The organism is Burkholderia sp. AcTa6-5, from assembly GCF_017815075.1.
Taxonomy (GTDB): Bacteria; Pseudomonadota; Gammaproteobacteria; order Burkholderiales; family Burkholderiaceae; genus Burkholderia; species Burkholderia sola.
On sequence record NZ_JAGIQE010000018.1, the window covers coordinates 1 to 114425 of the forward strand.

Sequence of the window (114425 nt, forward strand, 5' to 3'; positions counted from 1 at the left end):
CCGGTGGCGGCGGCCGTCGCGGTCGCGAACCTGAAGCTGCTGCGCGACGAGGGGATCGTCGAGCGCGTGAAGACCGATATCGGGCCGTATTTCCAGCGCCGGCTGCGCGACGCGCTGGGCGACCATCCGATCGTCGGCGAGATCGCGGGGAGCGGGTTGGTTGCTGGCGTTCAGCTTGCGCGCGATCGTGAGCGGCGCGAGCGGTTCGATGCGAGTGTCGATATCGGCACGATCTGCCGCGACTTCTGCTTCAACGGCAACCTGATCATGCGCGCGACCGGCGACCGGATGCTGCTGTCGCCGCCGCTCGTGATCCGCGAGGCGGAGGTAGACGAGATCGTCGACAAGGCGAAGCGCGCACTCGATGCGACGGCGGAGCGGGTGGGGGACATGCGGTAAGCACGGCACACCTGCGTGCGGAAGGCGCGGCGTCGAATGACGCGGCGCCCGTATCGGGGCGGACACGCGCGCCGCCAAAACGAAAAGGGCCTGCGTCGTGAGACGCAGGCCCTTGAATTCTTTGGTGGGCGCCGTCGCAGGTAAAAGGCGAATCGGGCTCGTTCTTTCGTAGCGCCAATGAACAAACTGCCGCTGGTCTAGTGAATTGCCTGTCAACGGTGACAGGTAGGCCGACGTGGCAGGTATGCGAAAATCATGCGCTTGATCCGGGGAGCTACCCATGCCGACATGCCCGAGCTTCTTTGAAGCCTTCCAGACGAACATGACCGCGCTGCATATGCCCGTTCCGACAACGCTTTTCGCGACGGTACAAACGTCGGTTGCGGCTGTCAGTACGATGATGGGGACGCTAAAGGCGCTTGGCCCCGACGCGACGGTGGGCGAAATGCTCGGTGCGACTACGCTAGTCGAAAAGGTCGGTGTTGTCGGCTCGATCCTTGGCAGCGCTTATCTGGGCGCGGTCATCGTAGCCTGATGGTCGCAACCGATTCGACATTGGCGTGCGGCGCAGGCAAGGGCAACGCGAACACGTCGCTTGCAGTCGCTCGATGGGGCACACGCTATGGGCTGGCGATTCATCCGCTCGTCATGGCGCAAATCCTGCAGCATCCGGAGGTTCTCGCGCCCGGCCCGCATAGCTATTTCGGGTTGAAGATGAACACGGCGATCCGAGGTGCGCGATGAAGTGGATTGCCGACCGCCTACTTCTCATCGGCACGGCGATAGTCTGTTTCGCCGTCGCTTGGGCCATCATCGCCGGAACCGGCGAATGGTTCCCCACCGTCATGATGCTGATCGCGTTCGCAACGCTATGGGGCGATAACGCCCGCCTGCGAAAGCTACTCGAACAAAACGGCATCGATCCGCGACGGCGCAAGCGTTAGTCCTGGGAACGTCGGCGGTGCGCCTTAGCGTGTCGGACAGATGCGGAGCCGGTCGAGATAAGACACCGATGCATCCCGGCTATAGCGGAGTGCGCCTGTGCCCGCGCGACCTTCAGATGTGAACGATACGGAAAGTTCTGTCCCGTCGAATTGCTTTCATAGCATTTCGATTGGTTCCGTATCGCCGGCGCCAGCCCCCGTCCAAACTAGGCGTCGGACACGGCCTTCAGCTGTACCCGTGCGGCAATGGGGCGTTCGACTGCCGGCAGAGATAGGCATTGTCCGAGTCGGGCGAGTGCAAGTAAGAAAAAAGGCCGGTCGCCTGGCAGAATACGAAAGTGGCATCGATGCGGTATTGCGAGCGAATACCGATTGCCCAAGCGGCGCGTTCACTGTTTGCCACATTTCCAACCCTTCGCGGCAGCCGGCAATCCGCTGCTGTTCACGATGCCGTGATGTGTGCCGGCTGTCGCAGGCGATAGCCGGCACCTGACCAAACGAGGTCAGCGAATTGGACCGAAATTTACGGTTGTGTCGTACATGCTGACCAAGCTTGCGATTCCGCCGCTGCCGCACACCTGTACGTGCACGAGGTAGCGCTTACCGACGCGGATGAGGCTGTTCGCGCGTTGTCGGTCGACGTTCGATAGGCGGCCGATGTTCGTTGGCACGGACCATTGGGTTCCGTTCTTGTCAGTGAATCGAAACGTTTCGAGAGTGCCGCCGCTCGGTGTGAACTGGATGCCCTCGACGGTGACGGGCCCGATGAATTGCGTGCAGTTGTCGCCGGGACGGTCGTAAACTTCGTCCATTTCTTCGAGTGCAGCGAGGCGCTCTACGGCCGCCGATTTACCCGTGAGATCCTTTGCTTGCCAGGTCGTGACGAGGCGTGCACGAGCGTTGACTGCTTGCGCGTCGGCGGGCGCCGAGAAGACTATCACCGCGCTCACGCACGCGGCGAATGCATAGCGTCGAGTTGGAATCACAGCGCCCCCGTTGCGTTGTCGTCGGTGAGCGCATTCTAGCCGTAACGTGTGCGGTGATCAGCACGTCATACATTTTACGATTCAAAGTTTCGTTTGCTGCATGGCGCGTGCAGATCACCTTGAAGTTTCAAGTGTGGCGGCTAACGGCCAACACTCCTTAGTCTGCCGACAGTTCGCCTAGGCAAAAGCCGTCGACTTCGCTGATGCGACCACGCCACCAGACGCCGCCATTACCAGGTATCGGATTGCCCGAATTAGAGAAGAACCGTGCCCCCTTTATGTGAATGTATTGTGGCGGAGGCAAGTCGTTCGGCTCGTCGTTTTCGTTTATGTAAATGCCGCCGTGGCTTGCGAATGACGCGCGTACGCCTTTGGTGTCGATCGTATCGGGAAGAGCGCTGGCGAACGCATCCGCGAAGCCCTCAAAATACTGCTTACCGCCTACGAGTTGCCCTGAAATCAACTGGCCACCGACGTTGAGTGTGATGCCGAAGGTGCCCTTAGTGCGATTCACAATGTTGACCAAGGACTGTAGAAACCAGTCGGTCGTAGCATGAGGCAACTGCTGCGGGCTGTTGATGTCGTTTTGTGTGTTTTCCGGAGATGTATCGGTCATGATGTGGTCTCTGTGGTTATGGAGTAGTGGCCATAAAGGCCAAAGTAATTGTAAAGCGCTGCTGTACAGGGCGTACAGCGTTGCTTAACCTTTGATTTTATTGCACTTTATTTCGAATTGGATCTATACTGAACCCGTCGACGCAAACAACGTCGGCCGGGTTTGACAGCCCGAATGCATGCGGCGGCAAACCGCTCGCAATGGCGGTTTTTCTTCGTCTGAGATTGTGCATCTTCTATGGGTGGCGCGAGTGGAGAGGCTTCGGCCTGCCGGGTTCCGTATGCCCCGGTCTGTCAACTCTGCTTGTCGCTGCCCACCCCGTTTGACAGCGGGGCGATGCGATCGCATACGGAGCCCATCATGACGTTCCACGTTTCCGAGAACGCTTTCCCTATCGGTAGTATTCCTGATCAAGTGTCGGTGTCGTCGCGCGACATCGCGGCCATCCACGCTCTGCAGGGAGAACTCCGTACGTGCATCTTTGCCCTTCGTGGTGCGCTCGAACAGAAGATCCGGCTTGATACCGTCCCGGGCGCTGAATGGTTTTGGCAGCGGGCCGAGGCAGCGACTGACGAGTTCGGCGTCGCGATCAACAAGGCTATGGGCTGGGACTGAACACGTGCGCGCCTCGCCGGAAAGGGCGGGGCACCGTGCCAGGTAATCGACATCGAAGGAGTGGACATGCCCTACGTATCGAAGACTTTCAAGGCAGGAACGGCCGTGGCGACCGGTCGCGACCTGGTGCTGTGCGAGGATTTGCTCGACCTGCTCGCGGATCGAATTGCGCGCCGCGTCGCCGCGCAGCTACGTGAGCGCGCCCCGACCCCGCCGGTGCGCACGCAAGGAGTGGCGACTGCCGGTGCGCCGCCGGCGGCTGCGCCTGCACTGCGACCCGACTCGTTGTATCGCGTGGCCTATGTGATGCAGCGGCTCGGCGTGTCGAAGGCGACTGTCTACAATCTGGCCCGCGCTGGCAAGCTCAAGCTCGTGAAGATTGGCGTGCGGTCCAGTGGGGTGACGGGGGAAAGCCTCATCGCGTTGATCACACGAAATGAGCGCGCCAAGGAGTAAAATTCGGGAAAGGCGTTTCCGTACATGTTCCGTACGAAAAGAAAAAGGGCCTAGGTCTGAAAACCTAGGCCCTTGATCTTTAAGGAATTCTTTGGTGGGCGGTACTGGGATCGAACCAGTGACCCCTGCCGTGTGAAGGCAGTGCTCTACCGCTGAGCTAACCGCCCAAAGAAGAATCAAATTATGTCAGAGCTTTTGGGGTTCGTAAAGCCCTTTCTGCAAATTTTTTCAAATAGCCGCAAGCACCGGTTCTCAGGCCGCATGCTCAGCCCGCGAGCGCGGGCAGCGCGTCGATCGATGCGCGCACGTAGCCGGCAAAGCGCAGCGCGACCGGTTCGGCGGTGCCGCTGCGTTTCAGCGCGAGCGTGCGCGATTCGAGCGACGCGTCCTTCAGCGGCACGAACGCGAGCCGGTCGCTTTTCGCCTGCTGCAGCACGCGCGGCACCAGCGCGATGCCCATCCCGAACTCGATCATCGACAGGATCGTCTGCCACAGCCGGGCCTCGTGGCGGATCACCGGGCTGAATCCCGCGTTCACGCACTGCGCGATGATCAGGTCGTGATAGTGCGGCGCGGCGTCGCGCGGAAACAGGATGAACGGTTCCGTCGCGAGCGCGGCGAGCGCGATCTGCCGGCGCCGCGCGAGCGGATGCGCGGCCGGCAGGCAGCACACGAACGGCTCCGCATAGACGGGCGCCGATTCGACGTCGGGCGGAAAGCGGCCCCAGTGCGCATAGCCGAGATCGATCTGGCCGCGCTGGATCGCCTGCACCTGCGTGTGCGTGTTCATCTCGCTCAGCACGACTTCGACGCCCGGATAGTCGGCCTCGAAGCGCCGCACCGCATCGGGCAGCCCGCGATACAGCATCGAGTGGACGAAGCCGATCCGCAGCCGGCCCGCGAGGCCCGATGCGGAGCGCACCGTCAGGCGCTCGGCTTCGGTCGCCTGCAGCAGCAGCCGGCGCGCTTCGCCGAGCAGCACCTCGCCCGCGTTGGTTAGCGCGACGGTCTTGTTGGTGCGCGAGAAGAGCTGCACGCCGAGCGCGTCCTCGAACTTGCGGATGTCGAAACTCAGCGCCGGCTGCGAGATGAACAGGCGCTTCGCCGCGCGCCCGAAATGCAGCTCCTCGGCGACCGCCACGAAGTAGCGCAACTGCCTCAGTTCCACGGTGTCTCCTCCCGGCGTCGGCATCGATAAGCGATATCTATCGTACCGGATAAATCCTGTATTGGACGCTTATCGACCGCACGCCTACGCTCTTCGGAAGGCTTGACGCAGGACCGGCCGGGCGTTGCGGCACGCGGCCCGGGCCCCTGCGCAGGCAATCCAGGAGACGCACGCATGAACGACACCGCTCGCACGCCGGACCCCGGCGCATCCAATATCCCCGACAGCCGGGGTCTCAATTTCTTCACCGTCGATCCTGATCTCGGCGCGTTGCTGAAGCTGCATCTCGGCGACGCGCACTATGCCGAACTCGAGCCGCGGCTGCGCGCGCTCGGCGCGCGCGTATCGGGCGAACTCGACGAATGGGCGTCGCGTGCGGACAAGCATCCGCCCGTGCTCGAGCATCGCAACCGGCGCGGCGAGGCCGTGCAGCGGATCGACAAGGATCCGGCGTACGTCGCGCTCGAACGTGTCGCGTATGCGGAACTCGGGCTCGCGTCGCTGAGCCATCAGCCCGACGCGGTGCCACCGCTCGTCAAGTACGCGCTGACGTTCCTGTTCGTGCAGGCGGAATTCGGATTGTGCTGCCCGGTCAGCATGACCGATTCGCTGACGCGCACGCTGCGCCGCTTCGGCGATCCCGAGCTCGTCGCGCGCTACCTGCCGAGGCTCGCGTCGCACGACTTCGACACGCTGTATCAGGGCGCGATGTTCATGACCGAGCAGGCGGCGGGCTCCGACGTCGGCCGGATCGCGACGCGCGCGACCCGCGAAACCGACGCGCACGGCGAGACCGTCTGGCGCCTGACCGGCGACAAGTGGTTCTGTTCGAACGCGGACGCCGATCTCGCGATGGTGCTCGCGCGGCCCGACGGCGCGCCGGACGGCATCAAGGGTCTCGCGCTGTTCCTGCTGCCGAAGACGCTGCCGGACGGCACGCGCAACCGCTACCGGATCGTGCGCCTGAAGGACAAGCTCGGCAGCCGTTCGATGGCGAGCGGCGAGATCGCGCTCGAAGGCGCGCAGGCCTACCTGATCGGCGAGATCGGCCGCGGCTTTCACCAGATGGCCGACATGATCAACATGTCGCGTCTGTCGAACGGCGTGCGCGCGGCCGGGCTGATGCGGCGCGCGCTGAACGAAGCGCTGCACGTCGCCGCGCATCGCGACGCGTTCGGCCGCAAGCTGATCGAGATGCCGCTGATGCAGCGCCAGCTGATGAAGATGCTGCTGCCGGCCGAGGCCGCGCGCGCGATGTTCATGCAGATCGCATTGCTGCTGCCGCACGCGGATGCGGGCGACGAGCAGGCGGCGCGCTGCGTGCGGATCCTGACACCGCTGATCAAGTTCCGCGCCTGCCGCGACGCGCGCCGCGTGACGGGCGACGCGATGGAAGTGCGCGGTGGCACCGGCTATATCGAGGAATGGAGCGACGCACGGCTCGTGCGCGACGCGCACCTCGGCTCGATCTGGGAAGGCACGAGCAACATCGTCGCGCTCGACGTCGCGCGCGCCGCGCAGCGCGAACATGCGCTCGACGCGCTGCGCACGTTCCTCGGCGATCGTCTGGGCGCGGCGCCGCTGCCCGACGCGAGCCGCACGGCGCTGCGGCGCATTCTGGCGCGGGCGTGCGACGCGCTCATGCGGGTCGTCGACAAAGGCGACGACGCGCGCGTGCGGCAGGCCGCGTCCGCGCTGTATTACGCGAGCGCGGCCGTGCTGATGGCCTGCGAGGGCGCGCGGCTCGCGCCGGATTTCAGGCGTCTCGCGCTCGCGCACCTGATCGTGCGGCACAAGCTGCTGCCGGTCGATCCGCTCGCGCCGGCATCGCTCGACGATGAATCGGCCGCGTCCGATGCGCTGCTGCGTGGCACGCCGGTGCCGCTCGACATGGCGCTCGACCTGCTGCCGGAGGTCGAACGATGAGCACGATGACGGCGACACAGGCGGCGACGCCGAACACCACGCGCGGCGCACTGGACGGCCTGAAGGTCGTCGACCTGAGCCGCGTGCTGGGCGGCCCGTACTGCACGCAGGCGCTCGCCGACCACGGCGCGACGGTGATCAAGATCGAGCCGCCCGACGGCGACGAGACGCGCGGCTGGGGGCCGCCGTTCCTCGGCGACACGGCCTGGTACTTCATGGGCGTGAACCGCAACAAGGAGGGGCTCGCGCTCGACCTGTCGCACGACGAAGGGCGCGCGATCCTGTGGCGCCTGCTCGAAGACGCCGACGTGCTCGTCGAGAACTTCAAGCCCGGGACGCTCGCGCGCTGGGGGATGGATTACGCACGCGACCTGCAGCCGCGCTTCCCGCGGCTGATCCATTGCGCGGTGACGGGCTTCGGCGACGACGGCCCGCTCGGCGGCCTGCCGGGCTACGACGCGGTGATCCAGGCGATGGCCGGGCTGATGAGCGTGAACGGCGAGCGCGACGGCGCCGCGACACGCATCGGCTTGCCGATCGTCGACATGGTCACGGGGCTGAACGCGCTCGCCGGCATCCTGCTGGCGCTCGCGGAGCGCGAAAAGAGCGGGCGTGGCCAGTCGATCGACGTGGCGCTGTACGACTGCGGCGTGTCGCTGCTGCATCCGCACTTGCCGAATTTCTTCGGGTCGGGCCGCGTGCCGGAACGCAGCGGCAACGCGCATCCGAACATCGCACCGTACGACAGCTACCGCACGGCGACCGTGCCGATTTTCCTCGCGGTGGGCAACGACCGGCAGTTCGCGCGGCTCGTCGCGCATCTCGGGGCGCCGGCGCTCGCCAGCGACCCGCGCTTCGTCGATAACCGCAGCCGCTGCGCGCACCGGCCGCAGTTGAAGGTCGAACTGGAAGCGCGGCTCGCCGCGCACGCGTGCGAGCCGCTCGCGCGCGACCTGATGGCGGCCGGCGTGCCATGCGGGCCGGTGCGCACGGTGGCCGACGTCGCGCGCGATCCCCATGCGCTGCACCGCGAGCTGTTCGTCGAGATCGGCGCGTATCGCGGCACTGCGTCGCCGGTGAAGCTGTCGCGCACGCCGGCCACCTACCGGTCGGCACCACCCGCGCTCGGCCGCGACACGCGCGCGGTGCTCGACCGTCTCGGCATCGATCGCGCGCTCCAGCAGCAACTGCTCCATGCCGGCGTGCTGAAGGTCGCGCCGGACGAGACGTGACGGGCGAGGGCCCCTGCAGATGAGAGTCGTCCCGAACCGACCGATCGCAACATCGACGGCAACCCCGGGGCAACGCAACGTAGCGCAATCCCGCCAGCCGGCGGCGCGACGCCGGCCGCCCGGCAACGCGCGCGACAGTCGCGCAGCCGAACAAACATGGAGACATCGATGAGCCGTCCGCAATCCCCGCCCGCCGCACAGCCGCGGCCCGGCCGCGCCGCCCTCGCGGCGTTCGTCGGCACCACGATCGAGTGGTACGACTTCTACATCTACGGCACGGCCGCCGCGCTCGTGTTCGGCAAGGTGTTCTTTTCGAGCACGATGGACCCCGGCGTCGCGACGCTGCTCGCGTTCGTCACGTTCTGGGCCGGCTTTGCCGCGCGGCCGCTCGGCGGGATCGTGTTCGGCCATCTCGGCGATCGCGTCGGCCGCAAGACCTCGCTCGTGATCACGCTGGTGATGATGGGGCTCGCGACGACCGGCATCGGCCTGCTGCCCGGCTATGCGTCGATCGGCGTATGGGCGCCCGCGGGCCTCGTCGTGCTGCGCGTGCTGCAGGGCATCGCGGTCGGCGGCGAGTGGGGCGGCGCGGTGCTGATCGCGAGCGAGAATGCGCCGAAGCATCGCAGCATCCTGTATGCGGCGTTCGCGCAGCAGGGCTCGCCCACCGGCAACCTGCTGGCCACGGCCGCGTTCTTCGCGCTGAGCGCGCTGCCGACGCCGTCGTTCCTGATGTGGGGCTGGCGCATTCCGTTCCTGCTGTCGGCGGTGCTCGTGATCATCGGGATGGTGATCCGGCTGCGGCTCGAGGAGTCGATCGACATGCAGCGCGTGCTCGCGCGCAAGCGCACGGTGAAGCTGCCGCTGCGCGACGTCGTGCGCGACCACTGGGTCGTCGTGCTGCTCGCGGCCGGCACGCTGCCGGTGATCAACGTCACGTATTTCCGCAGCACGTTCGCGCTGTCGTGGGCGACCAGGGAGCTCGGTTACGCGCAGGGCACGTTCCTCGGCATCCTGTCGATCTCGCTCGTCGTGCAATTCCTCATGCAGCCGGTCGGCGCGTGGTTCGTGTCGAAAGTCGACATGCGGCGCGCGATGTGCTGGATCCTGATTCCCGAGATCGTGCTGATGCCGGTGATGTTCCATGCGCTCGCGACGCGTTCGTACTGGGTCGCCGTCGCGGGCATGTGCATTTCGACGATTCCGTCGGCGATGTTCTACGGCGCGGTCGGCGGCGTGCTCGCGCGCGTGTTCCCGGCCAACATCCGCTATACGGGCCTGTCGCTTGCGTATCAGTTGAGCGCGCTGGTCGTCGGCGGCGGCACGCCGGTGCTCGCACAGGCGATCCTCAACGCGACCGGCAGCATCGTCGGCGTCGCGGTCGCGTCGGGGCTCTATGCGCTCGTGTCGCTCGCGTGCATGCTGGCGCTGCTCGATCGCACCGGGTATCGCGCCGACGAACTGTCGAGCGCCGAGCGCAGCGATGCGGCCGAGTGGGGCACCGAGAGTACGGGGGCGGGAAGCCTCGCAGGCGAAGCCGCGCAACCCGACGATCGCGGCACGTTGAAGCCGGCAGGTTGAGCGGGGCAGGCCGGTGCGATGCGGCGAGGTGGCGATTCGGCGATTCCGCGGCATCGGGCGCCCGGCGGGCCGCGCGTCGCGTTGCCTTCGCTGACGCCGGACCACGCATTCCCAAAAGCAAACGGCACCGTGCGATACACGGTGCCGTTTGCCTGGACATCGGCTTCACGTCGCGACGCCGCCGGTACGGCGCGGCCGTCGCGAGTCGCGTCGCTTTAGCCTTCCGTCGGCGGCACGTAGCCGGACGCCTGGTCCGCGCCGTCGCCGAAGAAGTACTTCTCCGTCTGCTTCATCAGGTACTGGCGTGCGCGCGGGTCGGCCATGTTCAGGCGGTTTTCGTTGATCAGCATCGTCTGCTGCTTGAGCCAGCCTTGCCACGCTTCCTTCGAGACGCTCTCGTAAATGCGCTTGCCGAGTTCGCCCGGCAGCGGCGGGAAATCGAGGCCTTCGGCTTCCTTGCCGAGCTTCGCGCATTGGATCATTCGAGCCATCGTGTACTTCTCCTGTAATCGGTCTGGGGGGAAGGGCAGTCGTGCCTGCGCTCAGAGCTGCTTCATCAGCACGAGCGACTTGCGCTGCCAGTTATAGAGTTTGCGGCGGTCTTCCGGCAGGTCGTCGACGCTGACCTTGACGAAACCGCGCTTGAGGAACCAGTGCTCGGTGCGCGTCGTGAGCACGAAGATGTGCGTGAGGCCGCGCGCGCGGGCACGCTGCTCGATGCGCTTGAGCAGACGTTCGCCGTCGCCCGAGCCTTGCGCTTCCGGCGCGACCGTCAGGCACGCCATCTCGCCGATCTTCTCCTGCTGGTACGGGTACAGCGCCGCGCAGCCGAACAGCACGCCATCGTGCTCGATCACCGAGAAGTGGTCGATGTCGCGTTCGATCTGGTGGCGGCCGCGCCGCACCAGCGTGCCGTCCGACTCGAGCGGCTCGATCAGCGACAGGATGCCGCCGACGTCGTCCGGCGTCGCCTCGCGCAGGCTCTCGAGGTTCTCGTACGAGATCATCGTGCCGACGCCGTCGTGCAGGAACAGTTCGAGCAGCATGCTGCCGTCGAGCGATTGCGGGATCAGGTGCGCGCGGGTCACGCCGCCGCGGCATGCACGGATCGAATGCTTGAGGAAGAATGCGTCGTCGCCCTGGATGTTGCCGGAATCGAGCAGCTCGGCCGCCGCGTCGAGCGACATTTCACGCACCAGCTCGCCTTCGTCGCCGACGATGCCGGGCCCTTCGGTCAGGAAGATGATCTTGTCGGCGCGCAGCGCGATCGCGGCCGCCGACGCGACGTCTTCCATCGACAGGTTGAACGCCTCGCCGGTCGGCGAGAAACCGAGCGGCGACAGCAGCACGAGCTTGCGGCTCGCGAGCGAATGACGGATCGATTCGGCGTCGATCTTGCGCACGATGCCCGTGTGCGCGAAATCGACCCCGTCGAGAATCCCCACCGGCCGCGCGGTCACGAAGTTGCCCGACACGACGCTGATGTGCGCGTGCGCCATCGGCGAGTTCGGCAGACCCTGGCTGATCGCGGCCTCGATGTCGAGGCGCACTTCGCCGGCCGCTTCCTTCGCCGATTCGAGCGCGCGCGCATCCGTGATGCGCAGCCCGTGCGAAAACTCGGATTCGACACCGTGCAGGCTCAACTGCTCCTCGACCTGCGGGCGGGAGCCGTGCACCAGCACGATCTGAATGCCCATCGCCTGCAGCAGCGCGATGTCGGACACGAGCGCATTCAGCAGCCCCTGCTGCACCACCTCGCCGCCGAACCCCACGACGAACGTGCTGTTGCGGAACTTGTGGATATAGGGCGCGACGGAGCGCATCCAGTCGACGAACTGCGCGTGGCTGGCGGCCGAATCGTCGGCGGCCGGCGGCGTCGCGGCGCCGGTCTGGGCGGGAGGGAGGTCGGTTTGGGAATTCATGGGCGGGATTATAATGCGCCCCCATGTCGAATGTTTCTAAAAGTCCCGCGCCGACGCGGGCCAATACGCCGTCGGCGAAGCACCCGGATGGTGCGGCCGATGCGCGCGAGCAGCAGGGCCAGCCGCCGCGCCAGCAGCAGGACAAGCCGGCGGGCAAGCCGGCACCCGCGCCGCGCGGGCCGCGCCATGACGAACGGCGCGGCGACGCGCGCCAGCCGGCCGCGAAGGGCGCGCCGCAGGCAACCGGCGAGCGCGCCCCGCGCCGCGAGCGTGCGCCGCGCGCGGCAGTCCCGCCGAATCCCGTCCCGCCGATCACCTACCCCGAAAGCCTGCCCGTGTCGGGCAAGCGCGACGAAATCGCGCGCGCGATCGCCGGTCATCAGGTCGTCATCGTCTGCGGCGAAACCGGCTCGGGCAAGACCACGCAGTTGCCGAAGATCTGTCTCGATCTCGGCCGCGGCCTCGGCGCCGGCGGCACCGGCCTGATCGGCCATACGCAGCCGCGGCGCCTGGCCGCGTCGTCGACCGGCCGCCGCATCGCCGAGGAACTCGGCACGCCGTTCGGCGAGGTGGTCGGCTACAAGGTGCGCTTCACCGACAATCTCGCGCCGGGCGCGTCCGTGAAGCTGATGACGGACGGCATCCTGCTCGCCGAGACGCAGACCGATCCGCTGCTGAAAGCGTACGACACGCTGATCATCGACGAGGCGCACGAGCGCAGCCTGAACATCGACTTCCTGCTCGGCTATCTGAAGGAGATCCTGCCCCGGCGGCCGGACCTGAAGCTGATCGTCACGTCCGCGACGATCGACGCCGATCGCTTCGCGCGCCATTTCGGCACCGACGAACGTCCGGCGCCCGTGATCGAGGTGAGCGGGCGGCTGTACCCGGTCGAGATGCGCTACCGGCCGGTGGCCGAGGATCGCCCGGCCGTGAAGAACGCCGAAGGCACGGGCGGCCGCGATCGCGTGAAGAGCGCGCGCGAAGCCGAACGCGACCTGATGGACGCGCTCGTCGACGCGGTCGACGAGCTGTGCCGCGAAGGCCCCGGCGACGTGCTGGTGTTCCTGCCCGGCGAGCGCGAGATTCGCGAGGCGGCCGAGGCGCTGCGCAAGCACCATCCGCCGCACACCGAGATCCTGCCGCTGTTCGCGCGGCTGTCGGCGGCCGACCAGGACAAGGTGTTCAAGGCGTCGAACGCGCGCCGGATCGTGCTCGCGACCAACGTGGCCGAAACCTCGCTGACGGTGCCGGGCATCCGCTACGTGGTCGATACCGGCCTTGCACGCGTGAAGCGCTATTCGTACCGGAACAAGGTCGAGCAGTTGCAGGTCGAGTCGATCTCGCAGGCCGCCGCGAACCAGCGCGCGGGCCGCTGCGGCCGCGTGGCCGACGGCGTGTGCATCCGCTTGTACGAGGAAAGCGACTATCAGGCGCGTGCGCGCTTCACCGATCCGGAAATCCTGCGCTCGTCGCTCGCGTCGGTGATCCTGCGGATGAAGTCGCTGCACCTGACCGCGATCGAATCGTTCCCGTTCCTCGAACCGCCGCCCGGCCGCGCGATCGCGGACGGTTATCAGTTGCTCAACGAGCTCGGCGCGGTCGACGACGACAACGCGCTGACGCCGCTCGGCCGCGAGCTCGCGCGGCTGCCGCTCGACCCGCGCGTCGGCCGAATGATTCTCGCCGCGCGCGACCAGCAGTCGTTGCGCGAGGTGCTGATCATCGCGAGCGCGCTGTCTGTGCAGGATCCGCGCGATCGCCCGATCGAAGCGCAGGAGCAGGCCGACCAGGCGCATCGCCGGTTCGCGGACGAGCGCTCCGAATTCCTGCAGTGGCTGAAGATCTGGGCGTGGTTCGAAGAGGCCGTCGCGCACAAGAAGTCGAATCGCCAGCTGATCGACGCGTGCCGGCAGAACTTCCTGTCGCACCTGCGGCTGCGCGAGTGGCGCGACGTCCATTCGCAGCTGCTGACGGTGGTGCGCGAGCACGGCTGGCGGCTCAACGAAGCCGAAGCCACGTACGAGCAGATTCATCTGGCCCTGTTGACGGGCCTGCTCGGCAACCTCGGGATGAAGGCCGACGACGATCCGCATTACCTCGGCGCGCGCGGCATCAAGTTCTACCTGTGGCCAGGCTCCGCGCTCGCGAAGAAGGCCGGCCGCTGGGTGATGGCGGCCGAGCTCGTCGAGACGAGCCGGCTGTACGCGCGCTGCCTCGCGAAGATCGAGCCGGAGTGGGTCGAGAAGATCGGCGCGCACCTGCTGAAGAAATCGCTGTCGGAGCCGCACTGGGAGAAGCGTCCGGCGCAGGTCAGCGCGTTCGAGCGCGCGACGCTGTACGGGCTGCCGATCTACCACCGGCGGCGCGTCGCGTTCGGCAAGCAGGACCCGGCGCGCGCACGCGAGCTGTTCATCCGCGGCGCGCTGGTCGAAGGCGAATTCGACACGAAGCTGCCGTTCTTCGCGCACAACCGCAAGCTGCTCGCCGACATCGAGCAGCTCGAGCACAAGTCGCGCCGCCAGGACGTGCTGGTCGACGACGAGCTGATCTACGCGTACTACGACCACGCGATCCCGGAAGGCATCCATACGGGCGCCGCGTTCGAGCGCTGGTATCGCGACGAGGTGAAGAAGGGCGGTCTGCCCGACGACAAGCAGCGGCTGCTGTACCTGTCGCGCGACGACCTGATGCGCCACGAGGCGGCCGGCGTGACGACCGACCTGTTCCCGAAGCGCGCGACGATGGCCGGCGTCGAGATGGCGCTTACGTACCACTTCGAGCCCGGCACGCCGCGCGACGGCGTGACGCTCGCGGTGCCGCTCTACGCGCTGAACCAGGTCGACGCGCGCCGCTGCGAGTGGCTCGTGCCCGGGATGCTGAAGGAGAAGGTGCAACTGCTGCTGAAGTCGCTGCCGCAGAAGCTGCGCCGGCACTGCGTGCCGCTGCCCGAGTACGCGGCCGGTTTCGTCGAGCGGATGGGGCGCGAGCGCTTCGGCGCGGGCGGCCTCGTCGAGGCGCTGATCGCCGACGTGCGCGGCGAGACGCAGGTCGCGATGAAAACGGCCGACTTCAAGCTCGAGACGCTGCCCGCGCACCTGTTCATGAATTTCAAGGTGATCGACGAGCACGGCCGCCAGCTCGCGATGGGGCGCAATCTCGCGCAGCTTCGCCAGGAGCTGGGCGCGCAGGCGCAACAGCAGTTCCAGAAGATCGCGGCGGCGTCGACGATCGCGACCGGCGGCGACGCGGGCGCGGGCGACGCAGGCGACACGGCCGCGCCTGCCGCCCCGCCGGGTTCGGCGGCGCGAGGCGGCAAGCCGGGCAAGGGCGCGGCGCCGCAGACGGCCGCCCCGGCCGAAACCGGCGCGACCGCGCTGTACGAGAACCTGACGACGTGGAATTTCGGCAAGCTGCCCGAGCTGCTGGAAATCCGCCGGCGCGGCCAGACGCTGTACGGCTATCCGGCGCTCGTCGACCGCGGCACGCATTGCGACGTCGAGGTGTTCGATTCGCCGGAGGAGGCCGCGCGCATCCACCGGGCCGGCTTGCGGCGGCTGTTTGCGCTGCAGCTGAAGGAGCCGATCAAGTTCCTGGAAAAGAACCTGCCGGGCCTGCGCGAGATGGCGATGCAGTACATGTCGCTCGGCACGCAGGACGAGCTGCGCGACCAGCTGATCGACACGGCGCTCGACCGCGCATGCCTGCAGGACCCGCTGCCCGACGACGACGCGAGCTTCCACGCGCGCCGCGACGAGGGCCGCAGCCGCCTGAACCTGCTCGCGCAGGAAATCGCGCGGCTCGTCGGACAGATCCTGGCCGAATACGCGGGGCTCGTGAAGAAGCTCGCGCAGGCGAAGCCGTTCGCGCAGGCCCATGCGGACCTGCAGCAGCAACTGGCCGCGCTGGTCGGCAAGCGCTTCGTGATCGACACGCCTTACGCGCAGCTTGCGCATTTCCCGCGCTACCTGAAGGGCATCGCGCTGCGGATCGACAAGCTGAAGGCCGATCCGGCGCGCGACGCGAAGCAGTCGGCCGACCTGCTGCCCCTGGCCCAGCAGTACCAGCGCGCGGTGTCTCAGCGTGGCGGCGTCGCCGATGCGCGGCTCGCGGAATTCCGCTGGCTGCTCGAGGAACTGCGGATTTCGCTGTTCGCGCAGGAACTGCGCACGCCGATGCCGGTCTCTGTCAAGCGTCTGCACAAGGTCTGGGAGTCGATGCAGCGCTAGCGCGACGTCGGTTGGCCGGGCCTGCACCGCGACGCCGGCCGCGGCGGCTCGTCCCGCCGCCGCGGCGTGCGGCGAGGTGACGCACAGGCGGCGCAAAAGCGGCGCAATACCGGCATGGGTCAACCGGAGGGGCCCGCCGAACGTTCTACAATGACCGCTGTTCCACGACGTGAGTCTTCATGCGCACTTTCCTTTCCTTCGGCCGCACGCTTGCGCTGGCCGTCGCCGTGCTGGCGCCCGCCGCACACGCGAATAACGTGATCGTCCTCAATTCGGCCGAAGCGACGCTTTCCCTGATCGACCAGCAGTCCCGCGAGGTCGTGTCCACGATGCCGACCGGGAAGGAGCCGCACCATCTGATGGCGACGCCCGACAATTCGTCGCTGATCGTCGCAAATTCGGTCTCGAACAGCCTGATGTTCGTCGATCCGAAGACGGGCAAGCTGCAGCGCACGGTCGAAGGCATCGAGGATCCTTACCAGCTTGGCTTTTCGCCCGACAAGAAGTGGTTCGTGTCGACCGGGCTGCGCCTCGACCGGCTCGACATCTACAGCTATGACGGCCGCGACCTGCATCTCGTGAAGCGCTTGCCGCTCGCGGTGATGCCGAGCCACCTCGCGTTCACGAAGGACAGCAAGACCGTGCTCGTGTCGCTGCAGGTGTCCGGCGAGATCGCGGCGGTCGACCTCGCGACGCAGACGGTCAAGTGGAAGATGCCGGTCGGCAAGGTGCCGGCGGGCCTGTGGATGACGCCGGACGACAAATACCTGCTGGTCGGCATGACGGGCGCCGATTACGTCGCGGTCGTCGACTGGCGCAATCAGAAGATCGTGAAGACGATCCAGACGGGCAAGGGCGCGCACAACTTCCGCTCGCTCGCCGACGGCACGCACGTCGCGATCACGAACCGCGTCGCGAACACGATCAGCATCATCGACGAGATCACGCTCACCAAGGTCGGCGACATCACCGGCCTGCTGCCGGGCCCCGACGACATGGAGCTGTCCGCCGACAAGAAGACGCTGTGGGTGACGTTCCGTTTCGCGAAGAAGGTCGGGATCATCGATCTGGCCTCGCGCAAGCTGGTGCAGACGATCGCCGTCGGCCGCTCGCCGCACGGCATCTACTTCTACGACCGCGCGCCGTGGAAGGCGGCGAACGGCGCGTGACGGGCGGAGGCGAACGATGCTGCACCTGATCGATGCGTTCGTGTCGGACATCCAGACCTGGCTGTACGTCGACGTCGTGCAGCCGCTCCTCTTCAAGTTCAACCTGATGGACTACGACGAGGACACCTACGATGCGCTGTACTGGGTGATCGTCGGCGCGCTGCAGATGGTGCTGATGTTCGCGCTGCTGCGCCCGCTCGAGGCGCTGTTGCCGGTCGAGCGCTGGAAGAACCGCCGTGCGGTGCGGGTCGACGTGATCTACACCGCGATCTCGAAGCTCGGCATCTACACGCTGTTCTTCTTCTTCGCGCTGCAGCCGGTGTTCGACAACCTCCAGGCGTGGCTGCGCCTGCACGGCGTCGCGAACGTGAACCTCGACTATCTGTGGCCGGGCGTGACCTCGCAGCCGATCGTCGCGTTCGCGATCTACCTCGTCGTGCTCGATTTCGCCGGCTACTGGTATCACCGCTGGCAGCACAAGTTCGGCATCTGGTGGGAGCTGCACGCGGTTCATCACAGCCAGCGGCAGATGTCGCTGTGGTGCGACGACCGCAATCACCTGCTCGACGACGTGCTCCAGTCGTGCTTCTTCGCGGCGATCGCGCTCGTGATCGGCGTGACGCCGTCGCAGTTCGTCGTGCTGACCGCGGTCACGAACTTCCTGCAGAGCATCCAGCATACGAATGCGCGGCTGTCGTACGGCCGCATCGGCGAGCGTCTGCTCGTCAGCCCGATCTTCCACCGCCGCCACCATGCGGTCGGCTACGGCCACGAAGGCACCAAGTACGGCTGCAACTTCGGCGTGCTGTTCCCGTGGTGGGACATGATGTTCGGCACCGCGTCGTGGAACCGCACGGTCGAGCCGACCGGCATCCGCGAGCAGGTGGAGGGCGTGTCCTACGGCGACGGCTTCTGGTCGCAGCACGGCCTCGCGTTCGTGCGGATCTTCCGGCGCCTGTTCCCCGCGAAGCGCGGCGCGGCGTCGGCCTGATTCCCATCCCGATCGGGCCTTTCTCCCGGTGAACGACTTTCCCACGCGGCCCGCCTGCGCTTTGGCGCACGCGGGCCGCGTGGTTTATGCTTTCCCCGTTTTTCTCCGTCAATCCAGATTTCATAGGCTCGCATGAACGACCTGCTGCGTTCCTTCGTCCGGGCGCTCGCCAGCGCGCTGCATCCGCGCATGCTGTGGCTCACCCTGATGCCGTTCGTCGTGTCGGCGCTGCTGTGGGGCGTCGTGCTGTGGTTCTCGTGGCAGACGCTGCTGGATCTCGCGCGCGGCGCGCTCGACGGTTTCGTGCTGACGGCCGCGCTGTATCGCGCGTTCGATGCGATCGGCATGTCGCAGCTGCATGCGGTCGTCGCGCCGTTCGTGGTCGTGTCGCTCGCGATCCCGCTGATCGTGCTGACCGTGCTGCTGCTGATCGCGACGATCTCGATGCCGGTCGTGATCAAGCACCTGTCGAACCGGCAGTTCGCGGCGCTCGAGCCGAAGCGGGGCGGCACCTTCCTCGGCAGCGTGGTCAATTCGCTCGGCGCGGCGATCGTCGGCGTCGTGCTGCTCGTCGTCACGATCCCGCTGTGGCTGATTCCGCCGTTCTTCGCGCTGCTGCCGCCGGTGATCTGGGGCTGGCTCACGTACCGCGTGATGACCTACGACGCGCTCGCGCTGCACGCGAGCCGCGACGAGCGCCGCGCGCTCGTGCGCCGGCATCGCTGGCCGCTGATCGGCATCGGCGTCGCGACCGGGCTGCTCGGCACCGTGCCGACCTTCGTGTGGGTCTCGTCGGTCTGGATGATGGTGCTGTTCCCGTTCGTCGCGGCCGCCATGATCTGGGTTTACGCTTTCATCCTCGTCTTCTCGGCGCTGTGGTTCGGGCACTACTGCCTGCGCGCGCTGGAAGACCTGCGCGCGAGTGCGCGCGCCACCGCAATCGACATGGGGCAGGCATGAGCATCGGCATCATCATCATCGGCGACGAAATCCTTTCGGGCCGCCGGCAGGACAAGCATCTGGCGAAGGTCATCGAACTGCTGGGCGCGCGCGGCCTCGCGCTCGACTGGGCCGAATACGTCGGCGACGATCCCGCGCGCATCACCGCGACGCTCGCGCGTGCGATCGCGTCGGGCGACATCGTGTTCTCGACGGGCGGGATCGGCGCGACGCCGGACGACCATACGCGCCAGTGCGCGGCCGCCGCGCTCGGCGTGCCGCTCGAATTGCACCCGGAAGCGAAGGCGTTGATTTCGGAACGGATCCGCGAAACGCACACCGATCCTGCCACGCCGGTCGACTTCGAGTCGCCGGAGAACCAGCATCGCTTCAACATGGGCGTGTTCCCGGCCGGCGCGACGATCATCCCGAACGGCTATAACCGGATTCCGGGCTTCTCGGTCGGCGATCTTCACTTCGTGCCGGGCTTCCCGGTGATGGCATGGCCGATGATCGAGTGGGTGCTCGATACGAAGTACGCGCATCTGCATCACGCGACGCCGCATGCCGAGCGCTCGCTGTACGTGTTCGAGCTGCCGGAATCGACGCTGACGCCGCTGATGGAGAAGATCGAGCGCGATTTCCCGGGCGTGCGCGTGTTCAGCCTGCCGAGCGTCGGCGACGCGGAGCGCGGCGGCATCTATGCGCGCCGTCACATCGATCTCGGCGTGAAGGGCGAGCCGGAAGCGGTCGCGGCCGCGTTCGTGAAGCTGCGCGAAGGCGTGCACCTGCTCGGCGGCGACGTCGTCGAGCCCGACACGCCGCGCGCCTGAGCGGCGGCCTGCAACAACCCGGCCGCACCAAAAGCAACGGGCCGCACAACGCGGCCCGTCATCGGCATGTCATCGCCCGGCTCGACGATGAGGCTGTCGCAACCGGCGGGCGCGGCGCGCCGTCAGGCGCCGATCCACGGCAGTTTGCGGAAGCACCAGCCGTCGACCGTCTTGCGGTGGCCTTCGGCGTCCTTCGCGCCTTCGAAGCCTTCGAGCAGGTCGAACGCCTTCGTGAAGCCGGCCTGCGCGGACGCGACCGCCGCGAGCTTCGAGCGCGCGGCGCTGCGGCACAGGAACAGGATCGGCGTATCGGCCGGGAGGGCCGCCTTCAGTTCGTTGACGAATTCGGCGTTCGGCACGCCGCCCGGGTAGCGCGTCCATTCGACGTGCAGGTACTGGCCGTCGCCGACGAGCGGGCGGCCGATCCAGTCGAGCTCGGCGCGCGTGCGCACGTCGACGAGGCGCGCGGATGGATCGAGCTGCAGCAGTTCGAATGCCTCGACCGGCAGCAGCGCGCCGGCATAGTTGAGCGCGCCTTGTGCGCGGCGTTCGTCGGCCTTCGCGTAAAGCTGGTCCAGCGTACTCATGGCAGGGGTCTCCGTATCGGTCAAACGGCCATTCTAGCGCGACGTCGCTGCACGAACGTCCGGATGCGGCACGGCGCGCGCCGGACACGCGCTCACCAAAACGGTGCAGAATGGACGGCGTGCACCAGAATGATCGCGTTGTGCGGATGTGTCCGATCGATTGCACCATATCGGTGCGACGTCGCCATCGCCGGTGCGGCGCCCGGCCCCGGAATCGCGCAGCGAAGCCCCGCTGCGGCGCGGGCCGGCGTGATTCGCGTCGGTTTTGCGATGGTTGGCACGGAAGCTGCTATATAGAATTCGGTCGAATCGGGGCGCGCTGCGCCAAAGCAAGACCCCGGTCAGCTCGATAAACGAGGCGGTTTCCCAGTCCGCCGGAATTGTTCAATCAGGAGAAGAGGTTATGAGTAAAACCGTCGCCGACGTCATGCAGCTCGTGAAGGACGAGGACGTCAAGTTTGTCGATTTCCGCTTCACGGATACGCGCGGCAAGGAACAGCACGTGTCGGTGCCGGTTTCGGCGTTTGACGAAGACAAGTTCGAAAGCGGCCATGCATTCGACGGTTCGTCGATCGCGGGCTGGAAGGGCATCGAGGCGTCGGACATGCTGCTCATGCCGGATCCGAGCGCTGCCTTCGTCGACCCGTTCTATGAAGAGTCGACCCTCGTGCTGACCTGCGACGTGGTCGAGCCGGCCGACGGCAAGGGCTACGAGCGCGATCCGCGTTCGCTCGCGAAGCGCGGCGAAGCGTACCTGAAGAGCACGGGTATCGGCGATACGGCGTACTTCGGTCCGGAACCGGAATTCTTCATTTTCGACTCGGTCCAGTGGAACACGGACATGTCGGGCTGCTTCGTGAAGATCAACTCGGAAGAAGCGCCGTGGTCGGCAGGCAAGGAATTCGAAGGCGGCAACACGGGCCACCGTCCGGGCACGAAGGGCGGCTACTTCCCGGTCGCGCCGGTCGACACGTTCCAGGACATGCGTTCGGAAATGTGCCTGCTGCTCGAACAGCTCGGCATCCCGGTCGAAGTGCACCACCACGAAGTGGCGGGCCAGGGCCAGAACGAAATCGGCACGAAGTTCTCGACGCTGGTTCAGCGCGCCGACTGGACGCAATGGTCGAAGTACATCATCCATAACGTCGCGCACTCGTACGGCAAGACGGCGACGTTCATGCCGAAGCCGGTCGTCGGCGACAACGGTTCGGGCATGCACGTTCACCAGTCGATCTGGAAGGACGGCCAGAACCTGTTCGCGGGCAACGGCTACGCCGGCCTGTCGGAACTGGCGCTGTTCTACATCGGCGGCATCATCAAGCACGCCCGTGCACTGAACGCGATCACGAACCCGACGACGAACTCGTACAAGCGTCTGGTCCCGCACTTCGAGGCACCGGTCAAGCTCGCTTACTCGGCACGCAACCGTTCGGCATCGATCCGCATTCCGCACGTGTCGAACCCGAAGGGCCGCCGTATCGAAACGCGCTTCCCGGATCCGATGGCGAACCCGTACCTGTGCTTCACGGCGCTGATGATGGCCGGCCTCGACGGGATCCAGAACAAGATCCATCCCGGCGAAGCCGCGGACAAGAACCTGTACGACCTGCCGCCGGAAGAGGATGCAAAGATCCCGACCGTCTGCGCGGGCCTCGACCAGGCACTCGAAGCGCTCGACAAGGATCGCGAGTTCCTGACCCGTGGGGGCGTGTTCACGGACGGCATGATCGACGCGTACCTCGCGCTGAAGGAGCAGGAGCTGGCGAAGTTCCGCATGACGACGCACCCGATCGAGTTCGAGATGTACTACTCGCTCTAATCGGCGATGGCGCTTCGATTCAGCGCCGTCATGCCGGTTCGTTCCCGTCGCGCGGCTCGCGGCGGGAACGGCGGAGTCTGAAAGGGGACGGCGTCCGGCCGTCCCTTTTTTGTTCCGCCGATTTTCATTTTCTGCCCGGTGAGGCGCGACAAGCACGCAGATGGTTCTGAAGAATCTGATCAAGGCGAAAACGGGGCAGCCCGAACGACTGACGGACGACGAGCGGCTCGCGCGCTCGGGTCTGCTGGCGGGGCTCGAAGCGCTGCCGACGGTCGTGATCGTGCTCGACCGCAAGACGCTGCGGGTCGCGTTCGCGAACCCGTCCGCGGAGGCAATGCTCGACATCTCGCGGCGGCAGCTCGCGCAGCGGCCGTGGGGCGAGATTTTCCCGAACGCGAACGAGCTCGCGTCGACGATCACCGCGATCGGCCAGGAACGCTTTCACGCGACGCACCTCGATACCGTGCTCGATCGGCCCGGCCGCGAACCGCTGCACGTGCATGCGATCGTCGGCTTCCTCGAGAACGCGCCCGATTTCGTGCTCGTCGAGCTGTTCGAGAACGAACGGCAGTCGCGCACCGATCGGGAAGAGCGCATCCACGACCTGACCGCGGTCAACAAGCAACTGATCCGCAATCTCGCGCACGAGATCAAGAACCCGCTCGGCGGCATTCGCGGCGCAGCCCAACTGCTCGAATTCGAACTGGGCGAGCGCGAGCGCGGCGAATTGCGCGAATACACGCAGGTGATCATCAAGGAGTCCGACCGCCTGCAGACGCTCGTCGACCGGTTGCTGGAGCCGCACCGGCATCCGCACATCGTCGGCGACGTGAACATCCATGAAGTATGCGAACGCGTACGCGCGGTGATGCTCGCGGAATTCCCGCGCGGGCTCACGATCGAGCGCGATTACGACGTGAGCGTGCCGGACCTGCGCGGCGACAAGGAGCAGTTGATCCAGGCGCTGCTGAACATCGTGCGCAACGCCGCGCAGGCGCTGCGCGAACGGATCGCGCAGGGCGACGCGAAGATCGAGCTGCGCACGCGCATCGCGCGCAAGATCACGATCGCGAAGCGCCTGTACAAGCTGGCACTGGACTTGCACGTGGTCGATAACGGGCCCGGCATTCCGGAGGAGATCCGCGACCGGATCTTCTACCCGCTCGTGTCCGGACGCGACGACGGCAGCGGCCTCGGCCTCACGCTCGCGCAGACGTTTGTCCAGCAGCACGACGGGATGATCGAGGTCGAAAGCCGGCCCGGACGTACCGAATTTCAGATTCTGCTGCCGCTCGACCATTGAGCGGCGGCATTGCGATTCACCCATACCTGACCGACCTATGAAGCCGATCTGGATAGTAGACGACGACCAATCGATCCGCTGGGTGCTCGAAAAGGCACTCGCCCGGGACAGCTTCGCGACGAAGAGCTTCGCGAACGTGCGCGACGCGCTGGCCGCGCTCGACCACGAGACGCCGCAGGTGCTCGTGTCCGACATCCGGATGCCGGGCGGCTCGGGCCTCGAATTGCTGCAGGCGATGCACGAGCGGCTGCCGGGCCTGCCCGTCATCATCATGACGGCGTTCTCCGATCTCGACAGCGCCGTCGCCGCGTTCCAGGGCGGCGCGTTCGAATATCTCGCGAAGCCGTTCGACGTCGACAAGGCGGTCGAGCTGATCCGTCGCGCGGTGGAAGAAAGCCTGCGCGGCGGCGCGCCGCAGGACGAGCGCGTGGCCGAGGCGCCCGAGATGCTCGGCCAGGCGCCCGCAATGCAGGACATGTTCCGCGCGATCGGCCGGCTGTCGCATTCGGCCGCGACCGTGCTGATCACCGGCGAGTCGGGCACCGGCAAGGAGCTCGTCGCGCGGGCGCTGCACCGTCACAGCCCGCGCGCGAACGGGCCGTTCATCGCGCTGAACACGGCGGCGATTCCGAAGGATCTGCTCGAATCCGAACTGTTCGGCCATGAGCGCGGCGCGTTCACCGGCGCGCAGACGACGCGGCAGGGCCGCTTCGAGCAGGCCGAGAACGGTACGCTGTTCCTCGACGAAATCGGCGACATGCCGTTCGACCTGCAGACGCGCCTGTTGCGCGTGTTGTCGGACGGGCAGTTCTATCGCGTAGGCGGTCACAACCCGCTGCGCGCGAACGTACGCGTGATCGCGGCGACGCACCAGAATCTCGAGTCGCGCGTGCGGCAGGGGCTGTTCCGCGAGGATCTTTACCACCGGCTCAACGTGATCCGGCTGCGTCTGCCGCCGCTGCGCGAACGCAGCGAGGACATCGCGCTGCTCACGCGCCACTTCCTGCAGAAGAGCGCGCGCGATCTCGGCGTCGAGCCGAAGCGCGTGTCCGACGACGCGCTCGCGTACCTGACGTCGCTGCCGTTTCCCGGCAACGTGCGGCAGCTCGAGAATCTCGCGAACTGGCTGACCGTGATGGCGCCCGCGCAGACGGTCGAGATCAAGGACCTGCCGCCCGACCTCGTGCCGGCCGGTGCGCCGGTCGTCGCGACGGGCGACGGCGCGGACGTGCACGGCAGCGGCAGCCACGCGACGGCGGCGCCTGCCGCGATCGGTGCAGCGCCGACGGCCGCGCCGGTCGCGAGCGCGGCGAACGGCAGCGCGCCGACCGGCTACCCGCTGTGGGAGCACGGGCTGCGCACTGAAGTCGCGCGGCTGTTGCGCGAGAACTCGGCCGACGTGATGGACGAACTCGCACGCCGCTTCGAGGCGGCCGTGATCCGCGAGGCGCTCGACTTCACGCGCGGCCGCAAGGTCGAAGCCGCGGAGCGGCTCGGCATCGGCCGCAACACGATCACGCGCAAGATCCAGGAACTCCATCTGGAGCCCTGACCGAGCACGATTCGCGGCATGCGCGGGCCCGCGCATGCCGCGATCGGACATAATCGCGGTTTGCACGCCGTTTGCCATCCCGCCGATCCTCCATGTCCGACTCCTTCCGCTGGCCCGCCGGGGCCGATCCGTTCCGTTTCCTCGAAGCACTCGACAGCAAGCGCGCCCGCACGTGGGTCGACGAGCAGAATGCGCGCACGCGCGCCGCGCTGCGCGACGACGATGAATATCGTGCGTTGACCGCGCGTCTCGCGAAAGCGTATCTGCCGCGCGAACGCCCGGTGATTCCGACCCGCTGGCGCGACTGGGCGTACGACCTGTGGCAGGACGATCTCCATCCAAAGGGACTGTGGCGCCGCACGCGCTGGGCCGACTGGCGGGCCGGCCAGCCGGCGTGGGAAACGCTGCTCGACGTCGACGCGCTCGGCGCCGAAGAGGGCGAATCGTGGGTGTTCGAGCAGGATGCGATCCTGTATCCGGACGGCGATCGCGTGCTGCTGTCGCTGTCGCCGGGCGGCGCCGACGCGGTCGTCGTGCGCGAATTCGATCTCGTCGAGCGGCGGTTCGTCGACGGCGGGTTCACGATCGACGCGCCGGGCCATCACACGGTCGGCTGGATCGACCGCGACACCGTGTACGTGAGCTGGGATCGCGGCGAAGCGCATGCGACCGCGGCCGGTTATCCGTATGAAGCGCGGCGCTGGGTACGCGGCACCGCGCTCGCCGATGCGCCCGTCGTGTTCAGCGGCGAGCCGGACGACATCAGCGCCGGCGCATGGTACGACCCGATCGACCGCCGCCACGTCGCGTGGCGCAGCGTCGACTTCTTCGACGCGCACGCGTACCGGCTGACCGACGCAGGCGAATGGGCGCGCTACGACGTGCCGACGCATGTCGAGGTCGGGTTCTGGGAAGGCTGGCTCGTGCTGGAGCCGCGCCTCGACTGGGACTGCAACGGCGTGCGCCACGCGGGCGGCTCGCTGCTCGCGATCCGCGAGCAGGCGTTCCTCGCCGGTGCGCGCGAATTCACGACGTTGTTCGCGCCGCGCCCGACGACGTCCGCCTGTACGTGGACGCACACGCGCACGATGCTGATCGCGAGCTGGCTCGACGACGTGCACAACCGCACGATGCTGTGGCAGCCGAAGCAAGCAGAAGACGGGTCATGGACGTGGGACGCGCGGCCGTTCGACTGGCCGGGCGACGCGCAGATCGACGTCGAGCCCGTCGAGTCGACGCTGAACGACGAGGTGTACGTCGACGTCGACACCTATCTCGATCCGCCCGAATGCTGGCTGGCCGATCTTGCCGATCGCGCGGACGATGCGCCGTCGCGCCGCGTGTTGCTCGACCGGCCGCCGGTGCAGTTCGATGCGGTCGGGCTCGTCGTCCGCCGCGCGAGCGCGCGTTCGCGCGACGGCACGGTGGTGCCGTACACGTTGATCGGTCCGCGCGATGCCCTCGATGCACCGGAAGGCAGGGCGCGTGTCGCGCGGCCGTGCCTGCTGTCGGGCTACGGCGGCTTCGCGATTCCGAACCTGCCGGGCTACAGCGATGCGTTCGGCATCGGCTGGCTCGAACGCGGCGGCGTGATGGCGTTTGCGCACATCCGCGGCGGCGGCGAATTCGGGCCGCGCTGGCACGTCGACGCGCAGCGCGAACACCGGCAGCGTTCGTTCGACGATTTCCTCGCGGTCGCCGAGGATCTCGTCGCGACCGGCGTGACGCACGCCGCGCAGCTCGGGATCGAGGGCGGCAGCAACGGCGGGCTGCTGGTCGCCGCGTGCATGATGCAACGTCCGGAGCTGTTCGGCGCAGTGCTGTGCCGCGTGCCGCTGCTCGACATGCAGCGCTATCCGAAGCTGCACGCGGGCGCCGCATGGCTCGACGAATACGGCGACCCGGACGATCCGCGCGAAGGCGCGGCGCTGGCCGCGTATTCGCCATATCACCGCGTGCGCGAAGGCGTCGCATATCCGCCGTTGTTGCTGACGACGTCGACGCGCGACGACCGCGTGCATCCCGCGCATGCGCGCAAGATGGCCGCACGCATGCAGGCGCTCGGTCACGAACGGGTGTGGTACTGGGAGAACACCGACGGCGGCCACGGCAGCGCCGACGATCTCGAACGCGCGGAAGCCGACGCAGCCGAATTCGGCTTTCTGTGGGCCCATCTCGGGCCGGCGCCCGCGCGGCGCTGATCGCGCGCGGGCGGCCTGGGGCCTGTTATCGGCGTGAACAGGCCCTGAACGATCAGCCGACGACCGCGACGACCGGCGTGTGGTCGGACGGCTGTTCCCACGTGCGCGGCACGCGATCGACCTCGCACGACGCGCAGGTCGCCGCGAGCGCCGGCGACAGCAGGATGTGATCGATGCGCAGCCCCGCGTTGCGGCGGAACGCCATCATCCGGTAGTCCCACCACGTGAAGGTTTTCTCGGGCTGTTCGAAGCGACGGAACGCATCGACGAAGCCGAGTTCGATCAACTGCGTGAAATGCGCGCGCTCCTGCGGCGACACGAGATTCTGGCCTTCCCATTTCGCGGGATCGTGCACGTCGCGGTCTTCCGGCGCGATGTTGTAGTCGCCGAGCAGCGCGAGCTTCGGGTAGCGCTGCAGCTCGGTGCGCAGCCACGCCTGCAGCGCGTCGAGCCACTGCATCTTGTAGACGAACTTGTCGGAGTCGAGCGCCTGGCCGTTCGGAAAATACGCGGACACGATGCGCACGCCGTCGACCGTCGCGGCGATCACGCGCTGCTGCGAATCCTCGAAGCCGGGGATGTTGCGCACGACGTCCGATTCGTCGACGGCGAGCGTGTCGCGCACGAGGATCGCGACGCCGTTGTAGGTCTTCTGGCCGGTGAACCAACTGCGGTAGCCGGCCGCCTCGAGATCGGCGCGCGGGAATTTCTCGTCCGGCAGCTTCAGTTCCTGCAGGCACAGTACGTCGGCGCCGCTTTGCGCGAGCCAGTCGAGCACGTGCTGTTTGCGGACGTTGAGCGAGTTGACGTTCCAGGTGGCGATTTTCATGAACGGGAGGGTGCGTGCGGCGTGAATGCGAAGGCCGCCATCTTACCGCGAGCATGGGGTGCGAACGCGTGCGTCATGCGGGCTCGCGCATGTGTCACGCATCGCCGCTTGGGCAACGGAAGCAGAAATTGTGACAAAAGTATTGACGTGAGTACTTCCTCACCTTATAATTTATTTCTCTGACGCGGGGTGGAGCAGTCTGGCAGCTCGTCGGGCTCATAACCCGAAGGTCACAGGTTCAAATCCTGTCCCCGCAACCAAGCACACCAGACGATGTGCTGCGCAATTGACCGATGCGCACTTCGTCTACGAAAAACCCGGCTCCGTGCCGGGTTTTTTGTTTTTTGCGTCCGTCTTCGTTATTTCGGTGCGCCCGGGCTCCCGGGCAAGAAGCCGTTCTCGAGCAGATAGGTGGTCGTGTTGACCAGCGTGGCCCGCGCGTTCGGCGTGCCCGACAGCGCCGCGCACTTGTCCTGGCCCGTATTCAGCCGGATCGACCGTTCGGTCGTCGGGTAGTCGACGTCCTTCAGATAGAAATGCGGCAGCGACGTCATGTAGCGCGCATACGGCACGCATGGCCGCTGCATCGGGTCCTTCGACGCGGCGTTGAACGGAAAGTACTCGTCGAACAGATAAGCCGAACTCGACAGGCCGCCCCAGTCGGCCGGCACGGCAATGCTGCCAGTCGGCGTCGTCGCGCCGGTGGCGACGTCAGTGATGAAGCCGTCGACGGTCGAGCGCCCGTCGCTGCGATTACCCTGCGTCACGGTGACCTGCAACCGGTAGGCGTGGCCCGTTTTCCACGGGTAGGCGATCGAGCACGAGGTGCCGGAGCCGCCGTCGGCGCCGCCGCGGCAATTCGCCGACAGCGGCGTCGTGCCGGTGCCGAACGCGCTGAAGATCACCACGTTGCTGCTTTGCGTGCGTGGCTGGATACCGGTGTAGATCGCGTGGCCGCCATGTTGCGACGACAACTGGTTGGCCCAGTAGTAGCTCGCGTTGACCTGGGTCGGCACGACCTCGGGCGTGATCTCCCACGTCATGCGATCGAAGCCGTCCCGGGGCGTCGAGGCCGCCGATGCGGTGATGTTGGGGTCGGCGTGCGCGGTGAGCGTGAACGATACGGCGAGCAACGCGCCGAATGCGGTGTTCAGTTTTTTCAATTTCCTGTTTCCTGTTGGTGGAAAAGAGACTGCGACGAGCAGGGTCGATTGAGCGCCGCTGCTCGCGTACCAATTTGCGGTCACTTTATTACCAATGAATAACCAGTCGTGTCGGCGCGCCCGCGCGAGCCGCGTTGGGTGATTCGCGGGCCGTGCGCGCCAGGCCCGTGTGGCGGGCGAGAGCACGGAGTCGCGCGCGCGGCGAGGCGCGCCTCGGGAGACTGAATCCTGCCGCGCGGAACAATGCGGCGATGCCATCCGGCGACGGTTGACGCCACGCGATGGCGGGCGTCCTTCAGTGCGCCGCCCACTCGACGGCCGCCTTCGCATGCAGCGCGGTCGTATCGAATACCGGCAGCGGCGAATCGTCCGCGCCGATCAGCAGCGTGATTTCCGTGCAGCCGAGGATCACGGCCTGCGCGCCGCGTTTTGCCAGTTCGTCGATGACCGACACGTACGTCACGCGCGATTCCGCCGAGATCACACCGTGGCACAGCTCGTCGTAGATGATCCGGTGCACGTCGTCGCGCCCGCGTTCGTCCGGCGTCAGCACGTCGAGCCCGAACTTCTCGCGCAACCGCTCCGCATAGAACGGCAGCTCCATCGTGTAGCGCGTGCCGAGCAGGGCGACGCGCTCGACGCCCGCGTCGCGCAGCGCGCTGCCGGTCGGGTCGGCGATGTGCAGGAACGGCAGCGTCACCGCGGCTTCGATCGCGTCGTGCACGCGATGCATCGTATTGGTCGTCAGCACGACGAGATCGGCGCCGGCCGCTTCGAGCTGCCGCGCGGCGTCGGCCATCCGTTCGCCGAGCGCCGCCCAGTCGTGCGTGCGCTGCAGCGTTTCGATCTCGGCGAAGTCGACCGTGACCAGCACGCTCTTCGCGTTGTGATGGCCGCCGTGCAATGCCTTCGAGTGCCGGTTGATCATCCGGTAGTACTCGGCCGACGATTCCCAGCTCATGCCGCCGATCAGTCCGATCGTCTTCATCTGACACCCCTGCGTTTCGTGTATCGCGGCAGACGAGTATAGGCGCCGCTGCGCGTGCCCGGCCGGTACGATCCGTGCAAACCGGGCCAGTACGGCGCAGCCGGGTGGGGGCCGGGCTCGGGCGGCGGGCTCCGGCCATACGCGGCAGTTGAAACCGGCACTGTGTTTTTGTACAGTATCGGCACCGTGAGCCCGACCACCATCCCGCCTGCCGATCCGCCCGCGCCGCCACCCGGCGACGCGCCACCGCGCATGCGCAAGATCATCCACTGCGACTGCGACTGCTTCTACGCGTCGGTCGAGATGCGCGACGACCCGTCGCTGCGCAACCGGCCGCTCGCGGTCGGCGGCCGGCCCGACCAGCGCGGCGTGATCGCGACCTGCAACTACGAGGCGCGGCGCTACGGCGTGCATTCGGCGATGTCGTCGGCGCTGGCGATGCGCAAGTGCCCGGACCTGCTGATCCTGCCGTCCGCGATGGACAAGTATCGCGCGGCGTCGCGGCAGATCATGGCGATCTATCGCGACTACACGCCGGACGTCGAGCCGCTGTCGCTCGACGAGGCGTACCTCGATGTCAGCGGGTCGGAGCGTTGCCAGGGCAGCGCGACGCTGATCGCGCGCGAGATCCGCGAGCGGGTGCGCGATACGGTCGGCGTGACCGTGTCGGCGGGCGTCGCACCGAACAAGTTCATCGCGAAGATCGCGTCCGACTGGAACAAGCCCGACGGGCTGTTCGTCGTGCGGCCGCACGAGATCGACGCGTTCGTCGCGGCGCTGCCGGTGCGCAAGCTGCACGGGGTCGGCAAGGTGACGGCCACGCGGCTCGACCGGCTCGGCATCCAGACCTGCGCGCAGCTGCGGGACTGGCCGCTGATCGACCTGCACCGCGAGTTCGGCGCGTTCGGGCGGCGGCTGTACGAACTGTCGCGCGGGATCGACGAGCGGCCCGTGCAGGCCGACCAGGAGCGCAAGTCGGTCAGTGTCGAGACGACCTACGTGACCGACCTGACGACGCTCGAGCAATGCGCGGACGAAATCCGACGCCTCGTCGTGCAACTCGACGCGCGGATCGAGCGCGCCGGCGCCGCGCGGTCGATCCGCAAGCTGTACGTGAAGATCCGCTTCGCCGATTTCCAGCGTACGACGGTCGAGTGCGTGGCCGACGCGACGAATGCCGAGACGGCCGTCACGCTGCTCGCGAAGGGGTTGTTGCGGCGCGCGCAGCCGGTGCGGCTGCTCGGCGTCGGCGTGCGTATCGACGAGGACACGGCCGAGCGCCACGGGCAATTCCTGCTGTTCGACGACGAAGCGGGCGACGACACGCCCGCGCCATGAAAAAAGGCACCGCCGAAGCGGTGCCTGTCGATGCAGCCGGAACAGCCGGAAGGGCCGGGCGGCGCGCTCAGTGCGCGGGCGCAGCCATCCCGTTGTGGCGCAGCAGCGCGTCGATCTGCGGCTCGCGGCCGCGGAACGCCTTGAACGACTCCATCGCCGGACGGCTGCCGCCGACCTCGAGGATTTCGCGGCGATAGCGCGTGCCGGTTGCCGCGTCGAGCACGCTGCCGCTGGTGGCCGCCGCTTCCTCGAACGCCGCGTACGCGTCGGCCGACAGCACCTCGGCCCACTTGTAGCTGTAGTAGCCGGCCGCGTAGCCGCCCGCGAAGATATGGCTGAACGTGTTCGGCCAGCGCGAGAACGCCGCCTGCGGGATCACGTGATAGCGCTCGTTGATCTCGCGCGCGAACGCGGTCACGCCGGTGGCGCCGGCCGGGTCGAAATCGACGTGCAGCAGCATGTCGAACATCGAGAACACGATCTGGCGCAGCGTACCGAGCCCGCTCTGGAAGTTCTTCGCGGCGATCATCTTGTCGAACAGCGCGCGCGGCAGCGCGGCGCCCGTATCGACATGCGACGACATCGACGACAGCACGTCCCATTCCCAGCAGAAGTTCTCCATGAACTGCGACGGCAGTTCGACCGCATCCCATTCGACGCCATTGATGCCCGACACGCCGAGCTCGTCGACGCGCGTGAGCATGTGGTGCAACCCGTGGCCGAATTCATGGAACAGCGTGATGACCTCGTCGTGCGTGAAGCACGCGGGCTTGCCGCCGACCGGCGCGGAGAAGTTGCAGGTCAGGTACGCGACGGGCGTCTGCACGTCGCTGCCGCGCTTCGCGCGCGAACGCGCGTCGTCCATCCACGCGCCGCCGCGCTTGCCTTCGCGCGCGTACAGGTCGAGATAGAACTGCGCGACGAGCGAGCCGTCGCGGTTCTCGACGCGGAAGAAGCGCACGTCCTTGTGCCATACCGGCGCGTCGTCCGGCTTGATCTGCACGCCGAACAGCGTTTCGGTGACGGTGAAGAGGCCCTTCAGCGCGGCCGGCTCCGGGAAGTACTGCTTGACCTCGTTTTCCGAGAACGCATAGCGCTGCTGGCGAAGCTTTTCGGCCGCGTACGCGACGTCCCACGGCGCGAGTTCGGTCAGGCCGAGCGCATTCGCGGCGAACGTGCGCAGTTCGTCCCAGTCCTTGTCCGCGTGCGGGCGGGCGCGCGTCGCGAGATCCTCGAGGAACGCGATCACCTGCTGCGGCGATTCGGCCATTTTCGGCGCGAGCGACACTTCGGCGAAGTTGCGGTAGCCGAGCATCTGCGCCTCTTCGCGGCGCAGCTTCAGCGCGTCGGCGACGATCGCCGTGTTGTCCCATTCGGCCTTGCCGTCGCCGTACTGCGGCCCGAGCTCCGACGCGCGCGTCGCATACGCGCGGTAGAGCGTCTCGCGCATCGCGCGGTTGTCCGCGTACTGCAGCACCGGGAAGTACGACGGGAAATGCAGCGTGAATTTCCAGCCTTCCTTGCCGTCCTTCTGCGCGGCTTCGCGGGCGGCCTCGATCGCGTCGCCGGGCAGGCCGGCCAGCTCGGCTTCGTCCTTCGCGAAGTACGCGTACGCATTGGTCGCGTCGAGCACGTGATCGGAGAACGCCTTCGACAGCGCGGCCTGCTGTTCCTGCAATTGCGCGAAGCGCGGCTTCTGGTCCTCGGGCAGCTCGGCGCCCGACAGGCGGAAGTCGCGCAGTGCATTGTCGAGGATCTTCTTGCGCTCGGCGGACAGCGTCGCGTATTCGGCGCTCGCGGCGATCGCCTTGTACTTTTCGTACAGCGCGAGATTCTGGCCGACGCTCGACCAGAACTCGGTCACGCGCGGCAGGTTTTCACCGTAGGCAGCCCGCAGTTCGGGCGTGTCGGCGACCGCATTCAGGTGGCCGACGATGCCCCATGCGCGGCCGAGCGGCTCCGTGGCTCGCTCGACCGTCTCGACGACGGCGGCCCAGGTCGACGGCGTGTCGCTCGCGCTCGCCGTTTCGACCGCGCGGCTGGCGGCATCGAGCAGCGTATCGAGCGCGGGCGTCACGTGTTCCGGGCGGATCTCGCCGAAACGGGGCAGGCCGGAGAAGTCGAGGAGCGGATTGATGTTGGCGCTGGCGGACATTAAGACTCCCTGTCTGTTGCCGGATGAACCGGGGTGAAAAGGGTGAGGCGCGACGAAGCGGCGCCCGATATCGACATTATTGGGGCGCATCGTGCGCTTTCCAATCGTTAGTTTCTAATGACGCGATTGACGCAGGGTCGAATGCGGGCGGCCGGCGAGGTGCGGCCGGCGAGGTGCGGCCGGCGCGATGCAGCCGCGCGATGGCGGCTGGCGAGGCGTCGGCGCGCTGAACCGCGCGCCGGCCGGGCAAAGGCAGTGTCAGGCTGCGGAGGCCGCTGCGCGTTCGGCGGATTCGATCGTGTTGATCAGCAGCATCGTGATCGTCATCGGGCCGACGCCGCCCGGCACCGGCGTGATGTAGCCGGCGACTTCCTTCACGCCCGCGAAATCGACGTCGCCGCACAGCTTGCCCGCGTCGTCGCGGTTCATGCCGACGTCGATCACCGTCGCGCCCGGCTTCACCATGTCGGCGGTCAGGATGTTGCGCTTGCCGACCGCGGCGACCACGATGTCGGCCTGGCGCGTATGTGCGGCGAGGTCGCGCGTCTTGCTGTGGCAGATCGTCACGGTCGCGCCGGCGTCGAGCAGCATCATCGCCATCGGCTTGCCGACGATGTTCGAGCGGCCGATCACGACCGCGTTCGCGCCTTGCAGCGCGATGCCGTGCGCTTCGAACATCTTCATCACGCCGTACGGCGTGCACGGGCGGAACAGCGGCTTGCCGGTCATCAGCGCGCCCGCGTTCGCGACGTGAAAGCCGTCGACGTCCTTTTCCGGCGCGATCGCCTCGATCACCTTGTGGCTGTCGATATGCGCGGGCAGCGGCAGCTGGACGAGGATGCCGTGGATCTTCGGGTCGCGGTTCAGCGCGTCGATGCGCGCGAGCAGGTCGGCTTCCGACAGCGTGGCCGGGTACGCATCCTTCAGCGAGAAGAAACCGTTGTCCTCGCACGCCTTGATCTTGTTGCGCACGTAGACTTCGCTCGCCGGGTTCGCGCCGACGAGGATCACCGCGAGACCGGGCTGGTGGCCGCGCGCGGTCAGCGCGGCGGCGCGTTCGGCGGCCTGGGCGCGCAAGGTCTTCGAAAGGGCGTTGCCGTCGATGAGGAGGGCTGTCATGGTGGTGGGTCCTGCCGGGAAGTTGGAATGCGGGCGTACGGCGCCCGAAGCGCCGTAGCAAAGCACGTAATTATACCGTTCGCCTGCTGCCGTCCGACAGCGAATCAACGGGAAGCGTCATGGCCGCGGCGCGCGTGCGCCGGGAGGAACGGCCGCCGCCGCGCGAGTGGGCCGCATCGCGCGGGGCGGCAAACGCCGGTTGCGGGCCGGGCAGCCGGGGCGGGCCGTGCCGCCGCGGCCGGAGCACCCGCTCAGGCCTGTTTCTTCGACAGCGCGAGGCGCAGCAGGTCGGCCACCGTGTTGACGTTGAGCTTTTCCATGATGTTCGCGCGGTGCGCCTCGACCGTCTTGATGCTGATGCCGAGATCGTCGGCGATCTGCTTGTTCAGGCGGCCCGCGATGATCCGTTCGAGCACCTGCTGCTCGCGCGCGGTCAGCTTCGACAGGCGTTCGCTCGCGGCGCGCTGCTCCTGGACGCTCTTGCTTTCGCTTCGGGCCTTGTCGAGCATCCGCTCGACGAGCTTGCGCAGCTCGGCTTCGTCGAACGGTTTCTCGATAAAGTCCATCGCACCCTTTTTCATCGTCGACACGGCCATCGGCACGTCGCCGTGGCCGGTGACGAAGATGATCGGCAGCGCGGCATTGTCGGCGATCAGGCGTTCCTGCAATTCGAGGCCGCTCATGCCCGACATCCGCACGTCGAGGATCAGGCACGCGATCTGGCCGGCCTGCTGCGCCGGCTGGTACGCATCGAGGAACTGCTCGGCGCTCGAGAAGCATTGCACGCGATAGCCGTTCGCCTCCAGCAGCCAGCGCAGCGAGTCCCGTACGGCCTCGTCGTCGTCGACGACAAAGACGGTTTCCTGAGTGGTGGTGACAGGGCTATTCATAGTTCTCCCGTAACGGTATGTGATGCCGATGCCTCGCGCCCCCCTTGGCCGAGATCAGCGGGTTCCCCAATGGGCAGGCTGCAGTGGAACGTCGCGCCGGAAATGCGGCCATCCGGCTCGACGTTGTTGACCACCCACAGACGCCCCCGATGCGATTCGATGATCGAACGGCAGATGTTCAGCCCCATGCCCATGCCATCGGACTTGGTGCTGTAAAACGGTTCGAACAGGCGCTCGGCGGTCGCTTCGTCGACGCCCGGGCCCTGGTCGATCACACGGATGTCGACGAAGCCCGCATCGATGTCGGCGACGACGCGGATCACGCCGTCCACCGACGCCGGTTTCACGTCGGCCATCGCCTCGGCTGCGTTCTTCATCAGGTTCACGAGCACCTGCTCGATCAACACGGGGTCGACATAAATAATAGGCATTCTTGCGAGGATTTCCGTGACGATCCGGATCCTGCGCTTCCTGGCCTCGATTTCGGCGAGCCCGACCGCGTCGGCGACGATGTCCGCGACCCGCGCCGGCTGGCGCTTCGGCTCGCTGCGCTTCACGAATTCGCGGATCCGCTTGACGATCATCCCCGCGCGCAGCGCCTGCTGCGCGGTCTTCTCCAGCGCGGGCTGCAGCGTCTCGGGCGTGCCGCGGCCGCTCTTGACGAGCGCGAGCGTGCCCGAACAGTAGTTGTTGATCGCGGCGAGCGGCTGATTCAATTCGTGAGCAATCGACGACGCCATTTCGCCCATCGTCATCAATCGGCTCGTGAACTGCAGCTTTTCTTCCTGCTGGTGCGCGAGCTCCTGCGCCTTCTTGCGGGTCGTGATGTCGGTCGCGATCTGCATCTGCGCGAGGTGGCCGTCCACCCACTGGATGTACTGGCGGCGCACCTCGAACCACTTCTGGATGCTCTCGACGTACACCTCCTGCGCGTCCGCCGTGCTGCTTGTCAGCGCGGCGGCCGGCAGGCCCGCGAACGCGTCGACCATGTCGATCGAGTCGGACGACGCCTGCGCGCGGTCGAAGCCGCCGCCCGACAGCTCCAGATGGCCGTCCGGGCGGATGCCGAACAGGTGGCGGTAGTAGCGGTTCGCGAACAGCAGCTCGGCTTCGTCGGCGGCGAGCACCGACACCGCGGCGTCGAGGCTTTCGAGCACCGTCGTGAAGCGTTCGTGCGCGGCCGCGAGCTCTTCGCGCGCGCGCTTCGGCTCCGTGATGTCGGTCATCGACGACATCCAGCCGGTCTGGCGGCCCGAACTGTCGATCAGCGGCGACACGTACAGGCGCGCATGGAACAGCGTGCCGTTCTTGCGCCGCACGCGCAGCTCGAAGCCCGAACTCGGCGCCTTGCCGCGCAGCGTCATGTCGAGCTGGCGCTGCATTTCCGGGTACGCGTCGCGCGGCCAATACGGGAACGGCGCGACCTTGCCGACGAGATCGGTCTCGTCCCAGCCCGTCATCCGGCAGAACGCGGGATTCACGTGCGTGATGCGGCCGTGCATGTCGAGCACGCGCATGCCGATCAGCACCGAGTTTTCCATCGCGCGGCGGAAGAACGCCTCAGCGTACAGCGCCTGCTGCGCCTCGAAGCGCTGGCGCGTGTGCTTCCACAGGCTCCAGAGGCTCCACAGCACGAAGCACGACAGCCCGGCGACGAGCCACACGAGCGTGTTGTTGGTCAGGTTCGTGAGCTGCGGGAACGCGTACACGCGCACCGTCAGCCCCTGGCCGGGCGGGTCGAGCGGGAGATCGTAGTGCGAGTCGCGCGGCAGTCGCGGGCGCGTCGACGTGGACGACAGCTCGCGGTTGTTCGAGTCGGTGATCGAGATCTTGTACTTCGACGACAGCTCCTGCGGAATGTCGTGCTTCAGGATCCCTTCGACCGAGAACACCGCGGCGAGCGAGCCGAGATATTCGCGGTCGCCGCGCATTACCGGCGTCTGCAACGTGATGAAGCCGTTGCCGAACTCGTCGTAGATCAGCGGCGAATACGCCTGGCGGCGCGTGCTGCGCGCCTCGTCGTACGCGCCGCGCACCGCGTCCTGCATCTGCGCGTCGCCGGGCTTCGCGAGCCGTTGGCCGAGCAGCGGCGGATGCACGGCCGGCCAGCGCTGCACGCCCGGCGCCGTGTACCAGTTCAGGTAGAGGATTTCCGGATGCGTCTGCATCACGTCCGCGACCGCCATCTGGAACGCGTTCTGGTCGAGGCGGCCGGACGCGAGGTCGCGCGACAGCGCCTGCAGTTGTTCCTGCGCGCCCGTCATCGACAGGCGGATCTGCTGCTGGGCCCACGCGACGTTGCGAAACAGGGTGTCTTCCTGCTGCTGCTGTTCGCGCCGGTTGAGGCTCCACAGGATGAGGCTCATCACGACGAGGAACACCAGGATCGACAGCAGCGGCGTCAGCAAATAGGAATTGGACCACCACGGTCCGTGGTGCCAACGGGACGGCTGCGACTCCGCCGGCGGGCCCGGCGGTCGCGCCGAGCGTGCGAAAAGCCGATCGGTCAACATGGCAGGATTGTAGCGCAGCGCAATACATGGAAAACCGATACCGGATAGGTTGAACGGAAACGGTTTTGTTCCGACGAGACGGGCTGCGGAGCCCCGAAATATGGGTGCAGCGCAGCAATATTTCGCATCATGAGAAAAGATCTCACGATTCGAAAATTTTGTTGCGCAGGCCCGTCCACGCTCATTACAATCCGTCGGAGCTTGCCCGCAGCCGGCCGCGCCGCGTCGTCTGCACGAGAGCGATCCTCACATTCCAGGACCCAGGAGACGAGAATGTCCGCTGTACCGAACGAAGTGATGAAGTATGTCGCCGCCGAACGTGACGACGACCCGCAAGAAACCGTCGAGTGGCTGGAGTCGCTCGATGGCGTGATCTCCTCCGTGGGCACCGGCCGCGCGCATTACCTGATCGAAAAGCAGATCGAATTCGCCCGCATGCACGGCGAACACCTGCCGTTCTCCGCCAATACCCCGTACATCAACACGATTCCGCTCGAAGCCCAGGCGAAGATTCCGGGCGACCAGGACATCGAGCACCGCATCCGTTCGTACACGCGCTGGAACGCGCTGGCGATGGTGCTGCGCGCGGGCAAGGACACGAACGTCGGCGGCCACATCGCATCGTTCGCGTCGGCCGCGACGCTCTACGACGTCGGCTACAACCATTTCTGGCACGCGGCGTCCGACCAGCATGGCGGCGATCTCGTGTTCGTGCAGGGCCACTCGTCGCCGGGCGTGTACTCGCGCGCGTTCCTGCTCGGCCGCCTGAAGGAAGAGCAGCTCGACAATTTCCGTCAGGAAGTGGACGGCAAGGGCATTTCGTCGTACCCGCACCCGTGGCTGATGCCGGACTTCTGGCAGTTCCCGACCGTGTCGATGGGTCTCGGCCCGATCATGGCGATCTACCAGGCACGCTTCATGAAGTACCTGGAATCGCGCGGCATCGCGAAGACGGAAGGCCGCAAGGTGTGGGCGTTCCTCGGCGACGGCGAGACGGACGAGCCGGAATCGCTCGGCGCGATCGGCATGGCGAGCCGCGAGAAGCTCGACAACCTCGTGTTCGTGATCAACTGCAACCTGCAGCGTCTCGACGGCCCGGTGCGCGGCAACGGCAAGATCATCCAGGAACTCGAATCGGAATTCCGCGGCGCCGGCTGGAACGTGATCAAGGTCATCTGGGGCAGCCGCTGGGATGCGCTGTTCGCGCGCGACAAGTCGGGCGCGCTGATGCGCCGGATGATGGAATGCGTCGACGGCGAATACCAGACGTACAAGTCGGAGTCGGGCGCGTACGTCCGCGAGCACTTCTTCAACACGCCTGAACTGAAGGCGCTCGTCGCCGACTGGTCGGACGACGACATCTGGGCGCTGAACCGCGGCGGTCACGATCCGCACAAGATCTACGCGGCGTTCCACGAAGCGACCAACACGAAGGGCGCGCCGACCGTCATCCTCGCGAAGACCATCAAGGGCTACGGGATGGGCGAGTCGGGCCAGGCGATGAACATCACGCACCAGCAGAAGAAGCTGCCGGTCGAGCAACTGAAGAAGTTCCGTGACCAGTTCCGCCTGCCGATCACCGACGAGCAGATCGCCGACGTGCCGTATCTGAAGTTCGAGGAAGGCTCGAAGGAACTCGAATACATGCGCCAGAAGCGCATGGACCTCGGCGGCTACCTGCCGCACCGCCGCGAGAAGGCGACGTCGCTGCCGGTGCCGGCGCTCGACGCGTTCGAGCCGCTCCTGAAGGGCACGGGCGAAGGCCGCGAGATCTCGACGACGATGGCGTTCGTGCGGATCCTGAACATCCTGCTGAAGGACAAGGCGCTCGGCAAGCGCGTCGTGCCGATCGTCCCGGACGAATCGCGTACGTTCGGCATGGAAGGCCTGTTCCGCCAGATCGGCATCTGGAACCAGGAAGGCCAGAAGTACGTGCCGGAAGATTCCGACCAGCTGATGTTCTACAAGGAATCGCAGACCGGCCAGATCCTGCAGGAAGGCATCAACGAAGCGGGCGGCATGTGCGACTGGATCGCGGCGGCGACGTCGTATTCGACGCACGGCGAGATCATGGTGCCGTTCTACATCTTCTATTCGATGTTCGGCTTCCAGCGCATCGGCGACCTCGCGTGGGCCGCGGGCGACATGCGTTCGCGCGGCTTCCTGCTGGGCGGCACCGCGGGCCGTACGACGCTGAACGGCGAAGGCTTGCAGCACGAAGACGGCCACTCGCTGCTGTGGGCGGCATCGGTGCCGAACTGCGTGAGCTACGACCCGACGTTCGGTTATGAACTCGCGGTGATCGTCCAGGACGGCCTGCGCCGCATGGTGCAGGACCAGGAAGACGTGTACTACTACATCACGGTGATGAACGAGAACTACGAGCACCCGGCGATTCCGCAGGGCGAGCACGTGGCGGCCGACATCATCAAGGGCATGTACGCGTTCAGGAAGGCCGACGCCGACAAGAAGGCGCCGCGCGTCCAGCTGCTCGGCGCGGGCACGATCTTCAACGAAGTGATCGCCGCCGCCGACCTGCTGAAGAACGACTGGGGCGTCGCCGCCGACCTGTGGAGCGTGCCGAGCTTCACCGAACTCGCGCGCGAAGGCCATCAGGTCGAGCGCTGGAACCTGCTCCATCCGACCGAGGAGCGTCGCCTGTCGCACGTGCAGAAGTGCCTGAAGGACACGCAGGGCCCGGTCATCGCTTCGACCGACTACGTCCGTGCGCTGGTCGACCAGATCCGCGGCCAGATCGATCGCCGCTTCGTCGTGCTGGGCACCGACGGCTTCGGTCGTTCGGACACCCGCGAGAAGCTGCGTCACTTCTTCGAAGTCGACCGTCACTGGGTCACCGTCGCCGCGCTCAACGCGCTGGCCGACGAAGGCACGATCGAGCGCAAGGTGGTCGCGGACGCGATCGCCAAGTACAACCTCGATCCGTCCAAGCCCAACCCGATGACCGTTTAACGCACACGCCGTGTGATGCCGCGCGCCGCTCCCGCGAGGAGCGCGCGCGGCCATGGAGACAGAAACAGATGAGTCAAGCGATCGAAGTGAAGGTGCCGGATATCGGCGATTACAAGGACGTGCCGGTCATCGAGATCGGCGTGAAGGTCGGCGACACGGTCGAGCCCGAGCAGTCGCTCGTCACGCTCGAGTCCGACAAGGCGACGATGGATGTGCCGAGCCCGGTCGGCGGCGTCGTGAAGGAAATCAAGGTCAAGGTCGGCGATTCCGTGTCGGAAGGCTCGTTGATCATCCTGCTCGAAGGCGGCGCAGGCGCGCAGGCGAATGGCGCGGCCGCGCCGGCCGCGGCTCCCGCTCCCGCAGCAGCGCCGGCACCGGCCGCCGCCGCGCCCGCTGCCGCACCGGCCGCGTCCGGCGGCACGCTCGAAGTGAAGGTGCCCGACATCGGCGACTACAAGGATGTCCCGGTGATCGAGATCGGCGTGAAGGTCGGCGACACGGTCGAGAAGGAACAGTCGCTCGTCACGCTCGAGTCGGACAAGGCGACGATGGACGTGCCGAGCCCGGCCGCCGGCGTCGTGAAGGGCATCTTGGTCAAGGTGGGCGATTCGGTGTCGGAAGGCACGCTGATCGTGCTGCTCGAAGCCGCCGGCGCTTCGGCTGCCGCCGCACCGCAGGCCAGCGCACCGACTCCGGCCGCGGCCGCGCCGGCGCCCGCCGCCGCACCGGCACCCGCGAAGGCTGCGCCGGCACCGGCCGCCGCCGCTCCGGCCCCGGCCGCCGCGCCGTCGGGCGAATATCGCGCGAGCCACGCATCGCCGTCGGTCCGCAAGTTCGCACGCGAACTCGGCGTCGAAGTCGCGCGCGTGCAGGGCTCGGGGCCGAAGGGCCGCATTACGAAGGAAGACGTGACGGGCTTCGTGAAGGGCGTGATGACGGGCCAGCGCGCGGCGCCGGCCGCGGCAGCCGCGCCGGCAGGCGGCGGCGAGCTGAACCTGCTGCCCTGGCCGAAGGTCGACTTCTCGAAGTTCGGCCCGTTCGAGGCGAAGCCGCTGTCGCGCATCAAGAAGATCTCGGGCGCGAACCTGCATCGCAACTGGGTGATGATCCCGCACGTCACGAACAACGACGAAGCGGACATCACCGAGCTCGAAGCGCTGCGCGTCCAGCTGAACAAGGAACACGAAAAGGCGGGCGTGAAGTTCACGATGCTCGCGTTCGTGATCAAGGCGGTCGTCGCCGCGCTGAAGAAATTCCCGACCTTCAACGCGAGCCTCGACGGCGACAACCTCGTGTTCAAGCAGTACTTCCACGTCGGTTTCGCGGCCGATACGCCGAACGGCCTCGTCGTGCCGGTGATCCGCGATGCGGACAAGAAGGGCCTCGTCGACATCGCGAAGGAAATGAGCGACCTGTCGAAGGCCGCGCGCGAAGGCAAGCTGAAGCCGGACCAGATGCAGGGCGGCTGCTTCTCGATCTCGTCGCTCGGCGGGATCGGCGGGACAAACTTCACGCCGATCATCAACGCGCCGGAAGTGGCGATCCTCGGGTTGTCGCGCGGGCAGATGAAGCCGGTGTGGGACGGCAAGCAGTTCGTGCCGCGGCTCATGCTGCCGTTGTCGCTGTCGTATGACCATCGTGTCATCGATGGCGCCGAAGCCGCGCGGTTCAATGCGTATCTCGGCGCGTTGCTCGGGGATTTCCGTCGCATCATTCTTTGATGAGATGAGGGGCTCGCGGGGGCGTGGTTTCGTGTCTGTTCTCCACGCTCTTGTCGTTGAACCTGTTTTGCCAACGGTCTGCTAGCGTCGCCCCTGCGCGGGGCGGCGGTCACTTTTCTTTGTCTTCCAAAGAAAAGTGACCAAAAGAAAGGCGCGTCCTTGGGCGGACGGCAAAGGTGGTCCTGCCCAACGTCGCGTGCTCTTGTCAGGCCGCATGTCGTCAGGTTCCGTCTTTCCGCCGGTCCCTCCCTCTCTCTCTGCAGCTATTCAAGAAGGGGACAGTCATGAGTCTCATCGAAGTCAAGGTTCCGGATATCGGCGATTTCAGCGGCGTCGATGTCATCGAAGTCAACGTCAAACCCGGCGACGTGATCGAAAAAGAGCAAACGCTCATCACGCTCGAATCCGATAAAGCCTCCATGGAAGTGCCCAGCGACGTCGCCGGCACCGTCAAGGAAGTCAAGGTCAAAGCCGGCGAGAAAGTCTCGCAAGGCACCGTCATCGCCATCGTCGAAGCGTCGGCAGGCGCAGCCGCTCCCGCGAAAGCGCCCGAAGCGCCGAAGCCCGCAGCCGCCGCACCGGCTCCGGCCGCAGCCGCGCCGGCACCCGCGCCCGCGCCGCAAGCCGGCAGCTACAGCGGCGCCGCCGACATCGAGTGCGACATGCTCGTGCTCGGCGCCGGCCCCGGCGGCTACTCGGCCGCATTCCGCGCCGCCGACCTCGGCATGAAGACCGTACTCGTCGAACGCTATTCGACGCTCGGCGGCGTCTGCCTGAACGTCGGCTGCATCCCGTCGAAGGCGCTGCTGCATACGTCGCTCGTCGTCGAGGAAGCCGCGGCGCTCGCGTCGCACGGCATCACGTTCGGCAAGCCGCAAGTCGATCTCGACAAGCTGCGCGACTTCAAGGGCGGCGTCGTCAAGAAACTGACGACCGGCCTCGCCGGCATGGCGAAGGCGCGCAAGGTCGAAGTGGTCACCGGCGTCGGCGCGTTCGTCGATCCGTTCCACATGGAAGTGCAGGGCGAAAACGGCAAGAAGGTCGTCAAGTTCAAGCAGGCGATCATCGCCGCGGGCTCGCAGGCCGTGAAGCTGCCGTTCATGCCGGAAGACCCGCGCGTCGTCGATTCGACGGGCGCGCTCGAACTGCGCCAGCTGCCCAAGCGCATGCTCGTGATCGGCGGCGGCATCATCGGCCTCGAAATGGCGACGGTCTACTCGACGCTCGGCGCCGAGATCGACGTCGTCGAAATGATGGACGGCCTGATGATGGGCGCCGACCGCGATCTCGTGAAGGTCTGGGAAAAGTACAACGCGAAGCGCTTCGGCAACGTGATGCTGAAGACCAAGACGGTCGGCGCGGAAGCGAAGGAAGACGGCATCTACGTGAAGTTCGAGGGCGAAAAGGCGCCGGCGGAAGCGCAGCGCTACGACCTCGTGCTCGTCGCGGTGGGCCGCAGCCCGAACGGCAAGAAGATCGGTGCCGACAAGGCCGGCGTCGCGGTCACGGATCGCGGCTTCATCGACGTCGACAAGCAGATGCGCACGAACGTCCCGCACATCTTCGCGATCGGCGATATCGTCGGCCAGCCGATGCTCGCGCACAAGGCCGTGCATGAAGGCCACGTCGCCGCGGAAGCCGCGCACGGCGAAAAGGCGTACTTCGACGCACTGCAGATCCCGTCGGTGGCCTACACCGATCCGGAAGTGGCGTGGGCCGGCAAGACCGAGGACCAGTGCAAGGCCGAAGGCATCAAGTACGGCAAGGCCGTGTTCCCGTGGGCCGCTTCGGGCCGCGCAATCGCGAACGGTCGCGACGAAGGCTTCACGAAGCTGATCTTCGACGAGGAAACCCATCGCGTGATCGGCGGTGCGATCGTCGGCCTGAACGCGGGCGACCTGATCAGCGAAGTGTGCCTCGCGGTCGAGATGGGCGCGGACGCGGAAGACATCGGCAAGACGATCCACCCGCACCCGACGCTCGGCGAATCGGTCGGCATGGCCGCCGAGCTGTACGAAGGCGTCTGTACGGACCTGCCGCCGCAACGCAAGAAGTAACAGTAACGCGACCGGCATGGCCGGCCACGCGCCGGCCACGAAAACGCCGCCGCCCGGGCAAACCGGACGGCGGCGTTTTGTTTTGCGTGGCGCGCGACAGGCTCGATGGTGGCGGGCAGTTGGCCGCCCGCCCGGCACATTCCGGCGCCAGAAACGAAAAAGCCGCGCTGGGCGCGGCTCTTTCAGGAGCAGGGGACGCTTACGCGGCCGGCTTGCTCGAACGACGTGCGGCAGCGGCGGTTGCAGCCTTCGTTGCGACGGCAGCAGCGGCGTTGAAGTTCGTTTCAGCGATTTCCACCGCTTGCTTCGTGGCCTTCTGAACCGTTTCGTACGTGGTGTTCGCAGCGTTCAGCGCCGACTTCAGTGCGGCGACAGCCGTTTCCGAACCGGCCGGGGCGTTCTTCGCGACGTTGTCGACGAGTGCCTGGACCTTCTTGTTCTGCTCGTCGAATTGCGCTTCGGCGACCTTCGCGAACTCGGCTTGCGTCGACGATGCGATTTCGTACAGGTGACGGCCGTACGACAGCACCTTTTCCGCGACCGGCTGCGACAGGCTCGCTTGCAGCGCGATCAGTTCCTGCGCGTCCTTCACCGACAGCAGACGCTGCGCGTTTTCCTGGCCTTCGGCCAGCGTCGACTTCACGACTTGCAGGTTGAGTTCGATCAGCTTTTCGACGCCTTCGAACGCCTTGGTCGTCAGACCGAACAGGCTTTCGAGGTTGGCTTTTTGGGCGGCGGCGATTTGCTCGGGGGTCAGCAAGGACATGTCAGGCTCCTGAAAAGCGATCGCGTCGATCGCAGGATAAAGGGCACTACGCTGGGGAACTTCGGCGCCGCGTGCTTTGTGCAACGCAGCAATGAGGCCTATTTTAGGGCAGAGAGCACGGATGTCAAGCACTTTTTGTGCGTTGCACAATCGCGACAAATTATCGATAAAACAACGAGTTATCGCACCCGTGCGGAATCGGTTTCATGCGTGTTCCCACATGGTGCGCACGGCGCCGGGGAAAACGCGCCGCACCATGATCACGCACAGGTAAACCTGACAGGCCCATGGAACGTTATCCTTCTGTTCCTGTCGAAAAACGCGCCGTTTCGACGCGCGTGCCGTGGCGACGTGCCGCCGTTACGGCCGAGACCGGCGCCCTGGGCACGCCGAGCATCGGATACGTACTTTCCCCGCTTTAAATTGCCGCCGAAGTGACGTTATCTCAATTAACCGCGTGGTAATCGGGAGACGGGCGCTGTCGGGCAGTGCGTCCCATCGATTTTTTCGATGGGAACGGAAGGGTCGATTGGCCGGAGGTTGGCCGACTCTTACATTCCGGTTTAAAGACGATCGGTAAGTGCCTAATATTGCTCTTTTTTTCAGCTTTAACTACACTTGCGGAAACCTCCCGCCCGCTTTGTCCAGACCCCAATGAAAGCCGAATCGTTTTCACCGCGCAGATTGTTGCAGAGCATGACGCTCGGCACCGCTGTGTCGGTCGCAGTCGCGTTGCTCGCGACCACCGCGTCCGTCACGCCTGCCGACGCCTTCGCCGCCACTGCGAAGACCCAAGCCGCCAAGAAAAAGGCCGTCGCTCCTGCTTCGTCAGCGAAGAAGAAGTCGGCCCGGGCGACCTCCGACAAATCCGCCAAGGTCGCCGACGCCGATGCGCCGCGCGCGAAAGCGTCGCGCAAGCGCGTGACGCTCGCGGCGAACAACCTGCATGGCGGCCATCGCGGCGCGGTGCGCAAGGTCGCGTTCCAGCCGCGCCGTCCGACGGTCGGCCAGGCGTTCGGCCTGCACGACACGCCCGACGCGCTCGCGCTGCGCTCGAGCGTCGCGTACGTCGTCGACCAGAATTCCGGCGAGCCGCTGTTCGACAAGAATTCGCACGCGGTCGTGCCGATCGCGTCGATCTCGAAGCTGATGACGGCCATGGTCGTGCTCGACTCGAAGTCGCCGATGACCGATCAGCTCGAAGTCACCGACGAAGACCGCGACTACGAGAAGGGCACGGGCTCGCGCCTGTCGGTCGGCTCGGTGCTGTCGCGCGAGGACATGCTGCACATCGCGCTGATGGCGTCGGAAAACCGCGCGGCCGCCGCGCTGTCGCGCTACTACCCGGGCGGCCGTCCGGCGTTCATCGCAGCGATGAACGCGAAGGCGAAGTCGCTCGGCATGACCGATACGCATTTCGAGAATTCGACCGGCCTGTCGAGCTCGAACGTGTCGAGCGCGCGCGATCTCGTGAAGATGGTCAATGCGGCGTACCAGTACCCGATGATCCGCCAGTTCTCGACCGATCGCACCTACGAGGTGTACACGGGCAAGCGCAACCTCGTCTACAACAGCACCAACGCGCTGATCCGCGGCAACGGCTCGTGGGACATCGGCCTGCAGAAGACGGGCTTCATCAACGAAGCGGGCGAATGCCTCGTGATGCAGGCCACGATTCACGGCCGGCCGATGGTCATGGTGCTGCTCGATTCGTTCGGCAAGTACTCGCGTTTCGCCGATGCCTCGCGCCTGCGCAACTGGCTCGATGCCGGCGGCGGCGAGCGCCTGACGGCGGCCAACACGCCGAGCGGCGGCACCTGATCGCGCGCGGCGGTTCGCCGCCGTACCGTACCGGTCGCCGCAACGCAAAAGCCCCGCAATCGCGGGGCTTTTTTTGTCTGGCGAAACCGGCGCCGGCGCCGGAAGGAACCTGGCCGCCGGCGCGGCTTACGCCTGCCGCTGCAGCCCGTCCACGTCCTTCGCGGGCGCCGGCCGGTAGCCGAGCGATTCCGAGATGGTGAGCGCCGTCCGGCTCAACTGGCCGAGCCACGCGTCCTGCAGCCGGTCGGCCGGCGCCGACAGCGACAGCCCCGCGACGAGCTTGCCCGAATCGTCGTAGATGCCGGCCGCGATGCAGCGCACGCCGAGTTCGAGTTCTTCATTGTCGCGCGCGCACGATTGCTGGCGGACGATCGTCAGCTCGCGCTCGAGCTTCGCGATATCGGTGATGCTGTTCTGCGTATGGCCGGACAGTCCCGTGCGCGTCGCATACGCACGCACGCGCGACGTTTCGTCGGCCGCGAGGAACAGCTTGCCGACCGACGTGAGGTGCAGCGGCGCGCGGCCGCCGATCGCGCGGACGACCTGCATTCCCGAGCGCTCCGAATACGCGCGCTCGATATAGACGATCTCGTCGCCCTGGCGCACCGACAGGTTCACGGTCTGCCCGGTGAGGCGGTGCAGCTCGCGCATCGGCATCAGCGCCGCGTCGCGCACCGACAGGCGCGCCTTCACGAGATTGCCGAGCTCGAGCAACCGCATGCCGAGGCGGTAGGTGCCGGGATCGGAGCGGTCGACGAGGCGGCAGGTCACCATGTCGTTGAGGATGCGGTGCGCGGTCGACGGGTGCAACTCCGTGCGCTGCGCAAGTTCCTTCAGGCTGACGGGGTCGCTGTGCGCGGCGAGCGCGTCCAGCAACCGCATCATGCGTTCGATCACCTGGATCGACGTTTTTGAATCCGGGGTGGGTTGGCTCATGTCGGGGGAGGAATCGGTTGACGCGTCAAGCGGTGTTGGATCGATTGTATCTCGTATCGTGAAAAAAGCGAACGCCGTTCGAGGAAGTCCTCGTTTCGCGCACCGCGGGCTTGCGCGCGGGCCGGCGTTGGTCTTGCCGGACAAACGTCGGATAATGAGAGCCGTTTTCTCGAAGGAGCACGTATGCGAGTCGGTTTGTTCGTCACCTGCCTGGTCGACCTGATACGCCCCGAAATCGGTTTTTCGGCGCTCAAGCTGATTCGCGACGCCGGCTACGAGGTGATCGTGCCGCCTACGCAGACCTGCTGCGGCCAGCCCGCCTACAACTCGGGCGACCGCGCGCTCGCACGCGACCTCGCGGAAAAGACGCTGCGCGAGTTCGAGTCATTCGATTACGTCGTCGCGCCGTCCGGTTCGTGTGGCGGGATGATCCGCGCGCACTACGGCGACCTGTTCCGCGACGATCCCGAGCTGATGGGGCGCTACACGCGGTTCCAGCAGAAAGTTTACGAACTGACCGATTTCCTCGCGAACGTCGCGAAGGTGTCGCTCGCGCCGGGCGAATTCGCCGGGCCGGTCACCTATCACGATTCGTGCTCGGGCCTGCGCGAGCTCGGCGTGAAGGCGCAGCCGCGCGCGCTGCTCGCACAGCGCGGCGTGGCCGTCGCCGAGATGAAGGACTGCGAGCACTGTTGCGGCTTCGGCGGCACCTTCTCGGTGAAATACGGCGACATCTCGGCGGCCATCGCGGACGAAAAATGCGCGAACGTGCGCGCGTCGGGCGCGGGCACGGTGGTGCTCGGCGATCTCGGCTGCATGCTGAACATCGAAGGGCGGTTGCGCCGCACCGGCGACCGCGACACGCGCGTGCTGCACGTCGCGCAAGTGCTGGCGGGCGACGTCTGACGCCCGGTTCCGCTCACTTTTTCCCCGATACCGCGATGCAAGTCCAATCGATGCATTTCAAGGCGCGCGCCGGCCAGAAGCTGGCCGACCAGCGCCTGCAGCAGAACCTGAAGAAGCTGTCGACGAAGTTCGTGTCCGCGCGCGCCGACGCGATGACCCTGATCGACTTTCCGGCCACGCGCGCCGCGCTGAAGGCGCGCCGCAACCGCGCGCTCGAGAATCTCGATGTGTGGCTCGAGGCGTTCGAGCGCGAGGCGACGCGGCGCGGCACGACGGTGCTCTTCGCCGAAACGACTGCGGACGCCGCGCGGCTCGTGGCCGACATCGCGCGCCGGCACGACGTGAAGAAGGTCATCAAGACCAAGTCGATGGTGTCCGAGGAAATGCGCCTGAACGCGGTGCTCGCCGAGATGGGCGTGCAGTCGATCGAGACCGATCTCGGCGAATACATCCTGCAGATCAACGACAACGAGCCGCCGAGCCACATCATTGCGCCCGTCGTGCACAAGGACAAGGACGAGATCGCCGACCTGTTCGCGCGCACGCATGGGCGCGAGCGGCTCACCGAGATCCCGGACATGACGCGCGAGGCGCGCGAGGTGCTGCGCCCGCATTTCATGTCGGCCGACATGGGCGTGACGGGCGGCAACTTCGTGATCGCGGAAACGGGTTCGGTCGCGATCGTGACGAACGAAGGGAACGAGGGCATGTGCACGGTGATGCCGCGCGTGCATGTCGCGGTGACCGGCATCGAGAAGGTGTTGCCGACCCTCGAGGATCTCGCGACCGCGATGCGGCTGCTGCCGCGTTCCGCGACCGGGCAGAAGACGTCGAACTATTTCTCGCTGCTGACCGGGCCGCGCGGGCCCGGCGACGAGGACGGCCCCGAGCACAACTACGTGGTGCTCGTGGACGGCGGCCGCACGGGCCTGATCGGCGGCGAATTCCAGGAGATGCTGCGCTGCATCCGCTGCGGCGCGTGCATGAACCATTGCCCGGTGTACCAGAAGGTCGGCGGTCATGCGTACGGTTGGGTCTATCCGGGGCCGATGGGATCGGTGCTGACGCCGAGCTACGTCGGGCTCGACCGCACGCTCGACCTGCCGCAGGCGGCGACGCTGTGCGGCGAATGCGACAGCGTGTGCCCGGCCGGGATTCCGTTGTCGCACCTGTTGCGCACGTTGCGCGAGAAGCAGGTCGAGCGCCACCTGCGACCGTGGCGCGAACGCGCGGCGCTCGCCGCGTGGGGGTTCTTCGCCCGACGCCCGATGCTGTATGCGCTGACGACCAAGCTCGCGGTGCGCGTCCTCGAGCGGCTGGGCGGCGACGGCGGCATGCTGCGGCGCCTGCCGATGATGGGCGGCTGGATGGATACGCGCGACCTTCCGACGCCGACCGGGCGCACGTTCCGCGAGCTGTACGCGGCGTCGCAAAGTCACCTCGGCTGACACTGTTCAGCGAGCGGCAACAGTGCGTTCGCTATTTGCATATTTATCTTGATAGATGCGATCTATAGAATCTCGTCTGTAGTCCCCGGAATCGGGTTTCGGGGTACGAGGTCAACGAGGTCCGCATCATGAAGAAGACAATATCGATGTACTGGCCGCTGGCAATCGTGGTTCCGCTGGCAGCGGTTGCCTATCTGCATGCGATGGCCGATGCGCCGTCGCGCGGCCCGCTCGCGGTTCACCAGGCGTCCGCCGAACTGGCGCGCGCGGTGTCGTTCGGGCTGGTCGGCGACGCGGCGCAGCCGCTGCCCGCGGCATCCGGCGACATGGCGCTCGCTGCGCCGAAGGCTCTGTAACGCATGACGCCGTCGCTTCGCGCGGCGGCGTGATGTCGGCCGCCTTTGTATAATGGCGTGTTCTTCTCCCACGCGGTGCGCCGCGGCTTTTCGATAGTGCGATGACCCGCGTTGCGATCTGTTTCGTCTGTCTCGGCAACATCTGCCGTTCGCCCACCGCGGAGGGCGTGATGCGCCACCAGGTCGATGCGGCCGCGCTGGCCGACCGGATCGCGATCGATTCGGCCGGCACTGGCGACTGGCACGTCGGCGAGCCGCCCGATACGCGTGCGCAGGCGGCAGCCCGCAGCCGCGGCTACGATCTGTCGGCGCTGCGCGCGCGGCAGGTGAGCGCGGCGGATTTCGAGCGGTTCGATTTGCTGCTCGCGATGGACGAAGCGAATCTCGCCGAGCTGCGCCGTCGCTGTCCGCCGCAGCATCGCGACAAGGTGCGCCTGCTGATGGAATTCGCGCCGGGCGCGACCGAAACCGAAGTGGCCGATCCGTATTTCGGCGGCGCGCAGGGCTTCGAGCAGGTGCTCGACCAGGTCGAGCGCGCGTGCGCGGGTCTGCTGGAGACGCTCCGCGCGCGCACGGCGCACTGACCGCGCAATATTCAGCGGTCTGCGAATACCCTTTCACAGACATGGATACTTGACTAAAAACGTCAAATATTTATACTTGACCAAAATCGTCAAGATTGCAGTCCCCTAGACACCATGAGACTCACCACCAAAGGCCGTTTCGCCGTCACGGCGATGATTGACTTGGCACTGCGCCAGGAGCAGGGCCCGGTGACGCTTGCAGGCATCAGCCAGCGCCAGCGGATTTCGCTCTCGTATCTCGAACAGCTGTTCGGCAAGCTGCGCAGGCATGAAATCGTCGAATCCGTGCGCGGCCCGGGCGGCGGCTACAACCTCGCGCGTCGCGCGCAGGACGTCACCGTCGCCGACATCATCATCGCGGTCGATGAACCGCTCGACGCCACGCAGTGCGGCGGCAAAGGCACGTGCGACGGCTCGAAGCAGCCCGACGGCCATTGCATGACGCACGAGCTGTGGTCGACGCTGAACCAGAAGATGGTCGAATACCTCGATTCGGTGTCGCTGCAGGATCTCGTCGATCAGCAGCGCGCACGCGAGGGCGCCCCTGCGGTGCTGCGCGACCGTCGCGCGCCGGAGCCCGTCGCCGCACCGGCCGAGCCCGTGCGCACGATGCCGCTCGGCCCCAATTCGGTGTTCAACATCGCGAGTTCGTGAGCGCGAAGGCGCCCGCCAACCCCCATAACGCACATAGTCCCTGCACAGAATACCCGGAGCGACAGATGACCCAAGAGACTCTCCACCTGCCCATCTATATGGATTACAGCGCGACGACGCCCGTCGATCCGCGCGTGGTCGACAAGATGGTGCCGTACCTGCGCGAGCAGTTCGGCAACCCGGCGTCGCGCAGCCACGCTTACGGCTGGGACGCGGAGCGTGCGGTCGAGGAAGCGCGCGAACAGGTGGCCGCACTCGTGAATGCCGATCCGCGCGAGATCATCTGGACGTCGGGCGCCACCGAGTCGGACAACCTCGCGATCAAGGGCGCCGCGAACTTCTACAAGGGCAAGGGCAAGCACATCATCACGGTGAAGACCGAGCACAAGGCCGTGCTCGACACGTGCCGCGAGCTCGAGCGCGACGGTTTCGAAGTCACCTACCTCGACGTGAAGGACGACGGCCTGATCGACCTCGACGTGTTCAAGGCCGCGCTGCGCCCGGACACGATCCTCGTGTCGGTGATGCACGTGAACAACGAGATCGGCGTGATCCAGGACATCGAGACGATCGGTGAAATCTGCCGCGAGAAGGGCATCGTGTTCCACGTCGATGCCGCGCAGTCGACCGGCAAGGTCGCGATCGACCTCGCGAAGCTGAAGGTCGACCTGATGTCGTTCTCGGCGCACAAGACCTACGGCCCGAAGGGCATCGGCGCGCTGTATGTGCGCCGCAAGCCGCGCGTGCGCATCGAAGCGCAGATGCACGGCGGCGGTCACGAGCGCGGGATGCGGTCGGGCACGTTGGCGACGCACCAGATCGTCGGCATGGGCGAGGCGTTCCGCATCGCGCGCGAGGAAATGGCGACCGAGAACGAGCGCATCCGCATGCTGCGGGACAAGCTGCTGCGCGGCCTGTCGCAGATCGAGGAAACCTACGTGAACGGCGACATGGATCGCCGTGTCCCGCACAACCTGAACATCAGCTTCAACTTCGTCGAAGGCGAGTCGCTGATCATGGCGATCAAGGACGTTGCGGTGTCGTCGGGCTCCGCATGCACGTCCGCGTCGCTGGAGCCGTCGTACGTGCTGCGTGCGCTCGGCCGCAACGACGAACTCGCGCACAGCTCGATCCGCTTCACGGTCGGCCGCTTCACGACGGAGCAGGAAGTCGACTTCGTGGTCGATCTGCTGAACAGCAAGATCGCGAAGCTGCGCGAACTGTCGCCGCTCTGGGAAATGCACCAGGAAGGCATCGATCTGTCGACGATCGAATGGGCCGCGCACTGATACCGCATTGAATGCAACCGCGGGCGGATTGACGCACGCAGACGTAACGAGTCAAGGAGTCTGAGTCATGTCTTACAGCAACAAGGTTCTGGATCACTACGAAAACCCGCGCAACGTCGGTTCGTTCGCGAAGGACGACGACACGGTCGGCACGGGCATGGTCGGCGCGCCGGCATGCGGCGACGTGATGAAGCTGCAGATCCGCGTCGGCGCGGACGGCGTGATCGAAGACGCGAAGTTCAAGACCTACGGTTGCGGTTCTGCGATCGCATCGAGCTCGCTCGTCACCGAATGGGTGAAGGGCAAGACGCTCGACGAGGCACTGTCGATCAAGAACACGCAGATCGCCGAGGAACTCGCGCTGCCGCCGGTGAAGATTCACTGCTCGATCCTCGCGGAAGACGCGATCAAGGCAGCCGTGGCCGACTACAAGAAGCGCCACGACACCAAGGAAAGCGATCAGGCAGCAGCCTGAACGGCATCGAGCGGCTAGGGAAGGGAACGCGGCGGGCCCCGGCGGCGCGCCGCGGCAAGGACATCATGGCAATTACACTGACCGAAAAAGCAGCACAGCACGTGCAGAAATACCTCGTCCGTCGCGGCAAGGGTGTGGGCCTGCGGCTTGGCGTTCGCACGACCGGGTGCTCGGGGCTCGCGTACAAGCTCGAGTATGTCGACGAGCTGGCTCCCGAGGATCAGGTGTTCGAGAGCCATGGCGTGAAGGTCGTCGTCGATCCGAAGAGCCTCGCCTATATCGACGGCACCGAGCTCGACTTCGCCCGTGAAGGCCTGAACGAAGGGTTCAAGTTCAACAACCCGAACGTGAAGGACGAGTGCGGGTGCGGGGAATCGTTCCGCGTGTGACGCGGCTCCCTCCGCGCGACGCGGGCAACAGGCGGCACGGGCCGCCTTTTTAATGTGCGGCGTTTGCCGCGCGACGAACCGGAATTGAACGCGACGATGGTTTCGCTCAAAGACAGCCATTTCGACCTGTTTCACCTGCCGGCGCAATTCGCGCTCGACGAGACGGCGCTCGACACCGCCTATCGGACGGTGCAGACGCAGGTGCATCCGGACCGCTTCGCAGCGGCCGGCGATGCGCAAAAGCGCATCGCGATGCAATGGGCCACGCGCGCGAACGAGGCGTACCGCACGCTGCGCGATCCGCTGAAGCGCGCGTCCTATCTGCTGTCGCTGCGCGGCGTCGACATCGGCGCGGAAAACAACACGGCGATGGAGCCCGCCTTCCTGATGCAGCAGATGGAATGGCGCGAGGGCATCGAGGACGCCGCGGCCGCCCGCAACGTCGACGCGCTCGATGCATTGCTCGCCGAGTTGCGCGACGAGAAGCGCGTGCGCGTCGAGCGCCTCGGCACGCTGCTCGACAGCGGCGCCGACCAGGCAGCCGCGGAAGCCGTGCGTCAGCTGATGTTCATCGAACGGGTCGCGTCGGAAGTGGGCACGCAGATCGAGCGCCTCGAAACTTAACCGCGTGCCTGGCGGCACGCGCAGCAAACGGGCCGAGCGCCCGAACGAACCAAGATGGCTTTACTGCAAATTTCCGAACCGGGCATGGCGCCGGCGCCGCACCAGCGGCGACTCGCCGTCGGGATCGATCTCGGCACGACGAACTCGCTCGTCGCCGCCGTGCGCAACAGCGTGCCCGAAGTCCTGCCGGACGAAGCGGGCCGCGTGCTGCTGCCGTCGGTGGTCCGTTACCTCGAGAAGGGCGGCCGCCGCATCGGCCACGAAGCGAAGGCGCAGGCCGCGACCGATCCGCGCAACACGATCGTGTCGGTCAAGCGCTTCATGGGCCGCGGCAAGGCCGAGGTCGAAGGCGCGGCGAACGCGCCGTACGAATTCGTCGACGCGCCGGGCATGGTGCAGATCCGCACGATCGACGGCGTGAAGAGCCCGGTCGAAGTGTCGGCCGAGATTCTCGCGACGCTGCGTTATCGCGCCGAGGATTCGCTCGGCGACGATCTGGTCGGCGCGGTGATCACGGTGCCCGCGTACTTCGACGACGCACAGCGCCAGGCGACCAAGGATGCCGCGCGCCTCGCGGGCCTCAACGTGCTGCGCCTGCTGAACGAACCGACCGCCGCGGCGATCGCCTATGGTCTCGACAACGCGGCCGAAGGCCTTTATGCGGTGTACGACCTCGGCGGCGGCACGTTCGACCTGTCGATCCTGAAGCTGACGAAGGGCGTGTTCGAGGTGCTGGCCGCGGGCGGCGATTCCGCGCTCGGCGGCGACGATTTCGACCACGCGCTGTTCGGTCACGCGCTCGCGCAGGCCGGTATCGACGCGAAGACGCTCGCGCCCGAGGACGTGCGCCTGCTGCTCGATCGCGTGCGCGTGCTGAAGGAAGCGCTGTCGTCGGCGCCCGAAGCGGCGCTCGACGTGACGCTGTCGAGCGGCGCGCACCTCGTGCAGACGATTTCGCACGACACGTTCGCGTCGCTCGTCGAGCCGCTCGTGCAGCGCACGCTCACGCCGACCCGCAAGGCGCTGCGCGATGCGCAGGTCACGCCGGCCGACATCAAGGGCGTCGTGCTCGTCGGCGGCGCGACGCGCATGCCGGTGATCCGCGACGCGGTCGCGAAGTATTTCGGCCAGCCGCCGCTCGTGAACCTCGATCCGGACCAGGTCGTCGCGCTCGGCGCGGCGATCCAGGCCGATCTGCTCGCGGGCAACCGCGGCACCGGCGACGACTGGCTGCTGCTCGACGTGATTCCGCTGTCGCTCGGTGTCGAGACGATGGGCGGTCTCGTCGAGAAGATCATTCCGCGCAACTCGACGATTCCGATCGCGCGTGCGCAGGAATTCACGACCTTCAAGGACGGCCAGACCGCGATGGCGATCCACGTCGTGCAGGGCGAGCGCGAGCTCGTCGCCGACTGCCGGTCGCTCGCGCGCTTCGAGCTGCGCGGCATTCCGCCGATGACGGCGGGCGCGGCCCGCATTCGCGTGACCTATCAGGTCGATGCGGACGGCCTCCTGTCGGTGTTCGCCCGCGAGCAGTTGTCGGGCGTCGAGGCGTCGGTCGTCGTGAAGCCGTCGTACGGCCTCGCCGACGACGACATCGCGAAGATGCTGGAAGACAGCTTCAAGACCGCCGAAATCGACATGCGCGCCCGTGCGCTGCGCGAAGCGCAGGTCGAGGCCGAGCGGATGCTCGAGGCGACGCAGGCCGCGCTGGCGGCCGACGGCGAATTGCTCGAGGCCGACGAGCGCGCGCAGGTCGACGCGCTGACCGCGGCGTTGCGCGCGGTCGCGCAGGGCGACGATACGAACGCGATCGAAGCGGCGACCAAGGCGCTGGCCGACGGTACCGACGAATTCGCGGCGCGCCGGATGGACAAGAGCATCAAGCGCGCGCTGTCGGGCCGCCGGCTCGACGAGATCTGAACCCACGAACCGCGCATCGGCCGGCAACGGCCCGCGCGACGATGAACGTGCGGCGCGCGGCGCCGCACCCTGACTGACGGAACGAACATGCCTCAACTGGTGGTGCTGCCTCACGTCGAACTGTGCCCGGACGGTGCGGTGATCGACGCGACGCCCGGCAAGAGTATCTGCGACAACCTGCTCGATCACGGGATCGAGATCGAGCATGCATGCGAGAAGTCGTGCGCATGCACGACGTGCCACGTGGTGATCCGCGAAGGCTTCAACGATCTGACGCCGTCCGAGGAGGACGAGGATGATCTGCTGGACAAGGCGTGGGGCCTCGAGCCGACGTCGCGCCTGTCGTGCCAGGCGATCGTGAAGGAAGATTCGGACCTGGTGGTCGAGATCCCGAAGTACTCGATCAACCACGCGAAGGAAAATCACTGACAGGAACCGGAGGCAGGCGATGAAATGGACCGATTCGCGTGAAATAGCCATTGCGCTGGCGGACAAGCACCCGGACATCGACCCGCAGCGGATCAACTTCGTCGACCTGCGCCAGTGGGTGCTCGAGCTCGACGGCTTCGACGACGATCCGACGCACTCGGGCGAGAAGATCCTTGAGGCGATCCAGGCACACTGGATCGACGAATCGGATTTCGACGACGAGGACTGACGGACCCGACCGGTCACGGCGTGCGCTGCAACGGTGCACGCCGCGCCAATGAAAAACGGCTCGTGAGCATTTGCTCGCGAGCCGTTTTCGTTTTGGGCGCGCTGCCCGCGCACGTTGCGCGGGCAGGGGACGCCTGCGATTACGCGATCAGCTTTAAGCGCCGACCAGCGTGCCGTTCTCGATCCGCACGCGCTGGCCCTGGCCGAACGGCGGCGGGTTGTGGTAAGTGAACGTGCGCGTCGCGCCGCTTTCCATCTGCACTTGCACCTGATAGTCGGTTTCCGCGCGAACCTGCTTCTCGACCTGGTTGCCGGCGAGCCCGCCGCCCAGCGCGCCGATGATCGTCATTGCGGTGCGGCCGTTGCCGTGGCCGAACTGGTTGCCGAGCAAGCCACCGGCCGCCGCGCCGCCCACGGCGCCGATCCCCGAGCTCTGACCCGGCGTGCGCGTCTGCGTGATCGCGACGACCGTGCCGCAACTCTGGCAGTAGGCTTGCGCGGGCGCCGACGGCTGCTGCGCGTATTGCGGCGGCTGCGGTGCGGTCGTGTGACGGCGGTGCGGCGCGGCCGGGCGCGGCGCGGGCTTCGGCTCGGCCTGCGCGACGGCGGCCTTCTGCTGCGCGGCGGCCTGTTCCGCGGCCTGCCGCTGCGCTTGCGCGGCCAGCGCGGCGCTGGCGGCCGCGGCCGTATCGACGGCCGGCTGCGACGCGATCAGCGCGGCCTGGGTCTGGCCGTTCTGTTCGTTGCTGCTGGTGGCTTTCGGGAAGACGCCCGTGATCGCTGCCGTCGCCGCGAGGCTGGCGACGATGACGGCTCCCGCTGCGGTGGCGATCAGCGGGTGAAGGCGTTGCTTTTGCGGCGTGGTCTGATTCTGGTTGTCCATTTTGTTCTCCAAGGTCGATCCGGATCGGCGCGCTGCGCCGGAGCAGGATCCCACGCTCGGGAGCGAGCAGACTCGGCGTTCCGGCGCCTCGTTCTGGTCCCGTGGTCATGCGTGGTGACGCAACAGGAGTGTCGTCCACGGCCCAGCGGCGCGCCGTATCAAGGTGTAACGAATTGCAGCGGGGCATTCACGGCCGTTTCCGGGAAAACCCGGAGAAGCGCGTCGCGACGAGGGAATAAAACGGGGGAGGATCGAAGGCCGGCGGACGCCGGCTGGCGGGATTTACGCGTCGTTACAAAGCCGACGCGTGCGCGCCACGGGACGCGGCGCACACGCGGTGGCAGGCGTCAGTCTTCGCGGCGCAGGTGCGGGAACAGCAGCACGTCGCGGATCGTCGGGCTGTCGGTCAGCAGCATCACCAGACGGTCGATACCGATCCCGCAACCGCCGGTCGGCGGCATCCCGTATTCGAGCGCGCGGATGTAGTCGGCGTCGAAGAACATCGCTTCCTCGTCGCCCGCATCCTTCTGCTCGACCTGCTTCTTGAAGCGCGCGGCCTGGTCTTCCGGATCGTTCAGCTCCGAGAAGCCGTTCGCGATTTCGCGGCCGGTCATGAACAGCTCGAAACGCTCGGTGATGCCCGGCACCGTATCCGATGCGCGTGCGAGCGGCGACACCTCGACCGGGTAGTCGATGATGTAGGTCGGCTCCCACAGCTGCGATTCCGCGGTTTCCTCGAACAGCGCGAGCTGCAGCGCGCCGATGCCTGCGTTCAGGAACGCCGGCTGCGACACGTCGACGCCGAGGCGCTTCAGTTCGGTGCGCAGGAACGCGTCGTCCGACAGCTGGCCGTCGGTGTAGTCCGGTGCGTACTTCTGGATCGCCTGCGTGATCGTCAGGCGATGGAACGGCTTCGCGAGGTCGAGCTCGCGGCCCTGGTACTGGATCGTCGCGGTGCCGAGCGCATCGATCGCCGCCTGGCGGATCAACTGCTCGGTGAAGTCCATCAGCCAGCGGTAGTCGGTGTACGCGGCGTAGAACTCCATCATCGTGAATTCCGGGTTGTGACGCGGCGACACGCCTTCGTTCCGGAAGTTACGGTTGATCTCGAACACGCGCTCGAAGCCGCCGACGATCAGGCGCTTCAGGTACAGCTCCGGCGCGATGCGCAGGAACATCTGCATGTCGAGCGCATTGTGATGCGTGACGAACGGCTTCGCGGCCGCGCCGCCCGGGATCGGGTGCAGCATCGGCGTCTCGACTTCCATGAACTCGGCGTTGTCCATGAACTTGCGGATCGACGCGATCGTCTTCGTGCGGGCGCGGAACGTGTCGCGCGTTTCCGGCGTGACGATCAGGTCGACGTAGCGCTGGCGGTAGCGCATTTCCTGGTCGGACAGGCCGTGGAACTTGTCCGGCAGCGGACGCAGCGCCTTCGACAGCAGGCGCAGCTCCTTGCACTGGACCGACAGCTCGCCCTTGTTGGTGCGGAACAGCACGCCGCGCGCGGCGACGATGTCGCCGAGGTCCCACTTCTTGAACGCGTCGTAGGTGTCGGCGCCGACGTCGTTCGGCGTCACGAAGAACTGGATCTGGCCCGATCCGTCCTGCACCGTCGCGAAGCTCGCCTTGCCCATCACGCGCTTGAGCATCATGCGGCCGGCCACCGACACCTCGACCGGGTTCGCTTCGAGCGCGGCCTTGTCCGAATCGGCGAATTTGGCCTGCAGGTCGGCTGCGTGGTGCTCGGGCCGGAAATCGTTCGGATAGGCGACGCCTTGCTCGCGCAACGCGCGCAGCTTCTCGCGGCGCTCGGCGATGATCTGGTTGTCGTCCGCCGTGACGGCGGGCTGCGTTTGGGTCGGTTCGGTCATGATGGTCGGAATTCGGAGTGGGGTGCGGCAACGCAAACGGGAAGGGCGGCGCGGGCCGGCCGCGCCGCGGCGCTTACACGCCCTGTTTGAGGCTCGCGCTGATGAAGTCGTCGAGGTCGCCGTCGAGCACCGCCCGCGTGTTGCTCATTTCGACGTTCGTGCGCAGGTCCTTCACGCGGCTCTGGTCGAGCACGTACGAGCGGATCTGGTGGCCCCAGCCCACATCGGTCTTGCTCGATTCGAGCTTGTCCTGCTCGGCCTGGCGCTTGCGCATTTCGACTTCGTACAGGCGCGACTTCAGCATCGCCATCGCTTCGGCGCGGTTGCGGTGCTGCGAGCGGTCGTTCTGGCACTGCACGACGATGCCGGTCGGCATGTGCGTGATCCGTACCGCGGAGTCGGTCTTGTTGATGTGCTGACCGCCCGCGCCCGACGCGCGGTACGTGTCGATGCGCAGGTCGGCCGGGTTGATCTCGACTTCGATCGAATCGTCGATTTCCGGATAGACGAACACCGACGAGAACGACGTATGGCGACCGCCCGACGAGTCGAACGGCGACTTGCGCACGAGACGGTGGATGCCCGTTTCGGTGCGCAGGAAGCCGTATGCGTATTCGCCCGTGACCTTGACCGTCGCGTTCTTGATGCCGGCGACGTCGCCGTCGGACTCTTCGAGCACCTCGGCCTTGAAGCCCTTGCGTTCGCAGTAGCGCAGGTACTGGCGCAGCAGCATCGACGCCCAGTCGCATGCCTCGGTGCCGCCGGCGCCGGCCTGGATGTCGATGAAGCAGTTGTTCGGATCGGCCGGGTTCGAGAACATCCGGCGGAACTCGATGTCGCCGACGCGCGCCTCGAGCTTCGCGGCGTCGTCTTCGGACGCGAGAAGGGTGTCCTCGTCGCCTTCCTCGCGCGCCAGCTCGAACAGGTCGAGCGCATCGCGCAGGTCGCTATCGAGCGCGGTGAGCGTCGTGACGACGCCTTCGAGCAGCTTTTTCTCGCGACCGAGCGCCTGGGCGTTCTTCGAGTCGTTCCAGACGTTCGGGTCTTCGAGTTCCTTGTTGACTTCGGTCAGACGCGCAGCTTTGGCGTCGTAGTCAAAGATACCCCCGAAGCTCGCCCGCGCGGTTGCGCAGGTCGAGCAGGGAGCTTTCGATCGCGTTGAGACGTTCCGCTTCCATGATCGTTCGCTATTCTTGCTTCGTAAAAAAGCGGAATTATAGCCGATCGGCGGGCTTGCCCGGTGACGCAAACGGTGCCAGCACGCGTGTTGACGGCCCATCCGGCGCGGCGCGCGCGCGGCGCCGCGTCGCGGGCCGGGTGCGATGCTCAGCCGGCCGCGTGTTCGACGATCAGCTGGACGCGCGTGACGCCGTTCCACGTATCGGCGACGAGCCGGTACGCGACCAGCGCACTCGCCGGCAGCGGCTCGGTGTGGTTGAACCAGATCGCGTTGAAGCGCTGGCGGCCGCGCGCCAGCTGCAGCTTCAGGTGCTTTTCCTTCACGAGCGACTGCGACACGACGTCGAATTCGCCCGAGAAAAGCGGGGCCGGAAACCCTTGCCCCCACACGGCCTCGTCGAGCAGGCCGACGAACTGCGGCGTGAAGTACGCGTCCTCGAGCTCGCCGTCGGTCTCGATCACGCGGGCGAGTGCGTCGTCGGACAGCCATTCGCGCGCGACGGCCTCGAACGCGGCCGCGAAGCGCGGCACGTTATCGGTGTCGAGCGTGAGGCCGGCCGCCATCGCGTGGCCGCCGAACGCGACGATCAGGTCCGGTTCGCGTTTCGACACGAGGTCGAGCGCGTCGCGCAGATGGAAGCCGGCGATCGACCGGCCCGATCCCTTGACCCGTTTGCCTTCGTCGTCGGCGTGCGCGAACGTGAACGACGGGCGGTGGAACTTTTCCTTGAGCCGGCCGGCGACGATGCCGATCACGCCCTGGTGCCACTCGGGATTGAACAGCGTGATCGTGCACGCGTCGGCCGGATCGACGTCGGCGAGATCGGCGAGCGCCTGCTGCTGCATGCCGGCTTCGATTTCGCGGCGTTCGCGGTTCATCACGTCGAGTTGCTGCGCGAGATCCCACGCGCGGCCGATGTCGTCGGTGATCAGGCATTCGATGCCGAGCGACATGTCGGATAGCCGCCCGGCCGCGTTCAGGCGCGGGCCGAGGCCGAAGCCGAGGTCGAAGCCCGACGCGGTGCGCGCTTCGCGCGCGGCGGCGCGGAACAGCGCGGCGATGCCCGGCTGCATGCGGCCGTTGCGGATGCGCTGCAGCCCCTGCGCGACGAGCACGCGGTTGTTGCCGTCGAGCCGTACGACGTCGGCGACGGTGCCGAGCGCGACGAGGTCGAGCAGGCCGTCGAGCCGCGGCTCGGCTTCCTTGCTCGCGAACGCGCCGCGGCGACGCAGCTCGGCGCGCAGCGCGAGCAACACGTAGAACATCACGCCGACGCCGGCGAGGTGCTTGCTCGGGAACGCGCAGCCGGGCTGGTTCGGGTTGACGATCGCGCGCGCGGCGGGAAGCGCGTCGCCGGGCAGGTGGTGGTCGGTCACGAGCACGTCGATGCCGCGCGCGTTCGCGGCTTCGACGCCGGCGACGCTCGCGATCCCGTTGTCGACGGTGATCAGCAGGTCGGGCTTGCGCGCAGCCGCGAGCTCGACGATCTCGGGCGTGAGGCCGTAGCCGTATTCGAAGCGGTTCGGCACCAGGTAGTCGATCTGCGCGCCGAACATCCGCAGGCCGCGCACCGCGACCGCGCAGGCGGTCGCGCCGTCGCAGTCGTAGTCGGCGACGACGAGCAGGCGTCGCTGGTCGGCGATCGCGTCGGCGAGCAGCACCGCCGCATCGGCGCAGCCTTTCAGCTCGGTGGGCGGAACGAGGCGCGCGAGCGCGGTCTCGATGTCGACGGGCGACTGCACGCCGCGCGACGCGTACAGGCGCGCGAGGACGGGGTGCAGTCCGTGGCGCGCGAGCGCTTCGGCGTCGGCGGGCGCGACGGGGCGGGTAACGATCCGGGTCATTCGGGTTGGCTTGTTATTCGAACAGGGAGGCAAGCGCGCGGCGGCGCCAGAACTTGCGCAGGTCGCCGCGCGTCGCGTGCAGCGTCACGGAGCCCGTGTCGCCGCACAGCGTGACGTCGACGCTCGCCAGCTCGCCGTTCCGCAGCGCGGCGAGCGCGGGCGCGAACCAGTCGCGCTCCAGCGCGGCGAGGCCGTCGTGCCAGCGCGCCCAGTCCTGCTCGATGAACGGCGTGGTCAGCGTCGGCAGCTCGACGAGCGTCGCGCCATCGGCGGCGGGCAGCGCGCCGAACGTCGCGGGCAGGTCGCCGGCTTCGGCGTGCGCGGCGCGTGCGAGGCCGAGCGCGGCCGGCGACGCGGACAGCACGCGCGCGAACGGCTTGCCGACCGGCTTCAGCGTGCCCTGCGCATGGAACCAGACCGAATTGACGGCGGGCAGCCCACGCGCCTCGCGGGCTTCGTTCACCGGGTGCTGGAACCACGCCATCTGCACTTCGTTCTGCAGTTTCATCCACATCCGCGAGCGCTCGCCCGTATGCGCCTCGTGCGGCAGCCAGATCTCGATGTTGCGGCCGCTGGCGCGCAGCGGCGCGGCGCCGGCAAGGCGCGCGAGCTGGTCGCTCGACAGGTACCAGCGCGCCGGGTTCGGCGCTTCGAGCCGCACGCCGAGCTCCTCGATCAGCGGCCGCGCGACCGCGAGCAGCGCGGCCGCGTCGCCGTCGTCGAGCGCCAGCGAAGCCGGATCGACGAGTACCAGGTGATCGTGCGCGATTTCGACGTGCACGGGCTCGACGCACGCCCATGCCTGGGTGCCGGGATCGCCGCCGTCGGCCAGCAGCATGTAGGGCGCGAGCGGCGCCTCGTCGGCGGCGTTGCCCTGCGTGGCGCCGAAGCGGCTTGCCAGCCAGCGCTCGTGCGGCAGCGTGCGCTGGAAGTCCTCGCCGGCCACACGCTCGACGAGAGTCGCGCGGGCGAGCAACTTTTGGAGCGCGGGGCTGTCCAGCGTGTGCAGGGACGAGGCCGCGTCGGCCGCCGACGGCAGCGCGAACGGAACGAGAAAATGGAGGCGTCGGTCGTGCATGATGGTGCGCATTGTATGGCAAACTGCGCGCGTGATCGGGCCGGTTGACGGCCCGTTCGCGTCCGGCGGCCGTTTTTTCGACCGTGCCCGGGCTGCCGGCCGCCACCCGGCGGCGGTCCGGCCGCGGCGTGCCTCCCGCCGTAACCAGCAGAAAGGATTCGCTTGAAACTTCCGTACGAATGGCAGATCGGCTGGCGCTACACGCGCGCCGGCAAACGCACGACCGGCAACGGCTTCATTTCCTTCATCGCGCTCGTGTCGATGCTCGGGATCGCGCTCGGCGTCGCGGCGCTGATCGTCGTGCTGTCGGTGATGAACGGCTTCCAGAAGGAAGTGCGCGACCGCATGCTGTCGGTGCTCGCGCACGTCGAGGTGTTCTCGCCGACGGGTTCGATGCCCGACTGGCAACTGACCGCGCAGGAAGCGCGCCGCAATCCGTCAGTGATCGGCGCCGCGCCGTACGTCGACGCGCAGGCGCTGCTCACGCGCCAGGACGCGGTGAGCGGCGTGATGCTGCGCGGCGTCGAGCCGTCGCTCGAGCCGCAGGTGTCCGACATCGGCAAGGACATGAAGGCCGGGCAGCTCGGCGCGCTGGTGCCGGGCCAGTTCGGCATCGTGCTCGGCGACGCGCTCGCCGGCAATCTCGGCGTGACGGTCGGCGACAAGGTCACGCTCGTCGCGCCCGAAGGCTCGATCACGCCGGCCGGCATGATGCCGCGCCTGAAGCAGTTCACCGTGGTCGGCGTGTTCGAATCGGGCCACTACGAATACGACAGCACGCTCGCGATGATCAACATCCGCGACGCCGAGGCGCTGTTCCGGATGAACGCGCCGACCGGCGTGCGGCTGCGGCTCACCGACATGCAGAAGGCGCCGCAGGTCGCGGTCGAGCTGTCGCATACGCTGTCGGGCAGCCTGTACATCCGCGACTGGACCCAGCAGAACAAGACGTGGTTCTCGGCCGTGCAGATCGAGAAGCGGATGATGTTCATCATCCTCACGCTGATCATCGCGGTGGCCGCGTTCAACCTCGTGTCGTCGCTCGTGATGACGGTGACCAACAAGCAGGCCGACATCGCGATCCTGCGCACGCTCGGCGCGCAGCCGGGGTCGATCATGAAGATCTTCGTCGTGCAGGGCGTGACGATCGGCTTCGTCGGCACCGCGTCCGGCGTCGCGCTCGGCTGCCTGATCGCGTGGAGCATCCCGTGGCTGATCCCGATGATCGAGCACCTGTTCGGCGTGCAGTTCCTGCCGCCGTCGGTGTACTTCATCAGCGAGCTGCCGTCCGAACTGGTCGCGAGCGACGTGATCCGGATCGGGCTGATCGCATTCGCGCTGTCGGCCGTCGCGACGCTCTATCCAAGCTGGCGCGGCGCGAAGGTGAAGCCGGCGGAGGCGCTCCGCTATGAATGACCGCGCGGCCGCATTCGCGGATTCACGACAACAACACAACAGACAGGATTCGGCAGGTATGCAGGAATACGTGCTTCAGGCGCGCGGGATCACGAAGGCGTTCGTGCAGGGCGGCTTCAACGTGCAGGTGCTCAACAACACCGAGCTGACGGTGCGGCGCGGCGAGAAGCTCGCGGTCGTCGGCGCGTCGGGCTCCGGCAAGAGCACGCTGCTGCACGTGCTGGGCGGGCTCGACGAACCGAGCGCCGGCGAAGTGTCGCTGCTCGGCAAGCCGTTTACGCAACTCGCCGAGCGCGAGCGCAACGAGCTGCGCAACCGCGCGCTCGGCTTCGTCTACCAGTTCCACCACCTGCTGCCCGAGTTTACGGCGCTCGACAACGTCGCGATGCCGCTGCGCATCCGCCGGATGACGACCGAGGACGCGCGCGCGCAGGCACAGGCGATGCTCGAACGCGTGGGTCTCGGCCCGCGTGCGAAGCACCGGCCGGGCGAATTGTCGGGCGGCGAACGGCAGCGCGTCGCGATCGCGCGCGCGCTGGTCACGAAGCCCGCGTGCGTGCTCGCCGACGAGCCGACCGGCAACCTCGACGGCACGACGGCCGACACGGTGTTCAACCTGATGCTCGAACTGTCCGAGACGCTCGAAACGAGTTTCGTGATTGTTACGCACGACCCCGATCTCGCCGCGCGCTGCGACCGCATCATGCGGTTGCGCGACGGGGTGCTGCACGAGGAGCCGGCGCTGCCGGTGTAAAAAAGCCACGCCGTTGGCCGGCCGCCGGTTCGTCGCGGCACGGCGCAACGGCGCAGGACCGCTGACATGTGGATCGACACGCACTGCCATCTCGATGCCGCCGAGTTCGACGCCGACCGCGACGCGGTCGCGCAGGTTGCGCGCGCGGCCGGCGTGTCGCGCATCGTGATCCCGAGCATCGGGCGCGACAACTTCACGACGGTGCGCGAACTCGCGCAGCGCACGCCGGGCGCGGCCTATGCGCTCGGCATCCATCCGATGTATACGCCGCAGGCGCGCGACGCCGATCTCGACCGGCTGCGCATGGAGATCGAGGCGAGCCTCGACGATCCGCGTTTCGTCGCGATCGGCGAGATCGGGCTCGACTATTTCGTGCCGGGGCTCGACGAAGACCGGCAGCAGTTCTTCTACCAGGGCCAGCTTCAGTTGGCGCGGGAATTCGACCTGCCGGTGCTGTGCCACGTGCGCAAGTCGCAGGACCGCGTGCTGGCCGGGCTGCGCCGTTTCGGCGTGCGGCGCGGCATCGCGCATGCGTTCAACGGCAGTTTTCAGCAGGCCGAAGCGTATCTGGCGCAGGGGCTGCATCTCGGCTTCGGCGGCAACGTGACCTTCACGCGCGCGCGACAGATCCGCCGGCTCGCCACCGAGTTGCCGCTCGACGCGCTCGTCGTCGAAACCGACGCGCCCGACATCGCGCCCGAATGGGCATACAAATCCCGCAACACGCCCGACCAGGTGCCGCGCATCGGCGGCGTGCTCGCCGAATTGCGCGGGCTGGATACTGGCGAACTGGCCGTATGCACTTCGGCTAACGCGCTCGCCGCGCTGCCGCGACTCGCCCTTTCGTCCGCATAATCGTTGCCGGAAGGCGCCGCATTGGCAGGGGGCGCCGGGTCGACGAGGAGGCGGAATGCGCGTGGGGTGGATCGCGTTCGCACTCGGCGTCGTCGTGCTGCAGCGGCAGGCGGCGTTGCCCGGGGCGATCGCATGGACGATCGGAGCAGCCGTGCTCGCGGGCTGCGCGGCGCTGGGCGCATGGTGCGCGCGTCGACGGCGCACGCGCGCGGTCCTGGTATGTGGATGGATGCTGTGCGCGGTCGCGACCTGCGTCGCGGGGTTCGGCTATGCGGCCGCGCGCGCCGAATGGCGGCTGCGCGACAGCCTGCCTGTCGAATGGGAAGGGCGCGACATCGTCGTCACGGGCGTGATCCGTGGGTTGCCCGTTGTTGACGAAACAGGCGCGCGGCTGCTGTTGGCGGTCGAGTCGAACGATGCGGGGCTCACCCGTTTCCCGCCATTGATCCGGCTGTCGTGGCGCGCGTATGGCGCATCCGCGACACGCGAAGCGCTGCCCGATTTGCGTGCGGCCCAGCGCTGGCGTTTCGTCGTGCGTCTCAAGCGTCCGCACGCCGAGGCCAATCCCGGCGTGCGCGACAGCGAGGCGGCGTGGCTGGCCGCCGGCATTCGTGCGATCGGCTATGTCAGTGCGCCGCGTCGGGCGGTATTGCTCGATGCGCGCGCATCGGGATGGCGCGCATCGATCGACCGGGTGCGCGACACGCTGCGCGCACGCATCGGCGCGGTGCTCGGTGCCGATGCGGCGCACCGCGGCATCGTCGCGGCGCTGGCGATCGGCGACCAGTCGGGCATTGGCGACGACGACTGGCGCGTCCTGCGCACCACGGGCACGAGCCACCTGGTCGCGATTTCCGGTCTCCATGTCGGGCTGGTCGGCGCGATCGCCGGCTGGCTCGTGTCGATGGTGTGGCGCCGCGTGCGCTGGCGCACGCGGGCCGCGACGCTCGTGTTGCCGGCGCCGTACGCGGCCGCGCTTGCCGCGCTGATTGCTGCCGCGGGCTACGCCGCGCTCGCCGGCTTCAACGTGCCGGCACAGCGCGCGTGGTGGATGATCGCGGGCGGCGGCGTCGCGTATCTGGCCGGCCGCAGCGTGCCGACGTCCGCGGTGCTGTGCGCGGCGCTCGGCGGCGTGCTGCTCGCCGATCCGTGGGCCGTACTGTCGGCCGGATTCTGGCTGTCGTTCGGCGCGGTCGCCGTGATCCTGCTGGCCGTCGCCGGCTGGCGCGCGGTGCGCGAGCTCGACGATGTGGATGAAGCGGGCGCGGAAAGCCGCACGGCCGGCTTGCGGAGGAGGTTGCGCGGGTGGGCGACGCGCTGCCGGCGCCGCATCGCCGAGGCGACGCGCGTGCAGTACGCGGTGACGATCGGTCTCGCGCCGCTCACCGCCGCCTGGTTCGCGCAGGTCTCCCTGTCGGGTCCGTTCGGCAATGCGTTCGCGATTCCGTGGGTCAGCTCGGTGGTGACGCCGGTCGTGCTGGCCGGCATCGCGTTGCCGTCGCCGCTCGATGCGGCGGCCTTTCGGCTTGCGCATGCGGCGCTCGCGCCGATGATGACGCTGCTCGGTCATCTGGCGGACTGGCCGGCCGGCGTGTTCTGGCTGCGCATGCCCGACTGGCCGGTGCTGGCACTCGCCTGCGTGGGTGTCGCGTGGGCGCTGATGCCGCGCGGCTGGCCGTTGCGCTGGGCGGCGCCGCTGACGTGGCTGCCGCTCGTCGCGCCGGCGCCCGATGCGCCGCCGCCGGGCGGCTTTCGGCTGACCGTGCTCGACGTCGGGCAAGGCGCGGCGGTGCTGGTCGAAACCGCGCGCCGGACGTTGCTGTTCGATGCGGGGCCGGGCGCGGAGTCGTCCCACGCCGGTACGCGGATCGTCGCGCCGGCGTTGCGCGCGCGCGGCATCGCGACGATCGACTCGCTCGTGCTCAGTCATGCGGATGCCGATCATGCGGGCGGCGCGCCGGCCGTCTATGCGGCCGCCGACGTGCGCCAGCTGCTGGCCGGTATTGCGCCGCGCCACCGGCTGTGGCGCGATGCGCAGGCGGCCGGCGTGGCTGATCGGCTGCCATGCGCGGCGGGGCAGCGGTGGACCTGGGACGGTGTCGTCTTCACGATGCTGTGGCCACCCGGCGGGGTGGGCACGGGTTCGTCGAACGGACAATCGTGCGTGCTGCGCATCGATGCGGGCGGCACGTCGGCACTGCTGACGGGCGACATCGAGGCCGCCGCCGAGCGCCGGCTGGTGGCCGATGCGCGCGACGCGCTGGCCGCGCAGATCCTGGTCGTTCCGCACCACGGCAGCCGTACGTCGTCGATCGAGCCTTTCCTCGATTCGGTCGGGCCGCGCGTCGCGGCTTTTCCTGTAGGCTATCGCAATCGCTTCGGGCATCCGCACCGGACGGTCCTCGCCCGCTACGAGGCGCGCGGGATTCCGCTGCCGCGCACCGATCGCGACGGTGCCGTGCGGTTCGACGTCGCGCCGGCCGGCGGGTTCGCATTTGCGCGCTATCGCGACGAACAGCGCCGGTACTGGATGGACCGGTGAGCGCGGCGAAGGCTGGTGTATCGGACGGAAAATCCGGGGCCGGCGTACCGTGCCGAAGCACGGTTCCGACATACATAAATATGAAGGATGGGGCTGGCGTAAGCGCTGAAGCGTTAACTCCCGCCGACCGCGAAGCATGGGACGAGAGTAAGCGCTAAAGCGCTAACTCTCGTCGACAAAGGAGACATCGTCGTTTGAAGGACATCCTCCACTTCTCGCATGCGAATGGCTTTCCGGCGTCGACGTACCGGACGATCTTCGCCGAACTGGCCGACGACTACGAGCTGCGCTACATCGAACGGATCGGCCACGATCGCCGCTACCCGGTGACGCGCGACTGGCCGCATCTCGTCGAACAACTGCTCGACGATATCGGCAGCCGCTACGAGCGCCCGGTCTGGCTCGTCGGCCATTCGCTCGGCGGCTACCTGTCGCTGATGGCCGCGTTGAAGAAGCCGCAGTGGGTGCGCGGCGTCGTGATGATCGATTCTCCGATCATCGCGGGCTGGCGCGCCGGCGCGCTGCGCGCGAGCCAGTGGGCGGGGCTCGACGAGCGGCTGTCGCCGGCCGCGGCGACGCGCAACCGGCGCACGCGCTGGATGAGCCGCGACGAAGTGTGGCGGCACTTCCGCGAGAAGCCCGCGTTCGCGCGCTGGGACGAGCGGATGCTCGCCGACTATATCGACCACGGCATCCCGCAGGCCGGCGCCGACGGCGAGCGCGCGCTGGCGTTCGACCGGCAGGTCGAATACCTGATCTACCGGACGCTGCCGCACACGCTCGGCCCGCGGCTCGCGCACGGCGCGCCGGTGCCGCTCGGCTTCCTCGCCGGCACGCGCTCGCGCGAGGTGCGGCAGGTCGGGCTCGATGCGACGCGCCGCGCGACGCGCGGGCGCATCGAATGGCTCGAGGGGAGCCACCTGTTCCCGATGGAACGGCCGATCGAGACTGCTCGCGCATTGCAGCGGATGCTGAATTCGCTGAAGACGGAGGAGGGCGGCGTTTCGCAGGCCGGCGCGCCGCTCGCGAAGCGTGCCTGACGTTTCGCCGGGCGGCCGGAATGCCCGCCGGCGCATGCGCGGCGCGCCGACCGGCCGGCCGGTTCGCGCCGGCGCGCGCGATCGGCGCGGGTCCGCGCGGGCCGGCACGAAAGGGCGCGATCATCACGCCAATTGCTGAGAGAAGGGCGGGCTTTACGGTATAATCCGTTTTTCCCGCGAGCATCCAGCGATGACCAAATATGTTTTCGTCACCGGCGGCGTAGTTTCTTCCCTCGGCAAGGGTATTGCCGCCGCCTCTCTCGCCGCGATCCTCGAATCGCGCGGTCTGAAAGTCACCCTCCTCAAACTCGATCCCTACATCAACGTCGACCCCGGCACGATGAGCCCGTTCCAGCACGGCGAAGTGTTCGTGACGGAAGACGGAGCGGAGACCGACCTCGACCTCGGCCACTATGAGCGCTTCATCAGCACGAAGATGCGCAAGGCCAACAACTTCACGACCGGCCAGATCTACGAATCGGTGATCCGCAAGGAACGCCGCGGCGACTATCTCGGCAAGACCGTGCAGGTCATTCCGCACATCACGAACGAAATCCAGGCGTTCATCGAGCGCGGGGCGGCATCGGCCACCTGCGGCGAGCCGGACGTCGCGATCGTCGAGATCGGCGGCACGGTCGGCGACATCGAGTCGCTGCCGTTCCTCGAGGCCGCACGCCAGATGAGCCTGCGCCTCGGTCGCAACAGCGCGTGCTTCGTGCACCTGACGCTCGTGCCGTACGTCGCGACGGCCGGCGAGCTGAAGACGAAGCCGACCCAGCACAGCGTGCAGAAGCTGCGCGAGATCGGCATCCTGCCGCACGTGCTGCTGTGCCGCGCGGATCGCCGCATTCCCGACGACGAATCGAAGAAGATCTCGATGTTCTCGAACGTGCCGGAAGACGCGGTGATCTCGGTGTGGGACGCCGACAGCATCTACAAGATTCCGCAGATGCTGCACGACCAGGGCCTCGACCGGATCATCTGCGAAGAGCTGAAGCTGTCGCCGAAGGATGCCGACCTGAGCATGTGGTCGGCGCTCGTCGAGAAGCTCGAGAACCCGCAGCACGAAGTGACGATCGGCATGGTCGGCAAGTACGTCGACCTGACCGAGTCGTACAAGTCGCTGATCGAGGCGCTGCGTCATGCGTCGATCCATACGTCGACCAAGGTCAACATCGAGTACATCGACTCGGAAGAGCTCGAGACGAATGGCGTCGACAGCCTGAAGCATCTCGACGCCGTGCTGGTGCCGGGCGGTTTCGGCCGTCGCGGCACGGAAGGCAAGATCGCCGCGGTTCGCTACGCGCGCGAGTCGAAGGTGCCGTATCTCGGCATCTGCCTCGGCATGCAGCTCGCGGTGATCGAATTCGCGCGCGACGTCGTCGGCCTGAAGCAGGCGAACAGCACGGAATTCGATCCGGACACGCCGGAGCGCGTGGTCGCGCTGATCACCGAATGGTACGACCGCGAAGGCAAGGTCGAGACGCGCACCGAGGAATCCGACCTCGGCGGCACGATGCGCCTGGGTTCGCAGCGCTGCCCGATCAAGCCGGGCACGATGGCGGAAGAAATCTACGGCAAGGACGTGAACGAGCGCCATCGCCACCGTTATGAAGTCAATAACCGCTTCGTGCCCCAGCTCGAAGCCGGCGGCCTTATCATCAGCGCCCGTACCCCGAGCGAGGATCTGCCGGAAATGATGGAACTGCCGCGTTCGATGCACCCGTGGTTCGTCGGCGTCCAGTTCCACCCGGAATTCACGTCCACGCCGCGTGACGGTCATCCGCTGTTCAAGTCGTTCGTCGAAGCCGCGCTTGCGAACAAGCAAGCGCGCGGAGTGCAAGCATGAAGCTGTGCGATTTCGAGGTCGGTCTCGACCAGCCTTTCTTCCTGATCGCGGGTACCTGCGTCGTCGAATCGGAGCAAATGACGATCGACACGGCCGGTCGCCTGAAGGAGATCTGCGAGAAGCTGAACGTCCCGTTCATCTACAAGTCGTCCTACGACAAGGCGAACCGCAGTTCGGGCAAGTCGTTTCGCGGCCTCGGAATGGACGAGGGGCTGCGGATCCTCGGCGAGGTGAAGCGCCAGCTCGGCCTGCCGGTGCTGACCGACGTGCATTCGATCGACGAGATCGAGCAGGTCGCGTCGGTCGTCGACGTGCTGCAGACGCCGGCGTTCCTGTGCCGTCAGACCGATTTCATCCATGCGTGCGCGCGCTCGGGCAAGCCCGTCAACATCAAGAAGGGCCAGTTCCTCGCGCCGCACGACATGACGAACGTGATCGACAAGGCGCGCGACGCGGCGCGTGAAGCCGGTCTGTCGGAAGACCGCTTCATGGCGTGCGAGCGCGGCGTCTCGTTCGGCTACAACAATCTCGTGTCGGACATGCGTTCGCTCGCGATCATGCGCGAGACGAACGCGCCGGTCGTGTTCGATGCGACCCACTCGGTGCAGTTGCCGGGTGGGCAGGGCACGAGCTCGGGCGGCCAGCGCGAATTCGTGCCGGTGCTCGCCCGTGCGGCGGTCGCGACGGGCGTCGCGGGCCTCTTCATGGAAACGCATCCGAATCCGGCCGAGGCGAAGTCGGACGGCCCGAACGCGGTGCCGCTGAACCGCATGGGCGCGTTGCTGGAGACCCTCGTCACGCTCGACCAGGCGGTGAAGCGCAATCCGTTCCTGGAAAACGATTTCAATTAAAGATCGAATGAACCTTGCGACGGCTTCGCGCGTCTGTAGCGAAAGCGGTTCCGGCGCGCACGCCGTTGCAGTTTGAAGAATCCATCGTCATTCTCAGAGGAAACCCATGAGTGCAATCGTAGATATCATCGGCCGCGAGATTCTGGATTCGCGCGGCAACCCCACCGTCGAATGCGACGTGCTGCTCGAATCGGGCACGATGGGCCGCGCGGCGGTGCCGTCGGGCGCGTCCACCGGCTCGCGTGAAGCGATCGAACTGCGCGACGGCGAAGCCGGCCGCTACAACGGCAAGGGCGTGCTGAAGGCGGTCGAGCACATCAACACCGAAATCTCCGAAGCCATCATGGGCCTCGACGCGTCGGAACAGGCGTTCCTCGACAAGACGCTGCTCGAGCTGGACGGCACCGACAACAAGTCGCGCCTCGGCGCGAACGCGATGCTGGCCGTGTCGATGGCCGTCGCGAAGGCGGCCGCCGAAGAGGCCGGCCTGCCGCTGTACCGCTATTTCGGCGGCTCGGGTGCGATGCAACTGCCGGTGCCGATGATGAACATCGTCAACGGCGGCGCGCACGCGAACAACAGCCTGGACATCCAGGAATTCATGATCGTCCCGGTCAGCCAGCCGACGTTCCGTGAAGCGCTGCGTTGCGGCGCGGAAGTGTTCCACGCGCTGAAGAAAATCCTGAGCGACCGCGGCATGAGCACGGCGGTCGGCGACGAAGGCGGCTTCGCACCGAACTTCGGCAGCAACGACGAGTGCCTGTCGACGATCCTGCAGGCGATCGAGAAGGCCGGCTACCGTGCGGGCGAAGACGTGCTGCTCGCGCTCGACTGCGCGGCATCCGAGTTCTACCACGACGGCAAGTACCAGCTCGCGGGCGAAGGCCTGCAACTGTCGTCGGCCGAATTCACCGACTACCTCGCGACGCTCGCCGACAAGTTCCCGATCGTGTCGATCGAGGACGGCATGCACGAAAGCGACTGGGACGGCTGGAAGCTGCTGACCGATCGCCTCGGCAAGAAGGTGCAACTGGTCGGCGACGACCTGTTCGTCACGAACACGCGCATCCTGAAGGAAGGCATCGAGAAGGGCATCGCGAACTCGATCCTCATCAAGATCAACCAGATTGGTACGCTGACCGAAACGTTCGCGGCGATCGAAATGGCGAAGCGCGCGGGTTACACGGCCGTGATCTCGCACCGCTCGGGCGAAACGGAAGATTCGACGATCGCGGACATCGCGGTCGGCCTGAACGCCGGTCAGATCAAGACGGGTTCGCTGTCGCGCAGCGATCGCATCTCGAAGTACAACCAGCTGCTGCGTATCGAGGAAGATCTCGGCGACATCGCGAGCTACCCGGGCAAATCGGCTTTCTATAACCTGCGCTAACGCGCTACTATCGGGTTCGTCATCTCGACGCCGCTCTGTGCCTGTGCGCGGAGCGGCGCTTCTTATATCTGCGTCTCTTACATGCGGCTTGTCACTGTCGTCCTGATTGCCTTGCTGGCGCTCATTCAGTACCCCCTATGGTGGGGACACGGCGGCTGGCTGCGGGTGCACGAATTGCGTCAGCAACTCGACGACCAACTGCAGAAGAACGCGGACGAGAAGCTGCGCAACGAGCGCACCGCCGGCGAAGTGCAGGATCTGCAGAGCGGCACCGCGGCGATCGAGGAGCGTGCGCGCTACGAGATGGGCATGGTGAAGGATGGCGAAGTATTCGTGCAGTTCGTGTCGCCGAATGCACCTGCAGGACCGGTGAACACCACGCCGTCGAATACGTCGACGCGCGGCGCCGTGTCCGCGGCGCCGGTGCGGGTCGTGCCGAATCCGCAGTCGATCGCGAAGCCGTCGCGGCATCACGGCGGCGACAAGGGCAAGCCGGCGCATCACTGAGCGCGGTACGTCGAATCCATTGAAAAAGCGCGGGAAATGCCGCGCTTTTTTATTTCCTGCCGGTCGTCAATCGATCGGGCGACGCCCGTTCACCACCACCAGCCGGGGTAGCCGTAACCGACGCCCGTGCCCCAGCGATTGCCCCATCCGCCGTAGTAGCCGCCGTAGACCGTCACCGGCGGCGGCGAGTAATAGGCCCACGCGCGCGCGGCCGCTTCGGCCGCCATCGCGCTGTTCTGCTCGCGCAACACCTGCCGGTCGATCTCGTCGTAGCGCTTGCGTTCGGCGCTCGACAGCACGGGCGGCTGGCCGCCTGACGCACCCGGTTCCGGCAGGCGGCTCAGGATCGTGGCAGTCGGCGGCGGCATCGCGCAGCCGGCAAGCGCGAGCGTGCCGGCGGCCATACTCGTCAGGACGACGGTGCGGACGGTGCAAAAGGGGCGGCGATTCATGTGTTTCTCCTGCGGCGCGCCGACCGTGGAAAGCGGCTGGCGCCGAAGGCCGTGCCTCCGGCGCTCGAACCGCGCGTGCGGCGCTCGTGCGTCATTATGCGCCCGCGCCGTGCCGCTGGTGGGCACGGGCATGCGGCTCACGCGCGACTCAGTGACGCTGGTCGGTCGCGGGTGCGATGCCGGTTTCGACACCGGGCGCCGCGAACAGTTGCGCGACGTCGACCGGATCGAATTCGTAGCGCTGGTTGCAGAACTCGCAGTGGATCTCGACATGGCCACGCTCGACGATCACGCTGTCGACTTCCTCGCGACCGAGCATGCGCAGCATCGCACCGACCTTCTCGCGCGAGCACGAGCACTGGAAGCGCGTGCCGGCCGGTTCGAAGTGCTGCACGTTTTCCTGCCAGAACAGCCGGCGGAACACCACTTCCGGTTCGACCTCGAGCAGCTCCTTCGCGGACAGCGTGGCGCCGAGCGTGCACACGCGCTCCCACGTGTCGATATCGGTTTCGGCGTTGCGCGGCACGATGCCGCCGTCGCCCGGCAGCTTCTGCAGCAGCATCCCGACCGCGCGGTCGCGATCGGCCGCGAGCCACAACCGGGTGTCGAGCTGCTCCGAATGATGCATGTAGTGCTCGAGCACCTGCGACACCGATTCGAGCGGGCCGTCGACGCCGTTCAGCGGCACGATGCCCTGGTACGGCTGCTGGCCCGGCAGCTTGTCGGCCGGGTCGAGCGTGATCACGCAGCGGCCGTGGCCGCTCGCGTTGACGAGCGACGCGAAGCGCGTGTCGTCGCCGATCGTCTGCGCGGCGTCGCCGGCGAACTTCGCGGTGGCCCGCATCGACAGGTCGGACCCGCACTGGACGACCAGCATCTGGACCGGCCCGTCGCCGAAGATCTGCATGATCAGGGTGCCGTGAAATTTCAGGTTCGCGGACAGCAGCGCGCACGCGGCCATCATCTCGCCGAGCACCGTGCGCACGGGGGCGGGGTAGTCGCGGCGGGCGAGTACTTCCTGCCACGTGTTGCGCAGCGAAACGATCTCGCCGCGCACGGGCGCCGCATTGAACATGAATTTCTGTAACTGGTCGCTCACTCTTCTTCCTTGAAATCCGTGCGGATCACCCGATCCGCACGAGTTGCTCCTTGAAATGCGCGCGTCGCTCGACATACGTCTTCGCGTTCGCGCGCAGCCGCGCGACGTCTTCGGCCGACAGCTCGCGCACGACTTTCGCCGGTGCGCCGAGAATCAGCGAGTTGTCCGGGAACGTCTTGCCTTCCGTCACGACCGCGCCGGCACCGACCAGACAGTTGCGGCCGATGATCGCTCCATTCAAGACCACCGCCTGAATTCCGATCAGCGAACCCTCGCCGATCGTGCAGCCGTGCAGCATCGCCTGGTGCCCGATCGTCACGTTGTCGGCGATCGTCAGCGGAAAGCCCGGGTCGGTATGCAGGACCGCGCCTTCCTGGACGTTGCTGCCGGCGCCGACCGTAATCGTCTCGTTGTCGCCGCGAATCGTCGCGCCGAACCACACGCTCGCGTTTTCCTCGAGGACGACCTTGCCGATGATGGCTGCCGTATCGGCGACGAATACGCTTTCGTGGATCGTCGGGGCCGTATCGCCCAGCTTGTAGATCGTCACGGGGTCTCCTTGTCTCTTCGATGATGGGCGCCGGTAGAATGGCGCGTCCGGTTTGCCCGGCGCGTGGCGCCGCGGAACAAACGCATATTGTAAACCGTCGCGTGCCTGTGCTCCCGCATGCGTACGCAAGGTGTCCCCGTTTATGAGCATCGTGTCTTCTTCTTTCGGCCCGGCGCCCGCCTGTGTGCGCAGCGTGGCGCTCGACGCGCTGCGTATTGCCGAGCCGGCGGCCAAGGCCGCGCAGGTGCGCGTGCTGCACGATGCGCTGCGGGCCGGGCAGGCCGCGATCGCGCCGGCGCTTGAACTGCGCGAACCGGCCGGTCTGCCCGGGCGCCCGGCACGGCCGCCGCTCGTCGAGCCGCGCGAACTGCAGCGGCGCAGCATGCGGTCGCCGGAAGGGCGTGCCGTGCTGTTGCACGCGCTTGCCCATATCGAATTCAATGCGATCAACCTGGCGCTTGACGCGGTCTGGCGCTTCGCGGGCCTGCCGGACGCGTTCTACGCGGACTGGCTGAAGGTCGCGGCCGAGGAGGCCTATCACTTCACGCTGCTGTCCGACCGGCTCGCCGACGGATTCGGGCATGCGTACGGCGACTTTCCCGCGCACAACGGGCTGTGGGAGATGTGCGAGCGGACCCGGGACGACGTGCTCGCGCGCATGGCGCTCGTGCCGCGGACGCTCGAGGCCCGCGGGCTCGACGCGTCGCCGCCGATCCGCGCGCGGCTCGTGCAGGCGGGCGACGATGCGTCGGCCGCGATCCTCGACGTGATCCTGCGCGACGAAATCGGCCATGTCGCGATCGGCAACCGCTGGTTCCGTCATCTGTGCGACGCGGCCGGGCGCGATCCGGTGCCGACCTATCGGCAGCTCGCCGAGCAGTACCACGCACCGCGACTGCGCGGCCCGTTCAATTTCGATGCGCGGCGCGATGCCGGCTTCGACCAGGCCGAACTCGACGAACTGGCCGCGCAGGACGCGGCGGACGGACGCCCCGCGCATTAGCCGGATCGCGTTCGGCCGCGTCCGGACGGCCGCCGGCCGGCTCGCGCACCGGATCGATGCCATCTGCCGGCCGGCGCCGGAACGACCTCGCCGCTAGAGCGGTACCTCGATCGCGGGCCGCCGGAGCCGGGGCGCCGCTATAATCGAACGACCATTCTTTTTTTGAGCGGCTGCAATGACTGCCTCGAGTTCTGTTTCCGATTTCGTCACGGTGCGCGGCGTCCAGCTGCATGTGCGACGCTGGGGCCGGCCCGATGCGCCGACGCTGTTCATGCTGCACGGCTGGATGGACGTCGCGGCGTCGTTCCAGTTCGTCGTCGATGCGCTCGCGGGCGACTGGCAGGTGATCGCGCCCGATGCGCGCGGCTTCGGGCTGTCCGACTGGCCGGTCGCGCGGCAGGGCGGCGGCCACTATTGGTTCCACGAATACCTGGCTGATCTCGATGCGCTCGTCGACCGCTATGCGCCGACCGGCGAGGTGAATCTGGTCGGACACAGCATGGGCGCGAACGTCGTGTGCCTGTATGCCGGCGCGCGGCCGGAGCGCGTGCGGCGGGTGGTCGATCTCGAAGGGTTCGGGCTCGCGCCGGCCCGCGCCGAACAGGCGCCGCGCCGGCTGCGCGGCTGGCTCGACGAGTTGCGCCAGCCGCCCGCGCTGCGGCCGTACGCATCCCTCGACGACGTGGCGGCGCGCCTGATCAAGACCAATCCGCGGCTCGACCCGCGCCGCGCCGCGTTTCTCGCCGCGCACTGGTCGAAACGCGGCGACGACGGCCTCTACCACCTGCTGGCCGACGCGGCGCACAAGATGCCCGGCCCGCTGCTGTACCGGCTCGACGAAGTGATGGCGACCTGGAAACAGGTGCGCGCGAAGGTGCTGCACGTCGAGGCCGTCAATTCGCCGACGCTCGCTTACATCGCCGGCGACATCCCGCTGCCCGAATTCAAGGCGCGTTTCAACGCATTCCCGGACTGGCGCGAGAAGCTCATCGAGGATGCCGGGCACATGGTGCACCACGACCAGCCCGAGCAGATCGCGGCGCTGATCGAGGCGTTCTGCGCATAGGCGCGTGGCGCGGGCGGCACGGCGGCCGGGCGGCGCAATTGCGGCGTTGCAGTAGAATGAGGCCTTACCTGCGATGCCGATAATGAACGCCGATCTCCACTGCCATTCCAATGTTTCCGACGGGTTGCTGTCGCCTGCCGACGTCGCGCGCCGCGCGCATGCGGGCGGCGTGACCCTGTGGGCGCTGACCGATCACGACGAGATCGGCGGCCAGGCGGCGGCGCGCAGCGAGGCGGAAGCGCTCGGCATGCGCTACCTGAGCGGCGTCGAGATTTCGGTCACGTGGGCATCGCGCACCGTGCACATCGTCGGTCTGCACATCGATCCCGCCCATCCGGCGCTGGTCGACGGCCTGTACCGCACGCGCCACGGCCGCGCGGCGCGCGCGCTGGCGATCGCCGAGCAACTCGCGACGCTCGGCATTCCCGGCGCGTACGAAGGCGCGCTGAAATACGTGTCGAACCCGGACCTGATCTCGCGCACGCACTTCGCGCGCTTTCTCGTCGAAAACGGCCACGCCGAATCGACGTCGGACGTGTTCGATCGCCTGCTCGGCGACGGCAAGCCCGGCTTCGTCCCGCATCGCTGGGCGTCGCTGTCCGACGCGGTCGGCTGGATCCGCGCGGCGGGCGGCGAAGCGGTGGTCGCGCATCCGGGCCGCTATCGCTATACGCCGGTCGAATTCGACGCGTTCTTCGGCGAGTTCATCGATCTCGGCGGCCGCGCGATCGAGGTCATCACGGGCAGCCACACGCCCGACCAGTACCGCGAATACGCGGACGTTGCACGCCGCTTCGGCTTCGAAGTGTCGCGCGGCTCGGATTTCCATGCGCCGGGCGAGGGCCGCATCGAGCTCGGCAGCCTGCCGCCGTTGCCGCCCGACCTGACACCGATCTGGGAGCGCTGGCTCTGACGCCGGGCGGCTTCGGGCCGCCCGCGTTGCCGCCGATACGTGCATCCGACTTCTCCCTCTTTACGTGTCCCCATGTCCCAGTTCTTCAGGATTCATCCGGATAATCCGCAGCCGCGCCTGATCAAGCAGGCGGTGGAGATCGTCAACAAGGGCGGCGTGATCGCGATGCCGACCGATTCGAGCTATGCGCTCGCGTGCCATCTCGACGACAAGGATGCGGTCGAGCGCGTGCGCCGGATTCGCGGCCTCGACGAGAAGCAGCACCTGTCGCTGCTCGTGCGCGACCTGTCGGAGCTCGCCAACTTCGCGATGGTCGACAACCGCCAGTACCGGCAGATCAAGTCGGTGACGCCGGGCCCGTACGTGTTCATCCTGCAGGCGACGAAGGAAGTGCCGCGCCGGCTGTCGCACCCGTCGCGCAAGACGATCGGGCTGCGCGTGCCCGATCATGCGATCACGCTCGCGCTGCTGGAGTCGCTCGGCCAGCCGCTGCTCGGCACGACGCTGATCCTGCCGCCGGACGACGAACCGCTGAACGATCCGGAGGAAATCCGCACGCGCCTCGAGAAACAGGTCGACCTCGTGATCGACGGCGGCGCGTGCCCGCGCGAACCGTCGACGGTGATCGACCTGACCGGCGACGCGCCCGAACTCATCCGCGCGGGGCGCGGCGCGCTCGAACCGTTCGGCCTCTCGGCCGCATGAGCGCGCCGTTCATTTTTGCGCGAGTGCGCTTGTTACAATAACGCGATATGGATGCTTCCCTGATACAGACCATCGCCGTCTACGCGTTGCCCGTGATCTTCGCGATCACGCTGCACGAGGCCGCGCATGGCTACGCTGCACGCCTGCTCGGCGACAACACCGCGTACGCGATGGGGCGCGTGTCGTTCAATCCGATGCGCCACATCGACCCGCTCGGCACGATTGCCATTCCGCTCGCGATGTACTTCCTGACCGGCGGCGCGTTCCTGTTCGGCTATGCGAAGCCGGTGCCGGTATCGTTCGGCAACCTGCGCAATCCGCGCTGGGGCAGCCTGTGGGTCGCGCTCGCGGGCCCGGCCTGCAACTTCGTGCAGGCGCTTGTCTGGGGCCTGCTGACGCTCGTGCTGCCGGCCGTCGGCGTCGACGAGCCGTTCTTCACGCGGATGGCGTTCGCCGGCGTCAGCGCGAACCTCGTGCTCGGCGTGCTGAACCTGTTTCCGCTGCCGCCGCTCGACGGCGGCCGCATCCTGGCGGCGCTGCTGCCGACCAGGCAATCGATCGCGCTGTCGCGCATCGAGCCGTACGGTTTCATCATCGTCCTCGTGCTCGTCACGACGGGCGTGCTGACGAACTTCTGGCTGCGTCCGCTCGTCAATGTCGGCTACGCCGTCCTGAGCGCCATCCTGTCCCCCTTCGCCTCGCTTTTCTAACGACAATCATGTTCCCAGAACGTATTTTCTCCGGCATGCGACCCACCGGGTCGCTGCACCTCGGTCATTACCACGGCGTGCTGAAAAACTGGGTGAAGCTGCAGTCCGAGTACCCGTGCTTCTTCTGCGTCGTCGACTGGCATGCGCTGACGACGCACTACGAGACGCCCGAGGTCATCGAGAAGAACGTGTGGGACGTGCTGATCGACTGGCTCGCGTCCGGCATCGATCCCGCGCAGGCGACACTGTTCATCCAGAGCAAGGTGCCCGAGCATGCGGAACTCGCGCTGCTGCTCGGCATGAGCACGCCGCTCGGCTGGCTCGAACGCGTGCCGACCTACAAGGAGCAGATGGAGAAGCTGAAGGACAAGGATCTGTCCACCTACGGCTTCCTCGGCTACCCGGTGCTGATGGCGGCCGACATCCTGTTGTATCGCGGCTCGCTCGTGCCGGTCGGCGAGGACCAGGTGCCGCACGTCGAGATGACGCGCGAGATCGCGCGCCGCTTCAACTACCTGTACGGCCGCGAGCCCGGTTTCGAGGAGAAGGCGCTCGACGCCGCGAAGAAGCTCGGCGGCAAGCGTGCGAAGCTCTATCACGAGCTGCGCAACGCGTATCAGCAGGAAGGCGACGACGAGGCGCTCGAACAGGCGCGCGCGATGCTGCAGGAATCGCAAAGCCTGTCGATGAGCGACCGCGAGCGCCTGTTCGGCTATCTCGAAGGCGCGCGCAAGATCATCCTGGTCGAGCCGCAGGCGCTGCTGACCGAAGCGTCGCGGATGCCGGGCCTCGACGGGCAGAAGATGTCCAAGTCGTACGGCAACACGATCGGCCTGCGTGAAGACGCCGACACGATCACGAAGAAGGTCCGCACGATGCCGACCGATCCCGCCCGCGTGCGCCGCACCGATCCGGGCGATCCCGACAAGTGCCCGGTGTGGCAGCTTCACCAGGTCTACACGGACGAAGCGACGCACGAGTGGGTGCAGAAGGGCTGCCGTTCGGCGGGTATCGGCTGCCTCGACTGCAAGCAGCCGGTCGTCGAAGGCATCCTGCGCGAACAGCAGCCGATGCTCGAGCGCGCGCAGAAGTACATGGACGATCCGTCGCTGCTGCGTGCGATCGTCGCGGACGGTTGCGACAAGGCGCGCAAGTACGCGACGGAAACGATGCGCGACGTGCGCGACGCGATGGGCCTGTCGTACAACTGATCCGGCGCATGAGCGAATCCGTCATCGCCGCTGCGGGCGGCCACGTCGGCCAGGCCGAGCCGTCGCGCTGGGTCGCGCAATGGGCGCGGCTCGTGCCGGCCGGCGGCGCGGTGCTCGACGTCGCCGCGGGCGGCGGCCGCCATGCGCGCGGGTTCGCGTCGCGCGGGCATCCGGTCGTCGCGCTCGATCGCGATCCGGCCGCGCTGGCCGCATTGCGCGCGATTCCCGGTGTTGATGCCCGAGAGGCCGATCTCGAGGGCGCGCCGTGGCCGCTGCCGGCCGGCGAGCAGTACGCGGCCGTGATCATCACGAACTACCTGCATCGTCCGCTCTGGCCCCATCTGCTCGATGCGGTGGCGCCGGGCGGCGTGCTGATCTACGAAACCTTCGCGCAAGGAAACGAAACGGTCGGAAAACCGTCCAACCCCGCGTTCCTGCTCGCCCCGGGCGAGTTGCTGGACGCCGTGCACGGCCGCCTGCGGGTGGTCGCGTACGAGGACGGTTTCATCGCCGCGCCGCGCGAGGCATTCGTCCAGCGTCTTAGCGCAGTGCGCGAGGGCGCGACCCCGAAGGCGGGGGCGGGAATTCCACGTTACGAACTGCCCGGCTAATCCGCTACAATCTCAATGTTTACCGGTACATACTCAATCGCGTTTCATGGCTAACGGCACCCAAGACGGCATTCAAATCCGCGGCAGCATCCCCGCGATCGTCACCCCGATGCTCGAAGACGGCAGTCTCGATCTGCCGGCGTTTCGCAAACTGGTCGACTGGCACATCGCGGAAGGCACCGATGCGCTGGTCGTCGTCGGTACGAGCGGCGAGTCGGCAACGCTCAGCGTCGAAGAGCACATCCTGATGATCCGCACGGCGGTCGAGCATGCGGCGAAACGCATCCCGATCATCGCGGGCGCCGGCGGCAATTCGACCGCCGAGGCGATCGAGCTGACGAAGCACGCGAAGGCCGTCGGTGCGGACGCGACGCTGCAGGTCGTGCCGTACTACAACAAGCCGACGCAGGAAGGCATGTACCGCCACTTCCGGACGATCGCCGAAGCGGTCGACCTGCCGGTGATCCTGTACAACGTGCCGGGCCGCACGGTCGCGGACATGGCGCACGAGACGACGCTGCGCCTCGCGCAGGTGCCGGGCATCATCGGCGTGAAGGAAGCGACCGGCAACATCGATCGCGCCGCGCACCTGATCAAGGCCGCGCCGAAGCATTTCGCGATCTACAGCGGCGACGATCCGACCGCGATCGCGCTGATGCTGCTCGGCGGCCACGGCAACATCTCGGTGACCGCGAACGTCGCGCCGCGCGCGATGAGCGAGCTGTGCCGCGCGGCGTTGGCCGGCGACGTCGCAACGGCGCGCGAACTGCACATGAAGCTGCTGTCGCTGCACAAGAATCTGTTCATCGAAGCGAACCCGATCCCGGTGAAGTGGGCGCTGCAGGCAATGGGCAAGATGCAGGGCGGCATCCGGCTGCCGCTCACGGCGCTCGACGAGCGCTGCCACGATGCCGTGCGTTCGGCCCTCGTCGAGGCCGGCGTGCTCGCCTGATGCCGACGCGGCCGCGTCCTGCGGCCGCCGGCTCGACCCCTGATCAACCCGCACCGGCCGGCTCCGTCCGGCGCCGCTCCTGACGAGCGTTCTAGCAAGACGAAGGATTTCATGAAACGTTTCGCCATTTCCTCTCGCGCCATCCAGTTGTCGGTGGTGGCGCTGGCGCTGGGCGCGCTCGCTGGCTGCGATACGCTGAACGACTACCTGGCCCCCGACCGGGTCAACTACAAGAACACCGGCTCGGCGCCGCCGCTCGCGGTGCCGAGCGACCTGAAGCCGGTGCAGACGACGCAGCAGTTCGTCGCGCCACCGACCAACGCAGGACTCGGCACGCTGCCGCCGCGGGCCACGACGCAAGCGGGCAACGCGACCGACGGCATCCCGAGCGCGCAGGATCCGCTCGGCATGCACATCGAGCGCGACGGCGATCGCCGCTGGCTCGTCGTCGACGGCCGCACGCCCGAGCAGCTGTGGCCGATCCTGAAGGAGTTCTGGCAGGAGAACGGCTTCTCGCTGAAGACCGATGCGCCGTCGACGGGCATCATGGCCACCGACTGGGCCGAGAACCGCGCGAACATTCCGGACGACTGGTTCCGCCGCACGATCGGCCGGGTCATCGATTTCGCGTACTCGTCGGGCACGCGCGACCGCTTCCGCACGCTTGTGAACCGGACGTCGGACGGCAACACCGACATCTCGATCACGCATAGCGCGATGGAAGAAATGATGGTCGGCCCGCAGGGCGGCACGTCGTCGCGCTGGGAGGAGCGTCCGCGCAACCCGGTGCTCGAAGCCGTGTTCCTGTCGAAGCTGATGCAGAAGTTCGGCCTGACCGACGCGCAGGCGAAGCAGTTGCTGACCGATGCGCGCCCGGCGACGGCGCCGGCGCAGGTCAGCGACACGAGCGGCGGCGCGGCGACGCTGCAACTGGCCGAGTCGTTCGATCGCGCGTGGCTGCGCGTGGGCCTGGCGCTCGACCGGACCAACTTCACGGTCGACAATCGCGACCGCGAGAAGGGCGTCTATACCGTACGCTATGCGAATTCGATGGAAGAGCTCAAGCGTGACGGCCTGTTCGGCAAGCTGTTCTACGGCGGCCCGTCGGCAGCCAAGCCCGGCAAGGAATACCTGATCAACGTGCGCGCGGCAGGCGCCAGCGGCACGCAGGTGGCGGTGATCGGCGCGAACGGCCAAGTCGACAACTCGTCGGACGCGCAGCGGATCATTTCGCTGCTGCACGCGCAACTGAACTGAGCGCGTGCGATTCGCCAGCCTCGGAAGCGGCAGCGAAGGCAACGCGCTGGTCGTCGAGGCCTCGAGCGGCACGACGACCACCCGCGTGCTGCTCGACTGCGGCTTTTCCGCCAAGGAGGTCGAGCGCCGGCTCGGCCGACTGAATCTCTGCATCGCCGATCTCGATGCGATCCTCATTACCCACGAACACAGCGACCACGTCGGCAGTGCGCTGACGCTCGCGCGCCGCGCGTCGCTGCCGCTCTACATGAGCTGGGGCACCGCGCGCGCGGTGGGCGCGGACGAGGCCGATGTCGATCTCCACGTGCTGTGGGGCGACGAGACGGCCGCGATACGCGATCTGGCCGTGATGCCCTATACGGTCCCGCACGATGCGCGGGAACCGCTCCAGTTCGTGTTCATGGACGGAAACCGCCGGCTCGGCGTGCTGACGGACGTCGGGATGGCTACGCCGCACATCACGGCCGTCCTGAGCGGCTGTGACGCGCTGGTGCTTGAATCCAACCACGATACCGCGATGCTGGCCGCGAGCCGCTATCCGCAGTCGCTGAAGGCGCGGATCGGCGGCAACCACGGCCACCTGAGCAACGACGCGGCGGCCGACATCCTCGCGTCGCTCGAACGCAGCCGTCTCCAGCATCTGGTCGCGGCCCATCTGAGCCAGCAGAACAACCTGCCGGAACTGGCCCGCCAGGCGTTTGGCGGCGTACTCGGGACGGACGGGGAGGACGTGGTCGTGGCCTCGCAGGACGCGGGCTTCGGCTGGCTGATGCTCGGATGAGCGGGGCAGGGCCGCTGCGGCGGCCCGAAGCGGCTGCCGGGCGCTCGATTCGAAAGCGGCAGACGTAAAAAAACCGGCCCTCGGGCCGGTTTTTTTCAGCTGATGCTGAAGGCTTACTGGCTTGCGCCCGAAGCCGGAGCAGCCGTCGCTGCCGAAGCAGCCGACGCCACTGCAGCAGCAGCGTCGCTCGCAGCAGCCGAAGCCGACGAAGCAGCAGCCGAAGCGTCGCTCGCAGCACCAGCAACTGCCGAAGCAGCCGACGAAGCAGCAGCCGATGCGTCGCTAGCAGCCGACGAAGCAGCTTGATCAGCGCTCTTGTTGCAAGCAGCCAGTGCAACAGCAGCCAACAGGGAAGCTACGAGGAGGGATTTCTTCATGATCACGTCCTTTTATGGTTAAAGGTAAGCAACAGCGCGAAACAATACCGGTAATGTGCTCCAACACCGACCTGGGCCGCTGGTGGAGATGCACTTCTTAGAGCGTGAATCTTCCCTACGGCTTGGGCGGAAATTATATGCACTTTCCTATCGACCGTCGACAAATGCGGGGTCAATACGTTGTCTTTCCCATACAGAATTTGATCTGCATGGGCATACGGGGCGACTCACACTAATTCCGGCTTCCGACCCGTATCCAGCCCGCACGATACCACTCGTGCAACAAGGCTGTCATCGAGGGACCCCGGGATAGTGTTACAAACCGTTTCGCCTCCATCTGGCGTTGATTGGCCAGTTCGGGCAGCCATTCCTCGGCTTGCTCGAGCGGACCTTCCTCGCCATTAATGAAGTACGAGCGCGCGTTATACATCAATGCGGCCCTTCTGTCGAGACGCACGCCACGGCGTGATGCCTGCGTAACGAACGCGGCCTCGGACAGCGGACGCTCGGGCGGGTCGAAAACGACGTTCGATTTGGGCTCGCTCAGGTAGCAGCCGAGGAATTCGGCGACGTCGCGCTTGCGCCAGCGGATCGCGTCGACGATCTCGGCGACACGGTCGACCATCGCCGGCGGCAACTGCGCGGGCGCGTCGACGGCCGGCTGCTTCGGATCGCGGTAGAGGTCGTCGCCGCCCGCGTCGCGCAGGCCGCCGCGCTCCGCGAGGTAATACAGGAACTGGGCGCCCAGCTCGCCGGCGGACGGGGCCCGAAAGCCGATCGAGCAGGTCATGCACTCGCCTTCGGCGACGCCGTCGTGCGCGATGTGCGGCGGCAGGTACAGCATATCGCCGGGTTCCAGCACCCATTCGTCGCTCGGCTCGAAGTTCTCGAGGATCTTCAGCGGCACGTCCGGCTGCAGCGACAGGTCCTTCTGCGCGCCGACCCGCCAGCGGCGCCGGCCTTCGACCTGCAGCAGGAAGACGTCGTACGAATCGAAGTGCGGGCCGACGCCGCCGCCGTCCGTCGCATACGAGATCATCAGGTCGTCCAGCCGCGCGTCGGGGATGAAGCGGAAGCGGTCGAGCAGCGCACGGGCCGCGTCGACGTGCAGGTCGAGCCCCTGCACGAGCAAGGTCCAGGATTTGCGCGTGACGGCAGGCAGCGAGTCGGGCTCGAACGGACCGTGCGACAGTTGCCACTTGTTACGAAAATGGGTGATCAATCGCGATTCGGCGTCATAGTCGGCGGCGAGTTCGAACAATGCATCGCGCGTGACCGGCGACGCGACGCCGGGGATCGCCTGGCGGATCAGCAGCGGCTTCTTTTGCCAGTAGCCGCGCATGAATTGCGCCGGCGTCAGGCCGCCGAGCAGCGGCGTGGGAAGATCGGAAGGCGGCGCGCCGAGCGGGGCGGCAGCGGCATCCCGCGGTTCGGCTTGAGACCGGTTGCGCATCGTATAATGAGTTTTGTATTTGGGAGAATTGGATGAAAATCGCAAAAAACACCGTCGTGTCGGTCACCTACAAGCTGTCGGACGCACAGGGCAATCTGATCGAGGAAAGCGACGAGCCGATGGTCTATCTGCACGGCGGCTATGATGGCACGTTCCCCAAGATCGAGGAACAGCTCGACGGCCACGAGGCGGGCTACCAGGCGCAGATCCAGCTCGAGCCGGAAGATGCGTTCGGCGACTACGATCCCGAACTCGTGAAGATCGAGCCGCGCGACCGTTTTCCCGAGCCGCTCGAAGTGGGCATGCAGTTCGAAGGCACGCCGGAAGACGGTGACGAGGAAGCCGACTCGCTGATCTATACGGTCACCGATATCGCCGAAGACAAGGTCGTGCTCGACGGCAATCACCCGCTGGCGGGCATGGCGCTGCGTTTCGCGCTGACCGTGAAGGACGTTCGCGAAGCCACCGAAGACGAAATCGAGCACGAGCACGCGCATGGCGCGGAAGGGCTCGAGATCGTCGACGAGGATGACGACGAAGACGGCGAAGCGCCGTCAGGGCGTACGCTGCACTGAGCTTGCCGGCAGGCCCGGCGCCGGCCCCGATGCGGGGGATGGTGCCGGCCACGACGCGCCGCCCGGTGCGGCGCCGTCGCCCTGCAGCGGCGGCGCGACCGACGACGCGTCGGGCAGCGCCGGCAGCGCGGGAATTTCCGGCATCTGCGGCAGCGGCACGTCGTCGCGCGGCGCGAGCGGCAGCGTGGGCGGCACCGGCAGGTTCTTCGGCACCTCCTGCAGGCTCACGTTGAAGATCGTCTGCCGCGCCGGCGAGACGCTGACCTTCACCCACTGATTCGCCGGATGGCGCGGTCCGATCGCGACGCGCGTCACGTTTCCTACCAGCTCACCGTCGTCGCCATGCAGCGGACGGTCGATCAGAAAGCCGTTCGCCAGCGGTTCGCCGCTCGCGTGCATCACCAGGATCGGGCCGCGGAACGTCGCCGCCGCCTTCACCAGCGTTCGTTTCAGCTCACGGAAGCCGTCGCGCACGCGCGGCCGGTTGAAACGCAGCCACGCGAAGCGCTCCGAGCGTTCATAGCGTTCGAACTGCGGATCGCCTTCGAAAATCACGACCATCGCGCGTGCTTCGCGCCGCTTCGCATATTCGGCCGCGTGGTCGATCCAGAAGCCGTTCGCGACGATGCGATCCTCGAATTCGCCGTTGCGCCCGCCCGCCGTCAAATAATGGTTGTTCGGCGCCGGCGCATTGAGTGCGACGTAGACGATGTCGTCGCGCATCCAGCGTGCGTTTTCGCGATACGGCCGGAACCGTGCGACTTCGCTCTCCCGCGTAATCTGCAGCGCGCCGGGATCGGGCAGCGCCGCGTCGGCGAGCAGCGTCTGCCGCAGGAAATCGAGCCGCTCGACCGGGTCGTAGCCGCCGCCGGCCGCGGTGCTGCACGCGATCCAGTCGTCGTGGCCGGGAATGAACACGAGCGGCACGCGCGCCGAATCCAGGATCGCGCCGCGCTGCGCATACAGCGTGTCGCGGCATGCTTCCTTCGAGCCTTTGAGATCGCCTGCGTAGACGACGAACGCGAGGTTGCGCTCGCGTGCGATCGCATCGAGCAGCCGCTGTGCGGCCGGTTCGTCCGCCGGGACGTTGATGACGCCCGACACGACCGCGAACGAGTAGGGCGCCGCGCTGCGCTTGGGCGGCGCGGCCAGCGCAGCGGCCTGCGCCAGCGCAAGGACCGCCGCGACCAGCGCGGCGGCGGCGCGGGCCGGCAGGCCGCGCGCAACGCGCTTACGCGTGCCCGTCGGCATCGTGCGACCGGACCAGCGTACGCAGTTCGTACAGCAGGTCGAGCGCCTCGCGCGGCTTGAGATCGTCGGGATCGATGTCGCGCAGTTTTTCGAGCGCCGGATGCGGCGTGTCGGGCAGCGCCGGCGCGTCCGCGCATTCGAGATCGTCTACGGCCGCCGGCGGCGCGCTGAAAAGATCGAGTTGCGGCGTGTGCTGGGATGCCGACTGCTGTTCGAGATACGCGAGGTGCTTGCGCGCGGCGCGGATCACCGACGCCGGAACGCCCGCGAGCTGCGCGACCTGTAGGCCGTAGCTCTGGTTCGCCGGGCCTTCGTTGACCGCGTGCAGGAACACGATCCCGTGGCCGTGCTCGACGGCCGACAGGTGGACGTTGGCCGCTTGCGGGAATTCGGCCGGCAGTTGCGTCAGTTCGAAGTAGTGCGTCGCGAACAGCGTGTAGCACGCGTTGTGCGCGAGCAGGTGGCGCGCGATGGCCCACGCGAGCGCGAGGCCGTCGAAGGTCGACGTGCCGCGGCCGATCTCGTCCATCAGCACGAGGCTTTGCGGCGTCGCGTCGTTGAGGATCGCCGCGGCTTCGGTCATCTCGACCATGAAGGTCGAGCGGCCGCCCGCGAGATCGTCGGCCGCGCCGATGCGCGTGAAGATCCGGTCGATCGGGCCGAAGCACGCCGACTTCGCCGGCACGTAGCTGCCGACGTACGCCATCAGCGCAATCAGCGCGGTCTGTCGCATGAACGTCGACTTACCGCCCATGTTCGGGCCGGTGATCAGCAGCAGCTTGCGCTCGGCGCCGAACCGGCAGTCGTTCGCGATGAACTGCTCGACCTGCGCTTCGACGACCGGATGGCGACCCTGCTCGATTTCGATGCCGATCTCGTCGGTGAAGGTCGGCGCGACCCAGTCGAGCGCGCGTGCGCGTTCGGCGAAGGCCGCCAGCAGGTCGAGCTCGGCGAGGGCCGACGCGACGCGCTGGCATTCGGGGATGAACGGCAGCAGCGCCTGCAGCACCGAGTCGTACAGCGCGCGCTCGCGGGCCAATGCGCGTTCCTGCGCGGACAGCGCCTTGTCCTCGAAGGTCTTCAGTTCCGGCGTGATGTAGCGCTCGGCGTTCTTCAGCGTCTGGCGGCGGCGGTAATCGTCGGGCACCTTGTCGGTCTGGCCGCGCGTGACCTCGATGTAGAACCCGTGCACCTTGTTGTATTCGACGCGCAGGTTCGCGATGCCGGTGCGCGCGCGCTCGCGCGCTTCGAGATCGATCAGGAACTGCCCGCAGTTCTCCGAAATGTCGCGCAACTCGTCGAGCTCGGCATCGTAGCCGCGCGCGATCACGCCGCCGTCGCGCACCATCGCGGCCGGCTCGGTGGCGATCGCGCTCGTCAGCAGGTCGAGGCATTCGGCGGGCGGCGCGAGCGCCGCGTCGACGCGCGCGAGCGCATCCGCGTTCGCGACGATCGCGCCGATGCGCTCGCGCAGCGCCGGCAGCGCGGCGAACGTGTCGCGCAGGCTCGACAGGTCGCGCGGGCGAGCGGACAGCAGCGCGAGCCGCCCGGTGATCCGTTCGACGTCGGCGATTTGGCGCAGCGCGCTGCGCAGCGCATCGAGGCTTGCGTTGGCCGGCGCATCGAGCAGCGCGCCGATCGCCTGCTGGCGCGACTGCGCGGCGACCGACGCGCGCGGCGGGTGATGCAGCCAGTGACGCAGCAGGCGGCTGCCCATCGTCGTGCAGCAGGTGTCGAGCAGCGAATACAGCGTGGGCGACTCGGTGCCGCGCAGCGTCTCGGTCAGTTCGAGATTGCGGCGCGTGGCCGGATCGAGCCCGATGTATTCGGTTTCGTTCTCGACCTTCAGGCTGCGCACGTGCCGCAGTTGCTGGCCTTGCGTGGCCGCTGCGTAGAGCAGCAGCGCGCCGGCCGCACCGCACGCGCTCGTCAGCGAATGCGCGCCGAAACCGTCGAGACTCGCGACGTCGAGCTGGTCGCACAGACGCTGCGTGCCCGACGCGATGTCGAAGTGCCAGGCCGGCATGCGCTTGCTTGCGCCTGCGCCGGCGGGAAGGGCGTCGGTCGCGCCGTCCGGCGTCAGGATTTCGGCCGGCCGGATGCGCTCGAGCGCGGCGGCGAGCTGTTCGGGCTCGATCTCGGCGAGCCGCAACGCACCGCTCGCGAGGTTCAGCCACGCGAGGCCGATATTGACCGCGACGCCGCGCTTGTTGTGGCCGGTGCACATCGCGAGCAGGTAGACGTCGTTCTTGTCGGACAGCAGCGCGGCATCGGTCAGCGTGCCGGGCGTGACGACGCGCACGACCTTGCGCTCGACCGGGCCCTTCGACGTGGCTGGATCGCCGATCTGCTCGCAGATCGCGACCGATTCGCCCATCTTCACGAGCTTCGCCAGATACTGCTCGACCGCGTGATGCGGGACGCCGGCCATCTTGATCGGCGTGCCGGCCGACGCACCGCGCTGCGTGAGGGTCAGGTCGAGCAGGCGTGCCGCTTTTTCCGCATCCTCGAAGAACAGCTCGTAGAAGTCGCCCATCCGGTAGAAGACGAGCGTGTCCGGATGATCGGCCTTGATGCGCAGGTACTGCTGCATCATCGGGGTGTGGCCTGCGAAGGCTTCGGGCGACAGCGTGGTCATAGGTCAGGCATGAAGTTGTTGCTTGGGTTGCCCGAGTTTACCAGTGGCTTCGACGCGAACGTGCGAAGTTGGCCGTTTGGTCGATTGCCGGCGGCGCCGTGCAGCGGCAACCGACCTCGAGCGCTGGCTCACGATCGTCGGCCATCAGGCGCCGACGAAAGGGCGCATGGCCGGCAGCCGCGCGCGCTTTCACCATTCCCGATCGAAAGCGTTGCCACGCGCGCGGCAGGGCGGCGGCGCCCGGCTTGCGAGCCTGCGCGCGCCCACCCCGTACCGTCGATCAGGACGCGTGCGCCGACGTCAGGCTGAGCGCCACCGCCTGCGCGACTTCGATGCCGTCGATCGCGGCCGAATAGATGCCGCCCGCATACCCGGCGCCTTCGCCGGCCGGATACAGGCCTTCGACGTTCATGCTCTGGTAGTCGTCCTTGCGTCGAATCCGGATCGGCGACGACGTGCGCGTCTCCACGCCGGTGAGCACGGCGTCGTGCATCGCGAAGCCGGCGATCTTCTTGTCGATCTCCGGCAGCGCTTCGCGGATCGCTTCGATCACGTAGTCCGGCAGGGCGGTGCCGAGATCGGTCGGATTCACGCCGGGCTTGTACGAAGGCTCCACGGCGCCCAGCGACGTCGATGGCCGGCCCGCGATGAAATCGCCGACCAACTGGCCCGGCGCGCGGTAATCGCCGCCGCCGAGTTCGAACGCGCGTTCTTCCCATTTGCGCTGGAACGCGATGCCCGCGAGCGGGCCGCCCGGATAGTCGTCCGGCGTGATGCCGACGACGATGCCCGCGTTCGCATTGCGCTCGGCGCGCGAATACTGGCTCATCCCGTTGGTGACCACGCGGCCCGGCTCCGAGGTCGCGGCGACCACCGTGCCGCCCGGGCACATGCAGAAGCTGTAGACCGCGCGCCCGTTGCTTGCGTGGTGGACCACCTTGTAGTCGGCCGCGCCGAGTTGCTTGTGGCCCGCGAACTTGCCGAAGCGGCTGCGATCGATCAACCCCTGCGGATGCTCGATGCGGAAACCCAGCGAGAACGGCTTGGCTTCGATGTAGACGCCGCGGTCGTGCAGCATCTGGAACGTGTCGCGCGCGCTGTGGCCCACGGCCAGCACCACGCGGTCGCACCGCAGCGTTTCCCCGTTGGACAGCTTGAGCGCGCGCACCTTGCCCTGGTCGATTTCGATGTCGTCGACGCGGGTTTCGAAACGCACTTCGCCGCCGAGCTCGTGGATCGAAGCGCGCATTTTTTCCACCATGCTGACGAGGCGGAACGTGCCGATGTGCGGGCGGCTCAGATACAGGATGTCCTCCGGTGCGCCGGCCTTGACGAATTCGTCCAGCACCTTGCGGCCATAGTGGTTCGGATCCTTGATCTGGCTGTACAGCTTGCCGTCGGAAAACGTCCCCGCGCCGCCTTCGCCGAACTGCACGTTGGATTCGGGATTGAGCACGCTCTTGCGCCACAGGCCGAAGGTGTCCTTGGTGCGCTCGCGCACGGCCTTGCCGCGTTCGAGGATGATCGGACGGAACCCCATCTGCGCGAGGATCAGCCCCGCGAACAGCCCGCACGGCCCCATGCCGATGACGACCGGGCGCAGGAAATCGGCGTGTTCGGGCGCCTTCGTGACGAAGTGGTACGCCATGTCGGGCGTCACGCCGCAATTCGGCTTGCCGGCGATGCGCTCGAGCGCGGCCGCTTCGTCATTGACTTCGATATCGACGATATACGTGAGCTTGATGTCGGCGCGCTTGCGCGCGTCGTGCGCGCGGCGGAACACGGTGTAACGGAGCAGCCCGTCTGGTGCCACGCCAAGCTCCGCGAGGCGCGCGCGAATCGCGGCCTCGAGCGCGCTCTCGGGGTGGTCGAGGGGGAGTTTAATTTCGCTTAGCCGTAACATGATGACTCGGATGCGATTGCCACGGCGCCGTGGCGATGTTGATACAGGCGGGGCCGGCACGCCTACGGCGTGCTTCGCCGCGCGGGCATGCCGGACGCAAACCCTACGCTGTCGTCGCGGGACAAGCGGTGCGAGCGGCAGTACGCCGGCTCGAACGCGCAACTCGAGCAACTTCAGGATAGGCGCACGAAGCGGCCCGCGTACACGGAAGATTGTCCCGCGTGTCGGGCGATCGGCGCGCCATCACGACGATGTCGCGCGAGCGGCTTGCGCGAGAGCCGCGCCACGCGGGCGCGGCCCGGGCTTACTCCGCTGCCGGATGCATGCGGCTGTAGCGGTTCAGGATCGGAATCATTTGCGCGTAGATCTTCGGGTTCGCGGCGACGATTTCATGGCGATGCAGGAAATCGGCGTCGCCCGTGTAGTTGCCGACGAGGCCGCCGGCCTCGGTGATCAGCAGGCTGCCCGCGGCCATGTCCCACACGTTGATGCCTTGCTCGAAGAACGCGTCGAGGCGGCCGGCCGCGACGTTCGCGAGGTCGAGCGCCGCCGCGCCCGGGCGGCGCAGGCCCGTGCAGGCCTGCGTCATTTCGGTGAAGAGGCGCGCGTACGCGTCGAGGCCGTCCTTCTCGCGGAACGGGAAGCCCGTGCCGACCAGCGCGTCCGACAGGCGGTCGCGGCGGCCCACGCGGATGCGGCGGTCGTTCAGGTACGCGCCGCGGCCGCGGGTGGCCGTGAACAGGTCGTTCTTGTTCGGATCGTAGACGACGGCCTGCGTGACGACGCCCTTGTGCTCGAGCGCGATCGATACGCAGTAGTACGGGAAGCCGTGGATGAAGTTGGTCGTGCCGTCGAGCGGATCGATGATCCACTTGAATTCGGATTCGTTCTCCGATTCGCCCGATTCCTCCGCGAGGATCGCGTGGTCGGGGTAGGCGGTCTTCAGCGTCTCGATGATCGCGTCTTCGGCGGCCTTGTCCACTTCGGTGACGAAGTCGTTCTGCTGCTTCTTGCGGATCTCGATCAGGTCGAGATCGAGGGACGCGCGATTGATGATCTGTCCGGCGCGGCGCGCAGCCTTGACAGCAATGTTGAGCATGGGATGCATGAGCCTGGATCCTGTAGCCGGCGGCACGGGCCGCCACGAAGTGGGACAACCGCCCGGAACGGCGCAAGCGTGCCGGGGCGAGGTGAGACGCGAATTGACAAAGAGCGGGGTACGACCCGCGCTGCGCCGAGCGCAACGCGTAAGGGCATGATTTTACCCGATTTTCGGCGGTTTCAGGCGACCGGCATGCGGGGAAACCCCACTGGCCGTCCGGACGAGTGGGTTTGCGCGGGCGATGGCGATACCATACGGCCATTCTGATGAACCGAGTCGTATCGTAGTGGAAACCCCGCAGAACACCGCCGCGCCGTCCGAATCGGGCGCGGCCTCGTCCGCGCCGCCGTCCGGCGGCTTCACGTCCACCCGCTTCGTGCTCGTCGAGCCGAGCCATCCCGGCAACGTCGGGGCGGCGGCCCGCGCGCTGAAGACGATGGGCTTCTCGCGTCTCGTGCTGGTCGCGCCGCGCGTGCCGCACGTGCAGAGCGACCCCGAGGCGATCGCGATGGCCAGCGGCGCGGACGACGTCCTCGCGTCCGCGCACGTCGTGCCGACGCTCGGCGAAGCGCTGTCCGGCGTGCACTGGTCGATCGCGCTGACCGCGCGCACGCGCGAATACGGACCGCCGCGCCTCGCGCCGCGCGCGGCCGCCGCGCAGGCGAGCGCGCAGGTCGGCGTGGGCGACATCGCGCTCGTGTTCGGCAACGAGCGCACCGGTCTCGCGAACGAGCATGTCGACCAGTGCAGCGCGCTCGCGCATATTCCGGCCAACCCGGCCTACAGTTCGCTGAATCTTGCGCAGGCCGTGCAGGTGCTCGCGTACGAGTTGCGCGTCGCGTTTCTCGAACAGGCGAGCGAGCCGTCGGCGCAGCCGCCGGCCGAAGCCGGCACGCTCGCGCAGAGCGACGAGATCGAGCGCATGTACGTGCACCTCGAGAACGCGTTGATCGCGCTCGACTTCCTCGATCCGCGCAATCCGAAGAAGCTGATGCCGCGGCTGCGGCGCCTGTTTGCGCGCACGGGCCTCGAGCGCGAGGAGGTCAACATCTTGCGCGGCGTCGCGAAGCACATCCTGCTGAAGTCGGGCAAGCCGGACGGCGACGCGTAGGCGGCCGGCGCTCCGATTGGCGGGCGGGGCGGGAGTCCGCTGGATGCGGCGTGCGGCCGGGCAGGCCGTGCGTCGGCCTGCCGGAGACGTCGAACCGGCTGTTTCTCCCGACCGATCGCCTCCGGAAACCCCGCCGCAACAAGCGTCCCGGCCGAATACCCGCGCCGACGGCGGGGTGAACGCGCGACCGCGTGCGGCCGGGCGCGACTGGCCCTACAATCGCCGGACGTCATAAGCAAATGACCCGGCGCGATAACGGCCGGCATTGCCGGCGATGCGCGCCGGCCTTTTCCCAGATCACATCATGTTCACGAGACTGCGCGAAGACGTTGCAACGATTCGCGAGCGGGATCCCGCCGCTCGCAGTGCGTGGGAAGTGCTGACCTGTTATCCGGGGCTGCATGCGCTCGTGCTGCACCGTTTCGCGCACGCCTGCTGGCGCGCGAAACGCTACTGGCTCGCGCGGTTCGCGTCGCAGGCCGGCCGGTTCCTGACGGGGATCGAGATCCATCCCGGCGCGACGATCGGCCGGCGCGTGTTCATCGATCACGGCATGGGCGTCGTGATCGGCGAGACGGCGATCATCGGCGACGACTGCACGATCTATCAGGGCGTGACGCTGGGCGGCACGTCGCTCACGCGCGGCGCGAAGCGTCACCCGACGCTGGAAGCCGGCGTGATCGTCGGCGCCGGCGCGAAGGTGCTCGGCGGTTTCACGGTCGGCGCGGGCGCGAAGATCGGCTCGAACGCGGTGGTCGTCAAGCCGGTGCCGGCGGGCGGCACCGCGGTCGGCAATCCGGCGCGCATCGTGATGCCGGCGCAGCCGAAGCCGCAGCCCGAGCGCGCGGCGTTCTGCGCGTACGGGATCACGCCGAACGCGGACGATCCGATGTCGCTCGCGATTCACGGGTTGATCGATCACGCGGCGAAGGAAAGCCGCCGCGTCGACGAAATCGTCGCGGCGCTCGAGCGGCTCGGCACGCATCTGGAAACGCTGCAGGGCGCCGACGCGGCGCGCCTCGACCTGCGCAGGCTGTCGGCGGTGCTGGAAGGCAAGACGGTCGAACGCCAGATGTAACGAACGTGACGCGCACTGATCGCTGCTGGTCGGTGCGACGGCAGCGGCGGCGTCAGTCGAGCGGCATCGCGTGGATGCCTTCCGAGTCGACGCGCAGATAGCCGCCGCGCGGCATGCCGTGATCGAGATCCCAGTCGGGCAGCACCCAGCGGATCCCGCCCGGTTCCGCGTGGCGCGCGGGGCGGTGCGTGTGGCCGTGAATGATCACGCTCGCGCGGCTTTTCCGGAACAGCGCGGCCACGCCTTCCCGCGTGACGTCGTAGGCGGCCGAAGCAGGGCGCATCCGGCCCGCTTTGCTGGTCGAGCGCATGCGCTGCGCGAGCGCACGGCGCCAGCGGAACGGCCACGCGAGAAACAGCCATTGCGCGACGCGGTTGCGCGCGAAGCGGCGGAACACCTGGTAGCCGCGGTCGGCCGTGCACTGCGCGTCGCCGTGCGCGAGCACGATGCGCTGGCCGAATGCCATGATCAGCGAAGGGTCGGGCAACAGCATTGCGCCGGCCGCCTTCATGAAGCGCCGGCCGAGCAGGAAATCGCGGTTGCCGTGCATCACGTAGAGCGCGATCCCGCGCTCCGAGAACGTGTGCATCAGCGCGGCCATGCGCGCGGCGAACGGATCGTCGTCGAGGATGTCGTCGCCGATCCAGTATTCGAACAGGTCGCCGAGGATGAACACCGAGTCGGCGCTGTCGGCGGTGTATTTCACGAAATGCTCGAACGCGGCGACCGTCTTCGGAATCGCCTCGCTCAGGTGCAGATCGGACAGAAACAGGAACGGGCGTGCGGCTTGCGCGTATTCGCGCTCGCCCGGCACGCCCGCGGAGACGCTTCGCGGCGGACTCTCCTGCAACATCGAAGTGCCTCCGTAACGGCTGGTGCGTCAGACCACCACGGCCTTTTCGATCACGACGTCGTCGGTCGGCACGTCCTGATGGAAGCCGGCGTTGCCCGTCTTGACGCCCTTGATCTTGTCGACCACGTCCTGGCCTTCGACGACCTTGCCGAACACAGCGTAGCCCCAGCCCTGCGGCGTCGGCGACGAGTGGTTCAGGAAGTCGTTGTCGTTCACGTTGATGAAGAACTGGGCGGTCGCCGAGTGCGGATCGTTCGTGCGCGCCATCGCGACCGTGTAGTTGTCGTTCTTCAGGCCATTGTTCGCTTCGTTGTCGATCGGCGCGTCGGTCGGCTTCTGCTTCAGGCCCGGCTCGAAGCCGCCGCCCTGGATCATGAAGCCGTTGATCACGCGATGGAACACGGTGCCGTCGTAATGGCCCTTCTTCACGTAGTTCAGGAAGTTCTCGACCGTCTTCGGTGCCTTCGCGGCGTCGAGTTCGAGCTTGATCACGCCGTGGTTCGTATGCAGTTCAACCATGATGAATTCCTTCGGTGAGGCGGTTTAAATGGCACGCGGCCGGTCGTGCGACGCGGCCGCGTGTGGCGCCGGACGTGCCGGCAGGTGCTTACTTGGAGACGATGCTCGCCGATTCGATCACGACCGGTTGCGCCGGCACGTCCTGCATCGGCCCGCGCGAGGTCGTCGCCACGCCTTCGATCTTCTTCACGACGTCGAGGCCCGACACGACCTTGCCGAACACCGCATAGCCGTTGCCGTCCGGGTTCGGGTAGTCGAGGCCGCCGTTGTCGACCGTGTTGATGAAGAACTGCGCGGTGGCCGAATTCGGATCGCTCGTGCGCGCCATCGCGATCGTGCCCGTCAGGTTCTTCAGACCATTGCGGCTTTCCAGCGGGATCGGCGCGCGGGTCGGCTTTTCCTCGAAGTTGGTCTTGTAGCCGCCGCCCTGGATCATGAAGCCCTTGATCACGCGATGGAAGATCGTGCCGTTGTACTGGCCGGCCTTCACGTAATCGAGGAAGTTGGCGACGGATTTCGGCGCCTTCTCCGGATAGAGCTCGACGCGGATGTCGCCCTGCGAGGTCTTCAGCTGCACGACGGGGTGCGCGGTGGCCGTTTGCGCGAACGCGGGCGCGGTCGCGAGAAGGGCGGCGGCGCCAAGCGCCAGCAACAGACGTTTCATTGCGATCCTCAGGTTGGGAGGGAAGGAAGGCCGCGCCGCTTATTTCGACGGCGCGACGTACGGTGCCGCCAGTGCGCCCGACGGACCGCTGAACTGGAACGTCGGCGACATCGGCAGCGTGGTGGTGCTCACGTTCGCGGCGGCGCGGTCGGTGTAGTCGCGCGTGGCCGGCGACGTCGCGCGGGCGTTTGGCGCGGCTTTCGACGGCGACACGATTTTCTGCAGATCGGCGAGGCGCTGCGCGGTCGCGCCGCTCGTGCGGCCGAGCGATTGCGCGCGCTTGTACGATTCGGCCGCGAGGCGCAGGTACAGATCGCCGAGGTTCTCGTACGCGAGCGAGTAGCTCGGGTTCGATTGCGTCGCGGTGACGAGCGCGGTGCGCGCTTCGTCATAGCGGCCGTGCTTCGCGTAGAGCGCCGCGAGATTGTTGTACGGCTCGGGCAGTTCGGGGTACGCCTGCGTGATCGCGACGAACTGCTGGATCGCGTCGTCGTCGCGGTTCAGGCGGGCCAGCACGGTGCCGCGCTTGAACTGCGCCTGCACGTCGCGCGGGTTCGACGCGATGCGCGCGTCGAGCTGCGCGAGCGCCTGCTTCCACTGCTTGCCGGCGATCGATGCGTTGACTTCCGGGGTGCCGTCGGCGACCGCCGGGGCCTTTTGCGCATGCGCCGCGGGCGCTGCGAAAAGCGTCAGCGCGACGCCCATGACGGTGGTCGCAACGAGGGTCGCAGCGCTCGGCGCGCGGCCGCGATGAGGTTTCATAGGCGTAAATCGGAATGTTATACTCCGACCCATTCTAACAAAACGTCTGCGCGTTCCGGCGAGCGGCAGACAGTCTTTCTTAGCCTCTCGTGGCCGTCACCGCTGTGCTTGCAGCCTGACCGCCCCATGTGATATCGAGGACGCGCGGCCTGGCGCCGCGGCAGATGGTCCGTCCGTTTCACATGCTGGGCGAGCTTCGCCAGGGCGGTTTCCTTCGGCTCACGGTTCATCTCTATGGAATCACTGCGCATCTACAACACGCTCGCGCGTGACAAGCAAGTTTTCGTGCCGCGCCAGCCCGGCGAAGTGCGGATGTACGTATGCGGGATCACCGTCTACGACTATTGTCACGTGGGCCATGCGCGCATGCTGGTCGTGTTCGACCTCGTCCAGCGCTGGCTGCGTGCGATCGGCTATCGGGTCACGTACGTGCGCAACATCACCGACATCGAGGACAAGATCATCCGCCGCGCGGTCGAGAACGGCGAGACGATCAAGTCGCTGACCGACCGCTTCATCGGCGCGATGCACGAGGATGAAGCCGCGCTCGGCATCCAGCGGCCCGACATCGAGCCGCGCGCGACGCAGTTTATCCCGCAGATGCTCGGCATGATCGAGACGCTCGAGGCGAACGGCTACGCGTACCAGGCGACCGACGGCGACGTCAATTACTCCGTGCGCAAGTTCGCGAACTACGGGAAGCTGTCGGGCAAGTCGCTGGACGATCTCCGCGCGGGCGAACGCGTCGCCGCGAACGACGCGAAGCAGGATCCGCTCGACTTCGTGCTGTGGAAGCGCGCGAAGGCGGACGAGCCGGACGGCGCGTCGTGGGCGTCGAAGTACGGGATGGGGCGTCCGGGCTGGCACATCGAGTGCTCGGCGATGGGCTGCTCGCTGCTCGGCAATCATTTCGACATCCACGGCGGCGGGCAGGATCTGCAATTCCCGCACCACGAGAACGAGATCGCGCAGAGCGAAGGCGCGACCGGCGAGACGTTCGTCAATTACTGGATGCACAACGGCTTCGTGCAGGTCGACAACGAGAAGATGTCGAAATCGCTCGGCAACTTCTTCACGATCCGCGAGGTGCTCGAGCGTTACGACGCGGAAGTCATGCGCTTCTTCATCGTGCGCACGCACTACCGTTCGCCGCTCAATTACAGCGACGTGCATCTCGACGATGCACGCGCGTCGCTCACGCGTCTGTACACCGCGCTGAAGGATGTCGAGCCCGACACGCTCCCGCTCGACTGGAACGAGCCGCATGCGCAGCGTTTCGCGGCCGCGATGAACGACGATTTCAACACGCCGGTCGCGGTGGCGACGCTGTTCGAGCTGGCGGGCGAAGTCAACCGCACGCGCGATGCGTCGCTCGCGCGGCAACTGAAACAGCTGGCGGGCCTGCTCGGCCTGCTGGGCCGCGAACCGCGCGCGTTCCTGCAGCAGGCGTCCGGCGCCGCGCAGGCGGGCGGGCTCGCGGCCGACGAGATCGAAGCGAAGATCGCCGCGCGCGTCGCGGCGAAGCAAGCGAAGGACTATGCCGAAGCGGACCGGATCCGGGCGGAACTGCTCGAAGCCGGCATCGCACTTGAAGACAAACCGGGCGGATCGACCGAATGGCGTCGCGTATGAGCGCGGCGCGTTCCACTGACCGATCCGTCAGGTAGGAGGCAAGATGGCAACGGCCAGAAAAGCGCCGGTCAGGCGCGCGACTCCGGTCGCCGCGCGTCCGGCAGCCAAGCGCGTCCCGGCGACGAAGGCGGACGCGACACGCGCCGTGCCGAACGGCGCGCTGAACGGTCATGCGCAGCCGGCCGCCGCGCTGCCGGCCGCCGACGCGGCCCGCAAGACCCGTGCGTCCGAGGCGGACGGCGAGGAGGTCGTCGTGCGCCCCGCCTATTGGGACAAGGCGTGCGCGGACCTCGTCAAGCGCGACCGGATCCTCAAGAAGCTGATTCCGAAGTTCGGTCCCGCGCATCTCGTGAAGCGCGGCGACCCGTTCGTCACGCTCGCGCGCTCGGTCGTCGGCCAGCAGATTTCGGTGCCGTCCGCCCAGTCGCTGTGGGCGTGCATCGAGGACGCCTGTCCGAAGCTCGCGCCGCAACCGGTGATCCGGCTCGGCGCGGACAAGCTGATCGCGTGCGGGTTGTCCAAGCGCAAGACGGAATACATCCTCGATCTCGCGCAGCATTTCGTGTCGGGGGCGCTGCACGTCGACAAATGGATGTCGATGGACGACGAGGACGTGATCGCGGAACTCACGCAGATCCGCGGCATCAGCCGCTGGACGGCCGAGATGTTCCTGATCTTCAACTTGTCGCGGCCGGACGTGCTGCCGCTCGACGACCCGGGCCTGATCCGCGCGATCAGCGTCAATTACTTCAGCGGAGAACCCGTCACGCGCAGCGAGGCGCGCGAGGTTGCGGCCAACTGGGAGCCGTGGCGCACCGTCGCGACCTGGTACATGTGGCGCAGTCTCGATGCGCCCGACGCCGACGCCTGAGCGTCGGCTATCGGGTTTTAAACATCAATAGTTGAGAGCCGGTTTTGAGCATCGCCCGCGCGGGTAGAATACGCGCTGCCGCAAGACCCAAGGATTCGAACACATGAAGACCACATTTCTGGATTTCGAACAGCCGATCGCCGAACTCGAGGCCAAGATCGAAGAGCTGCGGTTCGTGCAGGACGACTCGGCTGTCGATATTTCGGAAGAAATCGAGCGGCTGTCGAAGAAAAGCCAGCAACTGACGAAAGACCTCTACGCGAACCTGTCGCCGTGGCAGGTTTCGCAGATCGCGCGGCATCCGCAGCGGCCGTACACGCTCGATTACGTCGCGGAACTGTTTACCGATTTTCACGAGCTGCATGGCGATCGCGCGTTCGCGGACGACCTGTCGATCGTCGGCGGTCTCGCGCGCTTCGGCGGTCATCCGTGCATGGTGATCGGTCACCAGAAGGGTCGCGACACGAAGGAGCGCGCCGCGCGCAACTTCGGGATGCCGCGTCCGGAAGGCTATCGCAAGGCCGAACGCCTGATGCGTCTGGCCGAGAAGTTCGGACTGCCGATCTTCACGTTCGTCGACACGCCGGGCGCGTACCCGGGCATCGGCGCGGAAGAGCGCGGCCAGTCGGAGGCGATCGGCCGCAACCTGTACGTGATGGCCGAGTTGAAGACGCCGATCATCACGACGGTGATCGGCGAGGGCGGTTCGGGCGGCGCGCTCGCGATCGCCGTGGCCGATACCGTGATGATGCTGCAGTTCTCGACCTACTCGGTGATCTCGCCGGAAGGCTGCGCGTCGATCCTGTGGAAGAGCGCCGCGAAGGCGCCGGAAGCCGCGGAAGCGCTGGGCCTGACCGCGCACCGCCTGAAGGCGCTCGGCCTGATCGACAAGATCATCAACGAGCCGCTCGGCGGCGCGCATCGCGATCCGAAGGGCATGGCCGCGCTGCTGCGCCGTGCGCTCGCCGATTCGCTGCGCCAGTTCCAGGGCATGAGCATCGATGCGCTGCGCGAGCGCCGCTTCGAGCGCCTGATGGCCTACGGCAAGTTCAAGGAAACCACGCCGGGCGCATGACCGGCCGTGTATTCAATGCGCGCGCCGCTGCGCGCGCGTCCCGCTCGTGATCCCGCCCACCGAATTCTCCACCGACCGCGTCGTACTCGACGCGGTCGGCGTTGCGCTTTCCGGCCTGCCGCCGGATGCGCGCATCGCGATCGCGTACAGCGGCGGCCTCGATTCGACCGTGCTGCTCGATGCGGCCGTGCGCGTCGCGGGCGCATCGCGCTGCGTCGCGCTGCACGTGCATCACGGCCTGAGCGCGAACGCCGATGCGTGGGTCGCGCATGCCGAAGGGCAGGCGGCGCGGCTCGGTGTCGCGTTCGAATCGATGCGCGTCGACGTGCCGCGCGACAGCGGGCTCGGTATCGAGGCGACGGCGCGCGAGCGTCGCTACGCGGCGCTCGACGAGATGGGCGAGCGCCACGGCGTGGCGGCGCTGTGGCTCGCGCAACATGCGGACGACCAGGCCGAGACGGTGCTGCTGCAACTGCTGCGCGGGGCGGGAATCGCGGGGCTCGCCGCGATGGCCCCGCGTTATCGCCCCGACGGCGTGAGCATCGAGCGCGTGCGTCCATTGCTGAGACTGTTGCGCGCACAACTTGAGCGCTATGCGGAGCAGCACGCGCTCGCGTGGATCGACGACGAATCGAACGGTGATACGCGCTATGCGCGCAATGCGCTGCGCGTCGACGTGCTGCCGGCGCTGGCCGTGCATTTCCCGGGCTTTCGCGACGCGCTCGGTCGTGCGGCCCAGCATGCGGCGGCCGCTCAGCGGCTGCTCGACGATCTGGCCGAGCTGGATTTCGCTGTCGCCGCGCGCGATGACGGTCAGGCGCTGTCGCGCGACGCGCTGATCGGCTTCGACGACACGCGCGGCGCGAACCTGCTGCGCTTCTGGATGCGCCGGCTCGGTTTGCCGGGCGCGTCGGCGGCCCGGCTCGCCAACATGATGCGGCAACTGCGGGCGGCCCACGACGCGCATGCGCTGCGCGTCGATCACGCGGGGCAGTGCCTGCGGCTCTATCGCGACGTCGTCTACTGGGAAGCGGGCGACAGCAGCGAGCCCGCCGACGACGGCACGGGTACGTCGCAACCGGAGGTGGCACTCGCATGGGACGGACAGGACGTGTGGCACCTGCCGGGATGGCGCGGCACGTTCGTGTTCGCGCCGGCCGATGCGGGCAGCGCCGATGCGGTGCCGGAGGGGCTGCTGCGCGGTGCGCGGCTGGCGGCGCGTGCGCGGGCCGGCGGCGAACGGATGCGCACGTCGCCGGGCGGGCCTGGCCGGACGCTGAAGAATCTGTTCCAGGAGCGCGGCGTGCCGGCCTGGCAGCGCGACGTGCCGCTGCTGTTCGCGGGTGACCGGCTGATCTACGTGCCGCGGCTGGGCGTCAATCGCGACATCGGCGAGCTTGCCGACGCGACGTTGGGCGCCGCCGCATGGCGCCGGCTCGAATGGCGTCCCGACCTGCTGATCGCATAGCGGCGGCGGGCTGCCGGCTGCGCGATGGCGCGCCCATTTTCACCATTTGGTAAACAGCGCCGGAACGGCCGGCGACACGGCGCGCGGCTTGTCAAGTGGGCGTCTATCGGGTACGCTCGGTCGTTTGCTCGGCTCGATTTTTGAGCGTTTTGTGCAGGTTTTCCGCGTGACGTACCCGGTTTGCGCGGCCTGATCGGCCTTCCGGGCAAAATCCGTCACGCTTGCGTGTTGCGTCCCAGCCGTCCCCCTCGTCGTCCGTCCACAGCCACAAGCCGCGTGACCGAACGGCAACGCGGCCTGCCCAGCGCGCCCGTGCGGCTTCTCCTCCAGTTCAGAACGACAATGGCACTCATCGTACACAAATACGGCGGCACTTCGATGGGCTCGGTCGAGCGCATCAAGAACGTCGCGAAACGCGTCGCAAAATGGCATCAGGCCGGGCACCAGATGGTGGTCGTGCCTTCGGCGATGTCCGGCGAAACCAACCGTCTGCTCGGTCTTGCGAAAGAGATTTCGAGCCAGCCGAGCCCGCGTGAGCTCGACATGATCGCGTCGACCGGCGAGCAGGTCAGCGTCGGCCTGCTGTCGATCGCGCTGCAGGAAATCGGCGTCGAGGCCGTGAGCTATGCCGGCTGGCAAGTGCCGATCAAGACGGACAGCGCGTTTACGAAGGCACGCATTCACTCGATCGACGACGAGCGCGTGAAGGCCGACCTGAACGCCCGCAAGGTCGTGATCATCACGGGCTTCCAGGGCGTCGATCCGGACGGCCACATCACGACGCTGGGCCGCGGCGGTTCGGACACGTCGGCGGTGGCGGTGGCCGCTGCGCTGGGCGCCGAAGAGTGCCTGATCTATACCGACGTCGACGGCGTCTACACGACCGATCCGCGCGTCGTCGAAGAGGCGCGCCGCCTCGATCGCGTGACGTTCGAGGAGATGCTGGAAATGGCCAGCCTCGGCTCGAAGGTCCTGCAGATCCGCTCGGTCGAATTCGCCGGCAAATACCAGGTGAAGACGCGTGTGCTGTCGAGCCTGACCGATCCGCTGATTGCGCTCGACGAAGAAATGCGCTCGGGCACCCTGATTACTTTTGAAGAAGACGAGACCATGGAAAAGGCAGTCATTTCCGGCATCGCGTTCCAGCGCGACGAAGCACGCATTGCGGTGATGGGCGTGCCCGACAAGCCGGGCATCGCATATCAGATCCTCGGCCCGGTGGCCGATGCGAACGTCGACGTCGACATGATCATCCAGAACCAGAGCGTCGAAGGCAAAACCGACTTCACGTTCACGGTTGGTCGCGGCGACTACCAGAAGGCGATGGACATCCTCACCAACCAGGTGCAGGGCCATGTGAGCGCCGAGCGCGTGCAGGGCGACCCGAAGGTGTCGAAGGTGTCGGTCGTCGGCGTCGGCATGCGTTCGCACGTGGGCGTCGCGAGCAAGATGTTCCGCACGCTGTCGGAAGAGGGCATCAACATCCAGATGATCTCGACGTCCGAAATCAAGATTTCGGTGCTGATCGACGAAAAGTACATGGAGCTGGCCGTCCGAGCGTTGCACAAGGTGTTCGAACTCGACCAGGCGTCGTGAATTTTTCGTGATGCATTGAAGAAAATGCGTCACGGAAATTGACGCGCGGTTCGAAACCCTATATTATTTCGTTCTCGTCGCACTGCCTCCCTGGTGCGAGCGAAAGTTTGGGAGACGTGGCCGAGAGGTCGAAGGCACTCCCCTGCTAAGGGAGCATCTGGGCCAAAACCTGGATCGAGGGTTCGAATCCCTCCGTCTCCGCCAAAAGCGGTGACAAAGCCCCGCAAGTTCTCGGACTTGCGGGGCTTTTTCTTTTTCGGCTCCTCCGTAGACCCTTGCAACCCTGCTCCGCGCGGGTCCGTGCGCATTTCGACGGTCGGAGGCGGTGTGACGGGTTATTGCCGCTCCATGTAAAGGAACGGCTAGCGTTGGGTGCGAAATTAACCGGTCGATGCCGCAAATTGATGGAACTGCTCAACCGGAGTATCAAGGTTCTGCGTCTCGAGGGGCGTTGGTTGAGCCCTCTTGCCATGGTGTCGAGCTCGGCTTGGGAATAGGCAGAGACGTCAGTACTCTTCGTGAAGTACTGCCTCGGCAGCCCATTCATGTTTTCATTCGAGTCGCGTTGCCCCGGATTCCGCGGATCGCGGAAAGAGACCCGAACGTCGATTGCGACCGTAAAGCCTTTGTGATTCGCCATTTCCATACCCCGGTCCCAGGCCAGCGACTTATATCGTTTCGGCGATAATTCGCTGGCATGTCGTATCAATGTGTTGACCACGGCTTCGGCATCCTTGCCGGCTACTTTAACCGGCATCACAAACCGGTTTTGGCGTTCGACGACGATCGAAATCCGGCCACTTGCGTTGCCCAATAGCAAGTCGCCTTTCCGGTGTTTGGGTATTGCGCGATCCTCCGGCGTGGCGGGGCGTTCACTGATCCTTCTTCGACTGCTGACGAGCCATACTTCAGCGCGTTCCGAGGACCCCGGATCGATGGCTTCATTACAATTTGCAAACAGTATCAAATGCCGATGTGCGCCGGGCCCTCGCGTTGATTTTGCGCGACGGTCCTGCTACAGTCTCGCCGAAACAATGCGCCGGATAAGTTAAGCTGGTTGGCAGTGCGATCGTATTGTGCTCACTGATGTGATTGCTTGTCTTATCGGGCATATGTGGCTCGGGAGCCCATAAGTCGATGTCTCCTCCGTTGAGGCCGATATACACGACAGCGCGCTCGGCGAAAGCGGGGTGTGACAGCGCACTGGCGAGCAGCACAATAGAAAAATTACCCTCAGCGAAGTAATCTCAAAGAGAACAAAAAAATGGCCGATTTGCATTGGACCATGCCAATCGCCAGATGGACGTCGATTTCGACCGCGGGGGTGCCGGGCGTCGAAGCCCTCGATCCGATGGTGCGACGTCGCTTGAGCCGGCTGTCGCGTCTCGCGCTTCAGGTCGCCTACGACTGTGTCGGGACGCAAAATCCGGTGCGTGTGGTATTCGCATCGCGTCACGGCGAACTGGTGCGTACCAGCGGCATTCTCGCCGCCATTGGCGCCGCGGAACCTGTCTCGCCGACGGCCTTCAGTCTTTCGGTCCTCAATGCCGTTACAGGCATATTCGGAATCGCCCGGCGTGACCGGTCCGCCGCGACCGCGGTCGCGGCCGGGCATGAAACGCTCGGTTACGCGCTGCTCGAAGCTTATTCCCAATACGAAACGTCGCCGGCATCGCCGGTGTTGCTCGTCTATGCGCACGAGCCGGCCGATCCCGTCTACGGCGACGTCGATGACGACACGGAGAGCGTGGGGCTGGCGATTCTGCTCGATGCCGGCGAGCCGGCCGGTCATCTGGTCTGTGAAGTGGCGGAGGATGGCCCGAGTGAGGCGGGGGCGACCGGCGATGCGGCCGGTACGCAAAGCGCGGCGGTGCTGCGTTGTCTGTCGGCGCGCACGACGGCGTCGTGGCGCGGTCAGCACGCATCGTGGCGATGGAGCTGGCATGATCGCGCGGCTTGACTACGGCTGGCGCCTGTTCGCGACTGGCGCGAGCCTGGTTTTTTTTGCGCTGTGCGGATCGGTGTTCTCGTTGCTGGCAATCGTCGTCGGCGGGGTATGGCCGCACCGGCGCTCGCGTCAGCGCGGCGTGACACTTGTCATCCATTATTTCTTCCGCGCGCTGGTTGCATTACTGCAGCGTATCGGCGTGATGAGGCTCGAGCTGAGCGGCGTCGAGCGCCTTGCAAAAGGCGGCCCGGCAATCGTTGTCGCCAATCACCCGACCTGGCTCGACGTCATGGTGCTGCTGTCGTTGACGCCGAAGGCATGCTGCGTCGTCAAGCGCGGTCACTGGGGCAACCCGTGTTTCTGGGGCATCGTCCGTGCAGCCGAGTACGTAAGTAATGCAGATGCCACTGATCTCGTCGAGGCCGGAGCGAGGCAACTGGCGGCGGGCTACACGATGATCATCTTTCCGGAAGGGACGCGCAGCCCAGGGGGCGATCGCCTGCATGCGTTCTCGCGCGGCTTCGCGCATATGGCGCTGCAGTCGCGCACGCGGATCCAGCCGGTTCTGATCGATTGCGATCCGCCGGTATTTACCAAGACGCTTCGTTGGTATCACGTGCCGTCTCGTGCGTTTCGCATGCGCATCGACGTGCTGGAGCCGATGGATCCGAACCGGCTGGCGCCGAGCGTGGCGCCGCCGTCGATTGCCGCTCGCAGCATTGCCCGCGAGGTGGAAGTACACATTACTCAACGCCTGTTTCAGCATGGATACTTTAAAACTGCAAATTAAGCAGCTTCTGATCGAGATGCTCGATCTTAGCGACATGACGGTCGACGAAATCGACGACGACGCGCCGCTATTCTCGACCGACGGGATCGGGCTCGATTCCGTTGATGCACTGGAAGTCGGCATCATGCTGCGCAAGAAGTTTCAATTGACGATCGCGGCGAACGACGAGCGCACGAAAGCGCATTTCCGGTCGATCAACACGCTGGCGGCCTTCATTGCCGATCAGCAGTCTCATCACGCATCGCAAGAAGCCGTGCTGGAAAAAGGGGCCCACTCGTGACCGACGCTGAAATCCTGGAGCGCATCCGCGCGATCTTTCATGAGAATTTCGCGATCGAGCCCGAGCGCGTGACGCCCGATACGCACCTGTTCGAGGAACTCGACCTGGACAGCATCGACGCAGTCGATCTGGCCATCAAGCTTCAGGAAATGACGGGCAAGCGCATCAAGCCCGAAGAGTTCAAGTCGGTTCGGACCGTCGGTGACGTCGTTGCCGCCGTTCACGCGCTGCTCGCGCGCGCGTGACGATAGCGGTGACGGGCATGCGGGCGACTACAGGCACGATCCTGCCGCGCTGGTCAGCGGTCGCTGCCAGGGTGGTGCTGGTCGTGGCCTATCCGCTCGTCATCCTGTTTGCGTGGCAAAGCATGTCGCCGCGTTACGTCGGTTGCCTGCTGGTTGCGTTGCTGTGGCTGCAGCGCACGATCGGCAAGGGCCCGCTGGCGCAGGCGCTCAAACGGCTCACGACGCTCGACTGGTGCGTGGCCGGTGCATTGACCGCGTTGTCGGTCGCGATTGCCGTGACCGATAGCGAGCGACTTCTTCATCTTTATCCCGCATGCGTGAGTGCCGGTTTGCTGGTCGCGTTCGGCGCCACCCTGCGGCACGGTCCGACAATGATCGAAAAATTCGCACGACTGACCTATCCCGAGCCCGGCCCGGCAATCGTCCGGTATACGCGGCGCGTCACCCAGGCGTGGTGCGCGTTCTTCATCGTCAACGGCGGTTTTTCGGTTTATACGGCGCTGTACTGGAGCCGTGAATCATGGGCGCTCTACAACGGGCTGATCGCGTACGTGCTGATCGGGATGCTGCTTGCGGGCGAGTGGCTGTGGCGCAGGTTCGTCGTCGTACCGACGCGGAAACGGGCGGGTGTCGCATGATCGCACTGCACGAGATGCTGTGTGCTGAAGTCGATAGCGGCGTGGCGGTCTGTCGCGACGGCACCGCGCTGCTGACGCTGCGGGACCTGCGGGCCCGCGTGGACGCCATCGCCCGGCTGGTGGACGCGCGCGGCGCGCGTCGGGTCGCGATCTGCACGGACGATCCATACGCGTTCGCGTGCGCATTCTTCGCGGTCGCGGCGACCCACGGGGAAATCGTGATTCCGGCGAGCAACGCGCCAGGCTACCTCGGCGATCTGGCTCATGCATACGACCTGGTGCTGGATGCGCCGGCACTGGCCGCGTGCGAGCGCGACACGGCGGGCGAATCGGATATCACCGCCCGCCCGATCGACGCTGCCGCCGCGGTGACGCTTTATACGTCGGGCAGCAGCGGCACCGCGAAACCGGTGCGGAAGTCGCTCGCGCAGTTCGATGCCGAAGTGCGCACCCTGCAGCGCGAGTGGGGCGACCGTATCGGGGCGGCGGTGACGCTGTCGAGCGTGCCGCATCACCACATCTACGGACTGCTCTTCAGGATTCTGTGGCCGCTGGCAGCGGGCCGTGCGTTCGACCGAATGCCGGTGCTTGAGCCGCTGCAACTGCAGCAGCGGCTGGCCGAATACGGTGGCGGTGTCGTGGTTTCCACGCCGTCGCAACTGATGCGCTGGCCGGCGTTACCCGGCTTTCCGATGCAGGCGCCGCCGCCATGCGCGTTCTTCTCGTCGGGCGGCCCGCTGTCGGCCGATGCAGCGATCGTCTATTCGAACGCGTTCGGCGCCGCGCCGCTGGAGATCTTCGGCAGCACCGAAACCGGCGGCATCGCGTGGCGGCGTCAGGATGTCTCGTCCGCGTGGCAGCCGCTGACGGGCGTCGACGTGCGTTGCGATGACGACGGCGTGCTGTGCGTGCGTTCCGCCCATCTCGGTCACGACCGCTGGCACCCCACCGACGACACCGCGCGCTTCGACGCGTATGGTCGCTTCGCACTCGCGGGGCGGCGCGATCGCGTCGTCAAGCTCGACGGCAAGCGTGTTTCGCTGCCCGAACTCGAGGCGCGGTTACATGCGCACGCCTACGTCGAGCAGGCGGCGGCCGTGGTGGTCGACGGCACGACCCGTGCGCACGTCGGCGTCGTCGCGGTATTGACCGCGGCGGGGCGCGACGCACTGGCGAGCGAGGGGCGACTTGCGGTTGCCACGATCTTGCGGCATGCGCTCGGCGCGTACTTCGACGCGGCCGCCTTGCCGCGCTACTGGCGATTCCCGCACACGATGCCGTTCGATGCGCGCGGCAAATTGCCGGCCGTCGCGCTGGCGGCCGCGTTCACGGCCACGCCGGAGGGTTTCGAACTGCTCGCTTCGTGGCGCAGCGACGACGCGTTGCATTACGAGCTGCGCGTGCCGGCCGCGCTCGCGCATTTCGACGGGCATTTTCCGGGGCTGCCGATCCTGCCCGGTGTCGTGCAAATCGACTGGGCCGCACGCCTCGCCGGCCGCGAAATACCGGCCGCGCGCGCCATCCGTTCTATCGAACACCTGAAATTCAAGGCGCCGGTGCCGCCGGGTGCGGTGCTGGCGTTGCGTATCGCGCACGACCCCGTACGCGGACGTGCGCGCTTCGCGTTTCGCTGCGCCGGGCGGGAATGCACGTCGGGCGTGTTGGTCTACGGCGCGGCGGAGTGATGAGCGACACCTGCATCGTCATTCCGATCTACAACCATCGCGAAGCGATCGGCGGCACGCTGGCGCGCCTCGTCGTGCACGGCCTGCCGATCCTGGTGGTCGACGACGGCAGCGATGCACCGACGCAACAGGTGCTGGCCGCGCTGGCCGCGCACTATGCGCCGTCGGTGACGCTGCTGCGGTTGCCCGTCAACGCCGGAAAGGGCGCGGCGGTCATGGAAGGATTGCGCGCCGCGCGCGCCCGCGGCTATCGGCACGCGATTCAGATCGATGCCGACGGCCAGCACGATGCCGCCGACGTGCCGACGTTCGTGGCGGCCGCGCAGGCGGCGCCGGACGCCGTGATCCTGGGCCGGCCGCGTTTCGACGACAGCGTGCCGAAGGCCCGCCTGTATGGCCGCTACCTCACGCACGTGTGGGTATGGATCGAAACGCTGTCGCTCGACATCCCCGATGCGATGTGCGGGTTTCGGCTTTATCCGGTCGCTGCCGTTTGCGA

Annotated in this window: 101 protein-coding genes, 3 tRNA genes and 2 pseudogenes (1 of these 106 running past the window's edge); 71 read left to right on the top strand and 35 right to left on the bottom strand. The window is 66.9% G+C overall.

Translation table 11 applies throughout. The features are described 5' to 3' along the window. The 3 genes from J8I33_RS22835 to J8I33_RS22845 all read left to right on the top strand — a co-directional run. Positions 1–399 (top strand): aminotransferase class III-fold pyridoxal phosphate-dependent enzyme (locus J8I33_RS22835; protein ID WP_209939117.1); only part of this gene is annotated, 399 nt, incomplete at its 5' end. A gap of 280 nt (positions 400–679) precedes the next feature. Next, positions 680–934: a hypothetical protein gene (locus tag J8I33_RS34570; protein WP_245172336.1), complete on the top strand. Its 255-nt coding sequence runs from the start codon at positions 680–682 to the stop codon at positions 932–934. 205 nt (positions 935–1139) lie between these two features. Beyond that, positions 1140–1343, top strand: coding sequence for a hypothetical protein (locus J8I33_RS22845; protein WP_124557644.1), 204 nt, complete (start codon positions 1140–1142; stop codon positions 1341–1343). Between the two features lie 503 nt (positions 1344–1846). On the opposite strand, the gene J8I33_RS22850 is transcribed toward J8I33_RS22845, so the two are convergent. Further along, complete coding sequence (locus J8I33_RS22850; protein WP_209939118.1) at positions 1847–2293, bottom strand: hypothetical protein; 447 nt, start codon at positions 2291–2293, stop codon at positions 1847–1849. Positions 2294–2486: 193 nt separating this feature from the next. Continuing rightward, a complete protein-coding gene (gene gvpU, locus J8I33_RS34575) occupies positions 2487–2945 on the bottom strand; it encodes a gas vesicle accessory protein GvpU (protein WP_245172338.1) in 459 nt (152 codons plus the stop codon). Positions 2946–3305: 360 nt separating this feature from the next. Here gvpU and J8I33_RS22860 point away from each other — a divergent pair, with 360 nt between their 5' ends. Together J8I33_RS22860 and J8I33_RS22865 are read left to right on the top strand one after the other, a co-directional pair. Beyond that, the gene (locus tag J8I33_RS22860; RefSeq protein ID WP_209939119.1) at positions 3306–3560 is read left to right on the top strand and encodes a hypothetical protein; all 255 of its coding nucleotides are present in this window, start codon (positions 3306–3308) and stop codon (positions 3558–3560) included. A gap of 66 nt (positions 3561–3626) precedes the next feature. Next, the gene (locus J8I33_RS22865) at positions 3627–4016 is read left to right on the top strand and encodes a helix-turn-helix domain-containing protein (protein ID WP_209939120.1); all 390 of its coding nucleotides are present in this window, start codon (positions 3627–3629) and stop codon (positions 4014–4016) included. 92 nt (positions 4017–4108) lie between these two features. Here J8I33_RS22865 and J8I33_RS22870 read toward each other — a convergent pair. Both J8I33_RS22870 and J8I33_RS22875 read right to left on the bottom strand, forming a co-directional pair. Further along, a tRNA-Val gene (locus J8I33_RS22870) sits at positions 4109–4183 on the bottom strand. Between the two features lie 98 nt (positions 4184–4281). Further along, positions 4282–5184, bottom strand: coding sequence for a LysR family transcriptional regulator (locus J8I33_RS22875; RefSeq protein ID WP_209939121.1), 903 nt, complete (start codon positions 5182–5184; stop codon positions 4282–4284). A gap of 174 nt (positions 5185–5358) precedes the next feature. Between J8I33_RS22875 and J8I33_RS22880 the strand changes: the two genes are divergently transcribed. The 3 genes from J8I33_RS22880 (at position 5359) to J8I33_RS22890 (ending at position 9923) form a co-directional block, all read left to right on the top strand. Next, positions 5359–7110 carry an acyl-CoA dehydrogenase family protein gene (locus J8I33_RS22880; protein WP_209939122.1) on the top strand — a complete coding sequence of 584 codons (1752 nt, stop codon included), beginning with the start codon at positions 5359–5361 and terminating at the stop codon, positions 7108–7110. 5 nt (positions 7111–7115) lie between these two features. Next, positions 7116–8342, top strand: coding sequence for a CoA transferase (locus J8I33_RS22885; protein WP_124557657.1), 1227 nt, complete (start codon positions 7116–7118; stop codon positions 8340–8342). A gap of 168 nt (positions 8343–8510) precedes the next feature. Then, positions 8511–9923 carry an MFS transporter gene (locus tag J8I33_RS22890; RefSeq protein ID WP_209939123.1) on the top strand — a complete coding sequence of 471 codons (1413 nt, stop codon included), beginning with the start codon at positions 8511–8513 and terminating at the stop codon, positions 9921–9923. Positions 9924–10138: 215 nt separating this feature from the next. Here the strand turns inward: J8I33_RS22890 and J8I33_RS22895 are convergent, their stop codons facing one another. Further along, a complete protein-coding gene (locus J8I33_RS22895; protein WP_006478357.1) occupies positions 10139–10414 on the bottom strand; it encodes an oxidative damage protection protein in 276 nt (91 codons plus the stop codon). 51 nt (positions 10415–10465) lie between these two features. Continuing rightward, positions 10466–11845: an amino-acid N-acetyltransferase gene (gene argA, locus J8I33_RS22900; RefSeq protein WP_050013028.1), complete on the bottom strand. Its 1380-nt coding sequence runs from the start codon at positions 11843–11845 to the stop codon at positions 10466–10468. A gap of 23 nt (positions 11846–11868) precedes the next feature. Here argA and hrpA point away from each other — a divergent pair, with 23 nt between their 5' ends. The 5 genes from hrpA to J8I33_RS22925 all read left to right on the top strand — a co-directional run bounded on the left by hrpA (position 11869) and on the right by J8I33_RS22925 (position 20006). Continuing rightward, positions 11869–16074 carry an ATP-dependent RNA helicase HrpA gene (hrpA, locus tag J8I33_RS22905; protein ID WP_209939124.1) on the top strand — a complete coding sequence of 1402 codons (4206 nt, stop codon included), beginning with the start codon at positions 11869–11871 and terminating at the stop codon, positions 16072–16074. 179 nt (positions 16075–16253) lie between these two features. Further along, complete coding sequence (locus J8I33_RS22910; RefSeq protein WP_209939125.1) at positions 16254–17243, top strand: beta-propeller fold lactonase family protein; 990 nt, start codon at positions 16254–16256, stop codon at positions 17241–17243. Positions 17244–17259: 16 nt separating this feature from the next. Beyond that, a complete protein-coding gene (locus J8I33_RS22915) occupies positions 17260–18234 on the top strand; it encodes a sterol desaturase family protein (protein WP_124557652.1) in 975 nt (324 codons plus the stop codon). A gap of 132 nt (positions 18235–18366) precedes the next feature. Continuing rightward, positions 18367–19194: an EI24 domain-containing protein gene (locus J8I33_RS22920; RefSeq protein WP_050013024.1), complete on the top strand. Its 828-nt coding sequence runs from the start codon at positions 18367–18369 to the stop codon at positions 19192–19194. After that, on the top strand, positions 19191–20006 hold the full coding sequence (locus tag J8I33_RS22925; protein ID WP_074802464.1) for a molybdopterin-binding protein: 816 nt from the start codon (positions 19191–19193) through the stop codon (positions 20004–20006). Before J8I33_RS22920 ends, J8I33_RS22925 begins: the two co-directional genes overlap by 4 nt. 122 nt (positions 20007–20128) lie before the next feature. On the opposite strand, the gene J8I33_RS22930 is transcribed toward J8I33_RS22925, so the two are convergent. Continuing rightward, complete coding sequence (locus tag J8I33_RS22930; protein WP_050013022.1) at positions 20129–20593, bottom strand: rhodanese-like domain-containing protein; 465 nt, start codon at positions 20591–20593, stop codon at positions 20129–20131. Between the two features lie 403 nt (positions 20594–20996). Here J8I33_RS22930 and glnA point away from each other — a divergent pair, with 403 nt between their 5' ends. The 4 genes from glnA to J8I33_RS22950 all read left to right on the top strand — a co-directional run bounded on the left by glnA (position 20997) and on the right by J8I33_RS22950 (position 27468). After that, positions 20997–22412 carry a type I glutamate--ammonia ligase gene (gene glnA / locus J8I33_RS22935; RefSeq protein WP_017331833.1) on the top strand — a complete coding sequence of 472 codons (1416 nt, stop codon included), beginning with the start codon at positions 20997–20999 and terminating at the stop codon, positions 22410–22412. A 160-nt stretch (positions 22413–22572) separates the two neighbouring features. Continuing rightward, positions 22573–23715, top strand: a complete 1143-nt coding sequence (gene glnL / locus J8I33_RS22940; RefSeq protein ID WP_179233407.1) for a nitrogen regulation protein NR(II) — start codon at positions 22573–22575, stop codon at positions 23713–23715. A 37-nt stretch (positions 23716–23752) separates the two neighbouring features. Further along, positions 23753–25267: a nitrogen regulation protein NR(I) gene (gene ntrC, locus J8I33_RS22945; protein WP_124631428.1), complete on the top strand. Its 1515-nt coding sequence runs from the start codon at positions 23753–23755 to the stop codon at positions 25265–25267. 92 nt (positions 25268–25359) lie between these two features. Then, on the top strand, positions 25360–27468 hold the full coding sequence (locus J8I33_RS22950; protein ID WP_209939126.1) for a prolyl oligopeptidase family serine peptidase: 2109 nt from the start codon (positions 25360–25362) through the stop codon (positions 27466–27468). Between the two features lie 52 nt (positions 27469–27520). On the opposite strand, the gene xth is transcribed toward J8I33_RS22950, so the two are convergent. Continuing rightward, a complete protein-coding gene (xth, locus tag J8I33_RS22955) occupies positions 27521–28297 on the bottom strand; it encodes an exodeoxyribonuclease III (protein ID WP_089488600.1) in 777 nt (258 codons plus the stop codon). 183 nt (positions 28298–28480) lie between these two features. On the opposite strand from xth, the gene J8I33_RS22960 reads away from it, so the two are divergent. After that, a tRNA-Met gene (locus tag J8I33_RS22960) sits at positions 28481–28557 on the top strand. 99 nt (positions 28558–28656) lie between these two features. Here J8I33_RS22960 and J8I33_RS22965 read toward each other — a convergent pair. Further along, positions 28657–29460 (bottom strand): DUF3472 domain-containing protein, encoded by an 804-nt coding sequence (locus J8I33_RS22965; protein ID WP_209939127.1) that lies wholly within the window; start codon positions 29458–29460, stop codon positions 28657–28659. Positions 29461–29755: 295 nt separating this feature from the next. Beyond that, positions 29756–30448: an aspartate/glutamate racemase family protein gene (locus tag J8I33_RS22970; RefSeq protein WP_209939128.1), complete on the bottom strand. Its 693-nt coding sequence runs from the start codon at positions 30446–30448 to the stop codon at positions 29756–29758. A 162-nt stretch (positions 30449–30610) separates the two neighbouring features. Here J8I33_RS22970 and dinB point away from each other — a divergent pair, with 162 nt between their 5' ends. Then, positions 30611–31786 (top strand): DNA polymerase IV, encoded by a 1176-nt coding sequence (dinB, locus tag J8I33_RS22975; protein ID WP_124651467.1) that lies wholly within the window; start codon positions 30611–30613, stop codon positions 31784–31786. A 67-nt stretch (positions 31787–31853) separates the two neighbouring features. On the opposite strand, the gene J8I33_RS22980 is transcribed toward dinB, so the two are convergent. The 4 genes from J8I33_RS22980 to fixL all read right to left on the bottom strand — a co-directional run bounded on the left by J8I33_RS22980 (position 31854) and on the right by fixL (position 38463). Then, on the bottom strand, positions 31854–33941 hold the full coding sequence (locus J8I33_RS22980; protein WP_209939129.1) for a M3 family metallopeptidase: 2088 nt from the start codon (positions 33939–33941) through the stop codon (positions 31854–31856). A 258-nt stretch (positions 33942–34199) separates the two neighbouring features. Next, positions 34200–35060, bottom strand: coding sequence for a bifunctional methylenetetrahydrofolate dehydrogenase/methenyltetrahydrofolate cyclohydrolase FolD (gene folD / locus J8I33_RS22985; RefSeq protein ID WP_050013014.1), 861 nt, complete (start codon positions 35058–35060; stop codon positions 34200–34202). Positions 35061–35311: 251 nt separating this feature from the next. Next, entirely contained in the window at positions 35312–35950 is a 639-nt protein-coding gene (fixJ, locus tag J8I33_RS22990) for an oxygen response regulator transcription factor FixJ (RefSeq protein WP_006493245.1), read from the bottom strand. After that, positions 35947–38463 carry an oxygen sensor histidine kinase FixL gene (gene fixL / locus J8I33_RS22995; protein ID WP_050013013.1) on the bottom strand — a complete coding sequence of 839 codons (2517 nt, stop codon included), beginning with the start codon at positions 38461–38463 and terminating at the stop codon, positions 35947–35949. The genes fixJ and fixL overlap by 4 nt, the downstream gene beginning before the upstream one ends. Before the next feature lie 273 nt (positions 38464–38736). Between fixL and aceE the strand changes: the two genes are divergently transcribed. From aceE to lpdA, 3 genes are all read left to right on the top strand, one after another. Continuing rightward, on the top strand, positions 38737–41433 hold the full coding sequence (gene aceE, locus J8I33_RS23000) for a pyruvate dehydrogenase (acetyl-transferring), homodimeric type (protein ID WP_050013012.1): 2697 nt from the start codon (positions 38737–38739) through the stop codon (positions 41431–41433). 68 nt (positions 41434–41501) lie between these two features. Continuing rightward, the gene (gene aceF / locus J8I33_RS23005) at positions 41502–43154 is read left to right on the top strand and encodes a dihydrolipoyllysine-residue acetyltransferase (protein WP_209939130.1); all 1653 of its coding nucleotides are present in this window, start codon (positions 41502–41504) and stop codon (positions 43152–43154) included. Between the two features lie 284 nt (positions 43155–43438). After that, complete coding sequence (gene lpdA, locus J8I33_RS23010) at positions 43439–45211, top strand: dihydrolipoyl dehydrogenase (protein ID WP_124557689.1); 1773 nt, start codon at positions 43439–43441, stop codon at positions 45209–45211. Positions 45212–45410: 199 nt separating this feature from the next. Here the strand turns inward: lpdA and J8I33_RS23015 are convergent, their stop codons facing one another. Continuing rightward, positions 45411–45977 carry a phasin family protein gene (locus J8I33_RS23015; protein ID WP_034188948.1) on the bottom strand — a complete coding sequence of 189 codons (567 nt, stop codon included), beginning with the start codon at positions 45975–45977 and terminating at the stop codon, positions 45411–45413. 654 nt (positions 45978–46631) lie between these two features. On the opposite strand from J8I33_RS23015, the gene pbpG reads away from it, so the two are divergent. Continuing rightward, positions 46632–47798, top strand: a complete 1167-nt coding sequence (gene pbpG / locus J8I33_RS23020; RefSeq protein WP_050013009.1) for a D-alanyl-D-alanine endopeptidase — start codon at positions 46632–46634, stop codon at positions 47796–47798. 126 nt (positions 47799–47924) lie between these two features. Here pbpG and J8I33_RS23025 read toward each other — a convergent pair whose 3' ends face one another. Then, positions 47925–48734: an IclR family transcriptional regulator gene (locus J8I33_RS23025; protein ID WP_050013008.1), complete on the bottom strand. Its 810-nt coding sequence runs from the start codon at positions 48732–48734 to the stop codon at positions 47925–47927. A 183-nt stretch (positions 48735–48917) separates the two neighbouring features. Between J8I33_RS23025 and J8I33_RS23030 the strand changes: the two genes are divergently transcribed. The 12 genes from J8I33_RS23030 to iscX all read left to right on the top strand — a co-directional run bounded on the left by J8I33_RS23030 (position 48918) and on the right by iscX (position 58040). Continuing rightward, entirely contained in the window at positions 48918–49640 is a 723-nt protein-coding gene (locus tag J8I33_RS23030; RefSeq protein ID WP_209939131.1) for a (Fe-S)-binding protein, read from the top strand. 35 nt (positions 49641–49675) lie between these two features. Next, positions 49676–51088, top strand: coding sequence for a lactate utilization protein B (locus tag J8I33_RS23035; RefSeq protein ID WP_050013006.1), 1413 nt, complete (start codon positions 49676–49678; stop codon positions 51086–51088). A gap of 128 nt (positions 51089–51216) precedes the next feature. Beyond that, a complete protein-coding gene (locus J8I33_RS23040; RefSeq protein WP_050013005.1) occupies positions 51217–51444 on the top strand; it encodes a hypothetical protein in 228 nt (75 codons plus the stop codon). Positions 51445–51545: 101 nt separating this feature from the next. Beyond that, positions 51546–52028 carry a low molecular weight protein-tyrosine-phosphatase gene (locus J8I33_RS23045; RefSeq protein ID WP_050013004.1) on the top strand — a complete coding sequence of 161 codons (483 nt, stop codon included), beginning with the start codon at positions 51546–51548 and terminating at the stop codon, positions 52026–52028. Positions 52029–52142: 114 nt separating this feature from the next. After that, positions 52143–52682 (top strand): Fe-S cluster assembly transcriptional regulator IscR, encoded by a 540-nt coding sequence (iscR, locus tag J8I33_RS23050; RefSeq protein WP_006401955.1) that lies wholly within the window; start codon positions 52143–52145, stop codon positions 52680–52682. Positions 52683–52747: 65 nt separating this feature from the next. Further along, a complete protein-coding gene (locus J8I33_RS23055) occupies positions 52748–53971 on the top strand; it encodes an IscS subfamily cysteine desulfurase (protein ID WP_069621823.1) in 1224 nt (407 codons plus the stop codon). 67 nt (positions 53972–54038) lie between these two features. After that, positions 54039–54446, top strand: a complete 408-nt coding sequence (gene iscU / locus J8I33_RS23060) for a Fe-S cluster assembly scaffold IscU (RefSeq protein ID WP_006478389.1) — start codon at positions 54039–54041, stop codon at positions 54444–54446. Positions 54447–54511: 65 nt separating this feature from the next. Further along, the gene (iscA, locus tag J8I33_RS23065) at positions 54512–54835 is read left to right on the top strand and encodes an iron-sulfur cluster assembly protein IscA (RefSeq protein ID WP_011885413.1); all 324 of its coding nucleotides are present in this window, start codon (positions 54512–54514) and stop codon (positions 54833–54835) included. A 96-nt stretch (positions 54836–54931) separates the two neighbouring features. After that, complete coding sequence (gene hscB, locus J8I33_RS23070; protein ID WP_209939132.1) at positions 54932–55459, top strand: Fe-S protein assembly co-chaperone HscB; 528 nt, start codon at positions 54932–54934, stop codon at positions 55457–55459. A 54-nt stretch (positions 55460–55513) separates the two neighbouring features. Continuing rightward, a complete protein-coding gene (hscA, locus tag J8I33_RS23075; protein ID WP_209939133.1) occupies positions 55514–57382 on the top strand; it encodes a Fe-S protein assembly chaperone HscA in 1869 nt (622 codons plus the stop codon). 87 nt (positions 57383–57469) lie between these two features. Beyond that, positions 57470–57811 (top strand): ISC system 2Fe-2S type ferredoxin, encoded by a 342-nt coding sequence (gene fdx, locus J8I33_RS23080; RefSeq protein WP_006478392.1) that lies wholly within the window; start codon positions 57470–57472, stop codon positions 57809–57811. A 19-nt stretch (positions 57812–57830) separates the two neighbouring features. Further along, positions 57831–58040, top strand: a complete 210-nt coding sequence (gene iscX / locus J8I33_RS23085; protein WP_006478393.1) for a Fe-S cluster assembly protein IscX — start codon at positions 57831–57833, stop codon at positions 58038–58040. A 153-nt stretch (positions 58041–58193) separates the two neighbouring features. Here the strand turns inward: iscX and J8I33_RS23090 are convergent, their stop codons facing one another. The 5 genes from J8I33_RS23090 to J8I33_RS23110 form a co-directional block, all read right to left on the bottom strand. Beyond that, positions 58194–58922, bottom strand: a complete 729-nt coding sequence (locus tag J8I33_RS23090) for a glycine zipper 2TM domain-containing protein (protein ID WP_124556715.1) — start codon at positions 58920–58922, stop codon at positions 58194–58196. A gap of 347 nt (positions 58923–59269) precedes the next feature. Further along, positions 59270–60796 carry a lysine--tRNA ligase gene (gene lysS, locus J8I33_RS23095; RefSeq protein ID WP_050013000.1) on the bottom strand — a complete coding sequence of 509 codons (1527 nt, stop codon included), beginning with the start codon at positions 60794–60796 and terminating at the stop codon, positions 59270–59272. Positions 60797–60869: 73 nt separating this feature from the next. Continuing rightward, a protein-coding gene (prfB, locus tag J8I33_RS23100) for a peptide chain release factor 2 (RefSeq protein WP_102961735.1) occupies positions 60870–61974 on the bottom strand; the annotation gives its coding sequence in 2 pieces (ribosomal slippage) (positions 60870–61892 and positions 61894–61974; 1104 coding nt in all). Positions 61975–62122: 148 nt separating this feature from the next. Next, positions 62123–63820, bottom strand: coding sequence for a single-stranded-DNA-specific exonuclease RecJ (recJ, locus tag J8I33_RS23105; protein WP_050012999.1), 1698 nt, complete (start codon positions 63818–63820; stop codon positions 62123–62125). A 13-nt stretch (positions 63821–63833) separates the two neighbouring features. Then, positions 63834–64898 (bottom strand): regulator, encoded by a 1065-nt coding sequence (locus J8I33_RS23110; protein WP_124651469.1) that lies wholly within the window; start codon positions 64896–64898, stop codon positions 63834–63836. Between the two features lie 162 nt (positions 64899–65060). Here J8I33_RS23110 and J8I33_RS23115 point away from each other — a divergent pair, with 162 nt between their 5' ends. From J8I33_RS23115 to ftsB, 9 genes are all read left to right on the top strand, one after another. Next, positions 65061–66314: a lipoprotein-releasing ABC transporter permease subunit gene (locus tag J8I33_RS23115; RefSeq protein ID WP_006478398.1), complete on the top strand. Its 1254-nt coding sequence runs from the start codon at positions 65061–65063 to the stop codon at positions 66312–66314. Beyond that, complete coding sequence (gene lolD, locus J8I33_RS23120; protein WP_175806125.1) at positions 66307–67068, top strand: lipoprotein-releasing ABC transporter ATP-binding protein LolD; 762 nt, start codon at positions 66307–66309, stop codon at positions 67066–67068. Before J8I33_RS23115 ends, lolD begins: the two co-directional genes overlap by 8 nt. Positions 67069–67134: 66 nt before the next feature. Then, entirely contained in the window at positions 67135–67923 is a 789-nt protein-coding gene (locus J8I33_RS23125; RefSeq protein WP_089488592.1) for a TatD family hydrolase, read from the top strand. A gap of 55 nt (positions 67924–67978) precedes the next feature. Then, positions 67979–70465, top strand: a complete 2487-nt coding sequence (locus J8I33_RS23130; RefSeq protein ID WP_209927826.1) for a DNA internalization-related competence protein ComEC/Rec2 — start codon at positions 67979–67981, stop codon at positions 70463–70465. A gap of 194 nt (positions 70466–70659) precedes the next feature. Then, on the top strand, positions 70660–71505 hold the full coding sequence (locus J8I33_RS23135) for an alpha/beta hydrolase (protein WP_050012995.1): 846 nt from the start codon (positions 70660–70662) through the stop codon (positions 71503–71505). A gap of 190 nt (positions 71506–71695) precedes the next feature. After that, positions 71696–73354, top strand: coding sequence for a CTP synthase (locus J8I33_RS23140; RefSeq protein WP_209927824.1), 1659 nt, complete (start codon positions 71696–71698; stop codon positions 73352–73354). After that, positions 73351–74205, top strand: coding sequence for a 3-deoxy-8-phosphooctulonate synthase (gene kdsA / locus J8I33_RS23145; protein ID WP_050012993.1), 855 nt, complete (start codon positions 73351–73353; stop codon positions 74203–74205). Before J8I33_RS23140 ends, kdsA begins: the two co-directional genes overlap by 4 nt. Positions 74206–74311: 106 nt before the next feature. Continuing rightward, entirely contained in the window at positions 74312–75595 is a 1284-nt protein-coding gene (eno, locus tag J8I33_RS23150; RefSeq protein WP_006478406.1) for a phosphopyruvate hydratase, read from the top strand. An 81-nt stretch (positions 75596–75676) separates the two neighbouring features. Then, positions 75677–76102: a cell division protein FtsB gene (gene ftsB / locus J8I33_RS23155; RefSeq protein WP_011549473.1), complete on the top strand. Its 426-nt coding sequence runs from the start codon at positions 75677–75679 to the stop codon at positions 76100–76102. A gap of 89 nt (positions 76103–76191) precedes the next feature. Here the strand turns inward: ftsB and J8I33_RS23160 are convergent, their stop codons facing one another. The 3 genes from J8I33_RS23160 to J8I33_RS23170 form a co-directional block, all read right to left on the bottom strand. Beyond that, positions 76192–76554, bottom strand: a complete 363-nt coding sequence (locus J8I33_RS23160) for a hypothetical protein (protein WP_089488589.1) — start codon at positions 76552–76554, stop codon at positions 76192–76194. A gap of 148 nt (positions 76555–76702) precedes the next feature. After that, on the bottom strand, positions 76703–77653 hold the full coding sequence (gene hslO, locus J8I33_RS23165) for an Hsp33 family molecular chaperone HslO (RefSeq protein WP_050012991.1): 951 nt from the start codon (positions 77651–77653) through the stop codon (positions 76703–76705). A 25-nt stretch (positions 77654–77678) separates the two neighbouring features. Then, positions 77679–78203 carry a gamma carbonic anhydrase family protein gene (locus J8I33_RS23170; RefSeq protein WP_089488588.1) on the bottom strand — a complete coding sequence of 175 codons (525 nt, stop codon included), beginning with the start codon at positions 78201–78203 and terminating at the stop codon, positions 77679–77681. Between the two features lie 142 nt (positions 78204–78345). Here J8I33_RS23170 and J8I33_RS23175 point away from each other — a divergent pair, with 142 nt between their 5' ends. The 11 genes from J8I33_RS23175 (at position 78346) to J8I33_RS23225 (ending at position 87698) form a co-directional block, all read left to right on the top strand. Next, positions 78346–79206, top strand: a complete 861-nt coding sequence (locus J8I33_RS23175; protein WP_050012989.1) for a ferritin-like domain-containing protein — start codon at positions 78346–78348, stop codon at positions 79204–79206. A 175-nt stretch (positions 79207–79381) separates the two neighbouring features. After that, positions 79382–80272, top strand: a complete 891-nt coding sequence (locus J8I33_RS23180) for an alpha/beta fold hydrolase (RefSeq protein ID WP_124680001.1) — start codon at positions 79382–79384, stop codon at positions 80270–80272. Positions 80273–80354: 82 nt separating this feature from the next. Next, positions 80355–81185, top strand: a complete 831-nt coding sequence (locus tag J8I33_RS23185; RefSeq protein WP_209939134.1) for a 3',5'-nucleoside bisphosphate phosphatase — start codon at positions 80355–80357, stop codon at positions 81183–81185. Between the two features lie 72 nt (positions 81186–81257). Further along, positions 81258–81890, top strand: coding sequence for an L-threonylcarbamoyladenylate synthase (locus J8I33_RS23190; RefSeq protein ID WP_050012987.1), 633 nt, complete (start codon positions 81258–81260; stop codon positions 81888–81890). Between the two features lie 47 nt (positions 81891–81937). Further along, on the top strand, positions 81938–82600 hold the full coding sequence (locus J8I33_RS23195; protein WP_011549479.1) for a site-2 protease family protein: 663 nt from the start codon (positions 81938–81940) through the stop codon (positions 82598–82600). 8 nt (positions 82601–82608) lie between these two features. Further along, entirely contained in the window at positions 82609–83811 is a 1203-nt protein-coding gene (locus tag J8I33_RS23200) for a tryptophan--tRNA ligase (RefSeq protein ID WP_050012986.1), read from the top strand. An 8-nt stretch (positions 83812–83819) separates the two neighbouring features. Beyond that, complete coding sequence (locus J8I33_RS23205; RefSeq protein WP_209927821.1) at positions 83820–84422, top strand: class I SAM-dependent methyltransferase; 603 nt, start codon at positions 83820–83822, stop codon at positions 84420–84422. A gap of 46 nt (positions 84423–84468) precedes the next feature. Further along, positions 84469–85374 (top strand): 4-hydroxy-tetrahydrodipicolinate synthase, encoded by a 906-nt coding sequence (dapA, locus tag J8I33_RS23210; protein WP_050012984.1) that lies wholly within the window; start codon positions 84469–84471, stop codon positions 85372–85374. A gap of 111 nt (positions 85375–85485) precedes the next feature. Further along, positions 85486–86631 carry an outer membrane protein assembly factor BamC gene (bamC, locus tag J8I33_RS23215; RefSeq protein ID WP_050012983.1) on the top strand — a complete coding sequence of 382 codons (1146 nt, stop codon included), beginning with the start codon at positions 85486–85488 and terminating at the stop codon, positions 86629–86631. A gap of 4 nt (positions 86632–86635) precedes the next feature. Further along, entirely contained in the window at positions 86636–87412 is a 777-nt protein-coding gene (locus J8I33_RS23220; RefSeq protein WP_209939135.1) for an MBL fold metallo-hydrolase, read from the top strand. Positions 87413–87533: 121 nt separating this feature from the next. Further along, positions 87534–87698: a hypothetical protein gene (locus tag J8I33_RS23225; protein WP_162838119.1), complete on the top strand. Its 165-nt coding sequence runs from the start codon at positions 87534–87536 to the stop codon at positions 87696–87698. A 20-nt stretch (positions 87699–87718) separates the two neighbouring features. Here the strand turns inward: J8I33_RS23225 and J8I33_RS34885 are convergent. Both J8I33_RS34885 and J8I33_RS23230 read right to left on the bottom strand, forming a co-directional pair. Continuing rightward, positions 87719–87965, bottom strand: a pseudogene (locus J8I33_RS34885) (hypothetical protein). Positions 87966–88021: 56 nt separating this feature from the next. Further along, a complete protein-coding gene (locus J8I33_RS23230) occupies positions 88022–89242 on the bottom strand; it encodes a cupin domain-containing protein (RefSeq protein WP_050012981.1) in 1221 nt (406 codons plus the stop codon). Between the two features lie 32 nt (positions 89243–89274). Between J8I33_RS23230 and J8I33_RS23235 the strand changes: the two genes are divergently transcribed. Next, positions 89275–89817 (top strand): peptidylprolyl isomerase, encoded by a 543-nt coding sequence (locus J8I33_RS23235; protein WP_011694320.1) that lies wholly within the window; start codon positions 89275–89277, stop codon positions 89815–89817. On the opposite strand, the gene J8I33_RS23240 is transcribed toward J8I33_RS23235, so the two are convergent. The 4 genes from J8I33_RS23240 to J8I33_RS23255 all read right to left on the bottom strand — a co-directional run bounded on the left by J8I33_RS23240 (position 89797) and on the right by J8I33_RS23255 (position 96717). Then, a complete protein-coding gene (locus tag J8I33_RS23240; RefSeq protein WP_089488586.1) occupies positions 89797–91068 on the bottom strand; it encodes a hypothetical protein in 1272 nt (423 codons plus the stop codon). The genes J8I33_RS23235 and J8I33_RS23240 overlap by 21 nt on opposite strands. Beyond that, positions 91049–93706, bottom strand: a complete 2658-nt coding sequence (mutS, locus tag J8I33_RS23245; RefSeq protein WP_209939136.1) for a DNA mismatch repair protein MutS — start codon at positions 93704–93706, stop codon at positions 91049–91051. The genes J8I33_RS23240 and mutS overlap by 20 nt, the downstream gene beginning before the upstream one ends. Positions 93707–93986: 280 nt before the next feature. Next, a complete protein-coding gene (locus J8I33_RS23250; protein ID WP_209939137.1) occupies positions 93987–95609 on the bottom strand; it encodes an NAD(P)/FAD-dependent oxidoreductase in 1623 nt (540 codons plus the stop codon). A 304-nt stretch (positions 95610–95913) separates the two neighbouring features. Then, a complete protein-coding gene (locus J8I33_RS23255; RefSeq protein ID WP_050012977.1) occupies positions 95914–96717 on the bottom strand; it encodes an inositol monophosphatase family protein in 804 nt (267 codons plus the stop codon). A gap of 280 nt (positions 96718–96997) precedes the next feature. Between J8I33_RS23255 and J8I33_RS23260 the strand changes: the two genes are divergently transcribed. Further along, a complete protein-coding gene (locus J8I33_RS23260; RefSeq protein WP_050012976.1) occupies positions 96998–97822 on the top strand; it encodes an RNA methyltransferase in 825 nt (274 codons plus the stop codon). Between the two features lie 304 nt (positions 97823–98126). After that, on the top strand, positions 98127–98900 hold the full coding sequence (cysE, locus tag J8I33_RS23265) for a serine O-acetyltransferase (RefSeq protein ID WP_027784824.1): 774 nt from the start codon (positions 98127–98129) through the stop codon (positions 98898–98900). Positions 98901–98952: 52 nt separating this feature from the next. On the opposite strand, the gene J8I33_RS23270 is transcribed toward cysE, so the two are convergent. The 4 genes from J8I33_RS23270 to J8I33_RS23285 all read right to left on the bottom strand — a co-directional run bounded on the left by J8I33_RS23270 (position 98953) and on the right by J8I33_RS23285 (position 101698). Beyond that, on the bottom strand, positions 98953–99753 hold the full coding sequence (locus J8I33_RS23270) for a UDP-2,3-diacylglucosamine diphosphatase (RefSeq protein WP_209939138.1): 801 nt from the start codon (positions 99751–99753) through the stop codon (positions 98953–98955). A 27-nt stretch (positions 99754–99780) separates the two neighbouring features. After that, entirely contained in the window at positions 99781–100272 is a 492-nt protein-coding gene (locus J8I33_RS23275) for a peptidylprolyl isomerase (RefSeq protein ID WP_006478428.1), read from the bottom strand. Between the two features lie 88 nt (positions 100273–100360). After that, on the bottom strand, positions 100361–100936 hold the full coding sequence (locus J8I33_RS23280; protein WP_209939139.1) for a peptidylprolyl isomerase: 576 nt from the start codon (positions 100934–100936) through the stop codon (positions 100361–100363). A gap of 39 nt (positions 100937–100975) precedes the next feature. Continuing rightward, entirely contained in the window at positions 100976–101698 is a 723-nt protein-coding gene (locus J8I33_RS23285; protein ID WP_209939140.1) for a tetratricopeptide repeat protein, read from the bottom strand. A gap of 234 nt (positions 101699–101932) precedes the next feature. On the opposite strand from J8I33_RS23285, the gene cysS reads away from it, so the two are divergent. From cysS to J8I33_RS23315, 6 genes are all read left to right on the top strand, one after another. Then, positions 101933–103330, top strand: a complete 1398-nt coding sequence (gene cysS / locus J8I33_RS23290; protein ID WP_124651481.1) for a cysteine--tRNA ligase — start codon at positions 101933–101935, stop codon at positions 103328–103330. 43 nt (positions 103331–103373) lie between these two features. Further along, the gene (locus tag J8I33_RS23295) at positions 103374–104201 is read left to right on the top strand and encodes a DNA-3-methyladenine glycosylase (RefSeq protein WP_124556731.1); all 828 of its coding nucleotides are present in this window, start codon (positions 103374–103376) and stop codon (positions 104199–104201) included. Between the two features lie 103 nt (positions 104202–104304). Next, complete coding sequence (locus J8I33_RS23300; protein ID WP_006478433.1) at positions 104305–105276, top strand: acetyl-CoA carboxylase carboxyltransferase subunit alpha; 972 nt, start codon at positions 104305–104307, stop codon at positions 105274–105276. Positions 105277–105322: 46 nt separating this feature from the next. Continuing rightward, a complete protein-coding gene (tilS, locus tag J8I33_RS23305; RefSeq protein WP_124594018.1) occupies positions 105323–106744 on the top strand; it encodes a tRNA lysidine(34) synthetase TilS in 1422 nt (473 codons plus the stop codon). Between the two features lie 342 nt (positions 106745–107086). Then, positions 107087–108340, top strand: coding sequence for an aspartate kinase (locus tag J8I33_RS23310; protein ID WP_050012969.1), 1254 nt, complete (start codon positions 107087–107089; stop codon positions 108338–108340). A 110-nt stretch (positions 108341–108450) separates the two neighbouring features. Continuing rightward, a tRNA-Ser gene (locus tag J8I33_RS23315) sits at positions 108451–108544 on the top strand. A 298-nt stretch (positions 108545–108842) separates the two neighbouring features. On the opposite strand, the pseudogene J8I33_RS23320 reads toward J8I33_RS23315, so the two are convergent. Then, positions 108843–109307, bottom strand: a pseudogene (locus J8I33_RS23320) (IS30 family transposase); the annotation flags it as partial. Between the two features lie 297 nt (positions 109308–109604). Between J8I33_RS23320 and J8I33_RS23325 the strand changes: the two are divergent. The 7 genes in view from J8I33_RS23325 to J8I33_RS23355 are tightly spaced (at most 17 nt apart) and all read left to right on the top strand, a layout consistent with a single transcriptional unit that may run on beyond the window. Beyond that, positions 109605–110300 (top strand): beta-ketoacyl synthase chain length factor, encoded by a 696-nt coding sequence (locus tag J8I33_RS23325; protein ID WP_209939141.1) that lies wholly within the window; start codon positions 109605–109607, stop codon positions 110298–110300. Further along, entirely contained in the window at positions 110284–111078 is a 795-nt protein-coding gene (locus tag J8I33_RS23330) for a lysophospholipid acyltransferase family protein (RefSeq protein WP_050012967.1), read from the top strand. Before J8I33_RS23325 ends, J8I33_RS23330 begins: the two co-directional genes overlap by 17 nt. After that, entirely contained in the window at positions 111053–111358 is a 306-nt protein-coding gene (locus J8I33_RS23335; protein ID WP_050012966.1) for a phosphopantetheine-binding protein, read from the top strand. The genes J8I33_RS23330 and J8I33_RS23335 overlap by 26 nt, the downstream gene beginning before the upstream one ends. Beyond that, positions 111355–111603: an acyl carrier protein gene (locus tag J8I33_RS23340; RefSeq protein ID WP_050012965.1), complete on the top strand. Its 249-nt coding sequence runs from the start codon at positions 111355–111357 to the stop codon at positions 111601–111603. Before J8I33_RS23335 ends, J8I33_RS23340 begins: the two co-directional genes overlap by 4 nt. A 17-nt stretch (positions 111604–111620) precedes the next feature. Then, positions 111621–112241 (top strand): hypothetical protein, encoded by a 621-nt coding sequence (locus J8I33_RS23345; protein WP_209939142.1) that lies wholly within the window; start codon positions 111621–111623, stop codon positions 112239–112241. Further along, complete coding sequence (locus J8I33_RS23350) at positions 112238–113926, top strand: AMP-binding protein (RefSeq protein ID WP_124556732.1); 1689 nt, start codon at positions 112238–112240, stop codon at positions 113924–113926. The genes J8I33_RS23345 and J8I33_RS23350 overlap by 4 nt, the downstream gene beginning before the upstream one ends. After that, positions 113926–114425, top strand: partial view of a glycosyltransferase family 2 protein gene (locus J8I33_RS23355; RefSeq protein ID WP_209927813.1) — the beginning only. Its footprint extends 1207 nt past the window's final position; 500 of the gene's 1707 nt are visible here — the first part of the coding sequence; the start codon lies at positions 113926–113928; its stop codon lies beyond the right edge, outside the window. Before J8I33_RS23350 ends, J8I33_RS23355 begins: the two co-directional genes overlap by 1 nt.

Excerpts from the sequence above, each read along its gene's own strand:
- J8I33_RS23030 (WP_209939131.1), top strand. The coding sequence starts at position 48,918 with ATGCGAGTCGGTTTGTTCGTCACCTGCCTGGTCGACCTGATACGCCCC.
- ntrC (WP_124631428.1), top strand. The coding sequence starts at position 23,753 with ATGAAGCCGATCTGGATAGTAGACGACGACCAATCGATCCGCTGGGTG.
- fixL (WP_050013013.1), bottom strand. The coding sequence starts at position 38,463 with ATGTTGACCGATCGGCTTTTCGCACGCTCGGCGCGACCGCCGGGCCCG.
- lolD (WP_175806125.1), top strand. The coding sequence starts at position 66,307 with ATGAATGACCGCGCGGCCGCATTCGCGGATTCACGACAACAACACAAC.
- J8I33_RS23350 (WP_124556732.1), top strand. The coding sequence starts at position 112,238 with ATGATCGCACTGCACGAGATGCTGTGTGCTGAAGTCGATAGCGGCGTG.
- J8I33_RS23295 (WP_124556731.1), top strand. The coding sequence starts at position 103,374 with ATGGCAACGGCCAGAAAAGCGCCGGTCAGGCGCGCGACTCCGGTCGCC.
- pbpG (WP_050013009.1), top strand. The coding sequence starts at position 46,632 with ATGAAAGCCGAATCGTTTTCACCGCGCAGATTGTTGCAGAGCATGACG.
- J8I33_RS23025 (WP_050013008.1), bottom strand. The coding sequence starts at position 48,734 with ATGAGCCAACCCACCCCGGATTCAAAAACGTCGATCCAGGTGATCGAA.
- J8I33_RS22860 (WP_209939119.1), top strand. The coding sequence starts at position 3,306 with ATGACGTTCCACGTTTCCGAGAACGCTTTCCCTATCGGTAGTATTCCT.
- aceE (WP_050013012.1), top strand. The coding sequence starts at position 38,737 with ATGTCCGCTGTACCGAACGAAGTGATGAAGTATGTCGCCGCCGAACGT.
- recJ (WP_050012999.1), bottom strand. The coding sequence starts at position 63,820 with ATGACCCGGATCGTTACCCGCCCCGTCGCGCCCGCCGACGCCGAAGCG.
- J8I33_RS23180 (WP_124680001.1), top strand. The coding sequence starts at position 79,382 with ATGACTGCCTCGAGTTCTGTTTCCGATTTCGTCACGGTGCGCGGCGTC.
- J8I33_RS23230 (WP_050012981.1), bottom strand. The coding sequence starts at position 89,242 with ATGCGCAACCGGTCTCAAGCCGAACCGCGGGATGCCGCTGCCGCCCCG.
- J8I33_RS23285 (WP_209939140.1), bottom strand. The coding sequence starts at position 101,698 with ATGAAACCTCATCGCGGCCGCGCGCCGAGCGCTGCGACCCTCGTTGCG.
- J8I33_RS23055 (WP_069621823.1), top strand. The coding sequence starts at position 52,748 with ATGACCCAAGAGACTCTCCACCTGCCCATCTATATGGATTACAGCGCG.
- J8I33_RS23125 (WP_089488592.1), top strand. The coding sequence starts at position 67,135 with ATGTGGATCGACACGCACTGCCATCTCGATGCCGCCGAGTTCGACGCC.
- J8I33_RS22885 (WP_124557657.1), top strand. The coding sequence starts at position 7,116 with ATGACGGCGACACAGGCGGCGACGCCGAACACCACGCGCGGCGCACTG.
- glnA (WP_017331833.1), top strand. The coding sequence starts at position 20,997 with ATGAGTAAAACCGTCGCCGACGTCATGCAGCTCGTGAAGGACGAGGAC.
- J8I33_RS22895 (WP_006478357.1), bottom strand. The coding sequence starts at position 10,414 with ATGGCTCGAATGATCCAATGCGCGAAGCTCGGCAAGGAAGCCGAAGGC.
- J8I33_RS23035 (WP_050013006.1), top strand. The coding sequence starts at position 49,676 with ATGCAAGTCCAATCGATGCATTTCAAGGCGCGCGCCGGCCAGAAGCTG.
- fixJ (WP_006493245.1), bottom strand. The coding sequence starts at position 35,950 with ATGAATAGCCCTGTCACCACCACTCAGGAAACCGTCTTTGTCGTCGAC.
- lpdA (WP_124557689.1), top strand. The coding sequence starts at position 43,439 with ATGAGTCTCATCGAAGTCAAGGTTCCGGATATCGGCGATTTCAGCGGC.
- J8I33_RS22980 (WP_209939129.1), bottom strand. The coding sequence starts at position 33,941 with ATGTCCGCCAGCGCCAACATCAATCCGCTCCTCGACTTCTCCGGCCTG.
- hscA (WP_209939133.1), top strand. The coding sequence starts at position 55,514 with ATGGCTTTACTGCAAATTTCCGAACCGGGCATGGCGCCGGCGCCGCAC.
- J8I33_RS23330 (WP_050012967.1), top strand. The coding sequence starts at position 110,284 with ATGATCGCGCGGCTTGACTACGGCTGGCGCCTGTTCGCGACTGGCGCG.
- hscB (WP_209939132.1), top strand. The coding sequence starts at position 54,932 with ATGGTTTCGCTCAAAGACAGCCATTTCGACCTGTTTCACCTGCCGGCG.
- J8I33_RS22920 (WP_050013024.1), top strand. The coding sequence starts at position 18,367 with ATGAACGACCTGCTGCGTTCCTTCGTCCGGGCGCTCGCCAGCGCGCTG.
- kdsA (WP_050012993.1), top strand. The coding sequence starts at position 73,351 with ATGAAGCTGTGCGATTTCGAGGTCGGTCTCGACCAGCCTTTCTTCCTG.
- fdx (WP_006478392.1), top strand. The coding sequence starts at position 57,470 with ATGCCTCAACTGGTGGTGCTGCCTCACGTCGAACTGTGCCCGGACGGT.
- eno (WP_006478406.1), top strand. The coding sequence starts at position 74,312 with ATGAGTGCAATCGTAGATATCATCGGCCGCGAGATTCTGGATTCGCGC.
- J8I33_RS23310 (WP_050012969.1), top strand. The coding sequence starts at position 107,087 with ATGGCACTCATCGTACACAAATACGGCGGCACTTCGATGGGCTCGGTC.
- folD (WP_050013014.1), bottom strand. The coding sequence starts at position 35,060 with ATGACAGCCCTCCTCATCGACGGCAACGCCCTTTCGAAGACCTTGCGC.
- cysS (WP_124651481.1), top strand. The coding sequence starts at position 101,933 with ATGGAATCACTGCGCATCTACAACACGCTCGCGCGTGACAAGCAAGTT.
- J8I33_RS22950 (WP_209939126.1), top strand. The coding sequence starts at position 25,360 with ATGTCCGACTCCTTCCGCTGGCCCGCCGGGGCCGATCCGTTCCGTTTC.
- J8I33_RS22865 (WP_209939120.1), top strand. The coding sequence starts at position 3,627 with ATGCCCTACGTATCGAAGACTTTCAAGGCAGGAACGGCCGTGGCGACC.
- J8I33_RS22970 (WP_209939128.1), bottom strand. The coding sequence starts at position 30,448 with ATGAAGACGATCGGACTGATCGGCGGCATGAGCTGGGAATCGTCGGCC.
- aceF (WP_209939130.1), top strand. The coding sequence starts at position 41,502 with ATGAGTCAAGCGATCGAAGTGAAGGTGCCGGATATCGGCGATTACAAG.
- J8I33_RS23235 (WP_011694320.1), top strand. The coding sequence starts at position 89,275 with ATGAAAATCGCAAAAAACACCGTCGTGTCGGTCACCTACAAGCTGTCG.
- J8I33_RS23015 (WP_034188948.1), bottom strand. The coding sequence starts at position 45,977 with ATGTCCTTGCTGACCCCCGAGCAAATCGCCGCCGCCCAAAAAGCCAAC.
- J8I33_RS34570 (WP_245172336.1), top strand. The coding sequence starts at position 680 with ATGCCGACATGCCCGAGCTTCTTTGAAGCCTTCCAGACGAACATGACC.
- J8I33_RS23275 (WP_006478428.1), bottom strand. The coding sequence starts at position 100,272 with ATGGTTGAACTGCATACGAACCACGGCGTGATCAAGCTCGAACTCGAC.
- J8I33_RS23195 (WP_011549479.1), top strand. The coding sequence starts at position 81,938 with ATGGATGCTTCCCTGATACAGACCATCGCCGTCTACGCGTTGCCCGTG.
- cysE (WP_027784824.1), top strand. The coding sequence starts at position 98,127 with ATGTTCACGAGACTGCGCGAAGACGTTGCAACGATTCGCGAGCGGGAT.
- J8I33_RS23090 (WP_124556715.1), bottom strand. The coding sequence starts at position 58,922 with ATGGACAACCAGAATCAGACCACGCCGCAAAAGCAACGCCTTCACCCG.
- J8I33_RS23140 (WP_209927824.1), top strand. The coding sequence starts at position 71,696 with ATGACCAAATATGTTTTCGTCACCGGCGGCGTAGTTTCTTCCCTCGGC.
- J8I33_RS23160 (WP_089488589.1), bottom strand. The coding sequence starts at position 76,554 with ATGAATCGCCGCCCCTTTTGCACCGTCCGCACCGTCGTCCTGACGAGT.
- J8I33_RS23270 (WP_209939138.1), bottom strand. The coding sequence starts at position 99,753 with ATGTTGCAGGAGAGTCCGCCGCGAAGCGTCTCCGCGGGCGTGCCGGGC.
- J8I33_RS22915 (WP_124557652.1), top strand. The coding sequence starts at position 17,260 with ATGCTGCACCTGATCGATGCGTTCGTGTCGGACATCCAGACCTGGCTG.
- ftsB (WP_011549473.1), top strand. The coding sequence starts at position 75,677 with ATGCGGCTTGTCACTGTCGTCCTGATTGCCTTGCTGGCGCTCATTCAG.
- J8I33_RS23200 (WP_050012986.1), top strand. The coding sequence starts at position 82,609 with ATGTTCCCAGAACGTATTTTCTCCGGCATGCGACCCACCGGGTCGCTG.
- J8I33_RS22925 (WP_074802464.1), top strand. The coding sequence starts at position 19,191 with ATGAGCATCGGCATCATCATCATCGGCGACGAAATCCTTTCGGGCCGC.
- iscX (WP_006478393.1), top strand. The coding sequence starts at position 57,831 with ATGAAATGGACCGATTCGCGTGAAATAGCCATTGCGCTGGCGGACAAG.
- glnL (WP_179233407.1), top strand. The coding sequence starts at position 22,573 with ATGGTTCTGAAGAATCTGATCAAGGCGAAAACGGGGCAGCCCGAACGA.
- J8I33_RS23205 (WP_209927821.1), top strand. The coding sequence starts at position 83,820 with ATGAGCGAATCCGTCATCGCCGCTGCGGGCGGCCACGTCGGCCAGGCC.
- J8I33_RS22880 (WP_209939122.1), top strand. The coding sequence starts at position 5,359 with ATGAACGACACCGCTCGCACGCCGGACCCCGGCGCATCCAATATCCCC.
- iscU (WP_006478389.1), top strand. The coding sequence starts at position 54,039 with ATGTCTTACAGCAACAAGGTTCTGGATCACTACGAAAACCCGCGCAAC.
- J8I33_RS23300 (WP_006478433.1), top strand. The coding sequence starts at position 104,305 with ATGAAGACCACATTTCTGGATTTCGAACAGCCGATCGCCGAACTCGAG.
- J8I33_RS23250 (WP_209939137.1), bottom strand. The coding sequence starts at position 95,609 with ATGTTACGGCTAAGCGAAATTAAACTCCCCCTCGACCACCCCGAGAGC.
- J8I33_RS22910 (WP_209939125.1), top strand. The coding sequence starts at position 16,254 with ATGCGCACTTTCCTTTCCTTCGGCCGCACGCTTGCGCTGGCCGTCGCC.
- J8I33_RS23185 (WP_209939134.1), top strand. The coding sequence starts at position 80,355 with ATGAACGCCGATCTCCACTGCCATTCCAATGTTTCCGACGGGTTGCTG.
- J8I33_RS23345 (WP_209939142.1), top strand. The coding sequence starts at position 111,621 with ATGCGGGCGACTACAGGCACGATCCTGCCGCGCTGGTCAGCGGTCGCT.
- J8I33_RS23045 (WP_050013004.1), top strand. The coding sequence starts at position 51,546 with ATGACCCGCGTTGCGATCTGTTTCGTCTGTCTCGGCAACATCTGCCGT.
- lysS (WP_050013000.1), bottom strand. The coding sequence starts at position 60,796 with ATGACCGAACCGACCCAAACGCAGCCCGCCGTCACGGCGGACGACAAC.
- dapA (WP_050012984.1), top strand. The coding sequence starts at position 84,469 with ATGGCTAACGGCACCCAAGACGGCATTCAAATCCGCGGCAGCATCCCC.
- J8I33_RS23335 (WP_050012966.1), top strand. The coding sequence starts at position 111,053 with ATGGATACTTTAAAACTGCAAATTAAGCAGCTTCTGATCGAGATGCTC.
- J8I33_RS22890 (WP_209939123.1), top strand. The coding sequence starts at position 8,511 with ATGAGCCGTCCGCAATCCCCGCCCGCCGCACAGCCGCGGCCCGGCCGC.
- J8I33_RS23255 (WP_050012977.1), bottom strand. The coding sequence starts at position 96,717 with ATGCATCCCATGCTCAACATTGCTGTCAAGGCTGCGCGCCGCGCCGGA.
- J8I33_RS23240 (WP_089488586.1), bottom strand. The coding sequence starts at position 91,068 with ATGCCGACGGGCACGCGTAAGCGCGTTGCGCGCGGCCTGCCGGCCCGC.
- J8I33_RS23040 (WP_050013005.1), top strand. The coding sequence starts at position 51,217 with ATGAAGAAGACAATATCGATGTACTGGCCGCTGGCAATCGTGGTTCCG.
- bamC (WP_050012983.1), top strand. The coding sequence starts at position 85,486 with ATGAAACGTTTCGCCATTTCCTCTCGCGCCATCCAGTTGTCGGTGGTG.
- J8I33_RS23190 (WP_050012987.1), top strand. The coding sequence starts at position 81,258 with ATGTCCCAGTTCTTCAGGATTCATCCGGATAATCCGCAGCCGCGCCTG.
- hrpA (WP_209939124.1), top strand. The coding sequence starts at position 11,869 with ATGTCGAATGTTTCTAAAAGTCCCGCGCCGACGCGGGCCAATACGCCG.
- gvpU (WP_245172338.1), bottom strand. The coding sequence starts at position 2,945 with ATGACCGATACATCTCCGGAAAACACACAAAACGACATCAACAGCCCG.
- iscA (WP_011885413.1), top strand. The coding sequence starts at position 54,512 with ATGGCAATTACACTGACCGAAAAAGCAGCACAGCACGTGCAGAAATAC.
- J8I33_RS23280 (WP_209939139.1), bottom strand. The coding sequence starts at position 100,936 with ATGAAACGTCTGTTGCTGGCGCTTGGCGCCGCCGCCCTTCTCGCGACC.
- mutS (WP_209939136.1), bottom strand. The coding sequence starts at position 93,706 with ATGACCACGCTGTCGCCCGAAGCCTTCGCAGGCCACACCCCGATGATG.
- iscR (WP_006401955.1), top strand. The coding sequence starts at position 52,143 with ATGAGACTCACCACCAAAGGCCGTTTCGCCGTCACGGCGATGATTGAC.
- J8I33_RS23325 (WP_209939141.1), top strand. The coding sequence starts at position 109,605 with ATGGCCGATTTGCATTGGACCATGCCAATCGCCAGATGGACGTCGATT.
- J8I33_RS22845 (WP_124557644.1), top strand. The coding sequence starts at position 1,140 with ATGAAGTGGATTGCCGACCGCCTACTTCTCATCGGCACGGCGATAGTC.
- xth (WP_089488600.1), bottom strand. The coding sequence starts at position 28,297 with ATGAAAATCGCCACCTGGAACGTCAACTCGCTCAACGTCCGCAAACAG.
- J8I33_RS23110 (WP_124651469.1), bottom strand. The coding sequence starts at position 64,898 with ATGCACGACCGACGCCTCCATTTTCTCGTTCCGTTCGCGCTGCCGTCG.
- J8I33_RS23175 (WP_050012989.1), top strand. The coding sequence starts at position 78,346 with ATGAGCATCGTGTCTTCTTCTTTCGGCCCGGCGCCCGCCTGTGTGCGC.
- J8I33_RS22930 (WP_050013022.1), bottom strand. The coding sequence starts at position 20,593 with ATGAGTACGCTGGACCAGCTTTACGCGAAGGCCGACGAACGCCGCGCA.
- J8I33_RS23130 (WP_209927826.1), top strand. The coding sequence starts at position 67,979 with ATGCGCGTGGGGTGGATCGCGTTCGCACTCGGCGTCGTCGTGCTGCAG.
- argA (WP_050013028.1), bottom strand. The coding sequence starts at position 11,845 with ATGAATTCCCAAACCGACCTCCCTCCCGCCCAGACCGGCGCCGCGACG.